Source organism: Kitasatospora sp. NPDC092286 (genome assembly GCF_044755565.1).
GTDB lineage: Bacteria > Actinomycetota > Actinomycetes > Streptomycetales > Streptomycetaceae > Kitasatospora.
Genome location: NZ_JBIVRD010000034.1, coordinates 1 through 94,647, shown reverse-complemented (window position 1 = coordinate 94,647; position 94,647 = coordinate 1). Strand labels below are relative to the sequence as shown.

Annotated in this window: 81 protein-coding genes, 1 pseudogene and 3 riboswitches; of the genes and pseudogenes, 57 read left to right on the top strand and 25 right to left on the bottom strand. The window is 73.0% G+C overall.

All coding sequences use genetic code 11. From position 1 onward, the window contains the following. From ACIQIB_RS29140 to ACIQIB_RS29125, 4 genes and pseudogenes are all read right to left on the bottom strand, one after another. Positions 1–182 (bottom strand): annotated as a pseudogene (locus ACIQIB_RS29140) (ubiquinol-cytochrome c reductase cytochrome b subunit); the annotation flags it as partial. Beyond that, positions 179–1,237: a Rieske 2Fe-2S domain-containing protein gene (locus tag ACIQIB_RS29135; protein WP_363607252.1), complete on the bottom strand. Its 1,059-nt coding sequence runs from the start codon at positions 1,235–1,237 to the stop codon at positions 179–181. The pseudogene ACIQIB_RS29140 and the gene ACIQIB_RS29135, both read right to left, overlap by 4 nt. Positions 1,238–1,245: 8 nt before the next feature. Then, positions 1,246–2,055: a c-type cytochrome gene (locus ACIQIB_RS29130; protein ID WP_363607253.1), complete on the bottom strand. Its 810-nt coding sequence runs from the start codon at positions 2,053–2,055 to the stop codon at positions 1,246–1,248. 187 nt (positions 2,056–2,242) lie between these two features. Then, positions 2,243–2,863, bottom strand: coding sequence for a heme-copper oxidase subunit III (locus ACIQIB_RS29125; protein WP_360184421.1), 621 nt, complete (start codon positions 2,861–2,863; stop codon positions 2,243–2,245). Between the two features lie 393 nt (positions 2,864–3,256). Between ACIQIB_RS29125 and ACIQIB_RS29120 the strand changes: the two genes are divergently transcribed. From ACIQIB_RS29120 to ACIQIB_RS29110, 3 genes are all read left to right on the top strand, one after another. Then, a complete protein-coding gene (locus ACIQIB_RS29120) occupies positions 3,257–3,682 on the top strand; it encodes a hypothetical protein (RefSeq protein ID WP_400761590.1) in 426 nt (141 codons plus the stop codon). A gap of 128 nt (positions 3,683–3,810) precedes the next feature. Then, positions 3,811–4,887, top strand: coding sequence for an anthranilate phosphoribosyltransferase (trpD, locus tag ACIQIB_RS29115; protein ID WP_400761588.1), 1,077 nt, complete (start codon positions 3,811–3,813; stop codon positions 4,885–4,887). A 118-nt stretch (positions 4,888–5,005) separates the two neighbouring features. Further along, positions 5,006–5,123: riboswitch (SAM riboswitch) on the top strand. 51 nt (positions 5,124–5,174) lie between these two features. Beyond that, on the top strand, positions 5,175–6,539 hold the full coding sequence (locus ACIQIB_RS29110; RefSeq protein ID WP_400761586.1) for an aminotransferase class V-fold PLP-dependent enzyme: 1,365 nt from the start codon (positions 5,175–5,177) through the stop codon (positions 6,537–6,539). Between the two features lie 8 nt (positions 6,540–6,547). On the opposite strand, the gene ACIQIB_RS29105 is transcribed toward ACIQIB_RS29110, so the two are convergent. Next, a complete protein-coding gene (locus ACIQIB_RS29105) occupies positions 6,548–6,829 on the bottom strand; it encodes an Lrp/AsnC ligand binding domain-containing protein (protein WP_030240061.1) in 282 nt (93 codons plus the stop codon). 41 nt (positions 6,830–6,870) lie between these two features. Further along, positions 6,871–7,653: a rhomboid family intramembrane serine protease gene (locus ACIQIB_RS29100; protein ID WP_363607260.1), complete on the bottom strand. Its 783-nt coding sequence runs from the start codon at positions 7,651–7,653 to the stop codon at positions 6,871–6,873. Positions 7,654–7,855: 202 nt separating this feature from the next. Here ACIQIB_RS29100 and ACIQIB_RS29095 point away from each other — a divergent pair, with 202 nt between their 5' ends. From ACIQIB_RS29095 to ACIQIB_RS29070, 6 genes are all read left to right on the top strand, one after another. Then, positions 7,856–8,119 carry a hypothetical protein gene (locus ACIQIB_RS29095; RefSeq protein WP_363607262.1) on the top strand — a complete coding sequence of 88 codons (264 nt, stop codon included), beginning with the start codon at positions 7,856–7,858 and terminating at the stop codon, positions 8,117–8,119. A 184-nt stretch (positions 8,120–8,303) separates the two neighbouring features. Then, on the top strand, positions 8,304–9,713 hold the full coding sequence (locus ACIQIB_RS29090) for an NYN domain-containing protein (protein ID WP_400761597.1): 1,410 nt from the start codon (positions 8,304–8,306) through the stop codon (positions 9,711–9,713). A 201-nt stretch (positions 9,714–9,914) separates the two neighbouring features. After that, positions 9,915–10,952, top strand: coding sequence for an NlpC/P60 family protein (locus ACIQIB_RS29085; protein WP_363607265.1), 1,038 nt, complete (start codon positions 9,915–9,917; stop codon positions 10,950–10,952). A gap of 357 nt (positions 10,953–11,309) precedes the next feature. After that, a riboswitch (cyclic di-AMP (ydaO/yuaA leader) is annotated at positions 11,310–11,464 on the top strand. Between the two features lie 10 nt (positions 11,465–11,474). Beyond that, positions 11,475–12,650, top strand: a complete 1,176-nt coding sequence (locus ACIQIB_RS29080; RefSeq protein ID WP_400761584.1) for an NlpC/P60 family protein — start codon at positions 11,475–11,477, stop codon at positions 12,648–12,650. 225 nt (positions 12,651–12,875) lie between these two features. Next, complete coding sequence (locus tag ACIQIB_RS29075) at positions 12,876–13,940, top strand: NlpC/P60 family protein (RefSeq protein WP_363607268.1); 1,065 nt, start codon at positions 12,876–12,878, stop codon at positions 13,938–13,940. 47 nt (positions 13,941–13,987) lie between these two features. Then, entirely contained in the window at positions 13,988–15,136 is a 1,149-nt protein-coding gene (locus ACIQIB_RS29070) for a hypothetical protein (protein ID WP_363607269.1), read from the top strand. Between the two features lie 23 nt (positions 15,137–15,159). On the opposite strand, the gene ACIQIB_RS29065 is transcribed toward ACIQIB_RS29070, so the two are convergent. After that, entirely contained in the window at positions 15,160–16,584 is a 1,425-nt protein-coding gene (locus tag ACIQIB_RS29065) for a glycosyltransferase 87 family protein (RefSeq protein ID WP_400761580.1), read from the bottom strand. Positions 16,585–16,825: 241 nt separating this feature from the next. On the opposite strand from ACIQIB_RS29065, the gene ACIQIB_RS29060 reads away from it, so the two are divergent. Beyond that, complete coding sequence (locus ACIQIB_RS29060; protein WP_363607271.1) at positions 16,826–17,962, top strand: glycosyltransferase family 4 protein; 1,137 nt, start codon at positions 16,826–16,828, stop codon at positions 17,960–17,962. Between the two features lie 49 nt (positions 17,963–18,011). On the opposite strand, the gene ACIQIB_RS29055 is transcribed toward ACIQIB_RS29060, so the two are convergent. Next, positions 18,012–19,805: an AMP-dependent synthetase/ligase gene (locus ACIQIB_RS29055; protein WP_400761577.1), complete on the bottom strand. Its 1,794-nt coding sequence runs from the start codon at positions 19,803–19,805 to the stop codon at positions 18,012–18,014. 303 nt (positions 19,806–20,108) lie between these two features. Here ACIQIB_RS29055 and ACIQIB_RS29050 point away from each other — a divergent pair, with 303 nt between their 5' ends. The 5 genes from ACIQIB_RS29050 (at position 20,109) to ACIQIB_RS29030 (ending at position 24,267) form a co-directional block, all read left to right on the top strand. After that, a complete protein-coding gene (locus ACIQIB_RS29050; RefSeq protein WP_363607273.1) occupies positions 20,109–20,543 on the top strand; it encodes an SRPBCC family protein in 435 nt (144 codons plus the stop codon). Positions 20,544–20,570: 27 nt separating this feature from the next. Continuing rightward, positions 20,571–21,743: an ArsA-related P-loop ATPase gene (locus ACIQIB_RS29045; protein ID WP_363607274.1), complete on the top strand. Its 1,173-nt coding sequence runs from the start codon at positions 20,571–20,573 to the stop codon at positions 21,741–21,743. A 159-nt stretch (positions 21,744–21,902) separates the two neighbouring features. Continuing rightward, on the top strand, positions 21,903–22,256 hold the full coding sequence (locus ACIQIB_RS29040; RefSeq protein WP_363607275.1) for a DUF5304 family protein: 354 nt from the start codon (positions 21,903–21,905) through the stop codon (positions 22,254–22,256). Between the two features lie 192 nt (positions 22,257–22,448). After that, positions 22,449–23,393: an ROK family glucokinase gene (locus ACIQIB_RS29035; protein WP_363607276.1), complete on the top strand. Its 945-nt coding sequence runs from the start codon at positions 22,449–22,451 to the stop codon at positions 23,391–23,393. Between the two features lie 115 nt (positions 23,394–23,508). Continuing rightward, positions 23,509–24,267 (top strand): endonuclease/exonuclease/phosphatase family protein, encoded by a 759-nt coding sequence (locus ACIQIB_RS29030; protein ID WP_363607277.1) that lies wholly within the window; start codon positions 23,509–23,511, stop codon positions 24,265–24,267. Positions 24,268–24,330: 63 nt separating this feature from the next. Here the strand turns inward: ACIQIB_RS29030 and ACIQIB_RS29025 are convergent, their stop codons facing one another. Next, on the bottom strand, positions 24,331–25,026 hold the full coding sequence (locus ACIQIB_RS29025; RefSeq protein ID WP_363607278.1) for a hypothetical protein: 696 nt from the start codon (positions 25,024–25,026) through the stop codon (positions 24,331–24,333). 10 nt (positions 25,027–25,036) lie between these two features. Then, positions 25,037–25,831 (bottom strand): alpha/beta fold hydrolase, encoded by a 795-nt coding sequence (locus ACIQIB_RS29020; protein WP_363607279.1) that lies wholly within the window; start codon positions 25,829–25,831, stop codon positions 25,037–25,039. 228 nt (positions 25,832–26,059) lie between these two features. Here ACIQIB_RS29020 and ACIQIB_RS29015 point away from each other — a divergent pair, with 228 nt between their 5' ends. The 3 genes from ACIQIB_RS29015 (at position 26,060) to ACIQIB_RS29005 (ending at position 28,888) form a co-directional block, all read left to right on the top strand. Next, entirely contained in the window at positions 26,060–26,932 is an 873-nt protein-coding gene (locus ACIQIB_RS29015) for a lysophospholipid acyltransferase family protein (RefSeq protein ID WP_400656583.1), read from the top strand. 83 nt (positions 26,933–27,015) lie between these two features. Continuing rightward, complete coding sequence (macS, locus tag ACIQIB_RS29010) at positions 27,016–28,206, top strand: MacS family sensor histidine kinase (RefSeq protein ID WP_400656585.1); 1,191 nt, start codon at positions 27,016–27,018, stop codon at positions 28,204–28,206. A gap of 40 nt (positions 28,207–28,246) precedes the next feature. Further along, the gene (locus ACIQIB_RS29005) at positions 28,247–28,888 is read left to right on the top strand and encodes a response regulator transcription factor (RefSeq protein ID WP_363607382.1); all 642 of its coding nucleotides are present in this window, start codon (positions 28,247–28,249) and stop codon (positions 28,886–28,888) included. A gap of 39 nt (positions 28,889–28,927) precedes the next feature. Here the strand turns inward: ACIQIB_RS29005 and ACIQIB_RS29000 are convergent, their stop codons facing one another. Then, entirely contained in the window at positions 28,928–30,862 is a 1,935-nt protein-coding gene (locus ACIQIB_RS29000; protein WP_363607282.1) for an anthranilate synthase family protein, read from the bottom strand. Between the two features lie 301 nt (positions 30,863–31,163). Between ACIQIB_RS29000 and ACIQIB_RS28995 the strand changes: the two genes are divergently transcribed. Next, positions 31,164–32,501, top strand: coding sequence for a class II 3-deoxy-7-phosphoheptulonate synthase (locus tag ACIQIB_RS28995; RefSeq protein ID WP_363607283.1), 1,338 nt, complete (start codon positions 31,164–31,166; stop codon positions 32,499–32,501). Positions 32,502–32,665: 164 nt separating this feature from the next. Continuing rightward, positions 32,666–32,941: a (2Fe-2S)-binding protein gene (locus ACIQIB_RS28990; protein WP_363607284.1), complete on the top strand. Its 276-nt coding sequence runs from the start codon at positions 32,666–32,668 to the stop codon at positions 32,939–32,941. A 27-nt stretch (positions 32,942–32,968) separates the two neighbouring features. Here the strand turns inward: ACIQIB_RS28990 and bfr are convergent, their stop codons facing one another. Continuing rightward, a complete protein-coding gene (gene bfr / locus ACIQIB_RS28985) occupies positions 32,969–33,448 on the bottom strand; it encodes a bacterioferritin (RefSeq protein WP_363607285.1) in 480 nt (159 codons plus the stop codon). Between the two features lie 218 nt (positions 33,449–33,666). On the opposite strand from bfr, the gene ACIQIB_RS28980 reads away from it, so the two are divergent. Beyond that, a complete protein-coding gene (locus tag ACIQIB_RS28980; RefSeq protein ID WP_363607286.1) occupies positions 33,667–34,296 on the top strand; it encodes a molybdopterin-dependent oxidoreductase in 630 nt (209 codons plus the stop codon). 10 nt (positions 34,297–34,306) lie between these two features. Here the strand turns inward: ACIQIB_RS28980 and pknB are convergent, their stop codons facing one another. The 4 genes from pknB to thiO form a co-directional block, all read right to left on the bottom strand. Next, complete coding sequence (gene pknB / locus ACIQIB_RS28975) at positions 34,307–36,109, bottom strand: Stk1 family PASTA domain-containing Ser/Thr kinase (RefSeq protein ID WP_400761594.1); 1,803 nt, start codon at positions 36,107–36,109, stop codon at positions 34,307–34,309. A gap of 103 nt (positions 36,110–36,212) precedes the next feature. After that, on the bottom strand, positions 36,213–37,010 hold the full coding sequence (locus tag ACIQIB_RS28970) for a thiazole synthase (RefSeq protein ID WP_363607288.1): 798 nt from the start codon (positions 37,008–37,010) through the stop codon (positions 36,213–36,215). Positions 37,011–37,012: 2 nt separating this feature from the next. Further along, entirely contained in the window at positions 37,013–37,222 is a 210-nt protein-coding gene (gene thiS, locus ACIQIB_RS28965; protein ID WP_363607289.1) for a sulfur carrier protein ThiS, read from the bottom strand. Beyond that, positions 37,219–38,403, bottom strand: coding sequence for a glycine oxidase ThiO (thiO, locus tag ACIQIB_RS28960; protein ID WP_400761572.1), 1,185 nt, complete (start codon positions 38,401–38,403; stop codon positions 37,219–37,221). Before thiO ends, thiS begins: the two co-directional genes overlap by 4 nt. Continuing rightward, positions 38,398–38,510, bottom strand: a riboswitch (TPP riboswitch). (Overlaps the previous gene by 6 nt.) A 106-nt stretch (positions 38,511–38,616) precedes the next feature. On the opposite strand from thiO, the gene ACIQIB_RS28955 reads away from it, so the two are divergent. The 3 genes from ACIQIB_RS28955 to thiE all read left to right on the top strand — a co-directional run bounded on the left by ACIQIB_RS28955 (position 38,617) and on the right by thiE (position 40,934). Further along, on the top strand, positions 38,617–39,813 hold the full coding sequence (locus ACIQIB_RS28955) for an FAD-dependent oxidoreductase (RefSeq protein ID WP_363607291.1): 1,197 nt from the start codon (positions 38,617–38,619) through the stop codon (positions 39,811–39,813). A gap of 108 nt (positions 39,814–39,921) precedes the next feature. Continuing rightward, positions 39,922–40,287, top strand: coding sequence for an Rv2175c family DNA-binding protein (locus tag ACIQIB_RS28950; protein WP_363607292.1), 366 nt, complete (start codon positions 39,922–39,924; stop codon positions 40,285–40,287). Continuing rightward, complete coding sequence (gene thiE, locus ACIQIB_RS28945; RefSeq protein WP_363607293.1) at positions 40,287–40,934, top strand: thiamine phosphate synthase; 648 nt, start codon at positions 40,287–40,289, stop codon at positions 40,932–40,934. The genes ACIQIB_RS28950 and thiE overlap by 1 nt, the downstream gene beginning before the upstream one ends. A 57-nt stretch (positions 40,935–40,991) precedes the next feature. Here thiE and ACIQIB_RS28940 read toward each other — a convergent pair whose 3' ends face one another. After that, positions 40,992–42,098: a polyprenyl synthetase family protein gene (locus ACIQIB_RS28940; RefSeq protein ID WP_363607294.1), complete on the bottom strand. Its 1,107-nt coding sequence runs from the start codon at positions 42,096–42,098 to the stop codon at positions 40,992–40,994. 163 nt (positions 42,099–42,261) lie between these two features. Here ACIQIB_RS28940 and metF point away from each other — a divergent pair, with 163 nt between their 5' ends. Then, positions 42,262–43,176 carry a methylenetetrahydrofolate reductase [NAD(P)H] gene (gene metF, locus ACIQIB_RS28935; protein ID WP_363607295.1) on the top strand — a complete coding sequence of 305 codons (915 nt, stop codon included), beginning with the start codon at positions 42,262–42,264 and terminating at the stop codon, positions 43,174–43,176. Positions 43,177–43,308: 132 nt separating this feature from the next. Continuing rightward, entirely contained in the window at positions 43,309–44,184 is an 876-nt protein-coding gene (locus tag ACIQIB_RS28930) for a hypothetical protein (RefSeq protein ID WP_400761569.1), read from the top strand. Between the two features lie 33 nt (positions 44,185–44,217). On the opposite strand, the gene ACIQIB_RS28925 is transcribed toward ACIQIB_RS28930, so the two are convergent. Together ACIQIB_RS28925 and ACIQIB_RS28920 are read right to left on the bottom strand one after the other, a co-directional pair. After that, positions 44,218–45,714 carry a phytoene desaturase family protein gene (locus tag ACIQIB_RS28925; protein WP_400761566.1) on the bottom strand — a complete coding sequence of 499 codons (1,497 nt, stop codon included), beginning with the start codon at positions 45,712–45,714 and terminating at the stop codon, positions 44,218–44,220. An 11-nt stretch (positions 45,715–45,725) separates the two neighbouring features. After that, positions 45,726–46,379: a DUF4126 domain-containing protein gene (locus tag ACIQIB_RS28920; protein WP_400761564.1), complete on the bottom strand. Its 654-nt coding sequence runs from the start codon at positions 46,377–46,379 to the stop codon at positions 45,726–45,728. 694 nt (positions 46,380–47,073) lie between these two features. Between ACIQIB_RS28920 and ACIQIB_RS28915 the strand changes: the two genes are divergently transcribed. The 3 genes from ACIQIB_RS28915 to ACIQIB_RS28905 all read left to right on the top strand — a co-directional run bounded on the left by ACIQIB_RS28915 (position 47,074) and on the right by ACIQIB_RS28905 (position 49,374). Continuing rightward, positions 47,074–47,691 (top strand): SAV_6107 family HEPN domain-containing protein, encoded by a 618-nt coding sequence (locus ACIQIB_RS28915; protein ID WP_400656608.1) that lies wholly within the window; start codon positions 47,074–47,076, stop codon positions 47,689–47,691. Between the two features lie 110 nt (positions 47,692–47,801). Continuing rightward, positions 47,802–48,554, top strand: coding sequence for a methyltransferase domain-containing protein (locus ACIQIB_RS28910; RefSeq protein ID WP_363607300.1), 753 nt, complete (start codon positions 47,802–47,804; stop codon positions 48,552–48,554). A gap of 433 nt (positions 48,555–48,987) precedes the next feature. After that, positions 48,988–49,374, top strand: coding sequence for a DUF3040 domain-containing protein (locus ACIQIB_RS28905; protein WP_363607301.1), 387 nt, complete (start codon positions 48,988–48,990; stop codon positions 49,372–49,374). 116 nt (positions 49,375–49,490) lie between these two features. Here the strand turns inward: ACIQIB_RS28905 and ACIQIB_RS28900 are convergent, their stop codons facing one another. The 4 genes from ACIQIB_RS28900 to ACIQIB_RS28885 form a co-directional block, all read right to left on the bottom strand. Then, complete coding sequence (locus ACIQIB_RS28900; protein ID WP_400761561.1) at positions 49,491–51,941, bottom strand: transglutaminaseTgpA domain-containing protein; 2,451 nt, start codon at positions 51,939–51,941, stop codon at positions 49,491–49,493. After that, a complete protein-coding gene (locus ACIQIB_RS28895; protein ID WP_400761559.1) occupies positions 51,938–53,257 on the bottom strand; it encodes a DUF58 domain-containing protein in 1,320 nt (439 codons plus the stop codon). The genes ACIQIB_RS28900 and ACIQIB_RS28895 overlap by 4 nt, the downstream gene beginning before the upstream one ends. 1 nt (position 53,258) lies before the next feature. Continuing rightward, the gene (locus ACIQIB_RS28890) at positions 53,259–54,305 is read right to left on the bottom strand and encodes an AAA family ATPase (protein WP_400656616.1); all 1,047 of its coding nucleotides are present in this window, start codon (positions 54,303–54,305) and stop codon (positions 53,259–53,261) included. Between the two features lie 323 nt (positions 54,306–54,628). After that, entirely contained in the window at positions 54,629–55,171 is a 543-nt protein-coding gene (locus tag ACIQIB_RS28885) for a carbonic anhydrase (RefSeq protein ID WP_363607304.1), read from the bottom strand. A 568-nt stretch (positions 55,172–55,739) separates the two neighbouring features. Between ACIQIB_RS28885 and rsmH the strand changes: the two genes are divergently transcribed. The 16 genes from rsmH to ACIQIB_RS28805 all read left to right on the top strand — a co-directional run bounded on the left by rsmH (position 55,740) and on the right by ACIQIB_RS28805 (position 74,382). Beyond that, entirely contained in the window at positions 55,740–56,714 is a 975-nt protein-coding gene (gene rsmH, locus ACIQIB_RS28880) for a 16S rRNA (cytosine(1402)-N(4))-methyltransferase RsmH (protein ID WP_363607305.1), read from the top strand. 73 nt (positions 56,715–56,787) lie between these two features. Further along, positions 56,788–57,300, top strand: a complete 513-nt coding sequence (locus tag ACIQIB_RS28875) for a cell division protein FtsL (protein WP_363607306.1) — start codon at positions 56,788–56,790, stop codon at positions 57,298–57,300. Next, positions 57,297–59,477 carry a penicillin-binding transpeptidase domain-containing protein gene (locus tag ACIQIB_RS28870; protein ID WP_400761556.1) on the top strand — a complete coding sequence of 727 codons (2,181 nt, stop codon included), beginning with the start codon at positions 57,297–57,299 and terminating at the stop codon, positions 59,475–59,477. Before ACIQIB_RS28875 ends, ACIQIB_RS28870 begins: the two co-directional genes overlap by 4 nt. A 93-nt stretch (positions 59,478–59,570) precedes the next feature. Then, positions 59,571–61,136, top strand: coding sequence for a UDP-N-acetylmuramoyl-L-alanyl-D-glutamate--2,6-diaminopimelate ligase (locus ACIQIB_RS28865; RefSeq protein ID WP_363607308.1), 1,566 nt, complete (start codon positions 59,571–59,573; stop codon positions 61,134–61,136). Further along, positions 61,133–62,536 carry a UDP-N-acetylmuramoyl-tripeptide--D-alanyl-D-alanine ligase gene (gene murF, locus ACIQIB_RS28860; RefSeq protein WP_400761552.1) on the top strand — a complete coding sequence of 468 codons (1,404 nt, stop codon included), beginning with the start codon at positions 61,133–61,135 and terminating at the stop codon, positions 62,534–62,536. The genes ACIQIB_RS28865 and murF overlap by 4 nt, the downstream gene beginning before the upstream one ends. Next, positions 62,536–63,597 (top strand): phospho-N-acetylmuramoyl-pentapeptide-transferase, encoded by a 1,062-nt coding sequence (gene mraY, locus ACIQIB_RS28855; protein WP_363607310.1) that lies wholly within the window; start codon positions 62,536–62,538, stop codon positions 63,595–63,597. The genes murF and mraY overlap by 1 nt, the downstream gene beginning before the upstream one ends. Then, a complete protein-coding gene (gene murD / locus ACIQIB_RS28850) occupies positions 63,594–65,027 on the top strand; it encodes a UDP-N-acetylmuramoyl-L-alanine--D-glutamate ligase (protein WP_400761592.1) in 1,434 nt (477 codons plus the stop codon). Before mraY ends, murD begins: the two co-directional genes overlap by 4 nt. 225 nt (positions 65,028–65,252) lie before the next feature. Then, positions 65,253–66,629 (top strand): putative lipid II flippase FtsW, encoded by a 1,377-nt coding sequence (gene ftsW / locus ACIQIB_RS28845; protein WP_400761549.1) that lies wholly within the window; start codon positions 65,253–65,255, stop codon positions 66,627–66,629. Between the two features lie 6 nt (positions 66,630–66,635). Continuing rightward, entirely contained in the window at positions 66,636–67,742 is a 1,107-nt protein-coding gene (gene murG, locus ACIQIB_RS28840) for an undecaprenyldiphospho-muramoylpentapeptide beta-N-acetylglucosaminyltransferase (protein ID WP_363607311.1), read from the top strand. Next, on the top strand, positions 67,735–68,511 hold the full coding sequence (locus tag ACIQIB_RS28835) for an FtsQ-type POTRA domain-containing protein (RefSeq protein ID WP_363607312.1): 777 nt from the start codon (positions 67,735–67,737) through the stop codon (positions 68,509–68,511). Before murG ends, ACIQIB_RS28835 begins: the two co-directional genes overlap by 8 nt. Positions 68,512–68,919: 408 nt before the next feature. Then, positions 68,920–70,140, top strand: a complete 1,221-nt coding sequence (ftsZ, locus tag ACIQIB_RS28830; protein ID WP_363607313.1) for a cell division protein FtsZ — start codon at positions 68,920–68,922, stop codon at positions 70,138–70,140. Between the two features lie 19 nt (positions 70,141–70,159). Further along, complete coding sequence (gene pgeF, locus ACIQIB_RS28825) at positions 70,160–70,891, top strand: peptidoglycan editing factor PgeF (RefSeq protein ID WP_363607314.1); 732 nt, start codon at positions 70,160–70,162, stop codon at positions 70,889–70,891. After that, positions 70,891–71,697, top strand: coding sequence for a YggS family pyridoxal phosphate-dependent enzyme (locus tag ACIQIB_RS28820; protein ID WP_400761547.1), 807 nt, complete (start codon positions 70,891–70,893; stop codon positions 71,695–71,697). The genes pgeF and ACIQIB_RS28820 overlap by 1 nt, the downstream gene beginning before the upstream one ends. 302 nt (positions 71,698–71,999) lie before the next feature. Beyond that, positions 72,000–72,599 (top strand): cell division protein SepF, encoded by a 600-nt coding sequence (locus ACIQIB_RS28815; protein ID WP_363607316.1) that lies wholly within the window; start codon positions 72,000–72,002, stop codon positions 72,597–72,599. A 92-nt stretch (positions 72,600–72,691) separates the two neighbouring features. Further along, positions 72,692–72,973, top strand: coding sequence for a YggT family protein (locus tag ACIQIB_RS28810; protein WP_148645520.1), 282 nt, complete (start codon positions 72,692–72,694; stop codon positions 72,971–72,973). 59 nt (positions 72,974–73,032) lie between these two features. After that, positions 73,033–74,382 (top strand): DivIVA domain-containing protein, encoded by a 1,350-nt coding sequence (locus ACIQIB_RS28805; protein ID WP_363607317.1) that lies wholly within the window; start codon positions 73,033–73,035, stop codon positions 74,380–74,382. A gap of 154 nt (positions 74,383–74,536) precedes the next feature. On the opposite strand, the gene ileS is transcribed toward ACIQIB_RS28805, so the two are convergent. Further along, a complete protein-coding gene (ileS, locus tag ACIQIB_RS28800) occupies positions 74,537–77,665 on the bottom strand; it encodes an isoleucine--tRNA ligase (RefSeq protein WP_400761544.1) in 3,129 nt (1,042 codons plus the stop codon). A 600-nt stretch (positions 77,666–78,265) separates the two neighbouring features. On the opposite strand from ileS, the gene ACIQIB_RS28795 reads away from it, so the two are divergent. The 9 genes from ACIQIB_RS28795 to dnaE all read left to right on the top strand — a co-directional run bounded on the left by ACIQIB_RS28795 (position 78,266) and on the right by dnaE (position 90,047). Continuing rightward, on the top strand, positions 78,266–78,772 hold the full coding sequence (locus ACIQIB_RS28795; RefSeq protein ID WP_363607319.1) for a TraR/DksA family transcriptional regulator: 507 nt from the start codon (positions 78,266–78,268) through the stop codon (positions 78,770–78,772). A gap of 171 nt (positions 78,773–78,943) precedes the next feature. After that, positions 78,944–79,543: a signal peptidase II gene (gene lspA, locus ACIQIB_RS28790; protein WP_363607320.1), complete on the top strand. Its 600-nt coding sequence runs from the start codon at positions 78,944–78,946 to the stop codon at positions 79,541–79,543. A 32-nt stretch (positions 79,544–79,575) separates the two neighbouring features. Then, positions 79,576–80,514 carry an RluA family pseudouridine synthase gene (locus ACIQIB_RS28785; RefSeq protein WP_400761542.1) on the top strand — a complete coding sequence of 313 codons (939 nt, stop codon included), beginning with the start codon at positions 79,576–79,578 and terminating at the stop codon, positions 80,512–80,514. 11 nt (positions 80,515–80,525) lie between these two features. Then, a complete protein-coding gene (locus ACIQIB_RS28780) occupies positions 80,526–80,996 on the top strand; it encodes a GNAT family N-acetyltransferase (protein WP_363607322.1) in 471 nt (156 codons plus the stop codon). 120 nt (positions 80,997–81,116) lie between these two features. Beyond that, positions 81,117–83,969: an alpha/beta fold hydrolase gene (locus tag ACIQIB_RS28775; RefSeq protein ID WP_400761540.1), complete on the top strand. Its 2,853-nt coding sequence runs from the start codon at positions 81,117–81,119 to the stop codon at positions 83,967–83,969. Continuing rightward, on the top strand, positions 83,966–84,868 hold the full coding sequence (locus ACIQIB_RS28770) for an ABC transporter permease (RefSeq protein WP_400761538.1): 903 nt from the start codon (positions 83,966–83,968) through the stop codon (positions 84,866–84,868). The genes ACIQIB_RS28775 and ACIQIB_RS28770 overlap by 4 nt, the downstream gene beginning before the upstream one ends. 61 nt (positions 84,869–84,929) lie before the next feature. Further along, complete coding sequence (locus ACIQIB_RS28765) at positions 84,930–85,532, top strand: dienelactone hydrolase family protein (protein ID WP_400656645.1); 603 nt, start codon at positions 84,930–84,932, stop codon at positions 85,530–85,532. A 19-nt stretch (positions 85,533–85,551) separates the two neighbouring features. Continuing rightward, a complete protein-coding gene (locus tag ACIQIB_RS28760; protein WP_363607326.1) occupies positions 85,552–86,373 on the top strand; it encodes a hypothetical protein in 822 nt (273 codons plus the stop codon). Between the two features lie 140 nt (positions 86,374–86,513). After that, a complete protein-coding gene (dnaE, locus tag ACIQIB_RS28755) occupies positions 86,514–90,047 on the top strand; it encodes a DNA polymerase III subunit alpha (RefSeq protein ID WP_400656647.1) in 3,534 nt (1,177 codons plus the stop codon). A 30-nt stretch (positions 90,048–90,077) separates the two neighbouring features. Here the strand turns inward: dnaE and ACIQIB_RS28750 are convergent, their stop codons facing one another. Continuing rightward, positions 90,078–90,965 carry a LysR substrate-binding domain-containing protein gene (locus ACIQIB_RS28750; protein WP_363607328.1) on the bottom strand — a complete coding sequence of 296 codons (888 nt, stop codon included), beginning with the start codon at positions 90,963–90,965 and terminating at the stop codon, positions 90,078–90,080. Positions 90,966–91,016: 51 nt separating this feature from the next. Between ACIQIB_RS28750 and ACIQIB_RS28745 the strand changes: the two genes are divergently transcribed. The 3 genes from ACIQIB_RS28745 (at position 91,017) to ACIQIB_RS28735 (ending at position 94,556) form a co-directional block, all read left to right on the top strand. Further along, on the top strand, positions 91,017–91,946 hold the full coding sequence (locus tag ACIQIB_RS28745; RefSeq protein ID WP_400761536.1) for a dihydrodipicolinate synthase family protein: 930 nt from the start codon (positions 91,017–91,019) through the stop codon (positions 91,944–91,946). A gap of 110 nt (positions 91,947–92,056) precedes the next feature. Then, positions 92,057–93,085, top strand: a complete 1,029-nt coding sequence (locus ACIQIB_RS28740; protein WP_400761533.1) for an aspartate-semialdehyde dehydrogenase — start codon at positions 92,057–92,059, stop codon at positions 93,083–93,085. Between the two features lie 253 nt (positions 93,086–93,338). Further along, complete coding sequence (locus tag ACIQIB_RS28735) at positions 93,339–94,556, top strand: NYN domain-containing protein (RefSeq protein ID WP_363607330.1); 1,218 nt, start codon at positions 93,339–93,341, stop codon at positions 94,554–94,556. The last annotated feature ends 91 nt before the right edge of the window (positions 94,557–94,647 follow it).

Sequence of the window (94,647 nt, the reverse complement as noted above, 5' to 3'; positions counted from 1 at the left end):
ATCTCGCCCAGCATGAAGGACCAGTGGTCCGGGAAGATCTTGCGGAGGTTGGCCCTGGCCAGGGAGTAGATCCCCAGCCGGCCGTCCGTCCAGTCAGCGGCCTGCTCCCACTTGTTGGCGGGCTTGGCACGCGTACTGGCGGGCTTGGCGGCACCGGACGTGGTGCTGCTCGCGCTACTCATCGAGCACGCTCCCAGTAGCTCGGGCCGACGGGCTCGTCGAAGTCGCCGGTGGCGACCAGGAAGCCCTTCTCGTCAGTGGTGATCTTCAGCTGCGGCAGCGGGTGGCCGGCCGGGCCGAAGATGACGCGTGCGCCGTCCGCCAGGTCGAAGGTCGACTGGTGGCAGGGGCAGAGCGCGTGGTGGGTCTGCTGCTCGTAGAGGCTGATCGGGCAGCCGACGTGGGTGCAGATCTTCGAGTAGGCGAGGATGCCCTCGAAGCCCTGCTCCCGGGAGCGGTCGTCCTTGATGTCCTCCGGCGCGATGCGCACCAGCATCAGGGCGTCCTTGGCGATCTGCTGCTGGAAGTCCTCGTCGTGGACGTGCAGACCCTCCGGCATGGCGAAGGTCAGCGAGCCGACGATGATGTCCTCGGCCTTCATCGGCGTGTTGGTGTTCATGTTGATGAGCTGCAGCGGCTTGGCCTCGGTGGCCTCGCGCCAGCCGGTGTGCGCCAGCTTGTCCTCGGGCAGCGGGCCCAGGTCGCGGAGCAGGACCACGCCGGAGAGCGGGACCAGCGCCATCGAACCGATGAGGGTGTTGCGGATCATCTTGCGGCGGCCGAAGCCGGACTCGGCGGCACCGGTCTTGAACTGGTCGATGACGTCCGCGCGGACCTCGTCGTCAGCCTCGATCGGGTGACGCTCGGCCGGCACCTCGTGGTCGGACATCAGGGTGCGGGCCCAGTGGACCGCGCCCGCGCCGATGCAGAACAGCGCCACGCCCAGGGTCAGGCCCAGCGCGAAGTTCAGCGCGCTGATGTGACCCAGCGGGAAGACGTAGACGATCTTGTCCGGGTCGATGGCCACGTAGGAGGCGATGAAGCCCACGGTGGCGAGCATCGAGACCACGAACATCAGCGAGACCTGGCGCTCGGCGCGCTTGGCGGCCCGCTCGTCGATGTCGGTCCGGCGGGGTTCGTGGGCCGGCAGGCCCGGGTCGGCGAACGGGTCGCCGTGGGCGGCCACCTCGTGGTGCCCGGCGGAGCCGTGCGGCTCCGGCAGCTTCTCTTCTGACATGTCGTGGCTCATGACTTCTTGGCCTTGGTGGTGTGGGCGGCGACCCAGATCGCGACCGCGATGAGCGCGCCGAGACCGAAGATCCAGCCGAACAGGCCCTCGGTCACCGGACCGAGGCTGCCGAGCGTGAGACCGCCGGGGTTGGGCTCATCGTTGGTGGCGTGGCGAACGAAGGCCACGATCTGCTTCTTCTGCTCCTCGGGCATGGTGGTGTCCGGGAACGACGGCATGTTCTGCGGGCCGGTCTGCATGGCCTCGTAGATGTGCTTGGCGTCCACGCCCTCCAGCGACGGGGCGTACTTGCCCTGGGTCAGGGCACCGCCCTGACCGGCGAAGTTGTGGCACTGGGCGCAGTTGGTGCGGAACAGCTCGCCACCCTTGGACACGTCGTCCGGGTTGGTCGAGGTGTACTGCTCCGGGTCCGGCCGCACCGGGCCGGGGCCGAGCGAGGCCACGAAGGCGGCCAGCTGGTCGATCTCCGACTGCGAGTAGATGTTCTTCTTGCGCGGCACCTGGGCGCCGGGCTGCTGGGCCGGCATGCGGCCGGTGCCGACCTGGAAGTCGACCGCGGCGGAGCCGACGCCGACCAGGCTGGGACCGTCGCTGCTGCCCTGACCGTTCAGGCCGTGGCAGGAGGAGCAGCCCACGGCGAAGAGCTTCTTGCCCTCATCGATCGCGAGCGACTGCGCGGCGACGTCGGCCTGCGCCTTGTCGGCGGGCGCGAACGCGGCGTACAGCCCCCCGGTTGCCGCCAGGGCGAGAAGTAGGACGACCAGCGCCGCCAATGGGTGGCGCCGTCGTGCGGAGAGCTTTTTCACGGAATAACCCCGGTGTCAGGATCTGGTCGACTGGTGGGTGCACCCGGCGGCCGGTCTGGCCGGCACGAGGCTGCCTGTTCTAGGGCTGCGCGCGCGGTCGGTCGGTGGGAGCGTCGGCACCGGCAAAGAGGCCCGTCGCCGGTGAGGGCGGGGACCGGAGCCGGTGGCCAGTGACCTGATCAGCTGGTTACTTGATCAGGTAGATGGTCGCGAACAGGCCGATCCACACGACATCGACGAAGTGCCAGTAGTACGACACCACGATGGCTGCGGTGGCCTGCTCGTGCGTGAAGCGCTTGGCTGCGTACGTCCGTCCCAGGACCAGCAGGAAGGCGATCAGACCACCCGTCACGTGCAGACCGTGGAAGCCGGTGGTCAGGTAGAACACCGTGCCGTACGGGTCCGAGGACAGCGAGAGGCCGTCCTTCTTGACCAGCTCGGTGTACTCGAAGATCTGGCCGCCGATGAAGATCGCGCCCATCACGAAGGTGATGACGAACCACGAGCGGAGCTTCTTCACGTCCCCGCGCTCGGCGGCGAACACGCCGAGCTGGCAGGTCAGCGAGGAGAGCACCAGGATCGTGGTGTTGACCGAGGAGAAGGGCACGTTGAGGGCGTGCGCCTTCTCGCTCCAGAACTCGGCTCCCTTGACGGAGCGGAGCGTGAAGTACATCGCGAAGAGGGCCGCGAAGAACATCAACTCGGAACTGAGCCAGACGATCGTTCCGACGCTGACCATGTTCGGCCGGTTGACCGATCCGTGCGCGTGCCCGGTTTCTACTGCTGTTGCTGTCGCCACGACGGACATTATGTCGGTCCCTTATTCCGTCTTCACGCCGGGGGGTGTCCCTCGGAGTGTCCGGTGCGTGCGGTATGCCCCCCCGGGGGCCGACGGGGCGTCCGGATGGCGGCTGAGCAGCGGCGTGTCCCTTTTCTGACGGTTCTTCGAAGGCCCCTTCGACCCTGTTGCCCTGCGTGTCGCTGCATGGTTCGGGGGTGGGTGGGGAGTAAAGGAGGGGCCGCCGTGTCGACCGTACGGGTGACTGCGAGGTCTGGGGTGACGGGCCGTCCTCCGACTGGGTGAGTCGTGGGCGCGGCGGCTTGAGAAGGGATCGCGCGGCAGGGACCGGCGGCAGGTGATCGGGAGTAGCATCCGGATCAGGCGAACGTGGTCCGGATCACACTTGAGGGAGCAGGGCCCATGGCGTACAAGACCGACGAGACGCTCACCGTTCTCGTCTACAGCCACGACCGCAACACCCGCGAGCAGGTGCTGACGGCGCTCGGCCGCCGGCCCGCCGAGGATCTGCCGGAGCTGTCCTACCTGGAGTGCGCGACGACCCCTGCCGTGCTCAAGGCGCTGGAGAAGGGCGGGGTGGACCTCTGCGTCCTGGACGGCGAGGCGGTGCCGGTCGGCGGGCTCGGCCTCGGGCGGCAGCTGAAGGACGAGATCTACGGCTGCCCGCCGGTGCTGGTGCTGATCGGACGGCCGCAGGACTCCTGGCTCGCCGCCTGGAGCCGGGCGGACGCGGCGATCTCCCGCCCGGTGGACCCGGTGGCGCTGGCGGAGTCCGCCGCCACCCTGCTCCGCGCCCGGCTGGAGAAGCGGGCGCCGGTCGCCCGCTGAGCGGTGCCGTCTCACTCCTAGAGAAGGCGGGTGCCGGGGCGGACCGGGGGACCTCGCCGCTCGATAGGCTGATTCCATTCCTACGGATGTCCCCGACCCCGGGGAACCGACAAGAGCTGGAGTCAGCCATGGTGAACGTGCACCCTGCGAACGGCGGCAACGACCCCGCGCAGGTGGTCCGCACCTGGCCGGACATCCTGTCGGCGCTGCTGAGGGGCGAGCACCTGAGCCGGTCGGCCACCGCCTGGGCGATGGACCGGATCATGAGCGGCGAGGCCTCCCCGGTCCAGGTGGCCGGCTTCATGGTGGCGCTGCGGGCCAAGGGCGAGACGGTCGACGAGATCTCCGGCCTGGTGGACTCGATGTACGCGCACGCCGAGCCGCTGGACATCCCCGGCCCGGCCGTCGACATCGTCGGCACCGGCGGCGACCGCGCCAAGACCGTCAACATCTCCACCATGTCGGCGATCGTCGCGGCCGCGGCCGGCGCCAAGGTGGTGAAGCACGGCAACCGGGCCTCCTCCTCGGCCAGCGGCTCCTCCGACGTGCTGGAGAAGCTCGGCATCGGCCTCGACCTCTCCGCGCGCCGGGTCGCCGAGGTGGCGGAGGAGGTCGGGCTCACCTTCTGTTTCGCCGCCAAGTTCCACCCGGCGATGCGGCACGCCGCCCCGGCGCGGCGCGACCTCGGGGTGCCGACGGCGTTCAACATCCTCGGCCCGCTGACCAACCCGGCCAGGGTGACCTCGCACGCGATCGGCTGCTTCGACACCCGGCTGGCCGGGCTGATCGCCGGGGTGCTGGCGCAGCGCGGCTCGAACGCCCTGGTCTTCCGGGGCGACGACGGTCTGGACGAGCTGACCATCTCCACCACCTCGCAGGTCTGGATCGTGCGCGACGGTGTCGTCACCGAGGAGTCCTTCGACCCGCGCCAGGTCGGCATCGAACTGGTCGGCATCGAGGCGCTGCGCGGGGCGGACGCGGCGTACAACGCGGAGGTCGCCCGTCGGCTGCTGGCGGGGGAGCGCGGGCCGGTGCGGGACGCCGTCCTGCTCAACACGGCGGCCGCGCTGGTGGCGCTGGAGCTGACCGGTGCCCCGCTCGCCGAGCAGCTGGCGGCCGGGATCGAGCGGGCCGCCGAGGCCATCGACTCGGGCGCGGCGCAGGACGTCCTGAAGCGCTGGTCGGAGGCCACCGCCCGGGCGTGAGAAGGAAGTTGGGGCCGGTGGCGGCGGGTCGCCACCGGCCCTTCGGCGTCTTCGCGGGGTGTCCGGATGGTGAAACCGTGTTTGACCGCCCGGCGGGCGCGACCTAGAGTCTTCGCCAGGTCATGAGTGACAGCGCAAAGCCCCAGCTGGCTGTCCGGCAACCCTCCGTCCGTGGCGGGGTGCCCTGGGTGAGGACCGGGTCACGCGGCAAACCGTCCGGGTGGCAAGCGCGGACACCCGGACGACACGCACTCCCGGGGTCCTGGACCCAGAAGGAGTGCATTCCCATGTCCCTCTCCACCGAAATCTGCGCCCCGCTCGCCGTCCTCGGTCAGGACGTTCAGGTCCCGCTGGTCAGTGGCGAGAAGGTCACCTACGCGGCGCTCGACTACGCGGCCAGCTCCCCGGCGCTCCAGCGGGTCTGGGACGACGTCGCCGCCTACGCCCCCTACTACGGTAGCGTGCACCGCGGCGCCGGCTACCTCTCCCAGCTCTCCACCGACCTGTTCGAGCAGAGCCGCCGCACCGTCGGCGAGTTCCTCGACCTGCGCGAGGGTGACCAGGTGGTCTTCACCCGGGCCACCACCGACTCGCTCAACCTGCTCGCCGGGGCCGTCCCGGTCGGCACCCGGGTGTTCGCCTTCGAGACCGAGCACCACGCCTCGCTGCTGCCCTGGCGCCACGCCGGCCTGGCGGTCAGCTACCTGCGCGCCCCGCGCTCGCACGCCGAGGCGGTCGCCGCCCTGGACGCCGCGCTGGCCGAGGCGCCCGAGGGCCCCAAGCTGCTCTGTGTCACCGGCGCCTCCAACGTCACCGGTGAGCTGTGGCCGGTCGCCGAGCTCACCGCGACCGCCCACCGGCACGGCGCCCGGGTGGTGCTGGACGCCGCCCAGCTCGCCCCGCACCACCGGGTCTCGGTGCGCGAGCTGGGCGTGGACTGGATCGCCTTCTCCGGCCACAAGCTGTACGCGCCGTTCGGCGCCGGGGTGCTGGCCGGCCGAGCCGACTGGCTGGACGCGGCAGAGCCGTACCTGGCCGGCGGCGGTGCCACCCGGACCGTGGCCCGGGAGGCCGACGGCTCGGTGGCCGTCCAGTGGCACACCGGCCCGGCCCGCCACGAGGCCGGTTCGCCGAACGTGATCGGTGTCTACTCCATCGCCTCGGCCTGCCGGGCGCTGACCGAGGCCGGTTTCGACGCGCTGGAGGCCCGGGAGCAGCAGCTGATCGCCCGGCTGAAGGCGGGCCTGGCGGACGTCCCGCAGGTGAAGGTGCTGAACCTGTTCGGCGCCGACTCGGCCCGGGTGGGCGTGCTCTCCTTCGTGGTCCAGGGCTGGAACAGCTCGCACTTCTCGGCCGCGCTCTCCGCCGAGTACGGCATCGGCGTGCGGGACGGCCTGTTCTGCGCGCACCCGCTGGTCCGCACCCTGCTCGGCGACGAGGACGTCGCGCCGTCCGAGTGCGGTGCGCCCGAGCCGTCGCTGCCGGGCGAGCGAAGCCTCAACGCGATCCGGGTCAGCTTCGGCGCCGGCACCCCGGACGAGCACATCGACCGCTTTCTGACCGCCGTCCGCGAGCTGGTCACGGACGGGGCGGCCTGGAACTACCGCAACGAGGGCGGCCGCTGCGTCGCGGACACGCGCCGCGCGGGCTGATCGTCCCGCTATTCGTCCAGGCCGAGGGCGAAGGCGGCTTCCAGGTCGTGCTGGGAGTAGGTGCGGAAGGCGATCTGGGTCTCGGTGTGGGCCACCCCCGGGACCTTGTTCAGCCGGCCGGGGATGACCTCGGCCAGGTCGTCGTGCCGCCGCACCCGCACCATCGCCACCAGGTCGTAGCCGCCGGTGACCGAGTAGACCTCGCTGACGCCTTCGATGGCCGCGATCGCCTCGGCGATCTCCGGGATGCGGTCGACGCTGGTCTTGATCAGGACGATGGCGGTGATCACTGTTCGGGCTCCTTTGTGGGGTGCCGCCAGGGTATCGGGCGTCAGACGGGCCGTCGCGGGGGGCGGCCGGCCGGTGTGCAGGCGTACAGGAAGCCGGCCGAGAACCCGATGACATGGACCAGGTAGGCGACGCCGGGGCCGGCCGAGTGGACCGACCACCACTGCAGGGCGAACCAGAGCCCGAGCACCAGCCAGGCCGGGAACCGCAGCGGCAGGAAGAGCAGCAGCGGGACGAGCGTGGTCACCCGGGCCCGCGGGTGGAGCCGCAGATAGCAGCCCAGCGCCGCCGAGATCGCCCCCGAGGCGCCGATCAGCACCGTGGTCGAGCCGGGCGAGTGCGCCTGGGCCAGTGCGAAGCCGTAGGTGGCCAGGCTGCCGGCCGCCAGATAGAAGACGGCGAAGCGGGCCCGGCCCATCCGCTTCTCCACGGTGGGGCCGAAGACGTAGAGGAAGAGCAGGTTGCCCAGCAGGTGCAGCCAGCCGGCGTGCAGGAAGAGCGCGCTGAGCACGGACAGGGCCGGGTGTTTGCCCGGGGTCGGGGCGGCCGGGCAGCCGGGCGCCGGGTCGGGGGCCTCGGCCAGCTGTCCGGCGGTCAGCGGGCGGCCGGCCAGCAGCTCGGCCGGTACCGCGCCCCAGCGCTGCTCGTACCGCTGCTCCGCGCAGACCCTGGCCTGGCCGCGGCCGTAGAGCGGGTTGAGCCCGGCGGCCGGGCCGAGCAGGAAGACCACCGTGTTGAGCGCGATCAGGGCGTAGGTGACGGCCGGGGCGGGCGCGGCCGGGGGCCCGCCGCGTGCGCCGGTGTGGTCGAGGACCGTGATCGCCATGCGGCCAAGCATCCCTCCGCCCGGCGCGGGCGACACCGCGCTGTACGGCAGGTGGGCTACCGTCCCGATCGCCGCGACCGGTGGTCGGGACGGTTGCCTCAGGCAATAGGCTTGGGGCGGGCATTCCCGCCTCCCGCCGCCGACGCCGGGGCTCCGGGGGGAGCGCCTGAGCCCACCCAGGGACCACCCGAGAGGACCCCCGATGACCGTCCCCGCCCTGACCGCTGAGACGCGCTGGCGCTGCACCCTGTGCGGCAACCTGACCCGCTTCGACGTGACCCGCTCCGCCCGGGTGACCGAGTACCTGCACTTCGACCTGGCCGGCGAGTCCAAGGTGGAGGAGACCGAGGTGCTCAGCGAGACCATCGAGTCGGTGCGCTGCCGCTGGTGCAACGCGGTGGACCAGGTCGAACTGGTGGCCCGTCCCGGGGCCGAGGCCGGAGAGGCCGCCGCTGAGCAGGGCTGACGCCCGGTCCGTGGGGTGGACGGTGCGCGGCCGTTCACCGCACGGGGACAATACAGACAGAACGCACGGAGCGTGACGACGAGGGCGACGGCCGCGGGCCGTACCCCGCTGGACGAGGATCGGAGCCGAGGACGTGGTGGACGCAGCGAAGGAGCCCGCCGGGCCGCAGGGGCGGCAGCCCGCTGTGGACGGGCAGGCGCCGGACGCGGCCGAGGCCGCCCCGTCCGGTACCGGGGCCCCCGCCGAGGAGTCGGGCGGTGACGAGCCGGCGGCAGACCGGGCCGTCGAGACGCTCGACCGGCCGCTGCCCGAGGGTGTGCGCCGCCGGGTGGTGGGCCTCGCCGCCGACGCGCTCGGGGGGCTGCCGCCCGCCGAACTGCCGCAGAGCCTGCGGCAGTACGCCAAGTTCACGCCGGCCCGGCGGGCCAAGTACGCGGCCACCGCGCTGGCCGCCGCACTGGAGTCGGAGCCGGCCTTCCGGCTCCGGATAGCGGAGCGGCTGCGGCTGGGCCAGCCGGACCTGGTGAAGGCGCTGGAGGCGGGCCATGTGCCCGGCGCCGCCGACCCGATGGACGTGGCGGCCGCCGCCTATCTGGTGCGGTCGGCGGGCTGGAGCCGGCTGGTCGCCGAGGCGGGGGAGCAGGCCGAGCGGGCCGGCGCCGAGGGCGCCGCCGCCGAGGCGGCCCGGCTGGCGGAGAAGCTGCAGGCGGAGCTGGCGGAGGTACGGGCCTCCGCCCGGGCGGACCTGGAGCGGCAGCGGGCCGAGTCGGAGGACGTCCGCAAGGAGGCCGAGTCGCTGCGCAAGAAGGTGCGGTCGCTGGAGAGCGACACCCGCCGGGCGCAGGCGGAGACCCGCCGGGTCACCGCCGAGCTGGAGGCGCTGAGGACGCAGGCGGCCGCCGAGCGCAGCGCGGGTGAGAGCGAGGCCCGGCGGCTGCGGCACCGGATCTCCGAACTGGAGACCGCCGCCGAGCAGGGCCGCCGTTCGGCCCGCGAGGGGCGCAGCGTCGAGGACATGCGGCTGCGGCTGCTGCTGGACACCGTGCTGCAGTCGGCGCAGGGCCTGCAGCGGGAGCTGGCGCTGCCGGTCTCCCAGATCCGCCCGGCGGACCTGGTGGAGGCGGTGGTGCCGGGCTCGGCCTCGCCGCACGACGTGGCCCGGCGCGGGCTGGCGGAGGACGATCCGGCGCTGCTGGACCAGCTGCTGGCGATCCCGCAGGTGCATCTGGTGGTGGACGGCTACAACGTGACCAAGACCGGTTATCCGGCGCTGCCGCTGGAGCAGCAGCGGATCCGGTTGCTGGGCGGGCTGGCGATGCTGGCCCAGCGCACCCAGGCGGAGGTCACCTGTGTGTTCGACGGGCAGGACCTGGACGTGCCGGTGATCATGGCGCCGCCGCGCGGGGTGCGGGTGCGCTTCAGCCGGACCGGGGAGACGGCGGACGAGCTGATCCGCCGTCTGGTGCGGGCCGAGCCGCAGGGCCGTCCGGTGGTGGTGGTCTCCACCGACCGGGAGGTCGCGGAGGGCGTGCGCAAGGCGGGCGCGCGCCCCGTCGCCTCCGTCCTGCTGCTGAACCGGCTGGCCCGGCCCTGATGCCGGAGGGACCGGAGTGACCGCTGGTCAGCGCCCGGTTTGCGGCAGTGTGTGGATCCCGTGAAGTCAGGCCGCCGGTGGAGGTTCACGCCATCGGGGGAGTGGCGGAAAGCGTGGATCTTCACTAGGGTCTGGCGTCAAACCTATTTTCCGGATCCTCACTCAAACGGGTGAGTCCGTTGGAAGAAGGAACCGATCACTTTGGCCTCCCACCGCCGTCCCAAGCAGCCGAGCCGCGCGCGGGTCTCCGTGCTCACCGCTGCCGCTGCGACCGCGGTCGCCCTCTCCGCCCAGGTCGGCGCCCACGCCGCGCCCTCCCCCAAGAAGGAGGACGTGAAGGCGCAGATCGACCAGCTGAACGAGGAGCAGGAGCAGGCGGCCGAGAAGTACAACGGCGCCAAGGAGCGGGCCGACCAGCTGCGCAAGCAGGCGGACCAGCTCCAGGACCAGGTGGCCCGCGGCCAGGACCAGATGACGCAGCTTCAGGCCGGGCTGGCCGAGGTGGCGGGCGAGCAGTACCGCACCGGCGGCATCGACCCGTCCGTGCAGCTGATGCTCTCCTCCGACCCGTCGGGTTACCTGGACAAGGCCTCCAGCGTCCAGCAGGCCAGCTCCAGCCAGTCCGAGGCGCTCAAGGGCCTGCAGGACCAGCAGCGCCGCCTGGACCAGCAGAAGGCCGAGGCGGCCGCCGTCCTCGCCTCCCTGGACAGCACCACCAAGGATCTGAACCAGGCCAAGGCGGACGTCAACCAGAAGCTCAAGGAGGCCCAGACGCTGCTGAACTCGCTCAGCGCGGCCGACCGGGCCGCCCTGAAGGCGCAGCAGCAGCAGGACGACCGGGCCTCGCGCGGCAGCGAGCGCACCGACCTGAGCAGCCTGCCGCAGGCCGGCGGGTACGCCGGGGTGGCCGTCGCCAAGGCGATGAGCAAGCAGGGCTCGCCGTACGTCTGGGGTGCCATCGGGCCGAGCACCTTCGACTGCTCCGGTCTGATGGTCTGGGCGTACAAGCAGGCCAATGTCTCGTTGCCGCGCACCTCGCAGGCGCAGGCCGGCGTCGGCACCCGGGTCCCCTCGCTGGACCAGGCGCAGCCCGGTGACCTGATCATCTACCGCGACGACCGCAGCCATGTCGCGATGTACATCGGCAACGGCATGGTGGTGCACGCGCCGCACACCGGTGACGTGGTGAAGGTGATGAAGGCCGACGCGATGAAGATCAACGCCATCCGCCGGGTCTGACGGTTCGTCGATTGGGGGCAGAAGCCCCCGATCCGGACATTCCCTGATAGGTCGACACGCCCGGCCGGGCCGGCCCACTGCTGTGATGTGGGACACGCCCCGGTCGGGCGCTCTCGACCCGCATTGTGAGTAATGATCAGCCCCGCGTGCGGTTGTGATCACATTCGGTCATATTCACAAATGAACTTGGGTATTCTTCCGTCTTTTTTCTGACAAGGATTTGAACGGATCACGGTTCTGTTACTAGGGTCATGCCTCGAACCACCGTGCAGTCGATCACCCATCCCGGGTGACGGCGGGGGTTACCGTCGAGTTCGTGAAGCAGCGGGGCAGGTGACTGCCCGACGGGGAGTCCAGCAGTCGGGGACGCTGTGGAGCGGAGCCGGGGAACCAAGTTCCTCCGGGGTGAATCGGCGCCAGGTCGACCGGTGGAACGGTCGGTGAGGCGCCGTAGGGCACGCTTCCGGCCCGAACCCGTCAGCTCACCCGGTAGGCGGACGTAGGAAGAAGGAGTCCGCCTTCGTGGCGTCCCATCGTCGTCCCAAGCCCGCCGGCCGTGCCCGCGTCTCCATCCTGACCGCGGCCGCCGCAGCGGCCGTGGCCCTCTCCGCGCAGTCGGGCGCGCACGCCGACCCGACGCCGACCAAGGATCAGGTCAAGGAGCAGGTCGACAAGCTCAACGAGCAGGCCGAGGTCGCCACCGAGCAGTACAACGGCGCCCAGGCCAAGCAGCAGGAGCTGCAGAAGCAGGTCGGCGAGCTCCAGGACAAGGTGGCCCGCCAGCAGTCGCAGGTGACCGATCTGCAGGGCGGCCTCGCCGAGATCGCCGGCGAGCAGTACCGCAACGGCGGCATATCGCCGACCGTTCAGCTGATGCTCTCCTCCAGCCCGGACAACTTCCTCACCCAGGCCGGCACCCTGACACAGGCCGGCAGCTCGCAGTCGGGCCAGCTGAAGGAGCTCCAGGAGCAGCAGCGCAGGCTCGACCAGGACCGCACCGAGGCCCAGAACAAGCTCGGCGAGCTGGAGGCCACCACCCAGCAGCTGAAGGCCTCCAAGGAGGAGATCCAGGGCAAGCTGGCCAAGGCCCAGGAACTGCTCAACACGCTGACCGAGCAGGAGCGCGAGGCGCTGCGCGCGGCCGAGGAGAAGGCCGCCGCCGAGGCCAAGGCCAAGGCGGACGCCGCCAAGGCGACCGCGAAGGCCGAGGCCGACCGGGCATCCCGCGACAACGGCCGCGGCGACCTGGGCACCCCGTCATCCTCGCCCGTCACCAAGCCGTCGGCGTCGTCCACGCCGTCCACGCCGTCCACGTCGTCCGCGCCCAGCGCCCCGGCCGCCAACGGCTCGCGGGCCGCCGCCGCGATCGCGGCCGCCGAGAGCAAGCTCGGCGCGCCGTACGTCTACGGCGCCACCGGCCCGAACTCCTTCGACTGCTCCGGCCTCACCAGCTGGGCGTACGCCCAGGCGAACGTGTCGCTGCCGCGCACCTCGCAGGCCCAGGCCAACGCCGGCACCCGGATCGGCTCGAACATCGCCAACGCCCAGCCCGGCGACCTGGTGATCTTCTACGGCGACAACCACCACGTGGGCATCTACGTCGGTGGCGGCCAGGTCATCCACGCGCCCAAGCCCGGCGCCTCGGTCCGCTACGAGTCGGCCTCCAACATGCCGGTCTCCACCATCGTGCGGCTCTGACCCCGAGTCAGGCTTTCGCAGGCCCGGTCTCCCTCGCGGGAGGCCGGGCCTGCGGCTTTTCCGGCCGGCCGGACGCCTGTCCGATTCAGGGTCAAATATTCGGGTTGGTAGGGGTTTGGACTCGCTCGCCCGGACTCGCTAACGTCTGCCACCGGACACCCGCTTCCAGAGCCGCCCGCACCGGAGCGGCCACAGGCCGGGACGCAGAATTGGAGCCGCAGTCGGATGGCCGTGCACCGCCGTTCCCCACAGTCGGGTGCGCACACCCTCGCCCGCGCGCTGGTGCTGACCGCGGCGGCCACCACCGTCCTGGGCGTGGCCGTGGGCGGCAGCGCCCATGCCGCCCCGGGCTCACCGGACGGGCCGCAGAACCGCAAGGACGTCAAGGTGCGGATCGACCAGCTGTACGACGAGGCCGAACAGGCGTCGGAGAAGTACAACGCGGCGCTGGACGCGCAGCAGCGGCTGCAGAGCGAGGCCGGCACGCTCCAGCAGCAGATCGCCGTCGGCCAGGACGAGCTCAACCGGCTGCGCGGCGACCTCGCCACCGTCGCCGGCGCCGAGTACCGGGCCGGCGGCCTGGCGCAGACCGTCCAGCTGATGCTCTCCACCGACCCCGAGGGCTATCTGTCCCGGGCGCGCTCCCTCGACCAGGCCGCCGAGCGGCAGAACGACACGCTGCACGAGGTGGTGTCGCGCCAGCGCCGGCTCGACCAGCGCCGGGCCGAGACCTCCGCCAAGCTCTCCGAACTGGAGCAGATCCGCCGTGCCCTCGCCGACAGCAAGCAACAGATCCAGCAGCGGCTGGCCGGGGCGCAGAAGCTGCTCAACGGTCTGAGCGCCACCGAGCGGGCCAGGATGGCGGCCCAGGACGCCCGGGAGGCCGAGCAGCGTGCCACCCGCGGTACCGACCGGCTCGACCTCGGGAGCGTCCCGCCCGCCTCGGAGCGCGGTGCCGCCGCGCTGGCCGCCGCCGTGAAGATGATCGGCTCGCCCTATGTGTACGGATCCGCCGGACCGCGAGCGTTCGACTGCTCCGGTCTGATGTACTGGAGCTGGCAGCAGGCCGGAGTGACCCTGCCGCGGACCTCGCAGGCCCAGGCGTTCGCCGGCCGGCGGGTCAGCCTCTCAGACGCGCGACCGGGAGACCTGGTGATCTTCTACCGGGACATGCACCACGTCGGCATGTACGCCGGCGGCGGGGTGATCGTGCACGCCCCCTACCCGGGTGCCAAGGTCCGCTTCGAGAGCGTCAGCGCGATGCCCGTCGCGGGGGTGGTCCGGCTCTGAGGCGGACCGGCCGGACCTCTGCCACCGACGCCGGAGCCCGCTGTGGCGTGCTGTCCCGGCGCGGTGCGCTGCTGCTCGCGGTGGGCGGACTGGCCCAGCTCTCGCTGCCCAGGGCCGCCCCGGCGGCGCCGGTCGCGGGCCGGGTGGCGGATGACGGGGCCGCGGTGGCGGCCCTGCTGACCGAGCGGGCCCAGGCGCTGGCGGGGTCGACGGGCCTGTCGTTGGTCGACCCGGGCTACCGGAACCTGGTGCTCGGCGCCGGTGCCGGGCCGGGCCGGCTCACCGCCGGGGCCGAACTGGCCGTCCGGGTGGCCGGCTACGACGACCAGCCGGTGGTGTACCCGCGCCGGCTCACCCTGCTGCGGACCGCGGCCGGCTGGCAGGTCGAGCGGGAGGAGAGCGCCGGCGGCCCGCCGCCGCTGTGGGACCTCGGCACCCTCCGGGCCGTACGGGGCGACCACTGCCTGGTGCTCGGTCTGGCCGACGGCCCCGATCCGGCGGAGCTCGCGGCCGTGGCGGACCGGGCCGTACCGGCGGTCAGCGCGGTCTGGGGCACCGGGTGGGCGGGCCGCCTGCTACTGGAACTGCCCGCCACCGAGGCCCAGTTCGTCCGGCTGCTGGAGGGCGAGCCGGCCGACTGGACGGGGATGGCGGCCGTCACCACCGCGGCGCCCGGGGCGCCCTGGCACACCCCGGCGGACCGGGTGCTGGTCAACCCCGGGGCGTACCAGCGGCTCAGCGACTTCGGCCGCCAGGTGGTCACCACCCATGAGGCGACGCATGTCGCGACCCGGGCGGAAACCCGGGCCTGGACGCCGCTCTGGCTCTCCGAGGGCGTCGCCGACTGGACCGGCTACCAGGGCTCCGGGCGCCTCCCGCGGCAGATCGCCCCCGAGCTGGCCCGTGACGTCGCCGCCGGGAAGGTGCCGGCCGCGCTGCCCGCCGACAGGGACTTCACCGCCGGCGCCACCGGCATCGCCCAGGCCTACGAACAGTCCTGGCTGGCCTGTGACCTGATCGCCCGCCGGTACGGGCCCGAGCGGCTGGTCGCGTTCTACCGGGCGGTCGGCGCGGCGGGCCCGGGCGCCGACCGGGACCAGCGGCTGGACCGGGTGCTCCGGGATCAACTGGGCCTCGGCCTGGCCGAGTTCACCGGGCTCTGGACGGCCGAGACGGTCCGGCTGCTGGAGCCCTAGCACTCGGGGCGTCCCGAGCCCCGCTAGCGCCGTTCGGCCCGTGCGCCGGGCCGGTCGATGCCGTCCAGCAGGTCCTGCTCGTACGCGATGCCGGGCCGCACCGGGTAGGAGGCGGTCGTCGGAAGGGGCACCGAGGAGGCCAGCACGACGGTGGGCGGCAGCTGCGCCGGACCGCGGGTGGAGCGCCAGAGCCGGACGCAGGAGAGCACCGTGGCGACCAGCAGCAGCAGGTTGCGCAGGGTCAGGACGGTGACCGCCAGCGGGTCGCTGCCGACCACCTCGGTGAACATCAGCGGGAACTCCAGCAGGGTCAGCGGAGTGGCGGCCAGGACCAGCAGCACCACCGGCCGCTGGCTGCTGCCGCGCACGGTCAGGCAGACCGCCGCCACGCCGACCAGCCAGACCAGGTACTGCGGGCTGATCACCCGGCTGGTCACGGTGAAGATCAGCAGCGCGGTCAGCGCGGCGTCGTACATGGTGGCCGCGTTGCGGCGCTTGGCGGTGAAACGCCAGAGCAGCAGCCAGGCGAAGCCCAGCACGGTACCGGCCATCATGACCTTGCCGACCACGTCCACCCACGGCCCGAGCATCTCGACCGAGCCGTAGTTCATCATCACCCGGCCGTCCCAGGCCCCCGCGATCCGGGCGAAGTGCAGCGGCAGCGCGCCGACCGACTCGACCTCGACGCCGCGGTCCTTCTGGAACGTCAGGAACTCGAACGCGCCGTTCATCCCGGCCGCGAGCAGGAAGCCCACCGCGACGGCGGTGGCCGCCGCGGTCGTCCAGGCCCGCCGGGTGCGCCGGCCGGACGGTGTGCCGATCAGGGCGAGCAGCGGCCAGATCTTGATGATCCCGCCCAGGCCCAGCAGCAGTCCGCCGATCGCCGGGCGGCGGATCAGCGCCAGCAGGCCGGCCACCGCGATCGCGGTCACCACCACGTCGTACCGGTTGTAGATCATCGGGCCGAGCAGCGGCACGCCGGCCATCCAGACCCAGGCGCCGGTCAGCGCCCGTCCCTTGCGCAGACCGGTCCGCACCAGCAGCGCCATCGCGACCGCGTCGGCGACCCCGCAGATCACCCAGAACGAGACCAGGTAGGACCAGGGCAGCAGCCCGGGCAGCAGGATGACCAGGGCGGCGCCGGGCGGGTACTGCCAGGTCACGTCGTCCAGCGGGAAGGTGCCGGTCTGCAGCACGCCGTACCAGCCGTGGTAGATCAGCCAGACGTCGGTGGTGATGTCCCCGCCGGCCATCTTCAGGACGCCGGTCATCAGCAGCACCAGCAGCGCCCGGGTGGCCAGCCAGCTCGCGCCGAGCGCGCAGAGCGCCCCGGCGCGCCCGGAGGGGCGCGCGGGTGCCTGCGGGGGCTCCTGGCGGACGGCCAGCGCCGTGCCGGGGCCTTCGGCGCCGCTGGGTGTACCGGACTCGGTGGCCGGGGCCAACTCCACTGCGCTCCCTCGTTCGTCTCGGACGTCCTACCGGAGGCGTCTCGCGACGGACGCCCGGGCCGTCGGTGGTGGGCACGGCGCGTTCGGCCGGGCCCCACCGGCTGCCTAGGTACTAGGACAGGCCCTGGGGTGAAACGGTTGCCGTGCGCGGATCCGTTCCCGGTGGGCCATGGTGTTGACCTATCGTACGGATCACCCAGCGGTACACCGAGCACCCCCCGACCGAGCGAGCCGTGGCCTGATGCACAGAACCTTGATCGTCACCAATGACTTCCCGCCGCGCCCCGGCGGCATCCAGGCCTTTGTGCACAACATGGCTGTGCGTCAGCCCGCCGGGAGCATCGTGGTGTACGCCTCGACCTGGCGCGACGGCACCGAGGTGGCCCGCTTCGACGCCGAGCAGCCGTTCCCGGTGATCCGCGACCGGACGAAGGTGATGGTTCCCACACCCCGGGTCACCCGGCGGGCGGCCGAGATCCTGAAGGCCGAGAAGTGCGACTCGGTCTGGTTCGGCGCCGCCGCGCCGCTCGGGCTGATGGCGCCGGCGCTGCGCCGCGCCGGGGCCGGCCGGCTGCTCGGCATGACCCACGGGCACGAGGCCGCCTGGGCCCAGCTGCCGGTGGCCCGGCAGCTGCTGCGCCGGATCGGCGCGGGCACCGACACCCTCACCTACCTCGGCGAGTACACCCGCTCCCGGATCGCCGACGCGGTCGGGCCCGAGGCGGCCGCGCGGATGGTCCAGCTGCCGCCGGGCGTCGACGAGCGGACCTTCCACCCCGACTCCGGCGGCGCCGAGCTGCGCCGGCGGCTGGGTCTGGCGAACCGTCCGGTGGTGGTCTGCGTCTCCCGGCTGGTGCCGCGCAAGGGCCAGGACACCCTGATCGAGGCGATGCCGCAGATCCTCGCCGACGTGCCGGACACCGTGCTGCTGATCGTCGGCGGCGGCCCGTACCAGGCGGACCTGGAGAAGCTCGCCGACGCCCGGGGGGTGCGGGCCGCGGTGCGCTTCACCGGCGCGGTGCCGTGGTCGGAGCTGCCCGCGCACTACGGCGCCGGGGACGTCTTCGCGATGCCCTGCCGGACCAGGCGGGGCGGGCTGGACGTGGAGGGCCTGGGCATCGTCTACCTGGAGGCCTCGGCGACCGGCCTGCCGGTGGTGGCGGGGGACTCCGGCGGCGCGCCGGACGCCGTGCTGGAGGGTGAGACCGGCTACGTGGTGCCCGGCGGATCGGCGCAGGCCGCGGCCGAGCGGATCGTCCGGCTGCTGAACGACGAGGAGCTGCGCCGCCGCCTCGGCGAGGCCGGACGGCGCTGGGTGGACCGCTCCTGGCGCTGGGACCTGCTGGCCGGGCGGCTGACCGCGCTGCTGGCGGGCTGACGGCGCGCGCGGGCCCCCGCCGGGGCGGGGGCCCGGAGACAGCGGGAGGTCAACGCTGGTAGAGCGCCTCGATGTCGGCCGCGAAGTCCTTCAGCACGAGGGTGCGCTTCAGCTTGAGCGAGGGCGTGAGGTGCCCGCTCTCCTCGGAGAACACGGTGTCCAGCAGCCGGAACTTCTTGACCGCCTCGGCGTGCGAGACGGCCGCGTTGCCGTCGTCCACGGCGGCCTGGACGGCGGCCAGCAGGTCCGGGTCCTCGCTCAGTTCGGCCAGCGTGGCGGTGGCCGGCTTGCCGTTCAGCTCCTTCCACTTGGGGAAGAAGTCCTCGTCCACGGTGACCAGACAGGCGACGAACGGCTTGCGGTCGCCGACCACCATGACCTCGCCGATCAGGGCGTGCGCCCGGATCCGGTCCTCGATCACCGCCGGGGCGACGTTCTTGCCGCCCGCGGTGACGATGATCTCCTTCTTGCGGCCGGTGATCGTCAGATAGCCGTCGGAGTCGAGCGAGCCGAGGTCACCGGTGGAGATCCAGCCGTCCTTCAGCGCCTCGGCGGTGGCCTCCGGGTTGTTCCAGTAGCCGGTGAACACCTGCGGGCCCTTGAAGAGGACCTCGCCGTCCTCGGCGATCCGGACGGCCGAGCCGGGCAGCGGCTGGCCGACCGTGCCGATCTTCGGCTTGTCCCACGGGTTGAAGGCGGTGGCCGCGCAGGTCTCGGTCAGGCCGTAGCCCTCCAGCACGGTGAAGCCGATGCCCCGGTAGAAGTGGCCGAGCCGCTCGCCGAGCGGCGCGCCCCCGGAGATCGCGTGGGTGGCCCGGCCGCCGAGCGCGGCGCGCAGCTTGCTGTAGACCAGCTTGTCGAAGATCTTGTGCTTGATCCGCAGCACCGGGCCCGCGCCGGCGCCGTCCAGCGCCCGGCTGTAGGCGACGGCGGTGTCGGCGGCCTTGTCGAAGATCTTGCCCTTGCCGTCGGCCTGGGCCTTGGCGCGGGCGGTGTTGTAGACCTTCTCGAAGACCCGGGGCACCCCCAGGATCAGGGTCGGCCGGAAGGCCGCCAGCTCCGCGGTGACGTCCTTGATGTCCGAGACGTGGCCGAGCTTGATCGGGGCCATCGCGGGGGCGATCTCGGCGATCCGGCCGAGCACGTGGGCCAGCGGCAGGAACAGCAGTACGGAGCTCTCACCGGTGCGGAAGAGCGGCGCCAGACGCTCCACCACGTTGCCGCACTCGGCCAGGAAGTTGCCGTGGGTCAGCTGGCAGCCCTTGGGGCGGCCGGTGGTGCCCGAGGTGTAGACGATGGTGGCGATCGAGTCGGCGGTGGCGACCGAGCGGCGCTCGGCGACGGTGGTGTCGGCGACCTTCCGTCCCGCCTCGGCCAGCGTGGCCAGCGCGCCGGCCTCGATCTGCCAGACGTGCCGCAGCTCCGGCAGCCGGTCCCGGACCTCGCCGACCACCGCGACGTGCCGGTCGGTCTCGGCGAGCACGGCGACCGCGCCGGAGTCACCGAGGATCCACTCGACCTGCTCGGCGGAGGAGGTCTCGTACACCGGCACGGTGATCGCGCCGGCCGACCAGATCGCGAAGTCCAGCAGCGTCCACTCGTACCGGGTACGGGACATGATGCCCACTCGGTCGCCGGGCCGGATGCCCGAGGCGATCAGGCCCTTGGCCGCGGCGTGCACCTCGACCAGGAACTGGGCGGCGGTCAACTCCTGCCAGCGGCCGTCCACCTTGCGGCTGAGCACCACGACGTCCGGGTGCCGCTCGGCGTTCTGGTGCACGAGGTCGGAGAGGTTACCGCCGCTCGGTACCTGGTAGAGGGCCGGAAGGCTGAAGTCGAGCAAGACTGCTCCTCGTTCGCGACGCTGCGGGACGGCAGGACGTTACTGCTCGGTAGGCAGCTTCGACCAGGGGGGTCGGCTCCGGTGTTCGAAGTGTCACACCTTTACCGGGTCCGACCAGGCCGTGACCGGGTCGTTCGAATGGCACCCTACGGCAGCACCGACGTGACCGGCCGGTAGCCCGCACCGCCGCCGGTCGCCCGGGGAGCCGAGCGGATCGCCGGTCGCGATAGCCTGCTCCGGGCGCACCCGACCGAGCACCCTCGGCCGGACCAGCAGGTTAGGGACGACGCGGAGGGCCATTCCATGGCGGAGCACACCAGGTCGAGCATCACCATCGACGCGACCCCGGCCACGGTCATGGCCGTGATCGCGGACTTCGCCGCCTACCCGGCCTGGACCGGCGAGGTCAAGGAGATCGAGGTGCTGGGCACCGCGGAGGACGGCCGCGCCGCCGAGGTGCGCCTGCTCCTCGACGCCGGCGCCATCCGCGACGAGCACGTCCTCGCCTACACCTGGGACGGTGACCGCGAGGTCTCCTGGACGCTGGTCCGCAGCCAGATGCTCCGCTCGCTGGACGGCTCCTACACGCTCGCCCCGCTCGACGGCGGCCGCACCGAGGTCACCTACCAGCTCGCCGTGGACGTCAAGATCCCGATGCTCGGGATGATCAAGCGCAAGGCCGAGAAGGTCATCATCGACCGGGCCCTGGCCGGCCTGAAGAAGCGCGTCGAGGGCTGACGCCGAGGAAACGGGGGGCTGTTCGGTATGACGGCACAGCGCACCATCCTGGTCAGCGGCGACGCGGCGGCCCCCACGGTGGCCGCCGCCACCGCCCTGCACGCCGCCGGACAGGGCCGGCGCACCCTTCTGCTGGCCGCCGACGACCCGCACCGCACCCTGGACACCGTCCTCGGCACCCGGCTGGAACCGGAAGGGACCCCGTACGCGCCCGGGCTCACCGTCGCCCGGATCGACGAGCAGGCCGCCTTCCGGCACGCCCTCGGCGAGATCGGCGGCCGGCTGAAGCCCGCCCTGGACCTGCTCGGTGCCGAACCGCTCGACCCCGAGGAGCTCACCGCCCTCCCCGGCACCGCCCGGCTCGCCCTGCTGCGCGCCCTGTCCGCCGTCGACGCGGACGTCCTGGTGGTGCTCGCCCCGCCGCCCGCCGAACTCGTCGCCACCCTCGCCCTGCCCGAGCAGCTGGAGCGCTACCTCGCCCGGCTCGCTCCCGAGCAGCGCCAGGCCGCCCGGGCGCTGCGCCCGCTGCTGGCCGGCCTCGCCGGGGTGCCGATGCCGGCCGACTGGCTGTACGAGGCCCGGGCCAAGGCGGTCGCCGCGCTGGCCGAGGCCCGCGCGGCGATCACCGCGCCGGGCACCAGCGTCCGCCTGGTCACCGCCGCCGACGGCCACCCGTACGAGGAGCTGCGCCGGGTGCGCGCGGGGCTCGCCCTGCACGGGCACCGGCCGGACGCCGTGGTGGTGCACGGCGCGCTGCCGGACGGCGCGGCCGACTCGCCCGACCCCTGGCTGGCCGGGCTGGCCCGGCGGCGGCGGGAGGAGCTGGCCGCCCTCGTCGCCGCGAGCGACGTCCCGGTGCTGGTCACCGGCCTTGCCGAGGTCACCCTGGAGGCCGTCGCCGACCGGCTCTACGGGGCCGGCCCCGGCCCCGCGCGGCTCGCCCCCGAGCCGTGGACGGTCGAGGACCGGCTCGCCGAGGACGGCCTGCTGGTCTGGCACCTCGTTCTGCCCGGCGCCGAGCGGGCCGACCTGGACCTGGTCCGGCGCGGCGACGAACTCGTGGTCGGTCTCGGCGCCCACCGCAGGGTCCTCACCCTGCCCTCGGCGCTGCGCCGCTGCACCGTCGCGGGCGCCGGTCTGTACGACGGGGTGCTCGCGGTGCGCTTCGCCCCCGACCCGGCGCTCTGGCCCCGGGGCTGAGGTCCGCCCGGCCGGTCCGAGAGCCCGTCCGAGCCGGTCCTGAGCCGTGCCCGCGCGGGTTCCGCGCCCGGCTCCGCGCCCGCACGGGGCCGCCCGGCCGGTCCGGTAGCGTCGGGGCAGGTGGCCGCGGGTGCGGCCACAGCTGAGGAGGCGCCCGCGATGACCACCACCGACCGGACCGAGCCGACCGCCGAGCAGGGCGGCCAGGAGGGGCACCCGTTCGGGCCGGAGCTGGGCCCGCTGGTGGACGAGGTGCGCCGGCTCGCCACCGCGGTCGGGCAGAAGGCCCAGGAGGCGGGCGCCGAGACCCTGATCTCGCTGGCCGGCCTCGCGGACCAGCTGCGTGAGAAGCAGCCCGAGGTCTACGGCCATCTGGCTGCCGCCGGGGGTGAGCTGCTGGCCGCCTACCGGGCCGCCGTCGCCGGCCACGAGCACCGCTGGACCGCCGGCCGGAGCGCCGGCAGCGAGCGGATCGACCTCGACACGCCTGACGGGCCGTCCGACAAGGAGTGAAGTCGCGAGTGTCCTGTGGTGACACTGTGCTTCAGGTGTCTGACGGAACGGATGCGACTGTACGACTTTTGAAGAATTCGGCCGGGTTGGCGAATGATTGTCTTCGGTTAATGTATGCGACGGTGTGTACGGGGGGCAGGGTTGGGCGGTACCGTTCCGTCCAGCGGGAACGAGTGAATAGCTGAGGGACACATGGCTCTGACCATTGGCGTCGATGTCGGCGGGACCAAGATCGCGGCAGGCGTGGTGAACGAGGCCGGCGAGATCCTGGCCCGGACCAGGGTGCCCACCCCGGCCGACCCGCAGTGGGCGGTCGACGCCATCGCGCAGGCCGTGCGCGAGCTCAAGGAGGAGTACCCCGACGTGGCGGCGGCCGGTGTCGGCGCGCCCGGCTTCGTCGACCGCGACCGCTCCACGGTGATCTTCGCCCCCAACATCGACTGGGAGGACGAGCCGCTGCGCTCCCGGATCGAGGAGCTCACCGGCCTCGGCACCGTCGTCGAGAACGACGCCAACTGCGCAGCCTGGGCCGAGTTCCGCTTCGGCGCGGGCGCCGCGTACGAGGACATGGTGCTGATCACCGTCGGCACCGGCATCGGCGGCGGCATCGTCCTGGACGGGCGGCTGCACCGCGGCCGGTTCGGGGTGGCCGGCGAGATCGGCCACCTCAACATGGTCCCCGACGGCCTGACCTGCGGCTGCGGCGGCAAGGGCTGCTGGGAGCAGTACGGCTCGGGCCGGGCGCTGCGCCGCTACGGCCGGGAGAAGTCCGCCGCCGACCAGATCCGCGGCAAGCGGATGCTGGAGCTCAACGACGGCGTCGCCGAGACCATCCGCGGCATCCACATCACCCAGGCCGCCGAGGAGGGCGACCCGCTCGCCCTGGAGTGCTACGCGGAGCTGGCCGACTGGCTGGGCCGGGGCATGGCCGACCTCGCCGCGCTCTTCGACCCGGGCGTCTTCGTCCTCGGCGGCGGCGTCTCCGACTCCGGCCGGCTGCTGCTGGACCCGGTCGCCAAGGCCTTCGAGCACTATCTGACGGGTGGGGTGCACCGCCCGCGCGCCGAGGTCGTGCTCGCCTCGATGGGCTCCGCCGCGGGCATCGCCGGGGCGGCCGACCTGGCCCGCACCCGCTGACCCGACCTTCTCCGCCGGTGGCGGCGCGGACCGGGGCCGAAGGGCTCCCGGCCGTGCCGCCACCGGCGTGTTCCCCTGCTGCCGTACGGTCGTCACCGGACGAAAGGGGAGGACCATGACCACCGGCTCGACCGGACTGCCGCCCTCCGGCCCTGGGCCGGACGGCTCCCGCCGGGTGCGGCTGCTCAGCTACAACATCCGCTCGCTGCGCGACGACCGGCAGGCCCTGGTGCGGGTGATCCGGGCCTGCGAGCCCGATCTGGTCTGCGTCCAGGAGTCGCCGCGCTACTGGCGGCCGCAGGGCCAGGCCGCCTGGCTCGCCCGGCGTACCGGCCTGGTGATCCTGGCGGGCGGCGGCCGGATCGCGGCCGGCCCGCTGCTGCTCGGCCGGCCCGGCACGGACGTCCTCGCCGTCCATGACCGGCTGTTGCCCAAGACCCGCGGTCTGCATGCGCGCGGCTTCGCCTCCGCCCTGGTCCGGGTGGCCGGGTCGGCGCCGTTCACCGTCACGAGCTGTCATCTGAGCCTGGACGCCGATGAGCGCCTGGCCCAGTTCGAGCTGCTGCTCGACCAGGCCGGTATCGCCGAACTCGGCGTCGTGGCAGGAGACTTCAACGAACACCCGGACGGTCGGGGCTGGCGGCTGCTGGCCGCCCGGCTGCGGGACGGCCACCTCGCCGCGCCCTGGGGCGGCACCTTCACCTCGGTACCGGAGAACCCCTACCAGCGGATCGACGCGGTCTTCACCACCCCCGGCATCCAGGTCCTCGCCTGCGGCGTCCCGCACGGCCTGCCCGGCGTCGGCGAGGCCGACCTGCGGGCCGCCACCGACCATCTGCCGGTGCTCGCCGTGCTGGAGCTCCCGGCCGGCTGAGCCGCCGTCGGGGGCGGGAGGCCCGCTCCCGCCCCCGACGGGCGGAACTCAGACGGGTGGAACTCAGACGACCGCGCCGCCGTGCGGGTCCTCGGGCTCGTCGTCGTCCCGGTCCTTCATCCGGACCACCAGGGTGGCGAAACCGCCCAGGAAGGCCGTGACGCCGACCCAGGCGGGCCAGCCGGAGACCTCGCGCCAGACCACCGCGTCGAACAGCAGCAGCGCCGGGCCGCCGAGCACCGCGAGCCAGGCGAACTTGGCGGTGACGTCGGCGGGCGGCAGCGGTGGCGGCTCCGGCGGGACGAAGTGCCCCTCGTCCGTCTCCTCGGCCAGCTCGAAGTCGCGCGGGCCGGAGCCGGCCGCCGGCATCACCGGCCGGGTCGAGCGGGGGCGGGGCTGCGGCGCCAGGTCCGCGAGGTCGCCCGGGCCGGTGCGGTTCTCGGTGCCGTCCTTGAAACCGCCCTTGAGCTCGCCGCGCGCCCGAAGGTCCTCGATTTCCGGCCAGTTCGGGTTGTTGAGGTCGACGGGATCGTCGAACTGGGCGACCAGCGCGGCGAAGATCTCGTCCTGCTCGGCCTGGCTGCGCTCGGGCGCACGCCGCGCCCGGGGCTCCTCGGGCGTCGCCGGGCCGGCGCCGTCCGCCGCGGGAAGCGCCTTCGCGCCGTCCGCCGTCCCCCCGCCCGCCGTGCCGCCGTCCTTTGCCACGCCGTCCTCGCGGGGTGCCTCGTCCTCGCCGCCCGCCGTGCTGCTCTCGTGCACTTCCGGCCCTTCAGCCTTGGTGATCGTCGGATTCGACCCGGGTGACGCCCGCCGCGTGCGCGGGAGCCAGCCGCCGGATGAAGGCCAGGCAGGCCGCGAATATTTCCGCCGCGTCGTGGTCCAGCGTCGCGACGTGGTAGCTGCGCTGGCACAGCCGTTCCGTCACATCGGTCGAGGATATCCGGGCCAGCACCAGTTCCGAGTTGGCCGGCGAGACGACATGGTCCTGCGGGCTGTGGAACAGCAGCACCGGCTGGGTCACCTCCGGCAGCCGCCGCTGGACGTCCTTCCAGAGCAGGGACAGCGACCAGGCCGCGTGCAGCGGCGTCCGGTCGTAGCCGAGCTCGACCGCGCCGGGGCGGGCGATGTCGTTGGCGATCCCGGGCAGGCTCGGCACCACGTGCCGCAGCGCAGGGAGCAGCACACTCGCGGGGTTGTCGGAGCGCACCGACGGGTTGACCAGCACCAGCCCGGAGACCACCGGCCCGTGCAGCGCGGCCAGCCGCAGCGCCAGCGAGCCGCCCATCGACAGCGCGCAGACGAAGACCTGCTCGCACTCGGCGGCCAGCGCCAGCAGCTCCCGCTCGACCTCGGCGTACCAGTCCTCCCAGCGGGTGACCTGCATGTCCTGCCAGCGGGTGCCGTGCCCGGGCAGCAGCGGCAAGGAGACCGTGAACCCCGCCGCGGCCAGCTCCTCGGCCCACGGGCGCAGCGACTGAGGCGAACCGGTGAAGCCGTGGCAGAGCAGTACGCCGACCGGCCCACCCCGGTGGCGGTACGGTTCGGCACCGGGCAGCGGCGGCATGGCGGGCTCCTTCGCGGGCAGGGACTGCGGGGAAGCGGAAGCTGGGCGGAGCTGGCTGGCAACGGAGAGGCTGCGGAAACCGCATCGTCCCACGGGCCCGCCCGTGCCGTACAGCCCTGTCCGGCACGCCGCCGGAGACCCGGCCGACGGCCCGGCGGGGCGGGGCGGGGCGCGGGCGGTGGCCGCGGGGCATTAGGATCGACCGGTCCGCATAACAGGAGGCCCGGGTTGTTCTACCGACTGATGAAGATGATCGTCGCGCCACTGCTACGGATCTTCTTCCGGCCGTGGATCGAGGGCGAGGAGAACATCCCCGCCGAGGGTGCCGCGATCATCGCGAGCAACCACCTCTCCTTTTCGGACTCCTTCTTCTTCCCCGCGCTGATCAAGCGACGGGTGACCTTCATCGCCAAGGCGGAGTACTTCAACACCCCGGGCGTGAAGGGCAAGCTGACGGCCGCCTTCTTCAAGGGCGTCGGCCAGCTGCCGGTGGACCGCTCGGGTGTGCGTGGCGCCGGCGAGGCGGCGATCCGCAGCGCGATCGCGGTGCTGGATCGCGGCGAGCTGTTCGGGGTCTACCCGGAGGGCACCCGTTCGCCCGACGGCAAGCTCTACCGCGGCAAGGTCGGCGGCCTGGCCCGCGTCGCGCTGGCCACCGGCGCGCCGGTCATCCCGGTCGCCATGATCGACACCGAGAAGGTGCAGCCGCCAGGCCAGGTGGTCCCCAACTTCGGTATCCGCCCGGGCATCCGGATCGGCCGCCCGCTGGACTTCTCCCGCTACCACGGCATGGAGAACGACCGTTTCATCCTCCGTTCGGTGACGGACGAGGTGATGTACGAGATCATGCGGCTCTCCGGCCAGGAGTACGTGGACATCTACGCGACCGCCGCCAAGCGGCAGATCGCCGACGACAAGAAGCGCGCCGACGCCGAGCGCAAGGCCGTCCAGAAGGCCGAGCAGGCCGCCGCCAAGGCCGAGAAGGCCGAAGCCGAGCAGGCCGAGCAGGCCGAGAAGGCCGCCGAGGCAGAGCAGGCCGGGTCCGCGAAGACCGAGGCCGCCAAGGCGGAGCGGGACGAGAAGGAGACCGGGTCGGCCTGATCCGGCCGCCCGGGGGAGGGGCAGCGCAGATGACGGACGGCGGCAGAACCGGGGCGGTCGGGGGGACTCTCACGGCCGGCGGCATGTCGGTCGAACTGCCCCTCTGGCGCGCCATCTCCTTGTTCCGGGTGCTCGCGCTCTGCTACGCCGTCCTGCGCTACTTCAACGCGTACCTGGGGTTCCTGCACCCCGTCGCCGGCTGGATCTACCTCGGCGCGCTCACCCTCTGGACGCTGGCCAGCACCCGCGCCTTCGCCGGCCCGCAGCGCTGCACCTGGTACGTGCTCGGCACCGACCTCACCCTGGCCGTCACCGGCATCGTGATGAGCGGGATGACCGACGACCCGGTCCGGATCGGCCACGGCGCGCCCACCCTCCCCACCATCTGGGCGGCCGGCACGGTGCTCGGTTTCGCCGGCAAGGGCGGCTGGCGCTGGGCGGCGGCGGCCGGTTCGGTGATCGGCCTGGCCAACATCCTCGGCCACGGCGGCCCCACCGGCGACAACATCCACAACATCGTGCTGCTGATGGTGGCCGGCTGCGCCATCGGCTACGTCATCGAGCTGGCCCGCGCCAGCGAGGCGACGCTCACCCGGGCGCTCCAGGTGGAGGCGGCCACCCGGGAGCGCGAGCGGCTCTCCCGGGACATCCACGACGGGGTGCTGCAGGTGCTCGCCCTGGTCCAGCGCCGTGGCGGCGAGGCCGGCGGGCCCGGCGGCGCGGACTTCGCCGAACTCGGCCGGCTGGCCGGGGAGCAGGAGCGCGCGCTGCGTGCGCTGATGAGCGGCGGCCCGCTGCCGGCCCAGCGCGAGCCGCTGGCCCCGCAGGACCTGCGCACCCTGCTCGGCCCGTACGCGGACGAGCGGATCACGCTCTCCGCCCCCGGCACCCCGGTGCTGCTGCCCGCCCCGGCCGCCGCCGAGCTGGCCGCCGCCGTCGGCGCGGCGGTGGACAACGTCCGCAAGCACGCGGGGGACGGGGCCCGGGCCTGGATCCTGGTGGAGGACGAGCCGGAGGCCGTCACGGTCAGCATCCGCGACGACGGCCCGGGTTTCGCCCCCGGGCGGCTCGGCGAGGCGGAGCGGGCCGGGCGGCTCGGCGTCTCCCAGTCGATCCGCGGCCGGCTGCTGGACCTCGGCGGCACGGCCGAGCTGTACTCGGCGCCCGGCGACGGCGTCGAGGTCGAACTGCGCTTCCCGAGGAGGGGTTCCGATGACCGACCAGCCGATGACCGACCGGCCGGGCACCGACCGGCCGCCGGTCCGGCCAGCTGACCGTCCGGTCGACCAACTGGCCGACCAGCCGGTGCGGGTCATGGTCGTGGACGACCACCCGATGTGGCGCGACGCCGTCTCGCGGGACCTCGCCGAGGCCGGGCTGGACGTGGTGGCCACGGCGGGCGACGGCGAGGAGGCCGTCCGCCGGGCCCGCGCCTGCGGCCCGCAGGTGGTGGTGCTGGACCTCAACCTGCCGGGCCTGCCCGGCGCCGAGGTCTGCCGCCAGGTGGTCGCCCAGGACCCGTCGGTGCGGGTCCTGGTGCTCTCCGCGAGCGGCGAGCACCAGGACGTGCTGGAGGCGGTGAAGTCCGGCGCGACCGGCTACCTGGTCAAGTCGGCCGGCCGGGAGGAACTGCTGGACGCGGTGCGCCGCACCGCCGTCGGCGACGCCGTCTTCACCCCGGGCCTGGCCGGCCTGGTGCTCGGCGAGTTCCGCCGGCTGGCCGCCGAGCCCGCCCGGGCCTCCGCGCCGGCCGCCCCGCAGCTGACCGCCCGGGAGACGGAGGTGCTGCGGCTGGTGGCCAAGGGACTGTCGTACCGGCAGATCGCGGACCGGCTGGTGCTCTCCCACCGCACGGTGCAGAACCACGTCCAGAACACCCTCGGCAAGCTTCAGCTGCACAACCGGGTCGAGCTGGTCAGGTACGCGATCGAGCAGGGCCTGGACGACGGGATCTGAGCGGGCGCGCCGGACGGCACGCCCGCTCGCGGACGCGGTTCAGCCGCGCAGCGCCGCCGCCTCGCGCAGCAGCCCGGCGACGATGTCCACGCCGTCGCGGGTGAGCACCGACTCCGGGTGGAACTGGAGCCCGGCGAAGCCGGCGCCGCGCAGCGCGTGCACGTCGCCGGTCAGCGCGTCGCGGGAGACCTCGATGCCCTCGGCGGCCAGCCGGGCCGCGTCCTCGTCGGAGCAGCGCGCGGTGAAGGTGTTGTAGAAGCCCACCGTGCGCCGGGTGCCGAAGAGGTCCACCGTCTCCTGCGCGCCCTGGTACGGGACGTTCTTGCGGGCCAGCGGCAGGCCGAGCGCGTCCGCGAGCAGCTGGTGGCTGAGGCAGACGGCGAGCAGCGGCGCGGTCCGGGCGCCGGAGCGGACGGCGGCCAGCGCGTCGGCGACGACCGGGCGCAGGACGGCCATCTTGGGGTCGTCGGCCACGGCCGGGTCGCCCGGGCCGGGGCCGAGCACCAACGGGCCCCGGTGGGCGGCGACCCGCTCGCGCAGGCCCGGCTCGTCGTAGCGGACCACGGAGACCTGGTGGCCGAGCGAGGTCAGCAGGTGGGCGAGCATCGCGGTGAAGGTGTCCTCGCCGTCCACCACCAGGGTCGGCTCGACCTCGGTGATCTCGGCCGGCGCCTGCATCCGCAGCCAGAACGGGGCGAGGCCGGCGCGCCGGTCGTCCAGCGCGGCCTGGACCCGGTGGTCGTCGGCCAGCCGGGGGCCGGTCGGGTTCGGCACCCGGCCGGAGGCGGGGCGGGCGCCGATCGCGGTGAGCACCCCGGCGGCCTTGGCGTGGGTCTCGGCGACCTCGGAGTCCGGGTCGGAGTGGCGGACCAGGGTCGCGCCGACGCGGACCACCAGGCGCCCGGTGGCCGGGTCGATGTCGGCGGTGCGGATGCAGATCGGGGAGTCCATCAGCTGTCCGCCGCTGGCCGAGCGGCCGATCAGGGCGAGCGCGCCGGAGTAGTAGCCGCGTCCGCCGGGCTCGTAGCGCTTGATCACCCGGGTGGCGTTCTGGACCGGGCTGCCGGTGACGGTGGCGGCGAACATCGTCTCCTTGAGCACCTCGCGGACGTCCAGCGAGGTGCGCCCGCGCAGCTCGTACTCGGTGTGGGCGAGGTGGGCCATCTCCTTGAGCCGCGGGCCGAGCACCTGGCCGCCGAGGTCGCCGACGGTGCACATCATCTTGAGTTCCTCGTCGACCACCATGGTGAGCTCCTCCAGCTCCTTGGGGTCGTGCAGGAAGGAGAGCAGCGAGTCGATGTCCGCGCCGCCGGCCGGGTAGCGGTAGGTGCCGGAGATCGGGTTCATCACGACCGTCCCGCCGCTCTGCCGGACGTGCACCTCGGGCGAGGCGCCGACCAGTACGCGGTCCCCGGTGTGCACCAGGAACGTCCAGTAGGCGCCGCGCTCCTGCTCCAGCAGCCGGCGGAACAGCGAGAGCGCGAGCGCGGGGGAGAAGTCGTCCAGGGTGGCGCGGAAGTCGCGCCGGATCACGAAGTTGGCGCCCTCGCCGCGCCCGATCTCGTCCTCGATGACCCGGCGGACGATCCCGGCGTACTGCCGGTCGTCGATGTCGAACGAGCCGCCGGACAGCGAGACCGGCAATCGCGGCAGCACGGGGGCCACGTCGGCCAGCGGAAGGGCGTACTGCTCGGTGACCGAGAGCGCCTGCAACGGGGTCGCGTCGTCGTGCGCCTCGAAGCCGCGTTCGCGGATCTGCCGGTACGGGACGAGCGCGAGCAGGTCGTGCACCGGCCCGCCGGACGGCACCCCGTCGCGGACCGGCAGGTCGGCCAGGTGCTCGTAGCTGCCGACGGTGCCCAGCAGCACCTCGACGGTGTCCGGGGCGAGCCGGGGGGTGCGGCGGTGCAGCAGCGCGAACGCGGGGGCGTCGGGGCCGGTGAGTCGGGCGATCAGGTCGGCGGCGGTGGTCACGGTGGCGGCTTCCTTCCGGGGGAACTGCGGGGTGCGGTGCTGGGTTCCGCTCCCGGGAAGGCCGTCTGTCCAGACGTCGACGGCCGCCCCGAGGGGCGGCCGTCGTGTTCGTCTAGGAACGCGTGATCGGTGGGCCACCCTTGGGGTTGGCCCACCACCAGGAGTGGCTGTGCGGCGCGTTCATGCTTTGAGAGTAGCGGATGGCCCGACGGGGTGAGGCGGATCACGTGATTGTCCGAGATGTGTCTCACCCACCGGGCAGCGGTCACGAATTGGCTGCCGCACCCCGTAGCCTTGCGGTGTGACCGTGACGAATCCCCACTCCTGGCAGTCCCTGCCCGCGGCGCAGCAGCCTGAATGGCCGGACCAAGAGGCTCTGCGCAAGACCCTTGCGGAGCTTGCCTCCTATCCGCCGCTCGTCTTCGCGGGCGAGTGCGACCAGCTGCGCGCCCGGCTCGCTGCCGTCGCGCGTGGTGAGGCGTTCCTCCTGCAGGGCGGCGACTGCGCCGAGGCCTTCGACGGCGTCTCGGCCGAGCACATCCGCAACAAGCTGAAGACCCTGCTCCAGATGGCGGCCGTGCTGACGTACGCCGCCTCGGTGCCCGTGGTGAAGGTCGGCCGGATCGCCGGTCAGTACTCCAAGCCGCGGTCCAAGTCGACCGAGACCCGCGACGGGGTGACCCTGCCGGTCTACCGGGGCGACTCGGTGAACGGCTTCGACTTCACCCCCGAGTCCCGGATCCCGGACCCGGAGCGCCTGAAGCGGATGTACAACGCCTCCGCCGCGACGCTGAACCTGGTGCGCGCCTTCACCACCGGTGGCTACGCCGACCTGCGCCAGGTGCACGCCTGGAACCAGGACTTCGTGCGCAACTCGCCGGCCGGCCAGCGCTACGAGCAGCTCGCCCGCGAGATCGACAACGCGCTGGCGTTCATGAACGCCTGTGGCGTGGCGCCGGAGGAGTTCAGGACGGTCGAGTTCTACTCCTCGCACGAGGCGCTGATCCTCGACTACGAGACCGCGCTGACCCGCGTGGACTCGCGCACCGGCGAGCTGTACGACGTCTCCGGCCACATGGTCTGGATCGGCGAGCGCACCCGCCAGCTGGACCACGCGCACATCGAGTTCGCGTCGAAGGTCCGCAACCCGATCGGGGTGAAGCTCGGCCCGACCACCTCGGTCGACGAGGCGCTCACCCTGATCGAGAAGCTCGACCCGGAGCGCGAGCCCGGCCGGCTCACCTTCATCACCCGGATGGGCGCGGGCAAGATCCGCGAGCACCTGCCCACCCTGGTGGAGAAGGTCACCGCGTCCGGCGCCCAGCCGGTCTGGATCTGCGACCCGATGCACGGCAACACCTTCGAGGCGTCCAGCGGTCACAAGACCCGCAGCTTCGACGACGTGCTCGACGAGGTCAAGGGCTTCTTCGAGGTGCACCGCGCGCTCGGCACCCACCCGGGCGGTATCCACGTGGAGCTGACCGGCGACGACGTCACCGAGTGCGTCGGCGGTGGCGACGAGGTGCTGGTCGACGACCTGCACCAGCGCTACGAGACGGCCTGCGACCCGCGCCTCAACCGCAGCCAGTCGCTGGACCTGGCGTTCCTGGTGGCGGAGATGTACCGCGGCGGCCAGTGACCGGTCCCGCCGTAACGGCCTGATGTGACGAAGGCCCCTCCGGATTCGGTTCTTCCGAGCCCGGAGGGGCTTTTTCGCACCCGGATCGCCAGGTAAGGTGAGGCTTAGTGAACTAAGGCAACCCTTAGTCAAGATCGTTCCGCACCACCCCGGGAGAGTCCTCGATGTACGTGTGCATGTGCCATGCGGTCACCGAGGACCAGGTGAAGAAGGCGATCGACGCCGGTGCCGACACCCCGCGCCGGATCGCCAAGGGCTGCAAGGCCGGCACCGACTGCGGCTCCTGCGTCCGCCGGATCCAGGCGCTGCTCGGCGAGTACGGCGCCCGGCCCTGTCCGACCGCCCGGCTGGCGGCGAAGCTGGGGCTGGCGGACCCGGAGACCGTCGATCGGGCCCCGGCCGCGGTGCCGGACCGGCCGGCTCCGCTGCGCGCGGCCTGAGCCGCCGCCTTCCCGCTCCGCCGTGGCTCAGGAGTCCGGCTGCTCGATCAGCTGGGCGATGTAGAGCGCCTCGCCGAGCTTCTCCACCAGTTCCAGCTGGGTGTCGAGGTAGTCGATGTGGTGCTCCTCGTCCGCCAGGATCGACTCGAAGATGTTCGCCGAGGTCACGTCGTTCTTGGCCCGCATCACCACGATCCCGCGCTTGAGCCGGTCGATCGCCTCGACCTCGACCTGGCGGTCCGCCTCGAACATCTCCTTGACGGTCTGGCCGATCCGGACGTGGAAGAGCCGCTGGTAGTTCGGGAGCCCGTCCAGGAAGAGGATGCGGTCGGTGAGCACCTCGGCGTGCTTCATCTCGTCGAAGGACTCGTGGCGGGTGTACTTGGCGAGCTTCGTCCAGCCGAAGTTCTCCTGCATCTTGGCGTGCAGGAAGTACTGGTTGATCGCGGTCAGCTCGGCGGTGAGCTGCTCGTTGAGGAATTCGATGACCTCTGCGTCGCCCTTCATGGCGGCTGCCTTCCTGCTCTGCGTCCGGGAACCACGGCCGTACCGTCCGGCTGCACGCATCCTGGCACCGCTATGGGAGGAAATTCCAGTAAGTTCACACTCACTAGGACATGTGTCGGAATATCCCATTTAGGCACCTATTGGCCTGTGTGGGCGGGCGCGCGACCTCGGAAAGGGGCGCGCGCAGATGGTTGTCCGCCGTCTGTCACCATGGACTCATGGGTCAGTCCGAATACGAAAAGCTCCCGCCGTCTGACCCGAGACTCCCCCCGGGGCAGCGCCCGCAGCGTGGCTGGCCCGCCCTGCACTACGGACCCGTGCCCCGCTTCAAGCCGCTGACCTGGGACTTCCAGGTGTTCGGGGCGACCGCCTCGGCGGAGAAGCACAGGTGGGACTTCGCCGGCTTCAACGCGCTGCCGCGCACCACCGTGCGGGCCGACTTCCACTGCGTCACCAAGTTCTCGGTGCTCGACAGCGACTGGACGGGCGTGTCGGCCTCGGTCGTCCTCGACGAGGTGCCCCCGGCACCCGGCGTCACCCATGTCATGGTCTGGGCCGAGTACGGCTACAGCGCCAACCTCCGGCTCGCCGACTTCGCCGACCCCCGGACGGTCTTCGCCACCCACCGCAACGGCGAGTCGCTCACCGCCGAGCACGGCTTCCCGGTCCGTCTGGTCGTCCCGCAGCTGTACGCCTGGAAGGGGCCCAAATGGGTCAGGGCGGTGGAGTACATGCGGGCCGACCGCCGCGGTTTCTGGGAGGAACGCGGCTACCACAACCTCGCCGACCCCTGGCGGCAGCAGCGCTACTCCCACCAGGAGGAGCCGGGCGACGGCCCGCTGCGCTGACGGACATCCTCTAGAGGAACGGGAAGCTGACCGTCACCACCGTGTGCTGCGGGCGGCGCTCGCCGGCGGCGGGGGACTGGCTGGAGACCTTGCCGGTGCCGAACAGGTTGACGCCGCTGCTCTGCATGGCGAACCCGGCGGCCTGGAGCGCCTTGGCGGCGTCGTCCTTGGACATCCCGGTCACGTCCGGAACGGGCACCATGCCCTTGCTCACCACCAGCGAGACCGGGGTGTTCTCCGGCAGCCGCTGCCCGGCCGCCGGCGAACTGCTGATCACCGAGCCCTCCGGCACGGTGTCGTCGTACGTCTCGGTCACGCCGCCCCGGGCCAGCTGGACGCCGGAGAGGGCGGCCGCGGCCTGCTCGGCGGACTTCCCGGTGACGTCCGGCACGGCGATCCGCTTGGGACCCCGGGAGACGGAGACGGCGACGGCGTCGCTCTTGCGGGCCCGCGCCCCCACCCCCGGATCGGAGGAGATGATCTGCCCGGCCGGGACGGTCTCGCTGTACACCTCGGTGAAGCGCCCGTGCATGCCGACGCCGTCCAGGATGCGCTGCGCCTCCGCGCGGTCCTTGCCGAGCACGCTCGGCACCGTCCCGTACAGCGCCCCGGAGAGCGCGTACGTGGTGCCGCCGACCAGCAGCGCCAGGACCGCCAGCACGGAGGCCCAGATCAGCGGGGTGCGCGGCAGCCGGCGCAGCGGGCCCGGGCGCCGGGTGCGCACCGGCGCCGGCTCGTCGTACGGGCGGGGCTCGGTGAGCAACTGGTCCATCAGCTCCGGCGGGACGTCCAGCACGCTGGTGCGCTCGGTCTCCGGGGCGGCGGGACCGGCCGCGGGGCGGATCACCGAGGTCGGCTCGCTGGTCGGGTACTGCGGGCTGGGCCGGGTGGAGGCGGGCGGTTCGGCGTCCAGCCGGGCCGGGGTGAGCGTGCGGCGTACCCGCTGGAGGGCGGCCAGCAGCTCGACCGCGTCGTACGGGCGGGCCTTCGGGTCGCGCGCGCAGGCGCCGGCCACTATGGCGTCGAGCTCGGGGCCGACCCCGGGGACGGCCAGGGACGGCGCGGGGACGTCCTCGTGCAGGTGGCGGTACATGACCTGGACGGGGTTCTCGCCGGTGTGCGGTCGGTGGCCGGTGAGCATCTCGTACAGCAGGATGCCGGCCGCGTAGACGTCCACCCGCTGGTCGGTCCCGGCGCCGGGGCGGATCTGTTCGGGGGCCAGGTAGGAGACGGTGCCCAGGACGGTGCCGGCGGTCGCGGTGGTGGAGGTCGCGGTGGTGGAGGTCGCGGTGGTGGAGGTGGCCGCGCCGTCGGCGGTGTTCAGCACCCGGACCAGGCCGAAGTCGGCGACCTTGACCAGGCCGTCGTCGGTGATCAGCACGTTCTCCGGCTTGACGTCCCGGTGGACCAGACCGGCCCGGTGGGCGGCGCCGAGCGCGGCCAGCACCGGCTCCAGGATGTCCAGGGCCGCCCGGATGGAGAGCGCGCCGCGGTCGCGCAGCAGGTCGCGCAGGGTGCGGCCGGGCACGTACTCCATCGCGAGGAAGACGGTGCCGCCGTCCGCGCCCTGGTCGAAGACGTTGACCACATTGGGGTGCGCCAGCCGGGCCACCGCCTTGGCCTCGCGGATGAACCGGCCGGTGAAGCCGTCGTCCCCGGCGAGCGAGGGGTGCATCACCTTGAGGGCCACGACCCGGTCGAGCCTGGTGTCGGTACCCCGGTACACGGTGGACATCCCGCCGGCCGCGATGCGCTGCTCGACCCGGTACCGGCCGTCGAGCAGGGTACCGATCAGCGGGTCGTGCAATGCCATGTCCACCCGGTGATTCTAGTGGCGCGGGCCGGGGCGGGACCCCGGGCGACACCGCGCCCGGGGCCTCTGTGCCCGGCTTGTGACACGCCCCGGCGCGCCCGGGTCAGAACGCCGGGTGCTCGCGGGTGTCCAGGTCGGCCCGGCCGGCCATGGCCGAGGAGGCCTCGGCGTGGAAGCGGCGCGGGATCCGGCCCGCCCGGTACGCCAGCCGGCCGGCCTCGGCGGCGTGCCGCATCGCGTCGGCCATCAGCACCGGGTCCTGGGCGCGGGTCACCGCCGAGGCCAGCATCACCGCGGCGCAGCCCAGCTCCATCGCCAGCGCCACGTCCGAGGCGGTGCCGGCGCCCGCGTCCAGGATCACCGGGACCCGGGCGCTCTCCACGATCAGCTGGAAGTTGTGCGGGTTGCGGATGCCCAGGCCGGAGCCGATCGGGGAGCCCAGCGGCATGATCGCCGCGCAGCCGACGTCCTCCAGCTTCCGTGCCAGCACCGGGTCGTCGTTGGTGTACGGCAGCACGGTGAAGCCGTCGTCGACCAGGGTCTCGGCGGCGTCCAGCAGCTCGATCGGATCGGGCAGCAGGGTCCGCTCGTCCGCGATGACCTCCAGCTTCACCCAGTCGGTGCCGAGCGCCTCGCGGGCCAGCCGGGCGGTCAGCACCGCCTCTCCGGCCGTGAAGCAGCCGGCCGTGTTGGGCAGCACCCGGATGCCGTTGCGGACCAGCACGTCCAGGACGGAGCCCTGGGTGGTGGCGTCGACCCGGCGCATCGCCACCGTGGTGAGCTCGGTGCCGGAGACCCGCAGCGCCTGCTCCAGGATCTCCAGGCTGGGCGCGCCACCGGTGCCCATGATCAGCCGGGAGCCGAACGTGGTCCCGGCGATGTCCAGCAGGTCGTCCGCCATGGTCAGCCTCCCTGGACGGCGGTGAGGATCTCGATCCGGTCACCCGCGGCGAGCCGGGTCCGCGGCCACGAACCACGCGGCACCACGGTCTCGTTGAGCGCGGCGGCGACGCCGGAGTTGGCGGCGCTCAGCGCGGCCACCACCTCGGCGAGGGTGGTGGTGGCGGGCACCTGCCGGGGCTCGCCGTTGACGGTCAGTGCGATCTCGCTCATGCGGGGGCCTTCGTGGTGGAGCGGGCGGGGGAGAAGCGGGTGGGGGTGAACGGCGCCGCCAGGGCGGGCGTCTCGCCGGTGGTCAGGTACTCGGCGACCAGATCGGCCGTCACCGGGGTGAGCAGCACGCCGTTGCGGTAGTGGCCGGTGGCGGCGACGAGGCCGGGCAGGGCGGTCGGACCGATCAGCGGGGCGTTGTCCGGGGAGCCGGGGCGCAGTCCGGCGGAGGTCTCCACCAGGGGCAGCTCGGTGATGCCGGGGACGAGCTCGTGCGCGTCGCGCAGCAGCTCGTACACCCCGCCGGCGGTGACGGTGGTGTCGTACCCCTGCTCCTCGCTGGTGGCACCGATCACCAGCTCGCCGTTCTCCCGGGGCACCAGATAGAGGTGCCGGCCGCGCACCACCGCGCGCACGTTGCGGGAGAGGAACGGCCGGTACGGCTCGGGCACCCGCAGCCGCAGGATCTGCCCCTTCACCGGGCGGATCGCGGGGAGCACGCCCTCGGGCAGGCCGGGCAGCCGGTGGCTGTGCGGACCGGCGGCGAGCACGATCCGGTCGGCGGTGACGGTCTCCAGTGTGTCCAGCCGGGCGCCGACCGCGCGGTCGTTCTCGACCAGCAGTTCGGTGGCCTCGGCGCGGTGCAGCAGGACGCCGGCCCGCTCGCAGGCGAGGACCAGCGCCCTGACCAGCCGGCGGCCGTCCACCTGGTGGTCGTCGGTGACGTGCAGACCGCCCCGGACGCCGGGGGCGAGCATGGGTTCGAGCCTGCGGGCCTCGCGGCCGGTGAGCCAGTGCGAGTCCAGGCCGAGCCGCTGGTGGAAGGCGTGCAGTTCACGCAGTTCCGCGCGGTCGTCGGAGTCCAGGGCGACGGCGACGGTGCCGCACTGGCGGTAGCCGGTGTCCTGGCCGCCGCTCGCCTCGGTGAGTTCGGCGGCGAAGGCGGCATAGCGCTCGTTGGATGCCATCCCGAGGCGGAGCAACGGCTCCTCGCCGTACTGGAGTTCGGTGACGGGGGCGAGCATGCCGGCCGCGACCCGGGCGGCGCCGCCGCCGTGCGCCGGGTCGATCACCACGATGTTCCCCAGCCCGCGCCGGGCCGCGCGCCAGGCGACGGCGAGGCCGATGATGCCCCCGCCGATCACCAGGACGTCGGCATGCGCGCCCTTGGCCAAGCGTGTCAAAGTCGCTGCTCTCCCTTCGCCGGTATGACCCGGATCAGGTTCGGACGGTCGCAGGCCGTGTCAGCCCGCCTCTCAGCCCGGTCCGCCGGGCTCCCGTGAATTGGTGCCACCACCTTAACTCCGCGTCCCGCCCCGGCCGAAGGCGCGTACGAGGGGTGGACCCGAGCCCGGGTGGGGCCCGGACGGACGGCCGCCGCTGAGTACAGTGACGGCGTGGCAGAGCTGAGCGGGACGGATCAGGTGGTCGTGGTCGGGGCCGGGCTGGCCGGGGCGCAGTGCGCCGCGGGGCTGCGGCAGGGCGGCTGGCGGGGGCGGATCGTGCTGGTCGGCGAGGAGCCCCACGCGCCGTACGACCGGCCGCCGCTCTCCAAGGAGGTGCTGCTCGGCAAGGCCGATGCCACCACCCTCGACCTCGACTTCGCGGACCTGGGCGTCGAACTGCTCACCGGCCGCCGCGCCACCGGCCTCACCCCCGGGGTGCTGCACACCGACGCCGGCGATCTGCCGTACGGCACGCTGGTGATCGCCACCGGTGCCGCCCCGCGGGCCCTGCCCGGCGCCGAGCGCGCGCACCTGCTGCACACCCTGGACGACGCGCTGGCGCTGCGTGCCCTGCTCCGGCCGGGCCTGCGCCTGGTGCTGGTCGGCGCGGGCTGGATCGGCGCCGAGGTGTCCACCGCCGCCCGGGCGGCGGGGTGCGAGGTCACGGTCGTCGAGATGGGCCCGGCGCCCGTCCCCGGCGCGCTGCCCGCCGGGATCGGCCGGGCGATGGCCGCCTGGTACGCCGAGGCCGGGGTGGACCTGCGCTGCGGCGTCGGGGTCGCGGCGGTGGAGCCCGGCGCGGTGCTGCTGGCGGACGGCTCGCACCTGCCGGCCGACGAGGTGCTGGTCGGGATCGGCGCCCGGCCGGCCACCGGCTGGCTGGCCGGCTCCGGCGTCGAACTGGACGCGGCCGGTGCCGTCCTGGTGGACGAGCGGCTGCGCACCAGCCTGCCCGGCGTCTTCGCCGCGGGGGACTGCGTCAGCTATCCGTCGGCGCGCTCCGGCGTCCGGCTGGCCGTCCAGCACTGGGACCACGCGCTGCAGTCCGGCGCGGCGGCGGCCGCCGCCGTCCTCGGCGCGCAGGCGCCCTACGATCCGGTGCCGTACTTCTGGTCGGAGCAGTTCGGCCGCATGGTCCAGTACGCCGGGCGGCACGGGGCCGGTGACGAGCCGCTGTGGCGCGGTTCACCCGGGGAGCCGTCCTGGTCGGTGCTCTGGCTGCGCGATGGTGTGCCGCGCGCCCTGCTCGCGGTGGACCGTCCGCGCGACCTCGCCCAGGGCCGCCGGCTGATCGAGCGCGGTACGGCGCTGGACCCGGCCCTGGCGGCGGACCCCGCGGTGCCGCTGAAGTCGGCGCTTGCCGGGTAGCGCGGCGGGGCCCGCGGGCGGCCGCCCCGGTGCTCGACGGACCTGTGACGGGTGTGCGGCGGGTGGTGAGTGGTGCGCGGCGGGCCGTGGAGGTGGCAGTCTGGTGGCGTGAGTGAGATCGAAAGCAAGATTGAAACCCTCGTTTCCGAGTGGATGTACCTGCCCGACATCTCGGAGCAGTGGGGCGTGCGGGTCACCGAGGTCCGCGACCTGGTCCGCAGCGGCGGGCTGATCGCGGTCCGGCGCGGCCCGAACAAGTCGCTGCAGGTGCCTGCCGCGTTCATCGACGGCCAGGGCCTGGTCAAGCACCTGTCGGGCACCCTGACCGTCCTGCGCGACTGCGGGTACAACGACATGGAGATCCTGGAGTGGCTCTTCACCGAGGACCCGTCGCTGCCCGGCAGCCCCATCCAGGCGCTGTGTGAGAACCGCGGCACCGAGGTGAAGCGCCGCGCCCAGGCGATGCTGATCTGATGGCGGCGGACACCCCGCGCCGGCGGCTCGCCGACGCCCGGCTCTACCTGTGCACCGACGCCCGCCGCGAGCAGGGCGACCTCGCCGAGTTCCTGGACGAGGCGCTGGCCGGCGGGGTGGACATCGTCCAGCTGCGGGACAAGGGCCTGGAGGCCAGGCAGGAGCTGGCGGCCCTGGAGGTCTTCGCCGACGCCTGCCGCCGCCACGGCAGGCTGCTGGCCGTCAACGACCGCGCCGACGTCGCGCACGCCGCCCGCCCCGACGTGCTGCACCTCGGGCAGGACGACCTGCCGGTGCCGGCCGCCCGGGCGATCCTCGGCGAGGACGTGATCATCGGACGGTCCTGCCACGCCGAGTCCGAGGTGGACGCGGCGATCGCCGAGCCCGGCGTGGACTACTTCTGTACCGGGCCGGTCTGGCCGACCCCGACCAAGCCCGGCCGCCACGCGCCGGGCCTCGGCCTGGTCTCGTACGCGGCCGCGCGGGACACCGACCGGCCGTGGTTCGCCATCGGCGGCATCGACCTCGGCAACCTGGACCAGGTGCTGGCGGCCGGCGCCCGCCGGATCGTGGTGGTGCGCGCCATCACCGGCGCGGACGACCCGCGGGCGGCCGCCGCCGAGCTGTCCCGGCGGCTGCGGGCCTGACCCCGCCGGGCCCGCCGCCGTCCGCCCGTACCCGCCCGCCGTACCCCCCGGTACCGGTCAGTACTTGCGGACGGTGGCGGCCTCGGCCAGCGCCAGCAGCACCTCGCGGGCCCGCTCGTCCGCCAGCGGCGCCGCCTCCAGCGCGCCGAGCGCCTGGCGCATCAGCTCCTCGATCCGCCGCTCCACCAGCCCGGGCGCGCCGCTGCGCTCCACCAGCGCGCGCAGCCGGGTGACCTCCTCGGTCGCCAGGTCCGGTGCCCCGAGCCGCTCGTCCAGGTGGCGGGCGTCGGCCGCGGACAGCCCGCGCATGGCGTGCGCCACCAGCAGGGTGCGCTTGCCCTCGCGCAGGTCGTCCCCGGCCGGCTTGCCGGTGACGGCCGGGTCGCCGAAGACGCCCAGCAGGTCGTCCCGGAGCTGGAACGCCTCGCCCAGCGGCAGGCCGAACGCCCCGTACGCCTCGACCAGCCCGGGCCCGGCGCCGGCGAGCAGCGCGCCGATCTGGAGCGGCCGCTCGATGGTGTATTTGGCCGACTTGTAGTGCAGGACGGTCTGGGCCCGCTCCAGCGCGCCCGCGTCGGCGGAGTCGCCGGCGACCGGCTCCAGGACGTCCAGGTACTGGCCGACCATGACCTCGGTCCGCATCAGGTCGAACACCGGCTTGGCGGACAGCACCGCGGCCGGCTCCAGGCCCGAGCGCAGGAACAGCTCGTCGCACCAGATCAGCAGCAGGTCGCCGAGCAGCACCGCCGCGGAGGCGCCGTACTGCTCGCGGTCGCCGCGCCAGCCGCTCTCGCGGTGCAGGGCCTCGAAGCGGCGGTGGACGGAGGGCAGGCCGCGCCGGGTGTCGCTGCGGTCCATCAGGTCGTCGTGGACCAGCGCGCTGGCCTGGAGCAGCTCCAGGGCGGCCGCCGCGTGCGCGATGCCGTCGCCCCCGGCCGGGCCGCCGGCGCCGCGCCAGCCCCAGTAGCAGAACGCCGGGCGCAGCCGCTTGCCGCCGTCGAGCAGGAAGTCGCGCAGGGCGTCGGCGGCGGGTGCCAGCCGCGGGGAGATCTTCCCCAGCAGCGCCGACTGGCCGTCCATGAACCCGGCGAGCGCGGCGTTCACCCGCTCGCGCACGTCCTCCACGTCAATGGGGCTGGCCGGGCGGCTGGTGGGCGAGGTCACGATGAGGCTCCGGAGGTTCGCTGGGGTGCGGCAAGCCTAGCCGGGCGGCTGGGAACGCCTGTACGGACGACGGCCGGCCGGGATCCGGAACGCCGTCCACCGATTGTCTCAATCCGTGGACCTCGGTTGTCCGGGTCCTTTGCCCGACGGTTAACCTGCCAGCATGGCACTCGGCGTCGCTTCCACCAGAACAGACCGCGCGCAGACGGTTCGCGAGCTCCTGGCGGCTGGCAAGCGGTCCTTCTCCTTCGAGTTCATGCCGCCGCGCACCGAGGTCGGTGAACAGCGGCTCTGGGACGCCATCCGGCGGCTCGAACCGCTCGACCCGAACTTCGTCTGCATGACCTACGGGGCCGGCGGCTCCTCGCGCGAGCGCACGGTCAACATGGTCGGCCGGATCGCCACCGAGACCACGCTGACGCCGGTCGCCCACCTGACCGCGGTCGACCACTCGATCGCCGAGCTGCGCAACATCATCGGCCACTACGCCGACCAGGGCGTACGCAACGTCCTCGCGGTGCGCGGCGACCCGCCCGGCGACCCGACGGGCGAGTGGGTGAGCCACCCGCAGGGGGTCACCTACGCGTACGAGCTGGTGGAGCTGATCAAGGGGATCGGCGACTTCTGCGTCGGCGTCGCCGCCTCCCCGAACATGCACCCGCGCTCGACCGACTGGGACGAGGACATCCGGCACTTCGTCGGGAAGATCCGCGCGGGCGCCGACTACGCGATCACCCAGATGTTCTTCGAGGTCGACGACTACCTGCGGCTGCGCGACAGGGTCACGGCGGCCGGCTGCGAGGCGCCGATCATCCCGGAGATCATGCCGGTCACCAACGCCAAGCAGCTGGACCGCTTCCCCCAGCTGAGCGGCTCGGCCTTCCCGGCCGACCTGGAGGAGCGGCTGCGGGCCGTGATCGACGACCCGGTGGCGCTGCGCGAGGTCGGTATGGACCACGCCACCGCGATGTCCGAGCGGCTGCTCGCCGAGGGCGCCCCCGGCCTGCACTTCATCACGCTCAACCACTCGACCGCGACGCTGGAGATCTACCAGAACCTCGGTCTGCACCAGCGCTGAGCGGCCCGGCCGCCCCGGCCGGAGAAGTGCCGGGGGCGGCCGGGAACGCGATGCGGTACCCGGGCCGTTGAACCGGTACAGTCGCCGCACACGCGCGGCGCGCGCGGGCACGCGACTGGAGGTAGCGGGCGGATGGGTGTCGGATACCTGCTGCTGTACGCCGCGTTGGCGGTGGTGGCGCTCTGGCTGGTGGCCGAGCTGCTGCTGCAGAACCGGGCCCCGATCCACTGGCGCGGTCTGGCCCTGGGCGGCTTCCTCGGGGTGGCCGCCGGGATGGCGATCGGCTCGGTCGTGGTGATCGGTGCGGGCGCCGCGCTGTTCGCGGTCGGCCAGACCTTCGTCACCCTCTCGGTCAAGCGCGGCTACACGTCCGGCTGGTCGCTGCGCAAGGCCGACGGCGGCCTGCCCGGACCGCTGGCCAAGGTCCCGCTGCTCGGGGCGCTGACCGGCGGCGGCGCGGTGGCCGCGGCCACCGTGGCGGCGGCCAGGATCGGCGAGGTCGGCGCGGTCGAGGAGCCCCCCGGGCCCGCCCCGGTGGCGGCCGAGGCCGTCCCGGCCGTCGAGCAGACCGCCGCCTTCGAGATGCAGGAGCTCGCCGCGGACGGCGTCTACGCCCCCGCCTACTACGAGCAGCAGCACGAGCAGCAGCAGGCCGTCCAGCCGGACCCGTACGCCGGGGCCTACCAGTCCGGCTACGACGTCCAGCAGCAGCCGCAGCCGGGCTACGACCAGCAGCAGTGGCAGACCCAGCAGCAGCCGGCGTTCACCTACGACCAGGGCTACGGCGGCTACCAGCAGCAGCCGGACCCGTACGCGGGCTATCAGCAGCAGGAGCAGTACGCGGGCTACCAGCAGCAGCCCGCCTGGGACCCGAACGCCCAGCAGCAGTGGCAGCCCGAGCAGCACCCGCAGCACCCCGAGCAGCACCCGCAGCAGCAGCCGGTCATCCCCCAGCAGCCGTCCTACGACTACGGCTACCAGCAGCAGAACACCTGGCAGCAGGGCTGACGGCCGCCGGGCGTGGCCCTGGGCGGGCAGGCCCTAGGCGGGACCGACCAGGTTGGCCACGATGCAGGCGGACATGCCCACCCTGGCCAGCCCGCCGCCGGGGTGGGCGGCGCCGCCCACCAGGTAGAGACCGGGGAAGTCCTCGTTCGGCGCCTGGAGCAGCGCGCCGTCGGCGCCGGCCAGGGCGGGCGGGGGCACCGAGCCGAAGAAGGAGGCGGTCTCCCGCTCGGTCTCCTCGGGCGTGCGCACCACCCGCCACAGCACCCGCTCGCCGAGGCCCAGGCCGGCCGCGTCGACGTGGGCGAGCATCCGGTCGGCGAAGCGGTCGGCCGCGCCGGGCGCGCCCCAGTCGAAGTCCAGTGAGGGCGTGGTCGCGGTGAGCACCACGCTCTCGTGGCCCTCGGGGTGGAGCGACGGGTCGTCGGGCCGCAGCACCTGGACGGTCGGCCGGTCCGCGAGCGGGGCTCCGGGGGTGAAGATCCCGGCGAGTTCGGCGGCCGGGTCCGCCGCGTGCACCACCGTGCGGTGCGCGGTGCCGGCCGGACGGGCGCCGCGCAGCGCGAGCAGCACGCTGACCCGCCCGGGCACGCCGTGCAGCCGCTGGGCGGAGGCGGGCCAGTCGTCGGACGACTCGGCCGGGCCCGTCCAGCCGGTGTGCAGCACCCTGGCGTCCATCGAGGAGACCACCAGATCCGCGTCGAGCCGGTCGCCCTTGGTCTGGACGCCGCAGACCCGGCCGTCCCGGGTCGCCACCTTGGTCACCGGCGTGTCGAAGCGGAACGTCACCCCGCGCTGCTCGCACCGCCGGTACACCGCCTCGGCCAGCGCGCGGATGCCACCGCGCACGTACCAGACGCCGAAGGACTGCTCCATGTACGGCAGCACGGTGGCGCTCGCCGGGGCGGTGCGCGGGTCGAGGCCGAAGCGCAGCGCGTGCTCGTGCAGCAGGGCGGTCGGGCCGGGGTGGCCGCCGAGTTCGCGGGCGGCGACGTCGGCGAGGGTCCACGGGCGGGGCCGGCGCAGCCGGGCCAGGCCCTGGCGGGGCGGGGTGGGGTAGGGGTCGCCGTGCAGCGGGGCAGGGTCGGCCGGGAGGGGCTCCTCCAGCAGCGGGCGGCGGGTGGTCTCCCAGACGGTGCGGCCGTGGTTCATCACCTCGCTCCAGCGGGCGCCCGAGCCAGGGCCGAACGCGGCGTCCAGGGCCTGGATGTAACCGGCCCGGGAGGCGTTGGGCAGGGTGAGGACGGTGCCGTCCGGGAAGAGGTGCAGGCTCTCCGGGTCCACCGGGACCAGCTCGACCAGCTGCTCCAGCGGCTCCTTGCCGGTCTTCAGCGCGAGGTCGCGGTAGACGGCCGGGAGGGTGAGCAGACCGGGGCCGGTGTCGAAGGCGAAGCCGGCCCGCTCGTACCGGCCGACCATGCCCCCGTACGTGCCCCCGGCCTCGCAGACCGTCACCCGATGTCCGAGGGTCGCCAGCCGGGAAGCCGCCGCGAGCCCGCTCATTCCTGCGCCGATGATGACGATCCGTGCCATGGCACCCGATCCTATGACCGCGCCGCCCACGATCCTTCCCCCGCCTCACCGGCCGCGGCCTCCGCCGGTCGCGGGCCGGCCGCGCGGGCGGCCCTGCGCTCGCGGCGGCGGGCCCGGAAGCGGCGGATCCGGCTGATCGCGAACCAGACCAGCAGCAGGCCGACGGCCAGCAGCACGGCGGCGACCGACGCGGCCAGCCACGGGTGGAAGATCGCCAGGGTGACCAGCCCGGCGACCGAGACGTCCTCGGCCAGGCTGACCACGATGTTGCTGGCCGGTTCGGGCGAGGTGTTGACCGCCATCCGCAGCGAGGCCTTCACCAGATGGCTGACCAGTGCGGTGGTGCCGCCCATGGCGCCCGCCGCGACCTCGCCGAGCGAGCCCGGGTCGGCGCTCGCGAGGAGCGCGCCGACGGTGGCGCCCGCGACCGGGCGGATCACGGTGTGGACGGCGTCCCAGACGCTGTCCACGTAGGGGATCTTGTCGGCCACCGCCTCCAGCAGGAACAGCGCGGCGGCGGCGATCAGCACATCGGTGCGCTCCAGCGCCGACGGTACCGAGTCGGTCCCGGCGAACCGGCCCAGCAGCCCGAGCAGCAGCACCACCGCGTACGCGTTGATCCCACTGGCCAGCCCGCTGGTGAAGATCAGCGGCACGATCGTCATCGGTCTCCCTCCTCGGAGCGCCTGCCGGGTCCACCCGGTCTCGCCGTACCGTACCCGGGACGCCGGCCGGGGGCGGCCGGTTCCTGGCCCGGAAGGGACTGAGTACGGATACTCAGAAAAGCGGTTGAGTATCTGAGCGGATGGCCTCCGACCTGCGGGGACGGGACAGTAGGGGCACCGGGACGGAGAGCGCGTCGGGCGCGCCGGACCGGGAGGCGGACAGGTGCCGTCCACCGGCCGTGAGAGGTCGGCGGGACGGCACCGGCGGGTCCGTACGGGAGCCGGCCGGAGGCCGCGCACCGCCGACACGGGGCGGCGGAGCACGGCCGGGGGGGGCGGCGACGGGGGAGAGCCGGAACGCCGTCCGTGGGGGGACGGCGCTTCGGCCGGTGCGGGGCGGTGGTGCGGGGCCGGGAGGACCGGCCGATGCCCGCCGCCCACACGCACGCCCGCACGCCCGCACGCCCGCACGCCCGAGGGCGGCTATCCGGAACCGGGCCCGTTCATACGCAAATACGCACGCCCACCCGAATCACGCCCACCCGCACGCCCGGACGTACGCCCGCGCGCACACCTGTGCGCCCGCACGGCGAGTGGCCGCGCCATCGCTCGCGACCGCGTTGTCAGTGGTCCGGTTCACGATGGAGGAGCACGGGCCACCCGGCTCGCGCGCTGCCTCGGACCGGGGGAGACCATGACCATCAGCCACCCTGAGCCCGTCACCGCCCGCCTCCACCCCGCCTCCCACCCACCGGCCTCCCCCCAGCCCGCCGCCCGTCCGGGCCGCGGGGACGTCCACCCCGTGCCGCGCCGGGCCGCCGCCCCGCCGGCCGCGCTGGACCTGCTCGCCGACGCCCACCGCACGCTCGACCGCGCCCGCGCCCTGGAGGACCCGCTGGAGCGGTACGCCGCCGCGCATCTCGCCGCGCTGCGCACCGTCGCGGCCGTGCTCGCGGTGCGCGGGCGGCCGGAGAAGAGCCCCCGGCGGCGCAAGGCCATCCGCAGCGCCTGGGAGGTGCTGCCCGAGGTGGCGCCGGAGCTCGCCGAGTGGGCGGTCTACTTCGCGGCCGGCGCCCGCCGCCGGGCCGCCGCCGAGGCCGGGATCAGGGGCGCCGCCTCCGCCCGCGACGCCGACGACCTGATCCGCAACTCGGCCCTCTTCCTGCGCCTGGTCGAGCGCCTGCTCGGCCTGCGCCCCGCGCCGCCCGCCCCGAGGCTGCCGCTGGACGACGACGGCGGCGGCAGCGACAACGGCGGTGCTGACGGCGGTGCCGACGACGGCGACGGTGACCGCCCGGCCCGCCGCCGGTGACCGGCGGCGGGCCCGGTCCGCGGCCGACGGCCGGCGGCGCGGCCCGGCCCGTCGGCCCGGACTAAGGTGGAGGCATCCTGATCGATCTGCATGTGCCGAGGAGCCCCGCCTTGTACCCGACGCGTCCCCGCAGCGCCCTGCGTACCGCCGTGGTGTGGGAGGTGGTCCGCACCGCCCTGGAGAAGCGGGCGGCCGAGCTGGACCAGCCCGTGCTCGACGTGGTCGACACCGGCGGCGGCACCGGCAACTTCGCCGTGCCGGTCGCCCGGCTCGGCCACCGGGTCACCGTGGTCGACCCGAGCCCCGACGCCCTGTTCGCGCTGGAGCGGCGGGCCGCCGAGGCCGGTGTCACCGACCTGGTCCGCGCCGTCCAGGGCGACACCCAGACGCTCCCCGAGCTGGTCGCGCCGGGGACGGTCGACGCGGTGCTCTGCCACGGCGTGCTGGAGGTCGTGGACGACCCGGCCGAGGCGCTCGGCAGCCTGGCCGGCACCCTGCGCCGGGGTGGCCTGGTCAGCCTGCTGGCCGCCAACCGCAACGGCGCGGTGCTGGCCCGCGCGCTCGCCGGCCACTTCACCGAGGCCCGGACGGTGCTGGGCGCCGCGGACGGCCGCTGGGGCGAGAACGACCCGATGCCGCGCCGCTTCACCGGCGAGGAGCTGGGCCGGCTGGCCGACGGCGCCGGTCTGCGGGTGGAGTCGGTGCACGGTGTCCGGGTCTTCGCCGACCTGGTGCCCGGTGTGCTGGTGGACACCGAGCCGGGCGCGCTGGAGGCGCTGCTGAAGCTGGAGGAGGCCGCCGCCGGGCAGCCCGCCTTCCACGCCGTGGCGACCCAGCTGCACGTCCTGGCGACGCTGGCCTGACCCCCGGCGGAGACGTTTCGCACACCCGCCCCACACACCCGCTCCGCAGAGGTTTCGCACACCGTCCGCCGGGTGTCCGGCGGCGGTTCGCCCACCGGTCTCCTGCCGGTCGTCTCCGAAGGTCCCCAGGTCTCGGCCGATTCCATCGGATCGGGCACTTGTCCGGGGTGTGCGGCGTTGGGCACAGTGCGGCCGGGACCGGTCGGGGTGGCCCGGCCCACGCGAAGCCGACCACCCCGTAACAGGTCCGTGGACCGTATGATCTGGGTAAAGCCGGAAAGCATGACAGCCGGACGCATGGGGCATATGGACGACACGGGTCGGGTCCCCCCGCACAGGCGTCCGACCGCGTGCCCTGATGGCTGATTGGACTTGCCTCCCCGACCGGGGCGGCGGACCGGTCGCACCCGCGACCGACGAGTAGGAGGACTCCGTGCCGCTCTCGGAGCACGAGCAGCGACTGCTCGACCAGATGGAGCGAGCGCTGTATGCCGAAGATCCCAAATTCGCGTCGGCGCTTGAGGGAACCGGGCTGCGCACCTACACCCGCCGGCGGGTCTACCTGGCCGTCGGGGGATTCGTGGTGGGCATCGGCCTGCTGATGGGCGGAATGGTCGTCCCCGACCAGATCTGGGTCAGCATCGTCGGGTTCCTGGTGATGCTGGGGTGCGCGGTCTTCGCCGTGACGGGCTGGCGCCGTGGTCCGGCGAGCCAGGGCTCCGGCCCCCGGCCGGCCGCCGCGCCGCGCCGCAAGGCCGGGATGATGGACCGGGTCGAGCAGCGCTGGCAGCGCCGCCGGGACGAGCAGAGCGGGCTCTGAGCCGAAGGGCCGGAGCCGTCGGGGTCCACGGTTGAACGGCCACACCTGGAACAGCCGCAGAGGGCGGGCAGTCGGACCGACTGCCCGCCCTCGGCGTTCCGTCCCGGGGGCGTCCCTCAGGACTCCCCGGACTCCCCGCCGCCCTTCCGGCGCCGCAGCCCGCCCCAGGCCCGGCGTACCGGCCCGGTGACCGCCCCGGTCACCCGGGAGACCCGGCCACGGACGGCGAGCCGGGCGGCCAGCACGGCGTCGGAGATCCGCCACGACAACTGGGCCGAGGACGGCGGCAACAGCACCGCCCTGGTCCGGCCGGTCCGGCCGGCTCCGGCCCGCAGGCCGTCCCGGGCGGTCCGGACGTCCGCCGCCAGCGGCGCGGTGATCCGGGCGTCGCGGGCGTAGAGCACCCGCTCGGCGGCCAGCGCCACCCGCCCGGCGGCCGCCGCCGAGGCCTCGTCCAGCTCGGCGGTCTCGGAGATCCGGCGGGCGGCGGACCTCGGGGTGCGCGACTCGTCCGGCGGGATGCCGAGGTCCCAGGCCGAGTCGACCAACTCGTCCCAGGCGGCCAGCACCTGTTCGTCGGTCAGCTCCGCGGGCCCGCTGCCGCCCGGCCGGCGGCGCCCGCCCGGACCGATCCGGCGCCGGCGCAGCATCGTCCGCCAGAACATCGGGGTGAGCAGCAGCGCGATCAGTACCAGGATCCCGGCGAGGGTGCCCAGCACCTGCCAGGACAGCAGCCAGGACTCCTCGTGGGCGCCGGCGGCGGTCTTCTTCCGGTCCTCGCACTCGCCCAGCCGACGCAGCCTGGGGTCGCAGTCGCTGCCGACGGAGGGCGCGGCCACCGGGGCCGTGCTCTGCGCGGCGGCGGTCGGCTGCTGGGTCGGAGCGGTGGCGGGGGCGGAGACCGGGTCGGCGTAGCTGGGCTGCACGCCGCGGCTCTTGGTGGGCTCGAAGCGCGTCCAGCCGAAGCCCTCGAAGTACAGCTCGGGCCAGGCGTGGTACTTCTGCCCGGTCACCGAGAACTGGTTGCCGCCCTTGGCGTCGCCGGGGGTGAAGCCGACCGCGACCCGGGCGGGGATCTTCAGTGTGCGGGCCATCGCCGCCATGGTGGAGGCGAAGTGGACGCAGAAGCCCCTGCGGTCCCGCAGGAAGGTCTCGATCGCGGAGCTTCCGGTGCCCGGCTGGATCTTGGTGTCGTAGGTGAACTCGGGACCGGTGAACCACGACTGCAGGGCCAGCGCCTTGTCGTACGGGGTGCGCGCCTTCGCGGTGACGGCCAGCGCCTTCTCCGCGACGACCGGGGGCAGTTCCCTGGGCAGCTCGGTGTAGTGCTCGACGATCTGGGCCGGGGCGGCGGGCGCCGTGCGCAGCTCCGTGGCGGTCGGCCGTACGTCCAGGGCGCTGACCTGGTACTTCAGGCCCTTGATCGCCTTGTCCTTGGTGGGCTGCACGGTGTCGGTGAGGGCGTCCACCTGCCAGCTGTCGGGGTTGGGGACGGTGATGCTTTTGGCCGGGTAGGGCACCGGCAGCCAGGCCGACTCCAGCCGGTCGGTGACCTCGAAGTCGCCGTCGATCGTGGGGAGGTCGGCGTCGGTGAGCCCTGCGGGGCGGGGGAGGTTCTTGAGGTCGCCCAGCCCGGTGCTCACGAGCTTCCACGAGGCGCCGTCGAAGGTGTCCAGCGAGCCGGTGCGCAGGTAGGTGGACTGGGCCTGGTCGCCGTCCATGCGGTAGTTGAGCAGCACCTCGTCGCTGGGGCTGTTGAACGCGGCCTCCAGCGTGACCAGCGGGTCCAGGCTGGCCGCGCCCCCGGAGCCGGAGCCCTTGCCCGAGCCCGGGCCGGACGTGCCGTGGATCAGGCCGGCGTCCCAGCGCGGCAGGAAGACCGGCAGCAGCAGGGCCAGCGCGAGGGCCAGTACACCGACCCGCTGGCCGCCCTGGCTGAGCGCGCCGGTGCCCCCGGTGCCGCGCGAGCTGCCGCGGAAGACCCGGCCCCAGCGGGAGACCCGGTCCTGGCCCTCGGCGAAGAGCAGCACCAGGTAGCCGCCGGCCGCCAGTGCGAACCAGATCCAGCTGCCGCCGCTGCCGGCCAGGCCGTTGCCGACCGAGTACAGGGCCAGCAGGGGCAGCCCGGCCAGCGCCGAGCGCCGGTAGGTCACCGCGACGGTGTCCACCACGACGGCGATCAGCCCGACGGAGGCGACCAGGATGAGTCGCAGGCCCGGGTTGGGCGGCGCCGGGATGGCGTACTCCTGGATGTCGTCCAGCCCGGTGCCGAGGACCTGGCCGAGGGTGTGCACCGACCGCGGCCCGGGCACGACGCCGCCCCACACGGCGGTGGAGCCGGCGAAGCCGACCAGCAGCAGGACGAACAGGACGAGGAGCTGCCCGAGCGGCACCGTCCAGCGGTAGAAGGGCGTCCGGCGCAGGCCTGCGCCGGACGCCGCGACCGCCGCGATCACCACGAAGGCGTTGATGATCCAGCTCTTGGTGGTGAGCAGCGGGGTCAGGCAGAGCGCGGCCAGTGCGGTGGCCAGCGCCGAGTACACGGTCAGTTTGGCCCGGGTGGTCACGCGCCGGCCTCTTCTCGGTAGGGGGAGGACGCCTTGGCCCGGTCGGCGGCCTGCCAGAGGTCGGGGGCGGAGTCCCCGGCGCGGACCGGCAGCACCGTCCAGCCGGCCTCGCGCAGCTGCTGGACGCGGGCGCGGAACTCGTCACCGCCGGTCTCGGGGGCGAGCAGCCGCAGGCCGGCCCAGGTGTCGGTGTCGAGCAGGAAGACCACGGCGCCGCCGGTCCGGCCGCGCAGCCGGGCCAGCCGGGCGGTCTGGGCCTCGTCCAGCTCGCCGAGGACGGCGACCAGCAGGCCCTCGCCGGAGGCCCGCAGCGGTTCCTCGGCGCGGGAGAGCCCGCCGCCGTCGGAGAGGTCGACCACCGCGAGCGCGTCCAGGATCAGACCGGAGGCGTCGGCCGCGGTGTTGCCGCCGGCGGCCGGGCCGGGCACGCAGTGGCCGGTGTCGGTGAGCAGCCGGGTCTGGTAGCCGCGTTCCAGCAGGTGGACGGCGACCGAGGCGGCGCAGCCGACCGCCCACTCGAAGGAGGACGCGGGGCCGTTGCCCCGGTGGCCGACCTCCCGGGTGTCCAGCAGGACGCTGGCCCGGGCCTTCTGCGGCTGCTCCTCGCGCCGCACCATCAGTTCGCCGTACCGGGCGGTGGACTTCCAGTGCACCCGGCGCAGGTCGTCACCGGGCCGGTACTCGCGCAGGATCACGTCGTCGTCCCCGGCCAGCGCGAGGGTGCGGGTGTGGCTCTCGCCCTGGCCGGCCCACTCGCCGCTCAGCCGCACGTGCGGCAGGGGCTGCGCCTGCGGGACGACGGTCAGGGTGTCGGAGGCGGTGAAGGAACGGTTCAGCTCGCACATCCCGAACGGGTCGGAGAGGCGCAGCTGGAGCGGGCCGAGCGGGTAGCGGCCGCGCAGGTCGGAGCGGACCCGGTAGGAGACCTCGCGGTTGCCGCGCGGCTCGACCCGGTCCAGGACGAAGCGCGGGCGCGGCCCGAGTACGTACGGGACCTTGTCCTCCAGCAGCAGCAGGCCGGTGGGCACCCGGGAGACGTTGTCGACCCGCAGATGGACCCGGGCCTCCTGGCCCGCGGTGGCGCGGCGCGGGCTGAGCCGGCGGCCGCTGGCCACCCGGTAGCGGGTGCTGGCCAGCAGCAGCGCGGCCGCCAGCGGCAGCGCGGCGAGCAGCACGCCCACGCGCAGCAGCGCGTCCTGGTCGAGGAGGTAGGCGCAGACCACCGCGGTCAGCCCGGCGGCGAGGAAGGAGCGGCCCCGGGTGGTGAGGCCGCGCAGGCCGGCGCGCAGGCCTGACGGTGCGTCGGACGGCCCCACCTCAGCCCCTCCGGACGGCCGGGCTGCCCTGCGGGCGCGGCAGCGGCAGCCGGGCGACCAGGTCGACCACGATCTGCTCGGCGGTACGGCGGCTGAGCTGGGTCTCCGCGGTCGGCATCAGACGGTGGGCGAGCACCGGGACGGCGAGCCGCTGGATGTCGTCCGGGGTGACGTAGTCGCGTCCGTCCAGGGCGGCGGCGGCGCGGGCGGCCCGCACCAGGTGCAGGGTGGCGCGCGGCGAGGCGCCGAGCCGCAGCTCGTGGCTGCTGCGGGTGGCGGCGACCAGGTCGACGGCGTAGCGGCGGACCGGCTCGGCGATGTGCACGGTGCGCACCAGCTCGATCAGCTTGAGGATGTCGGCGGCGTGCGCCACCGGCTGGAGGTCCTCCAGCGGGCTGGCACCGGCGTGCACGTCGAGCATCGCGAGCTCGGCCTCGGTGCTCGGGTAGCCGATCGAGATCCGGGCCATGAAGCGGTCCCGCTGGGCCTCCGGGAGGGGGTAGGTGCCCTCCATCTCGACCGGGTTCTGCGTGGCCACCACCATGAACGGCGAGGGCAGTTCGTAGCTGGTGCCGTCGATGGTGACCTGCCGCTCCTCCATCGACTCCAGCAGCGCGGACTGGGTCTTCGGCGAGGCCCGGTTGATCTCGTCGCCGACCACGATCTGGGCGAAGATCGCGCCCGGGCGGAACTCGAAGTCGCGCTGGTGCTGGTCGTAGATGTTGGTGCCGGTGACGTCGGAGGGCAGCAGGTCCGGAGTGAACTGGATGCGCCGCACGGTGCAGTCGACGGACCGGGCCAGCGCCTTGGCGAGCATGGTCTTGCCGACGCCGGGGACGTCCTCCAGCAGCAGGTGGCCCTCGGCGAGCAGGACGGTCAGCGCGATCCGGACGGCCTCCGGCTTGCCCTCGATCACGCTCTCGATGTTGGCGCGCACCCGGTCGACGACCGCGCCGAGCTCGGGCAGACCGGCCGGGTGGGCTTCCCCGGTCCGCCGGCCGCCTCCCGCACGACCTTCGAGACCGGCCTGATCGTTGTAGCTCGTCACCCGTTCGCTCCCTGGCACGCTGTGCCCGCCTCACCCCGAGACCGGCCCCCACCCCATGCTTGACGCGGCCCCTCCGGGAGCGGTTCCGAACAGGGAGCCGGTGCCGGGGTACGGCCTGCGGCCTGGCCGCCCCAGGTGGTTCGGGGTCAGACCGGCAGGCGCATTCTCCCCCGGGCGGTGGCCAGAAGTCACCATCCGGCCGGGAAGCACCGGGGAAGCGGTCAGGGGCGGAGCGGAAGCGCTCCGAGACGGTACGGGCGGACGCCCGGCGGGGCCCGGGCGACGCTGGCCGGGCCTGGACGTGGCCGGTGGGACGGGAGGGGTCAGCCGATCTCGCGGAGCAGCCCGGTGTGGACGTCGAAGACGAAGCCGCGCACGTCGTCCGTGTGGAGCAGGAACGGCGAGGTGCGGACCCGCTGCATGGACTGCCGGACGTCGCTGTCGAGGTCGGTGAAGGCCTCCACCGCCCACTGCGGGCGCTGGCCGACCTCCTGCGCCAGCTCGCGGCGGAAGTCCTCGGTGAGGCCCAGCAGGCCGCAGCCGGTGTGGTGGATCAGCGCGATCGAGCGGGTCCCCAGGGCGCGCTGACTGATGGTGAGCGAGCGGATGGTGTCGTCGGTGACGACGCCGCCGGCGTTGCGGATGACGTGGGCGTCGCCGAGTTCGAGGCCGAGCGCCGCGAACAGGTCGAGCCGGGCGTCCATGCACGCCACCACGGCGATCTTCTGGACCGGACGGGCGTCCATGCCCCCGTCGCGGAAGGTCACCGCGTACTCGCGGTTCGCCGCCACGAAGCGGTCGATGATGGTCGGCTTGGCGGAGCCGGCAGCGGCGGTCGGCGTGGGCCGGTCGGGGGTCACTGTCATGCTGGAGACGTTAGTGCGATTTCCGCGCTCGTGGTGGGGTGGGGGGCTACAGAGCGGGCGGCTGTGACCGAGCGCATATCCACAACGCGGCAGGTCCCGGAGGTGCTGGTCAGGGCGTTCTGACCCCATTCGTCCGGATTCTCGGAGGCCCGGCGGGCCGGTGTGCGGGGCAGTCCCGCGCGCCTCCGGGGCTGCGCCGACGGCGGTCCGCCCCGGCGCTCGCGACCTGCGGCGATCCGTACCGCCGCCCGGGTGGTGCGCCGGAGCGGGCCATTGACTGACCGGGTGCGCGCGATAGAGTTGCCGCGCAGTGGAGCACACCCGCCGGACCCCGTCAACCGGGCCTTTCCGGCCGGTGCCGCGGTCGACGCGGCCCGTGGCCTCCACCCGCTCCGTGCCACCTGGCGCACCTTCCCCGGCGCCGGGCGGTCACGACCTTCCCCTTGAGCGGGCGGGGACCACGGGCCGCGTCACGGCCCCATGCGTCGGCTCCGGTGCGCGGTGGGCCAAAATGGTCGGAGCTCCCGGACATCGGGCTGCTTCGCACCGAGGAAGGGCGCCACCGCGCATGAGCACCAACGATCCGGCCCCCAAGCACGTCCCTGTGATGCTGCAGCGGTGCATGGACGCGCTGGCCCCGGCGATCTCGCGGCCGGGCGCCGTGGTGGTGGACGCCACCCTCGGCCTCGGCGGGCACAGCGAGGCCCTGCTGACCCAGTTCCCGGACGTCCGGCTGGTCGCGGTGGACCGTGACCCGGCCGCGCTGAAGCTCTCCGGCGAGCGCCTCGCCCCGTTCGGCGACCGGGCCACCCTGGTGCACGCCGTCTACGACGAGATCCCCGAGGTGCTGGAGCGGCTCGGCATCGCCGAGGTGCAGGGCATCCTGTTCGACCTCGGCGTCTCCTCGATGCAGCTGGACGAGGCGGAGCGCGGCTTCGCGTACGCCCAGGACGCCCCGCTGGACATGCGGATGGACCAGACCCGCGGCCTGAGCGCGGCCGAGGTGCTGAACACCTACAGTCACGGGCAGCTGGCCCGGATCCTCAAGGTCTACGGTGAGGAGCGGTTCGCGGGCAAGATCGCCTCGGTGATCGTGCGGGAGCGCGAGAAGGAACCGTTCACCACCAGCGCGCGTCTGGTCGATCTGGTACGCAACGCCATCCCGGCCGCCACCCGGCGCACCGGCGGGAACCCGGCCAAGCGCACCTTCCAGGCGCTGCGGATCGAGGTCAACGGCGAGCTGGAGGTGCTGGACCGCGCGATCCCGGGGGCGCTGGACGTGCTGGCGCTGGGCGGGCGGATCGCCGTGATGTCCTACCAGTCGCTGGAGGACCGTCTGGTCAAGCAGTACTTCGCGGCCGGGGCGACCAGCAGCGCCCCGCCCGGGCTGCCGTTCATCCCGGAGGAGCACCAGCCCTGGCTGAAGCTGATCACTCGCGGTGCCGAACTGGCTACCGAGGAGGAGATCGAGGAGAACCGGCGTGCCGCGCCCGTGCGGCTGCGGGTGGCGGAGAGGATCAGGGACCGAAGCACCCGGGGCTGACCAGGCTCCGGGGCGGTCCGAAGGGCGGAGGAAGAGCGTGGGGCCGGTGGCCGGAGGCGGGGCGGGGAGAGCAGTGCTCCCCGGACAGGGCGGCAGGGCGCGGATCACGGTCCGGCCGGGGCGGCGCTCCCGGGGGCGGACGCCGTTCGCCGTCCTGGTGGTGGTCCTGCTGGCGGCGGGGATGCTCGGGCTGCTCGCGCTGAACACCGCGCTCAACGAAGGCTCCTTCGAGCTGTCCAAGCTGCAGCGGCAGACCACGGTGCTCACCGACGAGCAGCAGGGCCTCCAGCACCAGATCGACCAGAGCTCCGCGCCGGACGCGCTCGCGCGCCGGGCCGGCGAGCTGGGCATGGTACCGGCCGGTGGGATGGCCTTCCTCGATCTCCAGAACGGTGGCACGGTGATCGGCAAACCCGGTCCGGCCCAGGACAGCCCCCCGGTGAAGCGGTCCACCGCCGAACCGTGGCCGGGCAGGCAGCCCGCGCCGAGTGCGCAGCAGAGCGCCCCGGCGCCGGCGGCCACCGTCGGTGACGGCACCGTCCAGATCAACCCGGCGCCGCCCGCGAGCGGAGGTGCGGGCCGATGAGCACGCCCCGACAGCCCACCGGCGGCACGGGCGGCCGGCGGCCGCCCGCCCCGCGCGGCCAGTCCGGCAAGGCCCAGCCCGGCAAGGCGCAGCCGGCCAAGCCCCAGTCCGCGCGGTCGAAGCAGCCCCCGAAGACCCAGGCGCCCAAGGGGCAGCCCCCCAGGGCGCAGCAGCCGTTCGCCGCGAGGACGCCCCGGGCCCCGCAGCAGCGCCGCCCGGAGGGCCGCCCGCCGGCCCGCGGTCAGGCGGGCGCCAAGCCGCGCCCCAGGCCCCGCCCGCCGCAGCGGCCGAAGGGGATCCGGCTGGCCGACCCGCGCCGCCGGCTGCGGGTGATCACCGTCGTGATGTCGCTGGTGTTCTCGGTGTTCGCCGGCCGCCTGGTCCAGCTCCAGCTGCTGGACTCGGACGCGCTGGCCGCCGACGCCAACACCAACCGCTACCAGAGCATCCCGATCACCGCCGAGCGCGGCTCGATAACGTCCGCCGACGGTGTGGCGCTGGCCACCACCGTCGACGCGTACGACATCACCGCCGACCCGGCCATGTTCACCCCGGCGTCCTCCGGGATCCCGGACGCGCCGGAACAGGCGGCCGCGCTGCTGGCACCGATCCTCGGCCTGCCCAAGGAGAAGATCGCCGCCGACCTGCACACCCCCAAGACGCGCTACAAGCGGCTCGCCGCCCAGCAGACCCCGGACACCAAGAACCAGATCAGCGACCTCAAGTCGAGCCTGGAGAAGAAGGCGAACTCCAAGGCCTGCCTGGCCCAGAAGCGGCTGCTGAACAAGCCGGCCGAGGAGGGCGGGCGGACCAGGGTGGACAACGAGTGCGCCAACCCGCTGGCCGGGGTCTTCAACCGGGACACCCAGAAGCGGGTCTACCCCTCGGACGGCCTCGCCGCCAACCTGGTCGGCTTCGTCAACGCCGAGGGCGAGGGCGCCGGCGGCCTGGAGCAGCAGTACCAGAAGCAGCTGGCCGGCAAGGAGGGCCACAGCAGCTACGCCCAGGCGGGCGGCCGGCTGGTGCCCACCGCCGGGGGCTCGCTGGACCCGGCCGTGCCCGGCACCGACCTGCGGCTGACCATCAACCGGGACATCCAGTGGGCCGCCCAGCGGGCCATCACCGACCAGGTCGCCAACTCCGGGGCGGAGAAGGGCTATGTGATCGTCCAGGACGTGAAGACCGGCCAGGTGCTGGCGATGGCCTCCTCGCCCGGCTTCAACCCCAACGACCTGAGCACGGCCAGGTCCTCCCAGCTCGGGAACCCCGCGCTGCAGGACGCGTACGAGCCCGGCAGCACCGCCAAGCTGATGACCATGGCCGCCGTGCTGGACTCCGGCAAGGCGACCTGGGACACCAAGGTCACCGTCCCCAACCGGCTGGTCCGGGCAGGCCAGGAGTTCAAGGACGACATCGACCACAGCACCTGGTACCTGACGCTGGCCGGGGTGCTCGCCAAGTCCTCCAACATCGGTACCATCGAGGCCGCCGAGACGCTCGGCGCGGACCAGGCCGAGGCCAACCGGATCCTCGACGGCTACATGCGCAAGTTCGGCGTCGGCGAGCCCACCGGTCTCGGCTTCCCCGGGGAGACCGCCGGAGGGCTCAAGAAGCCGGAGGACCTGGTCGCGTCGGAGAAGTACAACATCTCGTTCGGCCAGGGCCCGCTGACGGTCAACGCGCTGCAGGCCACCTCCGTCTACTCCACGATCGCCAACGGGGGCGTGCGGGTGGCGCCCAGCGTCGTCCAGGGCACCACCGCGCCCGACGGGAAGTACACCCCGGCCGCGCCCGGCGCGGAGTCCCGGGTGGTCAGCGAGCAGACCGCCAAGACCCTCACCGAGATGCTGGAGTCGGTCGTCTCCGACGAGCAGGGCACCGGCGGCAAGGCGGCCATCCCCGGCTACCGCATCGCGGGCAAGACCGGTACGGCCAACCGGGGGGCGGCGAACGGCAAGGGCTACGACGGCTACACCGCGTCCTTCATCGGCTTCGCCCCCGCCGACGCTCCCCGGGTGACCGTCTCCTGCGTGCTCCAGGGCCCGGTCAACGGCCACTTCGGCGGCCAGCTCTGCGGTCCGGTGTTCAAGCAGGTGATGGAGTTCACCCTGAAGACCCTGCAGGTGCCGCCGAGCGGTAGCGAGGCGCCCAACCTGGCCGTCGAGTGGAAGCCGTGATCGACCATGAGCAACGAGCGGGCGGGGTGGGACGACGGCGCGGCGAGGGCCCGGTTTGGCCCTGGACACCCTTCGGCGGATAGCCTTCCCGCCGTGCCGAAACCCGATCAAATCACCGTGAGCCCGCCCCGCCCGGCCGAGACGGCCGCCCTGCCGCTCGCCGAGCTGGCCCGTCTGCTGGGCCTCGCGCCCGTCGAGGGAGGCCCGGTCACCGGCGTCACCCACGACTCCCGCGCGGTGCGCCCGGGCGACGTGTACGTGGCCTTCCCGGGCGCCAACCACCACGGCGCGGCCTTCGCGGCCCAGGCCGCCGCGGCGGGCGCGGTGGCGCTGCTCACCGACCCGGCCGGCGCCGAGCTGGCGGCCGGCACCGGCCTGCCGCTGCTGGTGGTCGACCGGCCGCGGGCCCGGATGGGCGAGCTGGCGGCCGCCGTCTACGGCCGGCCCTCCGAGCGGCTGCTGATGCTCGGGCTGACCGGTACCAACGGCAAGACCACCACGTCCTACCTGGTCGAGGGCGGCCTGCGCGGCGCCGGGCGCAACCCCGGGGTGATCGGCACGGTCGAGATGCGGGTCGGCAGCGAGCGGATCAAGAGCGAGCGGACCACCCCCGAGGCCACCGACCTGCACGCGATCCTCGGCGTGATGGGCGAGCGCGGTGCGGACGCGGTGACCATGGAAGTCTCCAGCCACGCGCTGGTCTTCGGCCGCACCGACGGGGTGACGTACGACGTCGCCCTGTTCAACAACCTCACCCCCGAGCACCTCGACTTCCACCCGGACATGGAGGACTACTTCCAGGCCAAGGCCCGGCTCTTCCAGCCCGGCAAGTCCCGGCGCGGCGTGGTCAACCTGGACGACCAGTACGGGCGCAGGCTGGCCGCCGAGGCGAAGATCCCGGTGGCCTCGTTCTCCGCCAACGGCGCGCCCGAGGCCGACTGGCGGGCCGTGGACGTCCAGCTCGGCCCGGTGGGCTCGACCTTCCGGGTGCTGGGGCCCGACGGCGCCGAGGCCGACGCCGCCGTCCCGCTGCCCGGTCCGTTCAACGTCGCCAACGCGCTGGCCGCGATCACCGTGCTGGTCACCGCCGGGCTGCCGCTGGAGCAGGCCGTCGCCGGGATCGCCGCGGTGCCCGGGGTACCGGGCCGGCTGGAGCGGGTGGACGCCGGACAGCCGTTCGTCGCGGTGGTCGACTACGCGCACAAGCCCGACGCGCTGCAGGCCGTCCTCGCCTCGCTGCGCGAGGTCACCAAGGGCCGGCTGCACGTGGTGGTCGGCTGCGGCGGCGACCGCGACCCGCACAAGCGCGCCCCGATGGGCGCCATCGCCGCCAGGCTGGCCGACACCGCCCTGCTGACCAGCGACAACCCGCGCAGCGAGGACCCGGTGGCGATCCTCGCCACCATGCTGACCGGCGCCGCCTCGGTGCCGGAGGCCGAGCGCGGGGCCGTCCTGGTCGTCCCCGACCGCGCCGAGGCGATCCACCTCGCGGTGGCCCGCGCCCAGGCCGGGGACACCGTGCTGGTGGCCGGCAAGGGCCATGAGCTCGGCCAGTACGTACGAGACGAGATCCGCCCCTTCGACGACCGGGAGGTGCTGCGCGAATCCATCACGCAGACCACGGCCGCCCGGGGCACCGGAGGAGTAGAGCAGCCGTGATCGCACTGACCCTGGCCGAGGTGGCCGCAGCAGTCGGAGGCACCCTGGACGGCGCCGACCCCGCGACCCCGGTGACCGGCCCGGTCGAGGTCGACTCCCGCAAGGTGCGCCCCGGCTGCCTGTTCGCGGCCTTCGCCGGCGAGCACGTGGACGGACACGACTACGCGGAGCGGGCCGTCGCGGCCGGCGCCGTCGCGGTGCTGGCCTCCCGGCCGGTCGGTGTGCCCGCCGTGCTGGTCGACAGCGTGGTGGACGCGCTGGGCAAGCTGGCCCGGACCGTGGTCGCCCGGGCCGAGGCGACCACCGTGGTGGCGCTGACCGGCTCGGCCGGCAAGACCAGCACCAAGGACCTGATCGCCCAGCTGCTCCAGCGCCTGGGCGACACCGTCTACCCGCCCGGCTCGCTCAACAACGAGATCGGGCACCCGATGACCGCGCTGCGGGTCGAGCCCGGCACCCGGCACCTGGTGATGGAGATGGGCGCCCGGCACAAGGGCGACATCGAGTACCTCACCTCGATCACCCCGCCCCGGATCGGCCTGGTGCTGAACGTCGGCACCGCGCACGTCGGCGAGTTCGGCTCCCAGGAGGCGATCGCCGAGGCCAAGGGCGAGCTAGTCGAGGCACTGCCCGCGGACGGCGCCGCGATCCTCAACGCCGACGACCGGCTGGTGCGCGCGATGGCGGCCCGGACCAGGGCCAGGGTGGTGCTGTTCGGGGAGTCGCCGGACGCCCACGTCCGCGCACAGGATGTTCGCCTGGACTCCACCGGACGGCCATCGTTCACGCTGACCACCCCGGCCGGTTCCGCACCCGTGCAGCTGCGCCTGTACGGTGAGCACCACGTCTCGAACGCCCTCGCCGCCGCAGCGGTGGCGGTGGAGCTCGGGATGTCCGTCGACGACGCCGCCGAAGCGCTGAGCGAGGCGGGTGCGCTGTCCCGCTGGCGCATGGAGGTCGTCGACCGGGCCGATGGTGTCACCGTCGTCAATGACGCCTACAACGCGAACCCCGACTCGATGCGGGCCGCGCTGCGGGCGCTGGTCTCGATGGGAGGGCGCGGCCCGGAGCGCCGCCGTACCTGGGCGGTGCTCGGCGAGATGCGGGAGCTCGGCGAGGAAAGCCTGGCCGAGCACGACGCCATCGGGCGGCTCGCGGTCCGGCTCGACGTCACCAAGCTGGTGGCGGTCGGCGGGCGTGAGGCGGCCTGTATGGAACTGGGCGCTAGGAACGAAGGTTCGTGGGGTGAGGAGTCGGTGCTGGTGTCCGACGCGGACGCGGCGGTCGAGTTGCTGCGCAGTCAGCTGCGGCCGGGGGATGTGGTCCTGGTGAAGGCGTCCCGTTCGGTGGGGCTGGAGAAGGTGGCCGAAACGCTGCTCGCGGACGGTGCGGCCAACTGATGAAGCAGATCCTCTTCTCCGGCATGATCGGCCTGGTCCTGTCGCTGCTCGGCACCCCGGCCCTGATCAAGCTGCTCGCCAAGCACGGCTACGGCCAGTACATCCGTGACGACGGTCCCAAGGCCCACCACAGCAAGCGCGGCACGCCCACGATGGGCGGTATCGCCTTCATCCTGGCGACGCTGATCGCCTACTTCGCGACCAAGGCGATAACGGGCGAGACCCCGACCGCCTCCGGTCTGCTGGTGCTGTTCCTGACGGTGGGTCTGGGCCTGGTCGGCTTCCTGGACGACTACATCAAGGTCGTCAAGCGCCGCTCGCTCGGCCTGCGGGCCAAGGCGAAGCTGTTCGGCCAGTCCTTCGTCGGCCTCGCCTTCGCGATCCTCTCGCTGCAGTTCGCCGACGACCGCGGGCTCACCCCGGCGTCCCAGCACCTCTCCTTCGTACGGGACTTCAGCTGGTCCGTCGGCCCGGTGCTGTTCGTCATCTGGGCCTACTTCATGATCGCCGCGATGTCGAACGGCGTGAACCTGACGGACGGTCTGGACGGCCTGGCCACCGGCGCCTCGGTGATGGTCTTCGGCGCCTACACCTTCATCGGCGTCTGGGAGTACGGCCAGAGCTGCGCCTACTCGATCTCCGCCACCGCCAACTGCTACGACGTCCGCGACCCGCTGGACCTCGCGGTGGTCGCCGCCGCCCTGATGGGCTCGTGCTTCGGCTTCCTCTGGTGGAACACCTCGCCGGCCAAGATCTTCATGGGCGACACCGGCTCGCTGGCCCTCGGCGGCGCCCTGGCCGGCCTCGCGATCTGCTCGCGCACCGAGATGCTGCTCGCGCTGCTCGGCGGCCTCTTCGTGATCATCACCCTGTCGGTGATCATCCAGGTCGGCTCGTTCCGGATGACCGGAAAGCGCGTCTTCAAGATGGCGCCACTGCAGCACCACTTCGAACTCAAGGGCTGGAGCGAGGTCCTGATCGTGGTCCGGTTCTGGATCATCCAGGGCCTCTGCGTGGCCGTCGGTCTCGGCCTCTTCTACGCGGGATGGGTGACCGGATGACCGACCTCGCCTGGGCCGGACTGCCGGTCACCGTCGCCGGGCTCGGCGTCTCCGGCATCAGCGCCGCCCGCGTGCTGCGCGGCCTCGGCGCCCGGGTCACCGTCGTGGACGGCGGCTCCGGCGAGGGCCTGAAGGCCCGCGCGGACGAGCTGGAGCAGCAGGGCGTCACCGTCCGCCTCGGTGACGGCGACACTCTGCCCGAGGGCACCCGGCTGGTCGTCACCTCGCCCGGCTGGCCGCCCAGCAGCCCGCTGTTCGCCGCCGCCGAGGCGGCCGGCGTGGAGGTCTGGGGCGACGTCGAACTGGCCTGGCGGCTGCGCAAGCCGCTGGAGTCCACCGGCGAGCCCGCCCCCTGGCTGGCCGTCACCGGCACCAACGGCAAGACCACCACCGTCCAGATGCTCGCCTCGATCCTCACCGCCGCCGGCAGGCGCACCGCCGCCGTCGGCAACGTCGGGGTCTCGGTGCTGGACGCGGTGCTCGCCGAGGAGCCGTACGACGTGCTCGCCGTCGAGCTCTCCAGCTACCAGCTGCACTGGGCTCCCTCGCTGCGCCCGTACTCGGCGGCCGTGCTCAACCTGGCGCCCGACCACCTCGACTGGCACGGCTCGATGGAGGCGTACGCCGCCGACAAGGGCCGGATCTACGAGGGCAACGTCGTCGCCTGCGTCTACAACCTGGCCGACCCGGCCACCGAGGCGCTGGTCCGCGAGGCCGACGTCGAGGAGGGCTGCCGGGCGATCGGTTTCGGCCTCGGCTCGCCCGGCCCGTCGAGCTTCGGCGTGGTGGACGGCCTGCTGGTGGACCGGGCCTTCGTGCCGGACCGCGCCAAGAGCGCCGCCGAGCTGGGCTCCGTCGAGGACGTGAACCCGCCGGCCCCGCACAACGTCGCCAACGCGCTCGCCGCCGCCGCGCTCGCCCGGGCGTACGGCGTCGAGCCGGCGGCCGTCCGTGAGGGCCTGCGGGCCTTCCGGCCGGACGCCCACCGGATCGCCGAGGTCGGCGTGGTCGGCGGGGTCACGTACATCGACGACTCCAAGGCCACCAACACCCACGCCGCGGCGGCCTCGCTGGCCGCCTACCGGCCGATCGTCTGGATCGCCGGCGGACTGGCCAAGGGCGCCACCTTCGACGACCTGGTCCAGGGCGCGGCCGAGCGGCTGCGCGCCGCCGTGCTGATCGGTGAGGACCGCGCGCTGATCCGCGAGGCGCTGGCGCGACACGCGCCGGATGTCCCGGTGATCGAGGCGGCCGAGGGCCAGACTGGCGCGGTGGCGATGGCCGAAGTGGTTCGTACGGCCGCGTCACTCGCCCAATCGGGTGACACGGTGCTGCTGGCCCCGGCCTGCGCCTCGATGGACATGTTCACCAACTACGGCGAGCGCGGCGACCTCTTCGCCGCCGCCGTCCGGGAGCTGGCGGACAGCTGAGCGCACGGCTCGTGAGTGCCGGTGTCGAGAGGGATGGAGCGAGGAGGCCCTGAGGTACGAGGGGTCTTGGAGCGGTGCATGGCTCGTGAGTCGAAGGGCCGCGCCGGTGTCGAGAGGGATGGAGCGAGGAGGCCCTGAGGTACGAGGGGTCTTGGAGCGACGACCGTCGGCACCGGATCCGAGCGGCCCGGAGGCGAGCGAGCCACAGAAGAGGGAGAGCAGGGCGTGGTGGCGGGTCAGGGCAGGGAGGGCGGCTCCGGTGCGTCGGAGCAGGGCGCCGCCAACCCGTGGCGGGTGATCTCGGCCACTACGACCGCGTACAAGTCCGCCGGCCCGGTGGCCCGGGTGCAGGCCTTCCGGGCCCGGCTCCGGTACGCCCTGGACCGCCCGCTCACGCCCTATCTGCTGATCATCGGCTCGACGCTGCTGCTGGTCGTGCTCGGCCTGCTGATGGTCTTCTCGGCCTCGCAGATCCTCGCCCTGGGCCAGCACCACTCGGCCCAGTACTACTTCCTCAAGCAGCTGATCGCCGCCCTGCTGGGCCTGGTGCTGCTGATCGGCTTCGCCTCCGTGCCGCTGGCGGTGCTGCGGGTGATCGTCTACCCCGTGATGTTCGGTGTGATCGGCGCGCTGGCCCTGGTCGCCATCCCCGGGATCGGGATGGAGATCAACGGCAACCGGAACTGGCTGGATTTCGGCTTCTTCCAGTTCCAGCCGTCCGAGTTCGCCAAGCTGGCCCTGGTGCTCTGGGGCGCGGACCTGCTGGCCCGCAAGCAGAAGGCCGGCACCCTGAGCCAGTGGAAGCACCTGCTGGTGCCGCTGGTGCCGGGCGCGTTGCTGCTGCTCGCGCTGATCATGGTCGGTGGGGACATGGGCACCTCGATAATCCTGGTCGCCATGCTGTTCGCGATGCTCTGGATGGTCGGCGCCCCGCTGCGGCTGTTCGTCGCCACCGTCGGCGTCGCCGTCGTGGTCTGCACCGCGCTGGTGGTCACCGTGCCGCACCGGGCCGAGCGGCTCGGCTGCATCGGCGTCACCAAACTCGATCCCGAGGGGGCCTGCTTCCAGGCCCTGCACGGCGTCTACTCGTTCGCGCTCGGCGGTCCGTTCGGTTCCGGCCTCGGTGCCGGCGTCGAGAAATGGGGCCAGCTGCCCGAGGCGCACACCGACTTCATCTTCGCCGCGACGGGCGAGGAACTCGGTCTGGTGGGGACGCTGTCGGTGATCGGTCTCTTCTCGGCACTAGGCTACGCGGGTATCCGTGTGGCCATCGGTACGAAGGATCCCTTCGTCAGGTACGCCGCGGGAGCCGCCACCACCTGGATCATGGCGCAGGCCATGATCAACCTGGGGTCGGCGCTGGGACTGCTGCCCATCGCGGGCGTCCCGCTCCCGCTGTTCTCCTACGGCGGTTCCGCCATGCTGTCGGCCATGTCCGCGATCGGTGTGCTGCTCTGCCTCGCACGCAGCACCTCGGGCGCGAAGGCGGCCCTGGCCGCCCGGAGCAAGAACTCCCGGATCAGGAGACGACTGGCCCGGGTGCTGCCACGACGACGAACCACAGCGCGCCCGGCCCCGCGGCCGGCACGCAGGGAGCGGTGAATTTCGGTGCATGTCGTACTCGCCGGCGGGGGGACCGCCGGTCACATCGAGCCGGCCCTCGCCCTCGCGGACGCCCTCCGCAGGCACGACCCGTCCATCGGGATCACCGCCCTGGGTACCGAGCGCGGTCTGGAGACGCGGCTGGTACCCGAGCGCGGCTACCATCTGGAGCTGATCCCGGCCGTCCCGCTGCCCCGCAAGCCCACTCCCGAGCTGATCACCGTCCCGGGCCGGCTGCGCGGCACCGTCCGGGCCGCCCAGGAGATCATCGAGCGGGTCAACGCCGACGCCGTGGTCGGCTTCGGCGGCTATGTCGCGATGCCCGCCTACCTGGCCGCCAAGCGGGCCGGGGTGCCGATCGTGGTGCACGAGGCCAACGCCCGGCCCGGTCTGGCCAACAAGATCGGGGCCCGCTACAGCGACTTCGTCGCCGTCTCCACGCCGGACAGCAAGCTGCGCGACTCCCGGTACATCGGCATCCCGCTGCGCCGGACCATCGCCACTCTGGACCGCAACGCGGCGCGCCCGGAGGCCCGGCACTACTTCGGCCTCGACCAGCGGCTGCCCACCCTGCTGGTCTCCGGCGGCTCGCAGGGCGCGCGCCGGCTCAACGAGACCGTGCAGACCATCGCGCCGCGCCTCCAGCAGTACGGCGTGCAGATCCTGCACGCGGTCGGCCCGAAGAACGAGCTGCCGCAGGTGGACGACATCCCCGGGATGCCGCCGTACCGCGCGGTGCCCTACGTGGACCGGATGGATCTGGCCTATGCCGCCGCCGACCTGATGCTCTGCCGGGCCGGCGCCATGACGGTGGCCGAGCTGGCGGCGGTCGGTCTGCCCGCCGCCTTCGTCCCGCTGCCGATCGGCAACGGCGAGCAGCGGCTGAACGCCCAGCCGATGGTCAAGGCGGGTGGCGGTCTGCTGGTGGACGATGCCGAGCTGACCCCGGACTGGGTGCTGCAGAACGTGCTGCCGGTGCTCACCGACCCGCAGAAGCTCTGGGACATGAGCCGGGCCGCCGCCGAGTTCGGCCGCCGGGACGCCGACGAGCTGCTGGTGGGAATGGTGTACGAGGCGATCGAGGCCGCCCGAGGTGGTCGCCGCCGTGGCTGACGGCCGGCTCGCCGATCCGCTGGACGAGGAGCTGGAGGCCGAGGAGTCCGCTCCCCGGCTCCGGCTCTCCCGGCGGGGCATCGTGGTGCTGGGCGTGCTCGGCGCCACGGTGCTGGGCGTGCTGGCCTGGCTGGTGTTCTTCTCCTCGGTGCTGGACGTGCGCAACGTCTCGGTCCAGGGGGCGGAGGACGAAAAACTGACGGTCGACCAGGTGCGTGCGGTGATCGGCGGGGTCGGTGACGGCCCGCTGGCCCGGGTGGACCTGGACGACGTCAGGCAACGGGTCGAGGCCATCCCTCGGGTGGCCAGGGCCGAGGTCTGGCGGGGCTGGCCGCACACCCTGCGGGTGAAGGTCACCCAGCGCAAGGCGGTCGCTGCTGTCAAGGGGGAAGACGGCCAGTTCACCCAGGTCGACGCCACCGGAGTGAGCTTCGCCACCGAGCCGGCCGCCCCCGAGGGGGTACCGGTGGTGGAACTCCAGCTCGGTCAGCCGGCCCTGGACGCGGGCGGGGTGATCACCCGTCCGCAGTTGGTGCAGGGCGCGGTGACGGTGGCGGCCGGCCTGCCGGCCGAGGTGGCGGCCCGGGCCGGCGCGGTGCTGGTGCACTCCTACGACGACATCCAGCTGCAGCTCAGCGGGGGTGCCACGGTTCGCTGGGGGAGCCCGGAGCAGACCGACCGAAAGGCCCGGGTGCTGGTGGCGCTGATGAACCAGAAGGGTACGAACTACGACGTCAGCGCTCCTGAGGCGCCGGCGGTGTCGGGATGATCCGGTAGGTTCTCTGCCACAAGGGTGCGCGGAGCGCGCCGCCGAAAAGGTGGCGGTGGGCGACGGGCGGGCTTGACGCTTTTCGGTGTCGGCCCGACCCTTGGTGGTCACCCCCGGTTTCGTTAGCCGGCCGATGATCACATAGGCTCAAAAGAAAAAGGGAAGCTCGGCGTGTTCGTTGAAACACGTGCCTGGAGCCACCTAGTGTCCTGTGTCACCAGACTGTGTCCCTTGGTGATGTGACGGAGACACAGGACTAACCCTAAAGGTCAAGTTTAGGGTTGGGGTCGGCGGTCGGCATTTCGGACATTCAGTCAGAAACCAGGCTCCCTACCCATCGACATCCGTCGGTACGGCACCCCACGGGGTCCGGGCCGACCCGGAAATTCGAGGCGAGAGGCCTTCGACGTGGCAGCACCGCAGAACTACCTCGCAGTCATCAAGGTCGTCGGTATCGGCGGCGGTGGTGTCAACGCCATCAACCGGATGATCGAGGTCGGTCTCAAGGGCGTCGAGTTCATCGCGATCAACACCGATGCGCAGGCCCTCCTGATGAGCGACGCCGACGTCAAGCTCGATGTGGGCCGTGAACTCACCCGGGGCCTCGGCGCCGGCGCCAACCCCGAGGTCGGCCGCAAGGCCGCCGAGGACCACCGTGAGGAGATCGAGGAGGTCCTCAAGGGGGCCGACATGGTCTTCGTCACCGCAGGCGAGGGCGGCGGTACCGGCACCGGCGGCGCGCCCGTCGTGGCCAACATCGCCCGCTCGCTCGGCGCGCTGACCATCGGCGTGGTCACCCGCCCCTTCACCTTCGAGGGCCGCCGTCGCGCCAACCAGGCCGAGGACGGCATCGCCGGCCTGCGGGAAGAGGTCGACACCCTCATCGTCATCCCCAACGACCGGCTGCTGTCCATCTCGGACCGCCAGGTCAGCGTGCTGGACGCGTTCCGCTCCGCCGACCAGGTGCTGCTCTCCGGCGTCCAGGGCATCACCGACCTGATCACCACCCCGGGTCTGATCAACCTCGACTTCGCCGACGTCAAGTCCGTCATGTCGGACGCCGGTTCGGCGCTGATGGGCATCGGCTCGGCCCGGGGCGAGGACCGCGCCAAGGCGGCCGCCGTGATGGCGATCTCCTCGCCGCTGCTGGAGGCGTCCATCGACGGCGCCCGCGGTGTACTGCTCTCCATCTCCGGCGGCTCCGACCTCGGTCTGTTCGAGATCAACGAGTCCGCCCAGCTGGTCAGCGAGGCCGCCCACCCCGAGGCGAACATCATCTTCGGCGCGGTCATCGACGACGCGCTCGGCGACGAGGTCCGGGTCACCGTGATCGCCGCCGGCTTCGACGGCGGCCAGCCGCCGGCCATCGTCCGCGACCCGGTGGTCAAGTCCACCCCGACCGCCCCGGCCACGCCGCCGGCCGCCCCCGAGCGTCCGGCGAGCCGGCCCTCGTACGGGAGCATCGGCTCGGTGACGTCGCGTTCGGAGAACGAGTCGCACGCCGAGCGGCGTCCGGCCGAGACGCCCACCGTGACCGCCGCCCCGGTGCCGCCGCAGGTGCAGCCGGCCCGTCAGCCGTACGTCGAGAGCCCCGCGGAGGAGCTCGACGTGCCGGACTTCCTGAAGTAAGCGCGGACTGAAACAGGCAGTGGTGGATCACGCAGTTCGCAACGGTGCTCACTTCGCCTTCACCGACCGGTGGGGCGGGGTGAGCACTTCGCCGTACGGGGAGCTCAACCTCGGCGGTGCGGTGGGGGACGACCCGGCCGCCGTCCGGGAGAACCGGACGCTCGCGGCCCGCTCGCTGGGACTGGACCCGGCGGACGTGGTCTGGATGAACCAGGTGCACGGCGCCGACGTCGCGGTGGTGACCGGTCGCCAGCCGGTGGGGGAGGCCCCGACGGTGGACGCGGTGGTCACCGCCCGGCCGCTGGCGCTGGCGGTGCTGACCGCCGACTGCACCCCGGTGCTGCTGGCCGACCCGGTGGCGGGTGTGGTGGGCGCGGCCCACGCGGGCCGGCCCGGGCTCGCGGCCGGGGTGGTGCCCGCGGTGGTCCGGGCGATGACGGAGCTGGGGGCCGAGCCCGGGCGGATCACCGCCGCCACCGGCCCGGCGGTCTGCGGTCGCTGCTACGAGGTGCCGGCCGCGTTGCGCGCCGAGGTGGCCGCGCTGGTGCCGGCCGCGTACGCCGAGACCTCCTGGGGGACCCCGGCCCTGGACGTGGCGGAGGGAGTGGCGGCCCAGCTGGCCGCCGCAGGCGTCACCGAGGTGGTGCGATCATCGGTCTGCACCCTCGAATCCGCCGATCACTACTCCTATCGCCGCGAGCAGCGCACCGGCCGGCTCGCGAGCTACGTCTGGTTGGGCTCTGAACTCTGATGACGAATGACATCTACGGACCGTTCCCCGGGGACGCCCCCGGTTTCCCCGACGCGGCCTGGCTGGCCGCGCTGACGGAGGGCCAGCGCGCCCGGTACGAAGAACTGGGGACCAACCTGGAGGTGGTGGAGCGCCGGATCGCCGACGCCTGCGCCGCCGCCGGGCGGCCGCGCGAGGAGGTCAGGCTGGTGGTCGTCACCAAGACCTACCCGGCCGGGGACACCGCGCTGCTGGCGGCACTGGGCGTCACCGATGTCGCCGAGAACCGCGACCAGGACGCCGCGCCCAAGGCGGAGCAGTGCAGAAACCTTCCGCTGGACTGGCACTTCGTCGGCCAGCTTCAGACCAACAAGGTCCGCTCGGTGGTCCGGTACGCGAACCACGTGCACTCGGTGGACCGGCTGCGGCTGGTGGAGTCGCTCTCCGCCGCGGTGCTCAAGGCCGAACGCCCGGAACTCGGCTGCCTGGTGCAGGTCGCGCTGGAGAAGGAGCACGGCGCGGGCGAGGGCCGGGCCGGGGTGGCGCCGGAGGACGTCGAGGCGCTGGCCGACGCGATCGCCGACACGCCCGGGCTGCGCCTGGACGGTGTGATGACCGTCGCTCCGCTGGCCGGACCGCTCGCCGGGAACCCGGCCGAAGCATTCGCGCGGGTGGCGGAAATCGCAACCTCCGTACGGACGGCCCATCCTGCTGCCACCATGGTTTCCGCAGGAATGAGCGGTGACCTGGAGCAGGCCGTGGCTGCCGGGGCGACACATGTGCGCGTCGGAACGGCGGTACTCGGAGTGCGGTCACCCCTCAGGTAACGTCACCGGGTAGTAGATCAGACTGCAGGACAAAATAGGACAGAAGCTAGCAGCTTTCCAGAGCGCTAGCGAACCGTGGATCGCAACTCCGCGGCCCCCACCCACAATTTCTGACCGGCCGTCGGCCTGACGGACCGTCGTGGGCGGACCGCGGAATCCGCAGGCAGGGCCGTACGGCCTGACCGCCGGTGACGGAGCCGATTCACCACGGAGCGAGCGGAGCGAGCGACCAGCGAAGGGCGCGCGCCCGTGAAGCGCCCACCGAGCGCAGCGAGGTGGGAATGAGCGGAGGAGACAGGAGCATGGCCGGCGCAATGCGCAAGATGGCGGTCTACCTCGGCCTCGTGGAGGACGAGACGTACGACGGCCAGGGGTACGACCCCGACGACGACTACGACGCGGACCCCGAGCCGATTCGCACGGGGCGGACGGAGGACATCCCCCGGCCGGCCGCCGCGCCTTCGCCGGTCTCCTCGATCACCCCGCAGCCGGTGCCGGCCGCGGTCCCGATCCGCCAGGAATCCCCGAGGATGGCCCCAGTGTCGTCCATCACACCCGAACGTCGCCACAACCTGGAGAAGAGCGCACCGGTGATCATGCCCAAGGTAGTGAACGAACGAGAGCCCTACCGCATCACCACGTTGCACCCCCGGACCTACAACGAGGCCCGTACCATCGGGGAACAGTTCCGTGGCGGGACCCCGGTGATCATGAATCTGACCGAGATGGACGACACCGACGCGAAGCGGCTCGTAGACTTCGCCGCTGGACTCGTCTTCGGTCTGCACGGCAGTATCGAGCGCGTGACACAGAAGGTGTTCCTGCTGTCGCCTGCTAACGTCGATGTCACGGCGGAGGACAAGGCTCGGATCGCCGAGGGTGGGTTCTTCAACCAGAGCTGACCCGGCCACGACTTTACGTGTGGATCTGATCAACAGTGAGTTAGCGACAGGCGGCAGGCCCAAGGGGCCGAGGACCGGGGAGAGGGAAGCGCGTGGGGATCGTATGGGCGGTGCTCTATTACGCGCTGACCGTCTTCCTGGTGTTTCTGCTTGTGCGGCTGGTGATGGACTGGGTCTTCCAGTTCGCGCGTTCGTGGCGGCCCGGCAAGGCCATGGTCCTGGTCCTGGAGGCCACGTACACTGTCACGGATCCGCCGCTCAAGCTTCTTCGGCGGTTTATTCCGCCGTTGCGTCTCGGGGGCGTGGCGCTCGACCTGTCCTTCTTCGTACTGATGATCATTGTGTATGTCCTGATCTCGCTTGTGCGGCCCTAGTCGTAGGTGAGCGATGCGACAGGATGCCGGTGTGCCGACGATCACGTTGAGGTGAAGAGATGCCATTGACCCCCGAGGACGTTCGGAACAAGCAGTTCACGACCGTCCGCCTGCGCGAAGGCTATGACGAGGACGAGGTCGATGCCTTCCTCGACGAGGTCGAGGCGGAGCTGACCCGCCTTCTGCGCGAGAACGAGGACCTGCGTGCCAAGCTGGCCGCCGCGACCCGTGCCGCCGCGCAGAACCAGGCCAACATGCGCAAGGAGCCGCCGCAGGACTCGCGTCCCGGTGCGCCCGTGCCGGCCGCCATATCCGGTCCGCCGGTGCCCGGGCAGCAGCAGGGCCCCGGTCCGCAGCAGATGGGCGGCCCCGGCGGCCCGCAGCAGCAGATGGGTGGCCCGCAGCAGCAGCAGATGGGCAACCAGCCGCTCGGCCTGCCGTCCGGTGCCCCGCAGCTCCCGGCCGGTCCCGGTGGCCCGCAGCAGATGGGCGGCCAGCAGCAGCAGATGAACCAGACCATGGGCGGCCAGCAGCAGCTGGTCCAGCCGATGGGCGGTCAGATGCTCCAGCCGATGGGCGGCCCGATGGGCCAGCAGGTCCCCGGCCAGGGCAACCCGATGGGCCAGGGCATGGGCCAGCAGCAGATGCAGCAGATGGGTGGCCCGATGGGCGGCCCGCAGCAGATGGGCGGCCCGATGGGCGGCCCGATGCAGCAACAGCAGCAGCCCGGTGGCGACAGTGCCGCCCGCGTTCTGGCGCTCGCTCAGCAGACCGCCGACCAGGCGATCTCCGAGGCCCGTTCCGAGGCCAACAAGATCGTCGGCGAGGCGCGCAGCCGGGCCGAGGGTCTGGAGCGCGACGCCCGGGCCAAGGCCGACGCCCTGGAGCGGGACGCGCAGGAGAAGCACCGGGTCGCGATGGGCTCGCTGGAGTCCGCGCGGGCCACGCTGGAGCGCAAGGTCGAGGACCTGCGGGCGTTCGAGCGTGAGTACCGGACGCGTCTGAAGTCGTACCTGGAGACCCAGCTGCGCCAGCTGGAGTCGCAGGCGGACGACTCGCTCGCCCCGCCGCGCATTCCGGCCACCGCCTCGCTGCCGCCGGCCGCGTCGTCGATGGCTCCGGCCGGTGCGTCCGCGATGAGCAGCGGTGCGCCGGGCTTCGGTGGCAACCAGCCGTCCTTCGGCGGGAACCAGCCGTCGTTCGGCGGGCAGAGCTCCTTCGGCGGCGGCAACAACGGTGCGCCGAGCTTCGGCGGGCAGTCCTCCGGTGGCAACTCCGGTGCCCCGCAGATGCAGCCGGCCGGAATGACGCAGCCGATGGCCGCCGTCCGGCCGCAGCCTCCGCAGCCGATGCAGCAGGCGCCGGCGCCGATGCGCGGGTTCCTGATCGACGAGGACGGCGACAACTGAGGTTGTAGCCGGGCAGTACATCGAGGGTGCCCCCTCCGTGACCTTGCGGTCATGGCGGGGGCGCCCTCGTTTTCCACGGCGGTCCCGAGACCGCGACGCGGGTACGGCGAAGCGGCCGCCGTCTCCCCGGGGAGACGGCGGCCGCTTCGGTCGGTCAGGCCTTGCGGAGCTGGAAGGCGAGGCCGAGGGAGTCGTCGGAGAAGGTCTCCGACTCCCAGTCGGCGGCGCCGGCCGCGAAGTCGGTGGCCAGCACCTCCTCGGCGACCAGCGGGCCGTGCTCGGCGATCGCCTCGGCGGTCTCCTCGTCGGTGGCCCGCCAGCGGAGCACGATCCGGTCGGCCACGTCCAGGCCGGAGTTCTTCCGGGCCTCCTGGATCTGGCGGATCGCGTCGCGGGCGACGCCGAGGCGCTTGAGCTCCGGGGTGATGGCCAGGTCGAGCGCGACGGTGGCGCCGGACTCGTTGGCGACCGCCCAGCCCTCGCGCGGGGTCTCGGTGATGATCACCTCGTCCGGGCTCAGCGTGACGGTCTCGCCGTTCAGCTCGACGCCGGTGCTGCCGTCGGCCCGCAGTTCGGTGGCCAGCCGGGCGGCGTCGGCGGCGGCGACGGCCTTGGCCACGTCCTGCACGCCCTTGCCGAAACGCTTGCCCAGCGCGCGGAAGTTGGCCTTGGCGGTGGTGTCGACCAGCGAACTTCCCACCTCCGCCAGGGACTCCAGGGTGGCGACGTTGAGCTCCTCGGCGATCTGCGCGCGCAGGTCGGCCGGCAGTTCCTCCCAGCCCTGGGCGGCGATCAGCGCCCGGGAGAGCGGCTGGCGGGTCTTCACCCCGGACTCGGCGCGGGTGGCCCGGCCGAGCTCGACCAGCCGGCGGACCAGCGCCATGTGGCGCGAGAGGTCGGCGTCGACCAGCGACTCGTCGGCCTCCGGCCAGGCGGCCAGGTGGACCGAGGCCGGGGCGTCCGGGGCGACCGGGACGACCAGGTCCTGCCAGACCCGCTCGGTGATGAACGGGGTCAGCGGGGCCATCAGCCGGGTGACCGTCTCCAGCGCCTCGTGCAGGGTGGCGAGTGCGGCGGCGTCGCCCTGCCAGAAGCGACGGCGGCCGCGGCGGACGTACCAGTTGGACAGGTCGTCGACGAAGCCGGAGAGCAGCTTGCCGGCCCGCTGGGTGTCGTACGCCTCGAAGGCCGCGTCGACCTCGCGGACCAGGGTGTTCAGCTCGGAGAGCACCCAGCGGTCCAGCTGGGGGCGGTCGGCCGGGGCCGGGTCGTTCGCCGAGGGGGCCCAGCCGGAGGTGCGGGCGTACAGGGCCTGGAAGGCGACGGTGTTCCAGTAGGTGAGGAGGGTCTTGCGGACCACCTCCTGGATGGTGCCGTGGCCGACCCGGCGGGCCGACCAGGGCGAGCCGCCGGCCGCCATGAACCAGCGCACCGCGTCCGCGCCGTGCTGGTCCATCAGTGGGATCGGCTGCAGGATGTTGCCCAGGTGCTTGGACATCTTGCGGCCGTCCTCGGCCAGGATGTGGCCCAGGCAGACGACGTTCTCGTAGCTGCTCCTGTCGAAGACCAGGGTGCCGACGGCCATCAGCGTGTAGAACCAGCCGCGGGTCTGGTCGATCGCCTCCGAGATGAACTGCGCCGGGTAGCGCTTCTCGAACAGCTCCTTGTTCTGGTACGGGTAGCCGTACTGGGCGAAGGGCATGGAGCCCGAGTCGTACCAGGCGTCGATCACCTCGGGCACCCGGGTGGCGGTGCCGCCGCACTCGCGGCAGGCGAAGGTGACGTCGTCGATGTACGGGCGGTGCGGGTCGAGGTCGCTCTGGTCGGTGCCGGTGAGCGTGGACAGCTCGGCCAGCGAGCCGACGCAGGTCAGGTGGCCCTCCTCGCAGCGCCAGATCGGCAGCGGGGTGCCCCAGTAGCGGTTGCGGCTGAGCGCCCAGTCGATGTTGTTGTTCAGCCAGTCGCCGAAGCGGCCGTGCTTGACCGTCTCCGGGTACCAGTTGGTGGCCTCGTTCTCACGGATCATCGCGTCCTTGACGGCGGTGGTCCGGATGTACCAGGAGGGCTGCGCGTAGTAGAGCAGCGCGGTGTGGCAGCGCCAGCAGTGCGGGTAGCTGTGCTCGTACGGCAGGTGGCGGAAGAGCAGGCCGCGCTCGTCGAGGTCCTGGACCAGGGCCTCGTCGGCCTTCTTGAAGAACTGGCCGCCGATCAGCGGGACCTGGGGCGCGAAGGTGCCGTCGGCGAGCACCGGGTTGACCACCGGCAGGCCGTAGCGGCGGCAGGTCGCCAGGTCGTCCGCGCCGAAGGCGGGGGACTGGTGGACGATGCCGGTGCCGTCCTCGGTGGTGACGTAGTCGGCGTTGAGGACGTAGTGCGCGTTCTCGATCTCGACCAGGTCGAACGGGCGCCGGTAGGCCCAGCGCTCCATCTCGGCGCCGGTGAAGGACTGGCCGGTGGCCTCCCAGCCCTCGCCGAGCGCCTTGGCCAGCAGCGGCTCGGCGACCACCAGCTTCTCGGTGCCGTCGGTGGCCACGACGTAGGTGACGCCGGGGTGGACGGCGGCGGCGGTGTTGGAGACCAGGGTCCACGGGGTGGTCGTCCAGACCAGCAGCGCGGCCTCGCCGGCCAGCGGGCCGCTGGTCAGCGGGAAGCGGACGAAGACCGAGGGGTCGACCACGGTCTCGTAGCCCTGGGCCAGCTCGTGGTCGGACAGGCCGGTGCCGCAGCGCGGGCACCAGGGGGCGACCCGGTGGTCCTGGACCAGCAGGCCCTTGTCGAAGATCTGCTTGAGCGACCACCAGACGGACTGGACATAGGACGGGTCCATCGTCCGGTAGGCCTCGTCGAGGTCCACCCAGTAGCCCATACGGGTGGTGAGCTCGGTGAAGGCGTCGGTGTGGCGGGTCACCGACTCACGGCACCTGGCGTTGAACTCGGCGATGCCGTACGCCTCGATGTCCTGCTTGCCGGAGAAGCCCAGCTCCTTCTCGACGGCCAGCTCGACCGGGAGGCCGTGGCAGTCCCAGCCGGCCTTGCGGGCGACGTGGTAGCCCTTCATCGTCCGGTAACGCGGGAAGACGTCCTTGAAGACGCGGGCCTCGATGTGGTGGGCGCCGGGCATCCCGTTGGCGGTCGGCGGGCCCTCGTAGAACACCCACTCGGGGCGGCCCTCGGACTGCTCCAGGCTGCGCTGGAAGATCTTGTTGTCCTGCCAGAAGGACAGGATCTGGTGTTCGAGGGCGGGCAGGTCGACCTGCGCGGGGACGGAGTTGTAGGAGCTCATCGCGGGTGTCATACCTCCGGCGGACATGGACGGGATCCGACGGAGGGACGAGACGGCATGCCGCCCCGCGGTACCACCCTCCTTGGCCGCGGTGCTGACTGCGGCCCTCTTGTTTGGGCTTGCTGCCGGGTCTAGTGGGCCGCTGCGACCTGCGTCGCTGGCCGTTCTTCCGGCGGCTCCGGGGTGATCTTCCCGTCGTGCACACCCCCGGGCTCGCACCGTCCCCGGGTCGCTGGTGGCTGCGTACGTCGGTACTCGTCCCATCTGCGCCTTGCAGGCCCAGTGTATCGGCCGTCGCAAGTCGGTTTGTCCGGCGCGCGAGGGGTGGTTAGGCGGGGGTGTTCTGGGCACACATCTGGTCAGCGTGCGGGGCGTGGCGGCTGGGGCGGCTGCCTGGGTGGGAACATGGTGAGGTGCCGGTATGTCATGTTGTGACCGGTTTTGATGGGGATTATCGTTCCGGCACTGGAGGCCGCCGGGAACCGGCGGCTCGATTCGTTCGTAGATGGGGTCGAAGCCATGGCTGAGAAGACAACCGTCGCGGGTACCGCCACCAAGCGGGCGCGCAAGGCTGTGGCAGGCGATCCAGGGGAGGGGACCGTGACCACTACCGCACGGCACAAGACCAGTAACGACACCGCTCGCGTCGCCGCCGGCCGCACCCGGACGCCGGCCGCCCCCGGCGCCCGCGGGGGCGCCGAGTCGGTGGACCCGGCCGAGCTGCCCGTCCGTCCGGGCGAGGAGCCGTGGACCGGGGAGGAGGTGCGCGAGCTGCACGCCGAGCTGATCAGCGACCTGGAGCGGCTGCAGAACGAGATCGACGCCTCCGAGGCCACCATCTCCGGGCTGATGCGTGACTCCAACGACGGAGCCGGTGACGACCAGGTGGACGCCGGTACGAAGAACATCTCGCGGGAGAGCGAGCTGGCCCTGGCCAACAACGCCCGCGACAGCCTCGCCCAGACCGAACACGCCCTGGCCCGCCTGGAGACCGTCGGTTTCGGCGTCTGCGAGTCCTGCGGCCAGGCCATCGGCAAGGCCCGGATGCAGGCCTTCCCCCGGGCCACGCTCTGCGTCCAGTGCAAGGCCAAGCAGGAGCGTCGCTGATCGGGCCGACCGGGGCGGCGAGGGCGTGCGGGCTTGCCGTACGCTCAACCCCGTAACGTCGCCCGACTCGTCCCGGTCGGCGATCACCGGCCCACTCTCCCCCCGCCTTTCGGTCCGGGGGGACCTCCATCGGCAGCGGAGCGGATCATCAGTACGCAAGGTTCCCCCCAGATGCGGGACGAGTCCGTCCCGACTCCCGCCGACGCTGTGGAGGAGGCCGTGGCCGAGCCCGGCGAGGTGGCCGCACCGGCCGAGGAGACGACGCCGAAGGGGCGCCGGCGGATCGGCGTGCTGCTGGTGATCGCACTGTTCGCCTTCCTGATCGACCTCGGCAGCAAGCTGCTGGTGGTGGCCCGGCTGGAGAACCACGCGGCGATCAAGGTGATCGGCGACGTGGTGACCTTCCAGGTGATCCGCAACTCCGGCGCCGCGTTCGGTATGGGCCAGGCCCTGACCGTCGTCTTCACCATGATCGCCTCGTCCGTCATCGTGGTGATCTGGCGGATCGCCCGCAAGCTCTACAGCCTGCCCTGGGCGATCGCGCTCGGGCTGCTGCTCGGCGGGGCGCTCGGCAACCTCACCGACCGGCTGTTCCGCTCGCCGGGCGTCTTCCGCGGCCACGTGGTCGACTTCATCTCGGTACAGCACTTCGCGGTCTTCAACCTCGCCGACTCGGCGATCGTCTGCGGCGGCATCCTGGTCGTCCTGCTCTCCTTCCGCGGCAGCAACCCGGACGGCACCGTCCACCAGCAGGCGGACAAGAGCGAGTAGGGGCGGGCTCCGCGTCCGGCATACTCGTACGGGTGAGTACCGCAGCGCAGATCCGCAGCCTTCCCGTACCCGACGGCCTGGAGGGTGAGCGTCTCGACGCCGCCCTCGCCCGGATGTTCGGCTTCTCCCGGACCAAGGCCGCCGAGTTGGCCGCCGAGGGCAAGGTGACGCTCGACGGCGCCGTGGCCGGAAAGTCGGACCGGGTGACCGCCGGCTCCTGGCTGGAGGTCGAGATCCCCGCCCCCGCCGCGCCGGTGCGGATCGTCGCCGAGCACGTCGAGGGCATGCACATCGTCCACGACGACGAGGACATCGTGCTCGTCGACAAGCCGGTCGGCGTCGCCGCGCACCCCAGCCCCGGCTGGACCGGCCCGACCGTGATCGGCGGCCTCGCCGCGGCGGGCTACCGGATCTCCACCTCGGGCGCCGCCGAGCGCCAGGGCGTCGTGCACCGCCTCGACGTCGGCACCTCCGGCCTGATGGTGGTCGCCAAGTCCGAGCGCGCCTACACCGACCTCAAGCGGCAGTTCCACGACCGGGTGACCGAGAAGAAGTACCACACGCTGGTGCAGGGCCACCCGGACCCGATGAGCGGCACGGTGGACGCGCCGATCGGGCGCCACCCCAGCTCGGACTGGAAGTGGGCGGTGACCAAGGACGGCAAGGCGTCCGTCACCCACTACGACCTGATCGAGGCCTACCGCGCCGCCTCGCTGCTGGACATCAAGCTGGAGACCGGCCGCACCCACCAGATCCGGGTGCACATGTCGGCGCTGCGCCACCCCTGCGTGGGCGACCTGACCTACGGCGCCGACCCGACGCTGGCCAAGCGGCTCGGGCTGACCCGGCAGTGGCTGCACGCGGTCTCGCTCGGCTTCGAGCACCCGGCGGACGGCGAGTGGGTGCAGTTCTCCAGCGAGTACCCGGCGGACCTGCGCAAGGCGCTCGGCATCATCTCCTCCGAGAGCTGAGGGACGGCGGGATGAGCGCTTTCGCGGTACGGATCAGGGTTGCCGGGAGCGCGGACGACCTGGCGCTGGTCCGCGCGGTGCGGCGCGAGGTGTTCATCGTCGAGCAGGGCGTGCCGGAGGAGCTGGAGTACGACGACCTCGACGCCACCTCCGAGCACCTGCTCGCGGTCGGTCCGGAGGACCAGCCGCTCGGCACCGCCCGGCTGATCCACGGCGAGCAGGCGCGCGGGCTCACCGACGGGATCGAGGGCCGGGTGCTGCTCGGCCGGCTCGCGGTGGTGCGCGCGGCGCGCGGGACCGGGCTGGGCGCCGGGCTGGTGCGCGCGGTGGAGGCGGCCGGGCGTGGGCGCGGTGCCCGCGAGGTCGAGCTGCACGCGCAGGTCCAGGCGCTGGGCTTCTACGAGCGGCTCGGTTACACCGCCGAGGGCCCGGTCTACGACGACGCGGGGATTCCGCACCGGACCATGACCCGGGTGCTCTGACCGCCCTGTGAGCCCTCTCCCGTGCGCGGGGGAGGGCTGGGTCGTCCAGTGGGGCGGGTCGCGGGTCTCTCCAGCGGCTTTACCGGACGCCTACCCGCCCGGCGGATACGATCACCGACCATGGAGCTCGGTGGCGCATGGCGCCGGTGGCGCGGCCGCGGGACGGCGGCCGGACGGAGGGTGCTGGCCGGTGCCGTGGCCCTGGTGGCGGTGGCCGGAGTCGGGACGGCGGTGGCCGTGGCAGCCGGCGGGGAACAGGCGGTCCGGCAGGAGGATCGTTTCCTCAGCATGCCGGAGACCCCTGGCAGCAGCCGGCAGATCCAGCTCGACACCTCGTACTTCACCACCGGATCCGACCCCCGGCCGGCGATCCTGCTCGCCCACGGCTTCGGCGGCTCCAAGGAGGGCGAGCGCGAGCGCGCCCAGCAGCTCGCCCGGCAGGGCTACGCGGTGCTGACCTGGTCGGCGCGCGGCTTCGGCCACTCCGGCGGGAAGATCGGCCTCAACGCGCCCGACCGCGAGGTGGAGGACGTCAGGCACCTGGTCGACTGGCTCGCCCAGCGGCCCGAGGTGCAGCAGGACGCCCCCGGAGACCCGAGGGTCGGCATCACCGGCGCCTCGTACGGCGGCGCGGTGGCACTGCTCGGCTCCGCGTACGACCACCGCATCGACGCCGTGGCCAGCCAGATCACCTGGTGGAACCTGGCCGACGCGCTGTTCCCGCAGGGGGCGCGGGGCTCCGGCGCCGTCGACGGGGTGTTCAAGAAGCTCTGGGCCGGGATCTTCTTCACCACCGGTTCGGCCGGGGACCTCGGCCCCTCGGGCGGCGCGCCGCGCGCCACCTCCGGGCCGGGGGCGGCCGAGGACGCGCCGGTCGGTTGCGGGCGGTTCCTCGACACGCTCTGCCAGATGTACGACCGGGTCGCCACCACCGGGCACGCCGACCCCGAGGCCGTGGCGCTGCTGGACCGCTCCAGCCCCTCCTCGGTGGCCGGGCAGCTCAAGGCGCCCACCCTGGTCGTCCAGGGCCAGCAGGACTCACTGTTCCCGCTCGACCAGGGCGACGCCATCGCCCGGGCCGTCGCCGCCAACGGCGCGCCGGTGGCGGTGGACTGGTTCGCCGGCGGCCACGACGGCGGCACCGACACCAGCGCGCGGGTGGACGACCGGGTCGGCGCCTGGTTCGATCACTTCTTGAAGGGTGGCAGCTCGAAGAGCGGCAGCCTGAAAGGTGACGACCCCAAGGACGCGGGCGCCGGCACCGGGCCCGCCTTCCGGGTCACCCGCACCGGCGGCGTCGACTCCACCGGCTTCCAGGCCGTGCTGCGCGGCGCCTCCGCCGACGCCTACCCCGGCCTGGCCGGGACCGGCTCGCGCGACGTCGAGCTGACCGGCGGACCGGCCGGCGCCGAGCAGACCTTCGCCAACCCGCCCGGCGGCGCCCCGCCCAACATCTCCTCACTGCCCGGCATCGGCGCGCTCGGCCAGGCCGCCGCGCTGGGCGCCGGGCTCTCCCTGGACTTCCCCGGGCAGCACGCCTCCTTCGAATCCGCGCCGCTGGACGGCCCGCTGCACCTGACCGGGCAGCCCACCGTCGCCGTCCGGGTGCAGGCGGACCGGCCGGACGCGGTGCTCTTCGCGAAGCTGTACGACGTCGGCCCGGACGGCAAGGCGAGCCTGCCGCAGCAGCTGGTCGCCCCGCTGCGGGTCACCGGCGCGGACGCGGCCGGTGGCCGGACCGTCACCGTCGCGCTGCCCGCCGTCGACCACACCTTCGCCGCCAGACACCGGCTGCGGCTCGTGCTGGCCAGCACCGACCTCGCCTACGCCTCGCCGGCCGAGCCCGCCACCTACCGGGTCGCGATGGCCGGGGCGCTCACCGCGCCGACCGTCGACGGCCTGGTCACCGAGGCCGCGCCGCTGCCCGCGCGGACCTGGGTACTGCCGCTGGTGGCCGTCGCCGCGGCGGCCGCGCTGCTCCTGGCGCCCCGGCTGCGGCGGCGCCGCCGCGCGGGCCGGGCACCGGCCTACGACCCGGCGCTGGCCGGGGTGCCGCTGCAGATCACCGGCCTCAGCAAGCGCTACCGGGGATCCACCGACCGGTACGCCGTCCGGGAACTGGGCTTCCGGGTCGAGCAGGGCCAGGTGCTGGGCCTGCTCGGGCCCAACGGCGCCGGCAAGACCACCACCCTGCGGATGCTGATGGGCCTGATCCGGCCGGACGAGGGCGAGATCAGGATCTTCGGCCACCTGGTGCGCCCCGGCGCGCCGGTGCTCTCCCGGGTCGGCGCCTTCGTCGAGGGCGCGGGCTTCCTGCCGCACCTCAGCGGCCGGGCCAACCTGCGGCTCTACTGGCAGGCCACCGGCCGCCCGGACGAGGACGCCCACCTGGACGAGGCGCTCGCCATCGCCGGACTCGGCGAGGCGCTGGACCGCGCGGTGCGCACCTACTCGCAGGGCATGCGCCAGCGCCTCGCCATCGCCCAGGCCATGCTCGGCCTGCCGGACCTGCTGATCCTGGACGAGCCGACCAACGGGCTCGACCCGCCGCAGATCCGCGAGATGCGCGAGGTGATGATCCGCTACGCGGCCGCAGGACGGACCGTCATCGTCTCCAGCCATCTGCTGGCGGAGGTGGAGCAGAGCTGCACCGACCTGGTGGTGATGGACCGGGGCCGGCTGGTCACCACCGGTGCCGTCGCCGAGATCGTCGGCGGGGGCGAGCTGCTGCTGGTCGGCACGCCCGCCTCGTACGGGCCGGACGAGCTGGCGGTGGCCGCCGAGAAGACGGGCGCGCTGGCCGGTGTCGGCTCGGCGGAGGCGGTCGAGGGCGGGCTGCTGGTGCGGCTGGACGGCATGGCGGCCGGCCGGCTGATCGCCGAGCTGGTGCGGTTGGGTGTGCCGGTGGAACGGGCCGGGCCGCACCGCCGGCTGGAGGACGCGTTCCTGTCGCTGATCGGAGGTGCGGCATGACCGCCGTTGTTTCGCCGGATGGTGTTTCGCCGGGGGCCACCCGGTCCGGAGGGGTGTCGCCGGACCACGCGCCCGGTTACCGGGCCGGGCGGACGCTGCCGCTGCGGATCGAGGCCATGCGTCAACTGCGGCGCCGGCGCACCCTGGTGATCGGCGGGGTGCTGGCCGCGATGCCGTTCGTCATCCTGGCGGCGTTCCAGATCGGCGGCACCCCCGGCCGTACCGACCGGACCACCTTCATCGAACTGGCCACCGCCTCCGGGCCCAACTTCGCGACCACGATGCTCTTCATGGGCACCGGCTTCCTGCTGGTGATCCCGGTCGCGCTGTTCTGCGGGGACACCGTGGCCTCCGAGGCGAGCTGGTCCTCGCTGCGGTACCTTCTGGCCGCGCCGGTGCCCCGGGCCCGGCTGCTGGCCCGCAAGTTCGCGGTGGGGCTGGCGTTCTCGGCGGCGGCCGTGGTGCTGCTGCCGGCGATCGGGCTGCTGGTCGGCACCGCCGCGTACGGCTGGGGCGACCTCAAGCTGCCCGCCGGGGTGAGCCTCCCGGCGGGGGAGGCGCTGCCCCGGCTGGCGATCGCGGTGGCCTTCGTCCTGCTGAGCGAGGTCGTGATCGCCACGCTGGCGTTCTGGCTCTCCACCGCGACCGACGCGCCGCTGGGCGCGGTCGGCGGGGCGGTGTTCGCCTCGATCGTCACCGGGGTGCTGGACGCCGTCACCGCGCTCGGGGACCTGCGGGAGTGGCTGCCCGCCCACTGGCAGTACGCCTGGGCGGACGCCCTGCAGCCGCAGTTGGAGTGGGGCGGCATGATCCAGGGCGTCTCGCTCTCGCTGTCGTACGCGGCGGTGCTGCTGGCGCTGGCGTTCCGCGGCTTCGCCCGCAAGGACGTGGTGTCGTAGCGGGCAGCGCGGGGTGCGGGATCATGGAGGTCCTGACCTGAAGCTCTAAGGAAGCCGAACCGTGGCCCAGATCGTCCTCTTCCACTCCGTCTACGGGCTGCGCCCCGCCGTCCACGCCGCCGCCGACCGGCTGCGCGCCGCCGGGCACACCGTGCACACCCCCGACCTCTTCGACGGCCGGACCTTCGACGACGTCGAGGCGGGCATGGCGTACAAGGAGGAGGTCGGCAGCGACGAGCTGCTGCGCCGGGCCGTCGGCGCCGCCGCCCCGCTGCTCACCCCGGTCAACGGCGAGGCCCCGGTCGCCGAGGGCCTGGTCTACGCGGGCTTCTCGCTCGGCGGCTCGCTCGCCCAGAACCTCGCCCTCGCCGACGAGCAGGCGTGCGGGCTGCTGCTTCTGCACGGCACCTCCGACCTGCGGGAGGACGCGGCCACCTCGATCCCGGTCCAGCTGCACGTGGCCGAGCCCGACCCGTTCGAGACCGAGGACTGGCTGAACGCCTGGTACCTGCGGATGCGCAAGGCCGGCGCGGACGTCGAGATCCACCGCTACCGGGGTGCCGGGCACCTCTTCACCGACCCCGACCTGGCCGACTACGACGCCGAGGCCGCCGAGCGGACCTGGGCCGTCGCGCTGGACTTCCTGGCCGAGCTGGACGGCTGAGGGCCGGGGCGGGGGAGTGGTGACAGGCGACAGGGCGCGGTGCGGACTCGACTACGCGCCGGCCGGGACGCTGCCCGGGCTGCTCCAGCGCGGCCGGGGGCTGGGCGCCCGGATGGCCGCGGAGGATCCGTCGGCCGCCGCCGGGCTGGTGTACGGCTGCGTCCGGTGGGACTGGCGGTGGGACGGCCAGGCGGACAGCCGGCACCTGTACCTGGCCCGGCTGATCCGGGACCTGGGACTGTCCCCGGAACCGGTGACCGCGCTGCTGACGGCGGACCGGGACACCTGCGAGCGGGCCACCCGGGTGCTGGAGCTGCTGGCGCTCGGCGGCTCGGCGCAGGCCCGGGAGGCGCTGCGCGAGCACGTCCGGGAGGGCGGGCACGGCCTCGGTCCGCAAGCACCGCCACGGGGCGACCACCGGCCCGACCCTGGGCCCGACCTCGACCCCGGGGTGCCGGCGCTGGTGGCGGAGCTCGAACGGTGCTGGGTGGAGCGGCAGTGGTGCGGCCCGGACGGTACGGCGCTCGGGCTGGCGAGGTTCGGGGCCGGGGCGGGTGGGGCGGTGTCGCTGCTGCGCCGGTTCTGGCTCTGGACGCCGCACTCGTACGAGCGGACCGCGTACCTGGAGGCGCTGGCCGCGATCGGCCCGGCCGGGCTGGCCGACGCGTACGCGGAGTGTCTCTGGGACTGCGAGGAGAGCGCCCGGCTGCTGGGCGTGGAGCGGGCGCCGGACGGGCCGGTGGTGCGTGAGCGGCTGGCGTATCTGCGCGACGATCCGATGGAGGAGGCCGCGGTGCGGGCGGCCGCGCGGGTGCGGCTGGCGGTGTTTGCGGGGGGCTAGAGTAGGGGGGTGAACGTGTGAGGTCGGTCCGGGCGCTGGTGCAGGCTCGGGCCTCAGTTGTTTCAGCGTGGCGTGATCATCCGCTGTGACCTGCGCGTTCGCCGGCCAACCAGACAGCACGAGCCTCCGGAGGCCCCGCCGTGAGCGATCAGCCGTACGCGCATCTGCACGTCCACACCGAGTACTCGATGCTGGACGGTGCCGCCCGGCTGAAGCAGTTGTTCAAGGAAGTCGAACGGCTGGGGCAGACCCATGTCGCGATGACCGACCACGGCAACATGTACGGCGCCGCGGAGTTCCACAAGCAGGCCACGGCCGCCGGGATCACGCCGGTGATCGGCATCGAGGCGTACGTCGCGCCGGATTCGCGCTCCAACACCAAGCGCATCCTGTGGGGGCAGCCGCACCAGAAGCGGGACGACGTCTCGGCGTCCGGTGCCTACACCCACAAGACCATCTGGGCCCGCAACAAGCAGGGGCTGCACAACCTCTTCAAGCTGACCTCGCGCTCCTACGCCGAGGGCTGGCTGGTGAAGTGGCCCCGGATGGACAAGGAGATCATCTCCGAGCACGCGGCCGGCCTGATGGCCACCACCGGCTGTCCCTCCGGCGAGGTGCAGACCCGGCTGCGGCTCGGGCAGTTCGACGAGGCGCTGAAGTCGGCCGCCGACTACCAGGAGATCTTCGGCAAGGAGAACTACTTCCTGGAGCTGATGGACCACGGCCTGGACATCGAGAAGCGGGTCCGCGACGGGCTGATCGAGATCAGCAAGAAGCTGAACATCCCGCCGGTGGTCACCAACGACTCGCACTACACCACCGAGGGCGACGCCGGCGCCCACGACCTGCTGCTCTGCGTGCAGACCGGCAAGAACCTCTCGGACCCGGACCGCTTCCGCTTCGACGGCACCGGCTACTACATCAAGTCGGCCGCCGAGATGTACGCGCTGGACTCCTCGGACGCCTGGCAGGAGGGCTGCCGGAACAGCCAGCTGCTGGTCGCCTCCCGGGTCGACACCGCCGGCATGTTCGAGTTCAAGAACCTCATGCCGCGCTTCCCGATCCCGGAGGGCTTCGAGTCCGAGGCGGACTTCTTCAAGTCCCAGGTGTGGAAGGGCATGGACTGGCGCTTCCCGAACGGGTACGACGAGGAGCACAAGAAGCTCGCCGAGTACGAGATGGACACCATCATCCAGATGGGGTTCCCGGCGTACTTCCTCGTGGTCGCCGACTTCATCATGTGGGCCAAGGAGCAGGGCATCGCGGTGGGCCCCGGCCGTGGCTCGGCGGCCGGTTCGCTGGTCGCCTACGCGATGGGCATCACCGACCTCGACCCCATCCCGCACGGTCTGATCTTCGAGCGCTTCCTCAACCCCGAGCGCATCTCCATGCCCGATGTCGACATCGACTTCGACGAGCGCCGGCGCGGTGACGTGATCCGGTACGTGACGGAGAAGTGGGGCTCCGACAAGGTCGCCATGATCGTCACGTACGGCACCATCAAGGCGAAGGCCGCCATCAAGGACTCCTCGCGGGTCCTCGGCTACCCGTACGCGATGGGCGACCGGATCACCAAGGCGATGCCGCCGGACGTCATGGGCAAGGGCATCCCGCTGTCGGGCATCACCGACTCCTCGCACCCGCGGTACAGCGAGGCCGGCGAGATCCGCGGGCTGTACGAGACCGACCCGGACGTCCGCAAGGTGATCGACACCGCGCGCGGTATCGAGGGCCTGATCCGCCAGCCCGGTGTGCACGCGGCCGGTGTCATCATGTCCGCCGAGCCGCTGACCGACCACATCCCGGTCTGGACCCGGCACACCGACGGCGTCACCATCACGCAGTTCGACTACCCCACCTGTGAGGGCCTCGGCCTTCTCAAGATGGACTTCCTCGGCCTGCGCAACCTGACGATCATGGACGACGCCGTCAAGGCGATCGAGAAGAACAAGGGCATCAAGATCAACCTGCTTGATCTGCCCCTCGACGACAAGCCGACCTACGAACTGCTCGCCCGCGGTGACACGCTCGGCGTCTTCCAGCTCGACGGCGGGCCGATGCGTTCGCTGCTGCGCCTGATGAAGCCCGACAACTTCGAGGACATCTCCGCCGTTCTCGCGCTGTACCGACCGGGCCCGATGGGCGTCAACTCGCACACCAACTACGCGCTGCGCAAGAACGGCCAGCAGGAGATCACCCCGATCCACCCGGAGCTGGAGAAGCCCCTGGAGGAGATCCTCAAGCCGACCTACGGCCTGATCGTCTACCAGGAGCAGGTGCAGAAGGCCGCGCAGATCCTGGCCGGCTACTCGCTCGGCCAGGCCGACCTGCTGCGCCGCGCGATGGGCAAGAAGAAGAAGGAGATCCTGGAGGCGGAGTTCGTCCCGTTCCAGAAGGGCTGCCGCGAGCACGGCTACTCCGACGCGGCGATCCAGGCGGTCTGGGACGTGCTCGTCCCCTTCTCCGGCTACGCGTTCAACAAAGCGCACACCGCCGGGTACGGGCTGGTCTCGTACTGGACGGCGTACCTCAAGGCCAACTACCCGGCCGAGTACATGTCCGGCCTGCTCACGTCCGTCAAGGACGACAAGGACAAGTCGGCGGTGTACCTCAACGAGTGCCGCAAGATGGGCATCCAGGTGCTCCCGCCGGACGTCAACGAGTCGGACTCGGACTTCACCCCGCACGGTGACGAGCTGGTGCGGTTCGGTCTGACGGCCATCCGCAACGTCGGCGGGCCGGTGGTGGACTCGATGATCCGCACCCGGAAGACCAAGGGGAAGTTCAGCTCCTTCCCCGACTTCCTGGACAAGGTCGAGTCGGTGGTCTGCAACAAGCGGACCGTCGAATCCCTCATCAAGGCGGGCGCGTTCGACTCGCTCGGGCACACCCGAAAGGGCCTGACCGCGCAGTTCGAGCCGATGATCGACAACGTCGTCGGGGTCAAGCGCAAGGAGGCCGAGGGGCAGTTCGACCTCTTCGGCGGCGACACGGTGAGCGACGAACCGAGCTTCGGGCTGGACGTGGTCTTCTCCGAGGAGGAGTGGGAGAAGTCCTTCCTGCTCACCCAGGAGCGGGAGATGCTCGGCCTGTACGTCTCCTCGCACCCGCTGCACGGCATCGAGCACGTGCTCGCCGACAAGGCGGACTGCGCGGTGGCCGACCTCGCCGATCGGCCGGACGGCACCATCATCACCATCGGCGGCATCATCTCGGGCCTCCAGCGGAAGATGACCAAGCAGGGCAACGCGTGGGCGATCGCCACCGTGGAGGACCTGGCCGGCTCCATCGACTGCATGTTCTTCCCCGCCAGCTACCAGCTGGTCTCCTCCCAACTCGTCGAGGACACCGTGGTGTTCGTCCGCGGCAAGCTCGACAAGCGGGAGGACGTGCCACGGCTGATGGGGATGGAGCTGTCCGTCCCGGACCTCTCCAACGCGCACGCCGAGGCGCCGATCATCATCAACATCCCCAGCGTGAGGATCACCCCGCCGCTGGTCGCCCGGCTCGGCGAGGTGCTGACCCACCACAAGGGCACCACCGAGGTCCGGCTGCGGCTGGAGGGTCACCGGCGCACCACCGTGCTGCGGCTCGACCGGCACCGGGTGAAGTCCGACCCGGCGCTGTTCGGGGACCTCAAGCAGCTGCTCGGGCCGAGCTGCCTGGCCAGCTGAACCAGGCCGCGGCGGCGGGTCGTCGAGGACTCACGACCCGCCGCCGAGGCCCGGCGGGACGGCCGTGTGCAGGGCCGAGACGAAGGCCGAGATCGCCGGGTGCGAGCCCGCGCCCGCGCGGAAGGCGGCCCGGGTGCGCCGGTACATCGGCAGCCGGGTGAGCACCACGCCCGGCGGTGGCTGCGCGGCGCCCAGCTGCGGCACCAGCGCCACCCCCTGACCGGCCGCCACCAGGGCCAGCACGGTGGTGAAGTCGTCGATCTGATGCCGGATCCTGGGCGTGAAGCCGGCGCCCTCGCAGGCCCGGACGGCCATGCCGTGGCAGAGCGTGCCCGGCGGCGCCATGATCCACGGGGCGGCACGCTGCTCGGCGACCGTGCCCGCCGCGCGGGCCGCCAGGTACATCGGCTCGGTGAACACCGGCCGGGTGAGCGCCAGGCCCGGCTCCGGTTCGGCCGGCACCAGGTCGTACTCGTGCACCAGCGCCACGTCCAGCTCGCCCGCGCGCAGCGCCGCCGCCACGCCCGCCGGGTCCACCTCCGTCACCATCGGCTCCAGGCCGGGGTGCCAGGCCGCCAGCTCGGCCAGCACCGCCGGGATGATCGCGCGGGCCGCCGAGGGGTAGGTGCCGATCCGCAGCGGACCGGCCAGCCCCTGCCTGGCGTGGGCGAGTTCGGCGCCGGCCTGTTCCAGCCGGGCCAGCACCGCCTCGGCGTGCCGGACCAGGTTCCACCCGGCGGGCGTCAGGGCGACCCGCCGCCCGGTGCGCTCCAGCAGCGGGACACCGGCCTCCTTCTCCAGCACGGACAACTGCTGGGAGACCGCCGAAGGGCTGAACGACAGCGCCTCGGCGACGGCGGCGATGGTGCCGAGATGGGCCAGTTCGCGCAGCAGACGCAGGCGTCGTACATCAAGCATCGGATCAGCTTACGAGAAGCCTCGGAAATCTGAACTGGACCTGGGGGATCGATGGATCGCAGGATCGTGGCCATGGAACTCAAGGGCATCCACGTCCCGCTGGTCACCCCGTTCGCCGAGGACGGTTCGGTGGCCCTGGACGCACTCGACCGCCTCGCCCGCTCGGTGCTCGACGACGGCGCGGCCGGCCTGGTCGCGCTCGGCACCACCGGCGAGCCCGCCGCGCTGAGCGCGCCGGAGCGGCAGGCGGTGGTCGAGGTCTGCGCGGCGGCCTGCGCCGAGCGCGGCGGGCAGCTGGTGGTCGGCGCCCACGGCGGCGACACCCGGAGCGTCGGGGAGGCACTGGCCGTCCTCGGCAAGCAGGTGCCGCAGGCCGCGGCGGCGCTGGTCACCGTCCCCGCCTTCCTGCGGCCCGGCGAGGCCGGGACGGTCGAGCACTTCCGCCGGCTCGCCGAGGTGAGCCCGCTGCCGCTGGTCGTCTACCACATCCCCTACCGCACCGGGCAGGCGCTCTCCGCCGCCGCGCTGCTCCGGCTCGCCGCCGTACCGGGCGTGGTGGGCGTCAAGTACGCGACCGGCGGGCTCGACCAGGACGCCGTGGAGCTGCTCGCCGCCGCACCGGCCGGCTTCGCGGTGCTGACCGGGGAGGACACCTTCCTCTCGCCGATGCTGGCGCTCGGCGCGGCCGGCGGCATCCTGGCCTCCGCCCAGCTGGCCACCGCCCGGTTCGCCGAACTGGCCGCCGCCTGGGAGGACGGGGACGTGCCGCGGGCCCGGGCGCTGGGCCACCGGCTCGCCGCGCTGGCGGGTGCCGTCTTCGCCGCGCCCAACCCGGCCGTGGTCAAGGGGGTGCTGCACGCCCAGGGGCGGATCCCCACCCCGGACGTGCGGCTGCCGCTGCTGCCGGCCGGCGCGGCGGAGGTCGCGGCGGCGCTGGACCTCGTTACTGGTCCGGAGTTCGCCAGTGGTCTGGACCACTAGGGCTGGTCCGCCCTCTCACACCGTGGAATGACAGGTCGCCCCACCCCCGTGACAAGGCATGATGGGCAGAGTGCGGCTGTGAACAGCGACATCAAAGAGGAGTAGTCGGAATGAAGATCGGCATTGTCGGTGCCACCGGCCAGGTCGGCGGCGTCGTCCGCGAGATCCTTGCGGAGCGCAACTTCCCGGTGGAGCAGTTGCGGCTGTTCGCCTCGGCCCGTTCGGCCGGGCGCACCCTGCCCTGGCAGGGCACCGAGGTCACCGTCGAGGACGCGGCCACGGCCGACTACACCGGCCTGGACATCGTGATCTTCTCGGCCGGGGGCTCCACCTCCAAGGCCCTCGCCCCCAAGGCCGCCGCGGCCGGTGCGGTCGTGATCGACAACTCCTCCGCCTGGCGCCGCGACCCCGAGGTCCCGCTGGTCGTCTCCGAGGTCAACCCCGAGGCGATCGCCGACCGCCCCAAGGGCATCATCGCCAACCCGAACTGCACCACCATGGCCGCGATGCCGGTGCTGCGCCCGCTGCACGAGGAGGCCGGCCTCGCCGCCCTGGTCGTCTCCACCTACCAGGCCGTCTCCGGCAGCGGCGTGGCCGGTGTGGCCGAGCTCCAGGAGCAGGCCGCCAAGGTCGTGGACGGCGCCGCCGCGCTGGCCCACGACGGCTCGGCCGTCGAGTTCCCCGCGCCCAAGGTGTACGCCCGGCCGATCGCCTTCAACGTGCTGCCGCTGGCCGGCTCCGTCGTCGACGACGGCTCCAACGAGACCGACGAGGAGCAGAAGCTCCGCAACGAGAGCCGCAAGATCCTCGGCATCCCGGAGCTCAAGGTCGCCGGCACCTGCGTGCGCGTCCCGGTCTTCTCCGGCCACTCGCTGCAGATCAACGCCCGCTTCGAGCGCCCGATCGGCGTCGAGCGCGCGGTCGAGCTGCTGGCCGCCGCCCCCGGCGTCGAGCTGAGCGACATCCCCACCCCGCTCCAGGCCGCCGGCCAGGACCCGAGCTACGTCGGCCGCATCCGGGTGGACGAGACGGTGGAGCACGGGCTGTCGCTGTTCGTCTCCAACGACAACCTGCGCAAGGGTGCCGCGCTCAACGCCGTCCAGCTGGCCGAGCTGGTCGCCGCCGAGCTGCGGGGCTGACGCCCCCGTAACCCCTGGCGGGCCCCGTCGTTGGACGGGGCCCGCTTTGCGTTTCGTTGGGACGCCTGTTGCGGGACCGCGACATCCGCCGAGGTTCGGCGCGCGAACCAGGGGTAAAGGTGACCCAACGATCGGGCGGCTGCGGGCACCCCCCTCACCCCCGCCGCCGCCGCGGCGCCGGGCCGGTCGTGCCCACCCCGTACCGCCGATCCCCCGGCGGCCTGACCCGAGGGCGAGCGAAAAGAGGTGCGCGATGGATCGCTGTGTCGTCCTGGTGGATGCCGGATACCTGCTGGGCGCCGCCGCCAGCCTCCTCGCCGGGGACGCGTCCCGCTCCCGGGTGACGGTCGACCACACCGCGCTGATCACCGCACTGCGTGAGCGGGCCGAGGCCGAGACCGGCCTGCCGCTGCTGCGGATCTACTGGTTCGACGCCGCCCCCGACCGCCGCCCGATGCCCGAGCACCGCCGGCTCAGGGTGCTGCCCAGGGTGACCGTCCGGCTCGGCGCCCTCACCCGCGCCGAGGGCCGCTGGGTGCAGAAGGGCGTGGACGCCGCCATGCACGCCGAACTCTCCGAACTCGCCCGCAACCGGGCCTGCGCCGACGTCGTGCTGATCACCGGCGACGGCGACCTGCTGCCGGGCATGATGTCCGCCAAGGAGCACGGCGTGGTCGTCCACCTGTGGGCGCTCCAGGCCGCCGACGGGGACTTCAACCAGTCCGAGGACCTGGTCGGCGAGGCCGACGAACGCCGGGTGCTGGACCGCGAGTGGATCGAGGGCTCGTTCAGCCCGCGCGAGAGCGCGGCCGTCTTCCCCGCCCCGGGGCCGCGCCACGAGATCGCCAAGATCCTCGCCGCCCCGCCCGCGGCCGCCCCGGTGCCCGGCGTGCGGCCCGCCGCCCTGCCCGAGCCCGCCGTCGCGGCCGTCCCCGCGGCGAACGGGCACGCGCAGCCGGCCGCCACCGCCCTCAAGGTCGTCCCGACCCCCAAGGACCTCGCCGGGCGGGCGGCCCCCGCCCAGACCGCGACCCTGGCGAGCCAGACCGGCCCGGTGCTGCGCTGGTCCTCCGACCGGGGCTGGGTCGAGCGGCCCACCGCCGAACCCGCCGTCACCGCGGGCGACGGCCTGCCCACCCTCGCCCAGCTCACCACCTCCGAACAGCGCTGGGCCGACCGCGAGGAGGACATCACCTCCGTCGGCGGCGACGCCCACGAGGTCGGCCAGGTCTTCGCCCGCCGCTGGACCGAGCGGCTCGGCGACGTCGAACGGCTCACCGTGCTCTGGCCCGACTATCCGCGCATCCCGCACCGGGTGGACGGCGAACTGCTGCGCTACGCCGCCCGTTTCGGCCTGCTCGCGCACAAGGACGACCAGATCGACGAGCACGACCGGTACGCGATCCGGGCCGGCTTCTGGAAGGAACTGGCTGCCCGCGTCCCCGGCGGCGACCTGGTCGCGGACGACTAGGCCGCGTATTCGGTCGTGATCAATGGGTTCGGGTGAGGTCCTTGATCCAGATCATTGCGCCGCGGAGGTGAAGGCCGGCGAGGTAGCTTTC

Coding starts and splice junctions, on each gene's coding strand:
- ACIQIB_RS28820 (WP_400761547.1), top strand. CDS start 70,891: ATGACGAATGACATCTACGGACCGTTCCCCGGGGACGCCCCCGGTTTC.
- ACIQIB_RS29035 (WP_363607276.1), top strand. CDS start 22,449: ATGGCTCTGACCATTGGCGTCGATGTCGGCGGGACCAAGATCGCGGCA.
- macS (WP_400656585.1), top strand. CDS start 27,016: ATGTCGGTCGAACTGCCCCTCTGGCGCGCCATCTCCTTGTTCCGGGTG.
- thiE (WP_363607293.1), top strand. CDS start 40,287: ATGGCGGCGGACACCCCGCGCCGGCGGCTCGCCGACGCCCGGCTCTAC.
- ACIQIB_RS28775 (WP_400761540.1), top strand. CDS start 81,117: ATGGAGCTCGGTGGCGCATGGCGCCGGTGGCGCGGCCGCGGGACGGCG.
- trpD (WP_400761588.1), top strand. CDS start 3,811: ATGGTGAACGTGCACCCTGCGAACGGCGGCAACGACCCCGCGCAGGTG.
- ACIQIB_RS29005 (WP_363607382.1), top strand. CDS start 28,247: ATGGTCGTGGACGACCACCCGATGTGGCGCGACGCCGTCTCGCGGGAC.
- ACIQIB_RS29110 (WP_400761586.1), top strand. CDS start 5,175: ATGTCCCTCTCCACCGAAATCTGCGCCCCGCTCGCCGTCCTCGGTCAG.
- ACIQIB_RS29020 (WP_363607279.1), bottom strand. CDS start 25,831: ATGCCGCCGCTGCCCGGTGCCGAACCGTACCGCCACCGGGGTGGGCCG.
- ACIQIB_RS28805 (WP_363607317.1), top strand. CDS start 73,033: ATGCCATTGACCCCCGAGGACGTTCGGAACAAGCAGTTCACGACCGTC.
- ACIQIB_RS29095 (WP_363607262.1), top strand. CDS start 7,856: ATGACCGTCCCCGCCCTGACCGCTGAGACGCGCTGGCGCTGCACCCTG.
- ACIQIB_RS28915 (WP_400656608.1), top strand. CDS start 47,074: ATGACCATCAGCCACCCTGAGCCCGTCACCGCCCGCCTCCACCCCGCC.
- ACIQIB_RS28885 (WP_363607304.1), bottom strand. CDS start 55,171: ATGACAGTGACCCCCGACCGGCCCACGCCGACCGCCGCTGCCGGCTCC.
- ACIQIB_RS28740 (WP_400761533.1), top strand. CDS start 92,057: ATGAAGATCGGCATTGTCGGTGCCACCGGCCAGGTCGGCGGCGTCGTC.
- ACIQIB_RS28990 (WP_363607284.1), top strand. CDS start 32,666: ATGTACGTGTGCATGTGCCATGCGGTCACCGAGGACCAGGTGAAGAAG.
- ACIQIB_RS28770 (WP_400761538.1), top strand. CDS start 83,966: ATGACCGCCGTTGTTTCGCCGGATGGTGTTTCGCCGGGGGCCACCCGG.
- ACIQIB_RS29050 (WP_363607273.1), top strand. CDS start 20,109: ATGGCGGAGCACACCAGGTCGAGCATCACCATCGACGCGACCCCGGCC.
- mraY (WP_363607310.1), top strand. CDS start 62,536: ATGAAGCAGATCCTCTTCTCCGGCATGATCGGCCTGGTCCTGTCGCTG.
- bfr (WP_363607285.1), bottom strand. CDS start 33,448: ATGAAGGGCGACGCAGAGGTCATCGAATTCCTCAACGAGCAGCTCACC.
- ACIQIB_RS28925 (WP_400761566.1), bottom strand. CDS start 45,714: ATGGCACGGATCGTCATCATCGGCGCAGGAATGAGCGGGCTCGCGGCG.
- ACIQIB_RS28870 (WP_400761556.1), top strand. CDS start 57,297: ATGAGCACGCCCCGACAGCCCACCGGCGGCACGGGCGGCCGGCGGCCG.
- ACIQIB_RS29120 (WP_400761590.1), top strand. CDS start 3,257: ATGGCGTACAAGACCGACGAGACGCTCACCGTTCTCGTCTACAGCCAC.
- ACIQIB_RS28970 (WP_363607288.1), bottom strand. CDS start 37,010: ATGGCGGACGACCTGCTGGACATCGCCGGGACCACGTTCGGCTCCCGG.
- ACIQIB_RS29075 (WP_363607268.1), top strand. CDS start 12,876: ATGGCCGTGCACCGCCGTTCCCCACAGTCGGGTGCGCACACCCTCGCC.
- ACIQIB_RS29125 (WP_360184421.1), bottom strand. CDS start 2,863: ATGTCCGTCGTGGCGACAGCAACAGCAGTAGAAACCGGGCACGCGCAC.
- ACIQIB_RS28920 (WP_400761564.1), bottom strand. CDS start 46,379: ATGACGATCGTGCCGCTGATCTTCACCAGCGGGCTGGCCAGTGGGATC.
- ACIQIB_RS29100 (WP_363607260.1), bottom strand. CDS start 7,653: ATGGCGATCACGGTCCTCGACCACACCGGCGCACGCGGCGGGCCCCCG.
- ACIQIB_RS28780 (WP_363607322.1), top strand. CDS start 80,526: ATGAGCGCTTTCGCGGTACGGATCAGGGTTGCCGGGAGCGCGGACGAC.
- ACIQIB_RS28980 (WP_363607286.1), top strand. CDS start 33,667: ATGGGTCAGTCCGAATACGAAAAGCTCCCGCCGTCTGACCCGAGACTC.
- ACIQIB_RS29135 (WP_363607252.1), bottom strand. CDS start 1,237: ATGTCAGAAGAGAAGCTGCCGGAGCCGCACGGCTCCGCCGGGCACCAC.
- ACIQIB_RS29045 (WP_363607274.1), top strand. CDS start 20,571: ATGACGGCACAGCGCACCATCCTGGTCAGCGGCGACGCGGCGGCCCCC.
- ACIQIB_RS29060 (WP_363607271.1), top strand. CDS start 16,826: ATGCACAGAACCTTGATCGTCACCAATGACTTCCCGCCGCGCCCCGGC.
- ACIQIB_RS28735 (WP_363607330.1), top strand. CDS start 93,339: ATGGATCGCTGTGTCGTCCTGGTGGATGCCGGATACCTGCTGGGCGCC.
- ACIQIB_RS29040 (WP_363607275.1), top strand. CDS start 21,903: ATGACCACCACCGACCGGACCGAGCCGACCGCCGAGCAGGGCGGCCAG.
- rsmH (WP_363607305.1), top strand. CDS start 55,740: ATGAGCACCAACGATCCGGCCCCCAAGCACGTCCCTGTGATGCTGCAG.
- ileS (WP_400761544.1), bottom strand. CDS start 77,665: ATGAGCTCCTACAACTCCGTCCCCGCGCAGGTCGACCTGCCCGCCCTC.
- pknB (WP_400761594.1), bottom strand. CDS start 36,109: ATGGCATTGCACGACCCGCTGATCGGTACCCTGCTCGACGGCCGGTAC.
- metF (WP_363607295.1), top strand. CDS start 42,262: ATGGCACTCGGCGTCGCTTCCACCAGAACAGACCGCGCGCAGACGGTT.
- murD (WP_400761592.1), top strand. CDS start 63,594: ATGACCGACCTCGCCTGGGCCGGACTGCCGGTCACCGTCGCCGGGCTC.
- ACIQIB_RS29030 (WP_363607277.1), top strand. CDS start 23,509: ATGACCACCGGCTCGACCGGACTGCCGCCCTCCGGCCCTGGGCCGGAC.
- lspA (WP_363607320.1), top strand. CDS start 78,944: ATGCGGGACGAGTCCGTCCCGACTCCCGCCGACGCTGTGGAGGAGGCC.
- ACIQIB_RS28745 (WP_400761536.1), top strand. CDS start 91,017: ATGGATCGCAGGATCGTGGCCATGGAACTCAAGGGCATCCACGTCCCG.
- ACIQIB_RS28815 (WP_363607316.1), top strand. CDS start 72,000: ATGGCCGGCGCAATGCGCAAGATGGCGGTCTACCTCGGCCTCGTGGAG.
- thiS (WP_363607289.1), bottom strand. CDS start 37,222: ATGAGCGAGATCGCACTGACCGTCAACGGCGAGCCCCGGCAGGTGCCC.
- ACIQIB_RS28930 (WP_400761569.1), top strand. CDS start 43,309: ATGGGTGTCGGATACCTGCTGCTGTACGCCGCGTTGGCGGTGGTGGCG.
- ACIQIB_RS28750 (WP_363607328.1), bottom strand. CDS start 90,965: ATGCTTGATGTACGACGCCTGCGTCTGCTGCGCGAACTGGCCCATCTC.